The sequence below is a fragment of the Myxococcus sp. CA056 genome (assembly GCF_013336715.1).
GTDB lineage: Bacteria > Myxococcota > Myxococcia > Myxococcales > Myxococcaceae > Myxococcus > Myxococcus llanfairpwllgwyngyllgogerychwyrndrobwllllantysiliogogogochensis.
Map to the genome: position 1 here is coordinate 803,699 of NZ_JABUMT010000003.1, position 115,343 is coordinate 919,041.

The 115,343-nt window shown below is 68.9% G+C and carries 94 protein-coding genes, 1 other RNA gene and 1 pseudogene (2 of these 96 running past the window's edge); 46 read left to right on the forward strand and 50 right to left on the reverse strand.

What is annotated here, in order from left to right; genetic code table 11:
* Both HUA76_RS17795 and HUA76_RS17800 read left to right on the forward strand, forming a co-directional pair.
* Positions 1-544 carry the end of a ComEC/Rec2 family competence protein gene (locus HUA76_RS17795; RefSeq protein WP_174461541.1) on the forward strand. The gene continues 752 nt to the left of window position 1, outside the view, so the window shows 544 of its 1,296 coding nt (coding positions 753-1,296); its start codon lies off the left edge, out of view; the stop codon is at positions 542-544.
* The gene (locus tag HUA76_RS17800; RefSeq protein ID WP_174461542.1) at positions 541-795 is read left to right on the forward strand and encodes a DUF3006 domain-containing protein; all 255 of its coding nucleotides are present in this window, start codon (positions 541-543) and stop codon (positions 793-795) included. Before HUA76_RS17795 ends, HUA76_RS17800 begins: the two co-directional genes overlap by 4 nt.
* A 78-nt stretch (positions 796-873) precedes the next feature.
* On the opposite strand, the gene HUA76_RS17805 is transcribed toward HUA76_RS17800, so the two are convergent.
* Positions 874-2,565: an AgmX/PglI C-terminal domain-containing protein gene (locus tag HUA76_RS17805; protein WP_371823491.1), complete on the reverse strand. Its 1,692-nt coding sequence runs from the start codon at positions 2,563-2,565 to the stop codon at positions 874-876.
* Between the two features lie 128 nt (positions 2,566-2,693).
* Between HUA76_RS17805 and HUA76_RS17810 the strand changes: the two genes are divergently transcribed.
* On the forward strand, positions 2,694-2,987 hold the full coding sequence (locus HUA76_RS17810; RefSeq protein WP_141649469.1) for an FYDLN acid domain-containing protein: 294 nt from the start codon (positions 2,694-2,696) through the stop codon (positions 2,985-2,987).
* A 136-nt stretch (positions 2,988-3,123) separates the two neighbouring features.
* Here the strand turns inward: HUA76_RS17810 and HUA76_RS17815 are convergent, their stop codons facing one another.
* Together HUA76_RS17815 and HUA76_RS17820 are read right to left on the reverse strand one after the other, a co-directional pair.
* Positions 3,124-3,288 (reverse strand): hypothetical protein, encoded by a 165-nt coding sequence (locus tag HUA76_RS17815; protein WP_174453057.1) that lies wholly within the window; start codon positions 3,286-3,288, stop codon positions 3,124-3,126.
* A 154-nt stretch (positions 3,289-3,442) separates the two neighbouring features.
* Positions 3,443-4,222, reverse strand: a complete 780-nt coding sequence (locus tag HUA76_RS17820) for a hypothetical protein (RefSeq protein WP_174461543.1) — start codon at positions 4,220-4,222, stop codon at positions 3,443-3,445.
* Positions 4,223-4,384: 162 nt separating this feature from the next.
* Here HUA76_RS17820 and HUA76_RS17825 point away from each other — a divergent pair, with 162 nt between their 5' ends.
* From HUA76_RS17825 to glsA, 7 genes are all read left to right on the forward strand, one after another.
* On the forward strand, positions 4,385-5,116 hold the full coding sequence (locus HUA76_RS17825) for a zinc ribbon domain-containing protein (protein WP_141649159.1): 732 nt from the start codon (positions 4,385-4,387) through the stop codon (positions 5,114-5,116).
* A gap of 6 nt (positions 5,117-5,122) precedes the next feature.
* Positions 5,123-5,749 (forward strand): ribonuclease HI family protein, encoded by a 627-nt coding sequence (locus tag HUA76_RS17830; RefSeq protein ID WP_174461544.1) that lies wholly within the window; start codon positions 5,123-5,125, stop codon positions 5,747-5,749.
* A gap of 67 nt (positions 5,750-5,816) precedes the next feature.
* Positions 5,817-6,214: RNase P RNA component class A (gene rnpB / locus HUA76_RS17835), an RNA gene on the forward strand.
* 222 nt (positions 6,215-6,436) lie between these two features.
* Positions 6,437-7,765 (forward strand): APC family permease, encoded by a 1,329-nt coding sequence (locus HUA76_RS17840; RefSeq protein WP_174461545.1) that lies wholly within the window; start codon positions 6,437-6,439, stop codon positions 7,763-7,765.
* 138 nt (positions 7,766-7,903) lie between these two features.
* Positions 7,904-9,265, forward strand: coding sequence for a DcaP family trimeric outer membrane transporter (locus HUA76_RS17845; protein WP_174461546.1), 1,362 nt, complete (start codon positions 7,904-7,906; stop codon positions 9,263-9,265).
* Positions 9,266-9,299: 34 nt separating this feature from the next.
* Positions 9,300-10,913, forward strand: coding sequence for a putative glutamine/gamma-aminobutyrate antiporter GadC (gene gadC / locus HUA76_RS17850; protein ID WP_174461547.1), 1,614 nt, complete (start codon positions 9,300-9,302; stop codon positions 10,911-10,913).
* Positions 10,867-11,835: a glutaminase A gene (glsA, locus tag HUA76_RS17855; protein ID WP_174461548.1), complete on the forward strand. Its 969-nt coding sequence runs from the start codon at positions 10,867-10,869 to the stop codon at positions 11,833-11,835. Before gadC ends, glsA begins: the two co-directional genes overlap by 47 nt.
* A gap of 20 nt (positions 11,836-11,855) precedes the next feature.
* Here glsA and HUA76_RS17860 read toward each other — a convergent pair whose 3' ends face one another.
* Positions 11,856-12,413, reverse strand: coding sequence for a hypothetical protein (locus HUA76_RS17860; protein WP_141649162.1), 558 nt, complete (start codon positions 12,411-12,413; stop codon positions 11,856-11,858).
* Positions 12,414-12,482: 69 nt separating this feature from the next.
* On the opposite strand from HUA76_RS17860, the gene ftsY reads away from it, so the two are divergent.
* The gene (gene ftsY / locus HUA76_RS17865; RefSeq protein WP_174461549.1) at positions 12,483-14,051 is read left to right on the forward strand and encodes a signal recognition particle-docking protein FtsY; all 1,569 of its coding nucleotides are present in this window, start codon (positions 12,483-12,485) and stop codon (positions 14,049-14,051) included.
* 10 nt (positions 14,052-14,061) lie between these two features.
* Here the strand turns inward: ftsY and HUA76_RS17870 are convergent, their stop codons facing one another.
* Positions 14,062-15,837 carry a M1 family aminopeptidase gene (locus tag HUA76_RS17870; protein WP_141649163.1) on the reverse strand — a complete coding sequence of 592 codons (1,776 nt, stop codon included), beginning with the start codon at positions 15,835-15,837 and terminating at the stop codon, positions 14,062-14,064.
* Between the two features lie 52 nt (positions 15,838-15,889).
* Here HUA76_RS17870 and HUA76_RS17875 point away from each other — a divergent pair, with 52 nt between their 5' ends.
* Positions 15,890-16,492, forward strand: a complete 603-nt coding sequence (locus HUA76_RS17875; protein ID WP_174453047.1) for a hypothetical protein — start codon at positions 15,890-15,892, stop codon at positions 16,490-16,492.
* A gap of 56 nt (positions 16,493-16,548) precedes the next feature.
* On the opposite strand, the gene HUA76_RS17880 is transcribed toward HUA76_RS17875, so the two are convergent.
* Positions 16,549-17,631: a PEGA domain-containing protein gene (locus HUA76_RS17880; RefSeq protein WP_174461550.1), complete on the reverse strand. Its 1,083-nt coding sequence runs from the start codon at positions 17,629-17,631 to the stop codon at positions 16,549-16,551.
* Between the two features lie 83 nt (positions 17,632-17,714).
* Between HUA76_RS17880 and HUA76_RS17885 the strand changes: the two genes are divergently transcribed.
* On the forward strand, positions 17,715-18,245 hold the full coding sequence (locus HUA76_RS17885; protein WP_174461551.1) for a hypothetical protein: 531 nt from the start codon (positions 17,715-17,717) through the stop codon (positions 18,243-18,245).
* A gap of 50 nt (positions 18,246-18,295) precedes the next feature.
* Here the strand turns inward: HUA76_RS17885 and HUA76_RS17890 are convergent, their stop codons facing one another.
* The 9 genes from HUA76_RS17890 to ftsE all read right to left on the reverse strand — a co-directional run bounded on the left by HUA76_RS17890 (position 18,296) and on the right by ftsE (position 28,731).
* Positions 18,296-19,819 carry a cellulose synthase family protein gene (locus tag HUA76_RS17890; protein ID WP_141649246.1) on the reverse strand — a complete coding sequence of 508 codons (1,524 nt, stop codon included), beginning with the start codon at positions 19,817-19,819 and terminating at the stop codon, positions 18,296-18,298.
* Between the two features lie 326 nt (positions 19,820-20,145).
* On the reverse strand, positions 20,146-21,126 hold the full coding sequence (locus HUA76_RS17895) for a D-alanine--D-alanine ligase (RefSeq protein ID WP_174461552.1): 981 nt from the start codon (positions 21,124-21,126) through the stop codon (positions 20,146-20,148).
* 214 nt (positions 21,127-21,340) lie between these two features.
* Positions 21,341-21,634 carry a hypothetical protein gene (locus tag HUA76_RS17900; protein WP_141649248.1) on the reverse strand — a complete coding sequence of 98 codons (294 nt, stop codon included), beginning with the start codon at positions 21,632-21,634 and terminating at the stop codon, positions 21,341-21,343.
* A gap of 2 nt (positions 21,635-21,636) precedes the next feature.
* The gene (locus tag HUA76_RS17905) at positions 21,637-23,580 is read right to left on the reverse strand and encodes a PEGA domain-containing protein (protein ID WP_174453043.1); all 1,944 of its coding nucleotides are present in this window, start codon (positions 23,578-23,580) and stop codon (positions 21,637-21,639) included.
* Between the two features lie 68 nt (positions 23,581-23,648).
* Positions 23,649-25,025, reverse strand: coding sequence for a S41 family peptidase (locus HUA76_RS17910; RefSeq protein WP_174461553.1), 1,377 nt, complete (start codon positions 25,023-25,025; stop codon positions 23,649-23,651).
* 56 nt (positions 25,026-25,081) lie between these two features.
* The gene (locus HUA76_RS17915) at positions 25,082-25,942 is read right to left on the reverse strand and encodes an alpha/beta fold hydrolase (RefSeq protein ID WP_141642857.1); all 861 of its coding nucleotides are present in this window, start codon (positions 25,940-25,942) and stop codon (positions 25,082-25,084) included.
* A gap of 76 nt (positions 25,943-26,018) precedes the next feature.
* Positions 26,019-27,143: a murein hydrolase activator EnvC gene (locus tag HUA76_RS17920; protein ID WP_174461554.1), complete on the reverse strand. Its 1,125-nt coding sequence runs from the start codon at positions 27,141-27,143 to the stop codon at positions 26,019-26,021.
* Entirely contained in the window at positions 27,140-28,042 is a 903-nt protein-coding gene (locus HUA76_RS17925) for an ABC transporter permease (protein WP_141642859.1), read from the reverse strand. The genes HUA76_RS17920 and HUA76_RS17925 overlap by 4 nt, the downstream gene beginning before the upstream one ends.
* Positions 28,039-28,731 carry a cell division ATP-binding protein FtsE gene (ftsE, locus tag HUA76_RS17930; RefSeq protein ID WP_174461555.1) on the reverse strand — a complete coding sequence of 231 codons (693 nt, stop codon included), beginning with the start codon at positions 28,729-28,731 and terminating at the stop codon, positions 28,039-28,041. The genes HUA76_RS17925 and ftsE overlap by 4 nt, the downstream gene beginning before the upstream one ends.
* 122 nt (positions 28,732-28,853) lie before the next feature.
* Here ftsE and HUA76_RS17935 point away from each other — a divergent pair, with 122 nt between their 5' ends.
* Positions 28,854-30,326 (forward strand): DASS family sodium-coupled anion symporter, encoded by a 1,473-nt coding sequence (locus HUA76_RS17935; protein WP_174453040.1) that lies wholly within the window; start codon positions 28,854-28,856, stop codon positions 30,324-30,326.
* Between the two features lie 64 nt (positions 30,327-30,390).
* Here the strand turns inward: HUA76_RS17935 and HUA76_RS17940 are convergent, their stop codons facing one another.
* Positions 30,391-30,951: a nickel-dependent hydrogenase large subunit gene (locus HUA76_RS17940; protein WP_141642862.1), complete on the reverse strand. Its 561-nt coding sequence runs from the start codon at positions 30,949-30,951 to the stop codon at positions 30,391-30,393.
* Positions 30,952-31,196: 245 nt separating this feature from the next.
* Here HUA76_RS17940 and carF point away from each other — a divergent pair, with 245 nt between their 5' ends.
* Entirely contained in the window at positions 31,197-32,063 is an 867-nt protein-coding gene (carF, locus tag HUA76_RS17945) for a plasmanylethanolamine desaturase (protein ID WP_141642863.1), read from the forward strand.
* A 116-nt stretch (positions 32,064-32,179) separates the two neighbouring features.
* On the opposite strand, the gene murI is transcribed toward carF, so the two are convergent.
* Both murI and HUA76_RS17955 read right to left on the reverse strand, forming a co-directional pair.
* Positions 32,180-32,995 carry a glutamate racemase gene (gene murI / locus HUA76_RS17950; RefSeq protein ID WP_174453039.1) on the reverse strand — a complete coding sequence of 272 codons (816 nt, stop codon included), beginning with the start codon at positions 32,993-32,995 and terminating at the stop codon, positions 32,180-32,182.
* A gap of 114 nt (positions 32,996-33,109) precedes the next feature.
* Complete coding sequence (locus tag HUA76_RS17955) at positions 33,110-34,417, reverse strand: hypothetical protein (RefSeq protein ID WP_174453038.1); 1,308 nt, start codon at positions 34,415-34,417, stop codon at positions 33,110-33,112.
* A gap of 169 nt (positions 34,418-34,586) precedes the next feature.
* Between HUA76_RS17955 and HUA76_RS17960 the strand changes: the two genes are divergently transcribed.
* The 7 genes from HUA76_RS17960 to HUA76_RS17990 are packed head-to-tail and all read left to right on the forward strand — an operon-like array spanning position 34,587 to position 41,329.
* Complete coding sequence (locus tag HUA76_RS17960; protein WP_141642866.1) at positions 34,587-35,297, forward strand: MotA/TolQ/ExbB proton channel family protein; 711 nt, start codon at positions 34,587-34,589, stop codon at positions 35,295-35,297.
* Positions 35,298-35,309: 12 nt separating this feature from the next.
* Positions 35,310-35,783, forward strand: a complete 474-nt coding sequence (tolR, locus tag HUA76_RS17965) for a protein TolR (protein ID WP_141642867.1) — start codon at positions 35,310-35,312, stop codon at positions 35,781-35,783.
* A gap of 3 nt (positions 35,784-35,786) precedes the next feature.
* The gene (locus HUA76_RS17970; protein WP_174461556.1) at positions 35,787-36,572 is read left to right on the forward strand and encodes an energy transducer TonB; all 786 of its coding nucleotides are present in this window, start codon (positions 35,787-35,789) and stop codon (positions 36,570-36,572) included.
* A complete protein-coding gene (locus HUA76_RS17975; protein ID WP_141642869.1) occupies positions 36,569-37,864 on the forward strand; it encodes an LpqB family beta-propeller domain-containing protein in 1,296 nt (431 codons plus the stop codon). Before HUA76_RS17970 ends, HUA76_RS17975 begins: the two co-directional genes overlap by 4 nt.
* 50 nt (positions 37,865-37,914) lie before the next feature.
* Entirely contained in the window at positions 37,915-39,099 is a 1,185-nt protein-coding gene (locus tag HUA76_RS17980) for an aminotransferase class V-fold PLP-dependent enzyme (protein ID WP_174461557.1), read from the forward strand.
* 14 nt (positions 39,100-39,113) lie between these two features.
* Positions 39,114-40,049 (forward strand): Ppx/GppA phosphatase family protein, encoded by a 936-nt coding sequence (locus HUA76_RS17985; protein WP_174453034.1) that lies wholly within the window; start codon positions 39,114-39,116, stop codon positions 40,047-40,049.
* Positions 40,046-41,329, forward strand: coding sequence for an MFS transporter (locus HUA76_RS17990; protein WP_174461558.1), 1,284 nt, complete (start codon positions 40,046-40,048; stop codon positions 41,327-41,329). The genes HUA76_RS17985 and HUA76_RS17990 overlap by 4 nt, the downstream gene beginning before the upstream one ends.
* Here HUA76_RS17990 and HUA76_RS17995 read toward each other — a convergent pair.
* From HUA76_RS17995 to HUA76_RS45380, 19 genes are all read right to left on the reverse strand, one after another.
* On the reverse strand, positions 41,319-42,638 hold the full coding sequence (locus HUA76_RS17995; protein ID WP_174461559.1) for a lysophospholipid acyltransferase family protein: 1,320 nt from the start codon (positions 42,636-42,638) through the stop codon (positions 41,319-41,321). The genes HUA76_RS17990 and HUA76_RS17995 overlap by 11 nt on opposite strands.
* A gap of 35 nt (positions 42,639-42,673) precedes the next feature.
* Positions 42,674-43,189: a hypothetical protein gene (locus HUA76_RS18000; RefSeq protein WP_174453031.1), complete on the reverse strand. Its 516-nt coding sequence runs from the start codon at positions 43,187-43,189 to the stop codon at positions 42,674-42,676.
* A 9-nt stretch (positions 43,190-43,198) separates the two neighbouring features.
* Positions 43,199-46,285, reverse strand: a complete 3,087-nt coding sequence (locus tag HUA76_RS18005; RefSeq protein ID WP_174461560.1) for a POTRA domain-containing protein — start codon at positions 46,283-46,285, stop codon at positions 43,199-43,201.
* Positions 46,286-46,296: 11 nt separating this feature from the next.
* Complete coding sequence (locus HUA76_RS18010) at positions 46,297-50,226, reverse strand: translocation/assembly module TamB domain-containing protein (RefSeq protein ID WP_174461561.1); 3,930 nt, start codon at positions 50,224-50,226, stop codon at positions 46,297-46,299.
* Between the two features lie 5 nt (positions 50,227-50,231).
* Positions 50,232-51,176 carry an ExeA family protein gene (locus tag HUA76_RS18015; RefSeq protein ID WP_141642877.1) on the reverse strand — a complete coding sequence of 315 codons (945 nt, stop codon included), beginning with the start codon at positions 51,174-51,176 and terminating at the stop codon, positions 50,232-50,234.
* 24 nt (positions 51,177-51,200) lie between these two features.
* Positions 51,201-54,416 carry a tetratricopeptide repeat protein gene (locus HUA76_RS18020; RefSeq protein ID WP_174453028.1) on the reverse strand — a complete coding sequence of 1,072 codons (3,216 nt, stop codon included), beginning with the start codon at positions 54,414-54,416 and terminating at the stop codon, positions 51,201-51,203.
* A gap of 188 nt (positions 54,417-54,604) precedes the next feature.
* Positions 54,605-55,990, reverse strand: coding sequence for an acetyl-CoA carboxylase biotin carboxylase subunit (accC, locus tag HUA76_RS18025; RefSeq protein WP_174461562.1), 1,386 nt, complete (start codon positions 55,988-55,990; stop codon positions 54,605-54,607).
* A 67-nt stretch (positions 55,991-56,057) separates the two neighbouring features.
* A complete protein-coding gene (accB, locus tag HUA76_RS18030) occupies positions 56,058-56,654 on the reverse strand; it encodes an acetyl-CoA carboxylase biotin carboxyl carrier protein (protein ID WP_174453027.1) in 597 nt (198 codons plus the stop codon).
* A gap of 28 nt (positions 56,655-56,682) precedes the next feature.
* Positions 56,683-57,264: an elongation factor P gene (gene efp / locus HUA76_RS18035; RefSeq protein ID WP_141642881.1), complete on the reverse strand. Its 582-nt coding sequence runs from the start codon at positions 57,262-57,264 to the stop codon at positions 56,683-56,685.
* Positions 57,265-57,399: 135 nt separating this feature from the next.
* Positions 57,400-57,762: a hypothetical protein gene (locus tag HUA76_RS18040; protein ID WP_141642882.1), complete on the reverse strand. Its 363-nt coding sequence runs from the start codon at positions 57,760-57,762 to the stop codon at positions 57,400-57,402.
* A gap of 32 nt (positions 57,763-57,794) precedes the next feature.
* The gene (locus tag HUA76_RS18045) at positions 57,795-58,433 is read right to left on the reverse strand and encodes a hypothetical protein (RefSeq protein WP_174453025.1); all 639 of its coding nucleotides are present in this window, start codon (positions 58,431-58,433) and stop codon (positions 57,795-57,797) included.
* Positions 58,434-58,469: 36 nt separating this feature from the next.
* Entirely contained in the window at positions 58,470-61,199 is a 2,730-nt protein-coding gene (pilQ, locus tag HUA76_RS18050) for a type IV pilus secretin PilQ (RefSeq protein WP_174453024.1), read from the reverse strand.
* A gap of 57 nt (positions 61,200-61,256) precedes the next feature.
* On the reverse strand, positions 61,257-61,829 hold the full coding sequence (locus tag HUA76_RS18055; protein ID WP_174453023.1) for a pilus assembly protein PilP: 573 nt from the start codon (positions 61,827-61,829) through the stop codon (positions 61,257-61,259).
* A 43-nt stretch (positions 61,830-61,872) separates the two neighbouring features.
* Positions 61,873-62,454, reverse strand: a complete 582-nt coding sequence (locus HUA76_RS18060) for a type 4a pilus biogenesis protein PilO (RefSeq protein ID WP_174453022.1) — start codon at positions 62,452-62,454, stop codon at positions 61,873-61,875.
* A gap of 14 nt (positions 62,455-62,468) precedes the next feature.
* Complete coding sequence (locus HUA76_RS18065; protein WP_174453021.1) at positions 62,469-63,152, reverse strand: PilN domain-containing protein; 684 nt, start codon at positions 63,150-63,152, stop codon at positions 62,469-62,471.
* A gap of 27 nt (positions 63,153-63,179) precedes the next feature.
* The gene (gene pilM / locus HUA76_RS18070) at positions 63,180-64,262 is read right to left on the reverse strand and encodes a type IV pilus assembly protein PilM (protein WP_141642888.1); all 1,083 of its coding nucleotides are present in this window, start codon (positions 64,260-64,262) and stop codon (positions 63,180-63,182) included.
* Between the two features lie 197 nt (positions 64,263-64,459).
* The gene (locus tag HUA76_RS18075; RefSeq protein ID WP_141642889.1) at positions 64,460-65,878 is read right to left on the reverse strand and encodes a sigma-54 dependent transcriptional regulator; all 1,419 of its coding nucleotides are present in this window, start codon (positions 65,876-65,878) and stop codon (positions 64,460-64,462) included.
* Between the two features lie 66 nt (positions 65,879-65,944).
* Positions 65,945-67,066 (reverse strand): sensor histidine kinase, encoded by a 1,122-nt coding sequence (locus HUA76_RS18080; protein ID WP_141642890.1) that lies wholly within the window; start codon positions 67,064-67,066, stop codon positions 65,945-65,947.
* 16 nt (positions 67,067-67,082) lie between these two features.
* Positions 67,083-68,309 (reverse strand): prepilin peptidase, encoded by a 1,227-nt coding sequence (locus HUA76_RS45380; protein WP_371745494.1) that lies wholly within the window; start codon positions 68,307-68,309, stop codon positions 67,083-67,085.
* A 244-nt stretch (positions 68,310-68,553) separates the two neighbouring features.
* Here HUA76_RS45380 and HUA76_RS18095 point away from each other — a divergent pair, with 244 nt between their 5' ends.
* From HUA76_RS18095 to HUA76_RS18110, 4 genes are all read left to right on the forward strand, one after another.
* Positions 68,554-69,132: a prepilin-type N-terminal cleavage/methylation domain-containing protein gene (locus HUA76_RS18095; RefSeq protein WP_254614326.1), complete on the forward strand. Its 579-nt coding sequence runs from the start codon at positions 68,554-68,556 to the stop codon at positions 69,130-69,132.
* Positions 69,133-69,230: 98 nt separating this feature from the next.
* Positions 69,231-70,154 (forward strand): pilus assembly protein PilG, encoded by a 924-nt coding sequence (locus tag HUA76_RS18100; RefSeq protein ID WP_254614273.1) that lies wholly within the window; start codon positions 69,231-69,233, stop codon positions 70,152-70,154.
* On the forward strand, positions 70,135-71,115 hold the full coding sequence (locus HUA76_RS18105) for an ABC transporter ATP-binding protein (RefSeq protein WP_174453019.1): 981 nt from the start codon (positions 70,135-70,137) through the stop codon (positions 71,113-71,115). The genes HUA76_RS18100 and HUA76_RS18105 overlap by 20 nt, the downstream gene beginning before the upstream one ends.
* Positions 71,112-71,879 carry an ABC transporter permease gene (locus HUA76_RS18110; protein WP_174461564.1) on the forward strand — a complete coding sequence of 256 codons (768 nt, stop codon included), beginning with the start codon at positions 71,112-71,114 and terminating at the stop codon, positions 71,877-71,879. The genes HUA76_RS18105 and HUA76_RS18110 overlap by 4 nt, the downstream gene beginning before the upstream one ends.
* Before the next feature lie 52 nt (positions 71,880-71,931).
* Here the strand turns inward: HUA76_RS18110 and HUA76_RS18115 are convergent, their stop codons facing one another.
* The 4 genes from HUA76_RS18115 to rffA form a co-directional block, all read right to left on the reverse strand.
* Positions 71,932-73,692 (reverse strand): tetratricopeptide repeat protein, encoded by a 1,761-nt coding sequence (locus HUA76_RS18115; protein ID WP_174461565.1) that lies wholly within the window; start codon positions 73,690-73,692, stop codon positions 71,932-71,934.
* A 108-nt stretch (positions 73,693-73,800) separates the two neighbouring features.
* A complete protein-coding gene (locus HUA76_RS18120; protein WP_174461566.1) occupies positions 73,801-75,591 on the reverse strand; it encodes a glycosyltransferase family 39 protein in 1,791 nt (596 codons plus the stop codon).
* An 84-nt stretch (positions 75,592-75,675) separates the two neighbouring features.
* Positions 75,676-76,389: a WbqC family protein gene (locus HUA76_RS18125; protein ID WP_174461567.1), complete on the reverse strand. Its 714-nt coding sequence runs from the start codon at positions 76,387-76,389 to the stop codon at positions 75,676-75,678.
* Positions 76,383-77,513, reverse strand: coding sequence for a dTDP-4-amino-4,6-dideoxygalactose transaminase (gene rffA, locus HUA76_RS18130; protein WP_141642898.1), 1,131 nt, complete (start codon positions 77,511-77,513; stop codon positions 76,383-76,385). The genes HUA76_RS18125 and rffA overlap by 7 nt, the downstream gene beginning before the upstream one ends.
* 225 nt (positions 77,514-77,738) lie before the next feature.
* Here rffA and HUA76_RS18135 point away from each other — a divergent pair, with 225 nt between their 5' ends.
* The 3 genes from HUA76_RS18135 to HUA76_RS18145 are packed head-to-tail and all read left to right on the forward strand — an operon-like array spanning position 77,739 to position 80,828.
* Positions 77,739-78,737, forward strand: coding sequence for a glycosyltransferase family 2 protein (locus tag HUA76_RS18135; RefSeq protein ID WP_174461568.1), 999 nt, complete (start codon positions 77,739-77,741; stop codon positions 78,735-78,737).
* Positions 78,724-79,422, forward strand: coding sequence for a class I SAM-dependent methyltransferase (locus HUA76_RS18140; protein ID WP_141642900.1), 699 nt, complete (start codon positions 78,724-78,726; stop codon positions 79,420-79,422). The genes HUA76_RS18135 and HUA76_RS18140 overlap by 14 nt, the downstream gene beginning before the upstream one ends.
* Positions 79,419-80,828: an FAD-dependent oxidoreductase gene (locus HUA76_RS18145; protein ID WP_174461569.1), complete on the forward strand. Its 1,410-nt coding sequence runs from the start codon at positions 79,419-79,421 to the stop codon at positions 80,826-80,828. Before HUA76_RS18140 ends, HUA76_RS18145 begins: the two co-directional genes overlap by 4 nt.
* A 24-nt stretch (positions 80,829-80,852) precedes the next feature.
* Here HUA76_RS18145 and HUA76_RS18150 read toward each other — a convergent pair whose 3' ends face one another.
* From HUA76_RS18150 to HUA76_RS18175, 6 genes are all read right to left on the reverse strand, one after another.
* The gene (locus tag HUA76_RS18150; RefSeq protein ID WP_281291621.1) at positions 80,853-82,265 is read right to left on the reverse strand and encodes a sigma-54 dependent transcriptional regulator; all 1,413 of its coding nucleotides are present in this window, start codon (positions 82,263-82,265) and stop codon (positions 80,853-80,855) included.
* A gap of 26 nt (positions 82,266-82,291) precedes the next feature.
* The gene (locus tag HUA76_RS18155; protein WP_174461639.1) at positions 82,292-83,833 is read right to left on the reverse strand and encodes a nitrogen regulation protein NR(II); all 1,542 of its coding nucleotides are present in this window, start codon (positions 83,831-83,833) and stop codon (positions 82,292-82,294) included.
* Between the two features lie 61 nt (positions 83,834-83,894).
* Entirely contained in the window at positions 83,895-85,148 is a 1,254-nt protein-coding gene (locus HUA76_RS18160) for a type II secretion system F family protein (protein ID WP_174453011.1), read from the reverse strand.
* Positions 85,149-85,205: 57 nt separating this feature from the next.
* Entirely contained in the window at positions 85,206-86,321 is a 1,116-nt protein-coding gene (locus HUA76_RS18165; protein ID WP_141648910.1) for a type IV pilus twitching motility protein PilT, read from the reverse strand.
* A gap of 39 nt (positions 86,322-86,360) precedes the next feature.
* Entirely contained in the window at positions 86,361-88,061 is a 1,701-nt protein-coding gene (gene pilB / locus HUA76_RS18170) for a type IV-A pilus assembly ATPase PilB (RefSeq protein WP_141648911.1), read from the reverse strand.
* A gap of 212 nt (positions 88,062-88,273) precedes the next feature.
* Entirely contained in the window at positions 88,274-89,203 is a 930-nt protein-coding gene (locus HUA76_RS18175; protein WP_174453010.1) for a bifunctional riboflavin kinase/FAD synthetase, read from the reverse strand.
* A 66-nt stretch (positions 89,204-89,269) separates the two neighbouring features.
* Here HUA76_RS18175 and HUA76_RS18180 point away from each other — a divergent pair, with 66 nt between their 5' ends.
* The 7 genes from HUA76_RS18180 to HUA76_RS18210 all read left to right on the forward strand — a co-directional run bounded on the left by HUA76_RS18180 (position 89,270) and on the right by HUA76_RS18210 (position 97,235).
* Complete coding sequence (locus HUA76_RS18180) at positions 89,270-89,890, forward strand: tRNA (guanosine(46)-N(7))-methyltransferase TrmB (RefSeq protein WP_141649419.1); 621 nt, start codon at positions 89,270-89,272, stop codon at positions 89,888-89,890.
* A 108-nt stretch (positions 89,891-89,998) separates the two neighbouring features.
* Positions 89,999-91,042: a diguanylate cyclase gene (locus tag HUA76_RS18185; protein ID WP_141649420.1), complete on the forward strand. Its 1,044-nt coding sequence runs from the start codon at positions 89,999-90,001 to the stop codon at positions 91,040-91,042.
* A gap of 55 nt (positions 91,043-91,097) precedes the next feature.
* Positions 91,098-91,514 (forward strand): hypothetical protein, encoded by a 417-nt coding sequence (locus HUA76_RS18190; protein WP_141649421.1) that lies wholly within the window; start codon positions 91,098-91,100, stop codon positions 91,512-91,514.
* A 139-nt stretch (positions 91,515-91,653) separates the two neighbouring features.
* Positions 91,654-92,760: a hypothetical protein gene (locus tag HUA76_RS45385; RefSeq protein ID WP_254614274.1), complete on the forward strand. Its 1,107-nt coding sequence runs from the start codon at positions 91,654-91,656 to the stop codon at positions 92,758-92,760.
* A gap of 62 nt (positions 92,761-92,822) precedes the next feature.
* On the forward strand, positions 92,823-93,245 hold the full coding sequence (locus tag HUA76_RS18200; protein ID WP_174453008.1) for a cupredoxin domain-containing protein: 423 nt from the start codon (positions 92,823-92,825) through the stop codon (positions 93,243-93,245).
* A 56-nt stretch (positions 93,246-93,301) separates the two neighbouring features.
* Entirely contained in the window at positions 93,302-96,247 is a 2,946-nt protein-coding gene (locus HUA76_RS18205; RefSeq protein ID WP_174461571.1) for a helicase C-terminal domain-containing protein, read from the forward strand.
* Positions 96,248-96,485: 238 nt separating this feature from the next.
* A complete protein-coding gene (locus HUA76_RS18210) occupies positions 96,486-97,235 on the forward strand; it encodes a Uma2 family endonuclease (protein ID WP_254614275.1) in 750 nt (249 codons plus the stop codon).
* 21 nt (positions 97,236-97,256) lie between these two features.
* Here HUA76_RS18210 and HUA76_RS18215 read toward each other — a convergent pair whose 3' ends face one another.
* Both HUA76_RS18215 and HUA76_RS18220 read right to left on the reverse strand, forming a co-directional pair.
* A complete protein-coding gene (locus HUA76_RS18215) occupies positions 97,257-97,997 on the reverse strand; it encodes a HAMP domain-containing protein (RefSeq protein ID WP_141647923.1) in 741 nt (246 codons plus the stop codon).
* Positions 97,994-98,743 (reverse strand): HEAT repeat domain-containing protein, encoded by a 750-nt coding sequence (locus HUA76_RS18220; RefSeq protein WP_174461572.1) that lies wholly within the window; start codon positions 98,741-98,743, stop codon positions 97,994-97,996. Before HUA76_RS18220 ends, HUA76_RS18215 begins: the two co-directional genes overlap by 4 nt.
* Before the next feature lie 158 nt (positions 98,744-98,901).
* On the opposite strand from HUA76_RS18220, the gene HUA76_RS18225 reads away from it, so the two are divergent.
* From HUA76_RS18225 to HUA76_RS18255, 7 genes and pseudogenes are all read left to right on the forward strand, one after another.
* Positions 98,902-99,699, forward strand: a complete 798-nt coding sequence (locus tag HUA76_RS18225) for a hypothetical protein (RefSeq protein ID WP_174461573.1) — start codon at positions 98,902-98,904, stop codon at positions 99,697-99,699.
* 292 nt (positions 99,700-99,991) lie between these two features.
* A complete protein-coding gene (locus HUA76_RS18230; protein ID WP_141647926.1) occupies positions 99,992-100,432 on the forward strand; it encodes an acetyltransferase in 441 nt (146 codons plus the stop codon).
* A 164-nt stretch (positions 100,433-100,596) separates the two neighbouring features.
* Positions 100,597-103,293: an alanine--tRNA ligase gene (gene alaS / locus HUA76_RS18235; RefSeq protein WP_174461574.1), complete on the forward strand. Its 2,697-nt coding sequence runs from the start codon at positions 100,597-100,599 to the stop codon at positions 103,291-103,293.
* Positions 103,290-103,955, forward strand: a complete 666-nt coding sequence (locus tag HUA76_RS18240) for a hypothetical protein (protein WP_174461575.1) — start codon at positions 103,290-103,292, stop codon at positions 103,953-103,955. The genes alaS and HUA76_RS18240 overlap by 4 nt, the downstream gene beginning before the upstream one ends.
* Positions 103,952-104,200, forward strand: a pseudogene (locus tag HUA76_RS45390) (TIGR02266 family protein); the annotation flags it as partial. The gene HUA76_RS18240 and the pseudogene HUA76_RS45390, both read left to right, overlap by 4 nt.
* Before the next feature lie 2,775 nt (positions 104,201-106,975).
* Positions 106,976-108,541: an Hsp70 family protein gene (locus tag HUA76_RS45395; protein ID WP_141649392.1), complete on the forward strand. Its 1,566-nt coding sequence runs from the start codon at positions 106,976-106,978 to the stop codon at positions 108,539-108,541.
* Between the two features lie 160 nt (positions 108,542-108,701).
* Positions 108,702-109,286, forward strand: a complete 585-nt coding sequence (locus HUA76_RS18255) for an outer membrane beta-barrel protein (protein ID WP_246137894.1) — start codon at positions 108,702-108,704, stop codon at positions 109,284-109,286.
* 10 nt (positions 109,287-109,296) lie between these two features.
* Here the strand turns inward: HUA76_RS18255 and HUA76_RS18260 are convergent, their stop codons facing one another.
* Entirely contained in the window at positions 109,297-110,640 is a 1,344-nt protein-coding gene (locus tag HUA76_RS18260; RefSeq protein WP_174453002.1) for a glutamate--cysteine ligase, read from the reverse strand.
* Positions 110,641-110,701: 61 nt separating this feature from the next.
* On the opposite strand from HUA76_RS18260, the gene HUA76_RS18265 reads away from it, so the two are divergent.
* From HUA76_RS18265 to HUA76_RS18275, 3 genes are all read left to right on the forward strand, one after another.
* The gene (locus HUA76_RS18265; protein WP_174461576.1) at positions 110,702-111,517 is read left to right on the forward strand and encodes an EI24 domain-containing protein; all 816 of its coding nucleotides are present in this window, start codon (positions 110,702-110,704) and stop codon (positions 111,515-111,517) included.
* 218 nt (positions 111,518-111,735) lie between these two features.
* Positions 111,736-114,975 (forward strand): MXAN_5808 family serine peptidase, encoded by a 3,240-nt coding sequence (locus tag HUA76_RS18270; protein ID WP_174453000.1) that lies wholly within the window; start codon positions 111,736-111,738, stop codon positions 114,973-114,975.
* Positions 114,976-115,145: 170 nt separating this feature from the next.
* Positions 115,146-115,343, forward strand: partial view of a hypothetical protein gene (locus HUA76_RS18275; RefSeq protein ID WP_141644916.1) — the 5' portion only. 723 nt of this gene lie beyond the right edge of the window; the window shows 198 of its 921 coding nt (coding positions 1-198); the start codon lies at positions 115,146-115,148; its stop codon lies off the right edge, out of view.

Consider the following 115,343-nt stretch of genomic DNA (forward strand, 5'->3'; position numbering starts at 1 on the left):
GGGCGCCCGCGCCGCCGTCATCTCCGTGGGCGCCGACAATCCCTTCAAGGCACCCGCCGCCGCCACGTTGGAGCGCTTGAAGGCCGCGCACGTCCAGGTGTTCCGCACCGACGTGGATGGCGAGGTGCAGGTGGTCAGCGACGGCAAGTCACTGGTCGTCACGCCCGAGCGACTGCCGCAGGGAAGCCCCAGCGACACGCGCTACACGCATCCGGGTCAGGGCCCCACGCCGGAGCCGGACTTCTGGGCGGGCAAGCCCCTGCCCGAGAAGAAGGCCCCGCCCCCGCCCCCTCCCCCCGAGGACCTGCGGCCCATCGACACGCTCCAGACGACCCGGACGGAGCCGCCCGCGCCCGTGGCGGAGGGGCGCACGGACCGCTCGAAGAAGTACAAGGGCCCGTACCACGCCAGCCGGAAGCGGCAGCTGTTCCACTTCCCGGACTGCGACGGGGCGAAGAAGATCCACCCCGAGAACCTCATCGTCTACAAGACGCGCGAGGCGGCGGCCCAGGAACGACGTCCCGCCCAGGACTGCAACCCATGACGAAGACACGCGTGTCGCGGGCCACGCTGGACCGCATTGAGGACGACGTCGCGGTGCTCATCGTCGAAGGGCGCGAGGTGACGCGGCCCCTCGCGTCACTCCCCTCGGGCGTGCGCGAGGGTGACGTGCTGGACCTGGAGACGATGCGGGTGGACGCGGAAGCCACCGAGGCGCTGCGCGAGGAAGTGCGCCTGGCGCGTCAACGGGCGATGCAGGGCAAGAAGCCGCCCGCGGGCAACTTCGACCTCTGAGGCGGACTCTCGGCGGCTGCGCCAGGTCCCGAGGCCTCCCCTCGACGAGAGGGAGAGGCCCGGGGCCCTGGATTGGGGCTACCGCCCGGAGAGGACGAGCGGAATCTCCAGGTCGACGTCCTCACCGGAGAAGCTGGAGAAGACCATGCGCTTGGCACGGTCCCGGATGCAGGTACCCACCGTGTTCGAGGAGCCGTTCAGGTCCTTGCGGCTGAACGTGGCGGCCTTCACCGCGCCCGACGTGCCCACGGTGGCGGTGAGCGTCACCTTCCCGCCCTTGAAGGACGGATTGCGGCGCAGCTCCTGGTCCACGCAGTCGCGGAACGCGACCTGGGTCTGCTCCACGATGCGCTCCACTTCCTCGTCCGACGGACCGCCCACTTCCTCGGTGTCCGCCGCGGCCACGTCCGCATCCTCGCGGACCTCCGGAGCGACGTCCTTCTTCTCCGTGTCGTTGTAGACCGCCGCGACCTGCTCCTTGGACGGAGCCGCCACGGCGGCGCCCTCGGTGCCGGCCGTCGGCTCGGCGGCCTTGGGCTCGGCGGGCTGCACTGCGGCCGGGGGCGACTCGGGGGTCACCTTCGTCGCAGGCGGCGGAGCTGGCGGGGGCGTCTTGCCCAGCAGCTTGTCGCGCAGCGCGCCCATGCCAGCACCGGTGAAGACGGACTGCTCCACCCGGTTGCCCTCGGCGTCCACCGTCGTCACCCGCAGCGGCATGACGCCCAGCGACTCCGACAACACGTAGGCGGCTCCCACCGGCACGATGATGAGCAGCAGCGCGAAGACAGCGTACTTCCAGCCGGAGTTGCGCCGCGTGACACCCGCCTTCTTGGCGAAGTGACGCGTGTCCTCCCGAGGCCTGCGCTCCTCTTCGTCACCGCCGCCCAGCGAGGCCAGCGGGTCCTCCTGGGGAACGTCGTCCTGGTCCCCCCGCTCTGGAAGGTCCAGGTCGGAGAACAGCTCGTTCAGCGGCGCCGCGCTGGCAGCCGGTGCCGCCCCTCGCCGCGCCGAGGCCTGGGACTGGCCCCGAGGATCAGGCTCGCCGAAGTACGTCGTGTCCGGGTCCTCCTCGGGCACCCACGCTCGCTGGGGCTCGGGCTGCTGCTCGGGCTCCGGCTCCTGGGGGTACTGCGGCTCCGGCTCGGGGAAGTAGGGCTGCTGCTCGGGCTCCGGCTCCCGGCGAGCAGGTGTGCTCTTCGAGGCTCGGGCGGGAGGCGGCTCCGCCACGGGCGGAGGGGGTGGAGGAAGGGGCTCCGGCTCGGGTGGCGGGGTGAACAGACCAGCGAGCTCCGGCACATCCGCGCCGCGCTTCCAGTCCGCCATGCCCTGCTGCCAGAAGAAGCTGCGGCCACTGATGGTGCCAGTGGCGACGAGCTCCCGGAGCGCCCCCTCGTCGAGAGGGCCTTCCTGCTTGTTGCGCACCATCACGAACCAGGGCGAACCCGTGGCCCGCAGGGGTGCGGCACGCGTGGGCTCATCGTCCCAGGGCGTTTGAAGCGCGGCGGGTGGCGCCTTGGCCAACGCGGGCGCGGCGGTGACGGGCGCGGCGGCGGGCTCGGCCAGGGAGCGCTCTTGCGCTCTCAGCCGCTCCACGTCCGCGAGCGACACCACGCGGGTGCTCTCCTCTTCGGCGGGTCCTTCGACGGTGATGACGTTCTGGCAGTTCTTGCAACGGACCTTGACCGTCTTGCCGCGGACTTTTTCGTCCGCAATGGAGTACCGCTTCTGGCAATTGTCGCAGGTGAAGTTCAAGGGGAGCGTCCGGCTCACTGAGGGGAGACTGGGTTCTGGATGCTACCGCTAGAAATCTCCCGCGCAAACCATCGGTTGACTCCGTCTTGCGCGCCAACTATGCAGCCGCCCTCTGTCTTCTCTCGGCCTTATTCAGAAGGTGGCGAATGCCGGCGAAGGACCTCGGATCGAAGTTCGTCTGCTACAAGTGCCAGACGAAGTTCTACGACATGAAGAAGCCTGACCCGCTGTGCCCCAAGTGCGGCGCGGACCAGCGGGAAAGCCCTGCTCTCAAGCCCCAGCCCGAGGGACGACGCGGACGCTTGGCCGCCGCCCCGAAGGTCATCGAACCGATTGAACCTGAAGAGCCCGCCGCCGCGAGCGAGGAAGAGGAAGAAGACCTCGACTCGTTCGACGACGACGAGACCGCGACCGCGGAAACAGAAGAAGAAGAAACCTGAGTCGTGGGGTTGTAGGGACTCCCTGGCATCCGCCGGGAGTCCCTGCGCCTCGGTGGTACCCACGAGGCCTTGAAGCGAGGCGCGCCCGACGAGGGGCGCCGCCAGGGCTCCGTTCAGCGTGACGCTTCGGCTCCGCTCAAGTCCCTGACGCCAGCGACAACTCCATCAGCGCACGGCGGATCTGCTCGTAGAGGCCAGGCCCCATTTCCTGCATCCCCACCGGCCGGACTTCCTTGCGGGTCGGCTCCTGGTGGGTGTGTGCCTGGCTCGTCAGAGTCGTTCGCTTCTTGGCCTGCTGCATGACTCGGCCCCCCTCTCGTGGTGTTGCTCGCCAGTATTGTAGCAATTTTTCGGCCGTAGCGGAAATGAAATCCGGATCACCCACGCCTCGACATGTAGAACGCGCAGCGCCGAAAAACTTCCAGACTCTTTTGCTACAGGCCTGGGCGGGCCAGCTACTTCAGGTCTCCTACCGCCCAGGACTGCTCCACCTCGACGACCTCTCCGGCGCGGACATTCACGGTCTGCTCAGCCTGGGGCAGACGCTCGTGCCAGAGGACGAGGGTGTGGGTGCCCTCGGGGACCTCCAGGCGGAAGCGCCCTTCCGGGCTGGTGGTGGCGAAGTACGAGTGGTCGAAGGTACGCACCACGGCGCGCATCCACGGGTGGATGTCACAGCGGACGGGCACCACGCCCGGCTCCGCGGGGAGCGGCTTGCGGGTCGTCATCCCCTCCAGCGGCATGGCCACGTTGAAGAAGGAGCGGTTGGAGCCGGAGGCGGCGCGCACGTTGTGCACGAGCGGATCAGAGTTTCGCAGCGTCAGGGTGCCGCCTGCCCGGGCGGCCAGGACGGGCGGCTCGTAGACGCACTTCTTCTGGTCCAGCACGGGGTCGGCCGGGAGGCTCGCCGGTGCGGGGAGCCCGGCGCCGGACTTGAGGGAAACCACTGTGTGGGCGAGTGCCCCTTCGGCGCCGACGACGAGGGAGCGGTCCTCCGCCTGCTCGCCGCATACGGACACGACGGTGCCGGTGGTGGGAGACAAGGTGGGGGCCGGGGGCGTGCCCGTGAGGCGAACACGACCCTCGATGACACCCCACTTCACGTCGGCGGCAGGGCGCGCGGGCGAGGGAGCCGTCGGCGCGGGAGCGACGGGGGCCGAGGGAGGGGGCGTCTCGCGGCAGGCGGAGGCGAGCGCGAGGAGGAGCAACGGGCGATGAAAGGTGGCGCGGAGCACGTGCCCGGTCTAACGGGTGCGTGAAGCTCTTTCAAATGGCGAGGAGCAATCCAAGGGCCCAGGGGATGACTCATGGTCCATTTGGGCGTTGGACCCTTATCACCCTTGTTGGTAGAAGAGCGCGCGGCCGTACACGGTGCGGCTCTGTGGGAGGCAGCAACTTTGCGGGAGAAATTGAAGGCGCTGGCGGAGCTTCAGAATGTGGACCTGGAGGTCGCATCGCTCCGGAAGGCCGCGGACGTCCACCCCCGTCAGATTGCCGAGTTGGAGCGGGAGTTGGGTGTAGCTCGCAGCGCCATCGAGGCTGAGCGCGCGCGTGTCACTGACATGGAGCGACAGAAGGCGGAGCGCGAGCAGAACATCACGGACGAGAAGGACAAGGTGAAGAAGTGGGAGGCGCGGCTGAGCGAACAGCGCTCCACCCGCGAGTACTCCGCCCTCGCCCGTGAAATCGATATCGCCAAGAAGGCCAACCTGACGATGGCTGAGGAGCAGGTGGAGCTGATCAAGCAGCTCGGCCTGGCTCGCGAGGCCCTCAAGGGGAAGGAGGCCGACTTCGGAACGAAGCAGCAAGGCCTCTCGGCGCGAATGGCGGAGCTGCGAGGCAAGCTGGGCGAGTCCGAGGCGCAGGTGAAGACGCTCGAGGGCCGTCGCTCGGGTGTCGCGAGCGCCGTCGATTCGAACCTGCTGCGGCGCTACGAGGTCATCCGCAAGAAGAAGCTGCCCGCGCTGGTCGGCGTGGTGGCGGGGACCTGCCAGGGCTGCAACATGAACGTGCCCCCGCAGCTCTACAACAACCTGCGCACCTCGCTGGGCACGGACGTCTGCCCGTCCTGCAACCGCATCATCTACGCGGTGGAAGCCCTCCAGGAAACACCCGCGGCGGCGAAGTAGGCCGCGATGCCCGCACCGTCCCTCGTCGACATCCTCCGCCACATCGCGCGTGAGGAGCCGCTCTCGTCGACGGTGCGCACCTTCCGCGGACTCACGCGGGAGCGACTGGGTCAGCTTCTCGACGAAGCCGCCACCCGTCTGGGCCCTCCCTCGAGGGCCGACGACGGAGTGACGGCGACCTCGGCTCCCGCCTCGACAGCGGTGGAGCCGTCCCCTCCTTCCGAGCCGCTTCCTCGCGTGCGCGTCTATTCGGACGGCGCCGCGAGAGGAAACCCCGGGCCCGCGGGCGCGGGCGCGGTGGTGACGGACCCCGAAGGCCACGTGGTGGCGCGACTGGGCCGCTTCCTCGGGACGCAGACGAACAACTCCGCCGAGTACCAGGGGCTCCTGCTGGGCCTGAAGCACGCGAAGTCGATGGGCGCGCGCGAGGTGGACGTCTATGCCGACAGCGAACTGCTCATCCGCCAGCTCGGTGGGCAGTACCAGGTGAAGAGCATGACGCTGAGGCCCCTCTTCGAGGAGGCGCGACGGCTGCTGGGACTTTTCACCAAGGTGAAGCTCCACCACATCCCCCGCGCGAAGAACGCCGAGGCGGATGAGATGAGCAACCGCGCCATCGACGAGCGGATGTAGTCCCCCAAGCCTCGCGAGCCCCCTGGAGTGGACCGCTGTCCCGAGCCTGTTGTAAGGGACAGGTGCCGGAGTGGTCCGGGTGAACGCCGGCCACCGCAGTCACGGGTGGCGGGAGGAAAGTCCGGGCTCCATAGGGCAGGGTGCTGGCTAACAGCCAGTCGAGGCGACTCGCAGGAAAGTGCCACAGAAAACAGACCGCCTGTTCCCGCAAGGGGGCGGGTAAGGGTGAAACGGTGCGGTAAGAGCGCACCGCGTCTGGGGTGACTCAGACGGCACGGTAAACCCCACCTGGAGCAAGAGCCAATAGGAGCGCGTCCCCGCTGTCCGGGGGACAGGGATTGCCCGTCCCATGCGTTCGGGTTGCTCGCTGATGAGGCCCCTGGGTAACCAGGGCCCTAGATGAATGTTCATCGCCCGTTCCGAAAGGGGCGGGGACAGAACTCGGCTTACAGGGCCACTCCGGCGCTTTTCCTGTTCGCACAATGCCCCGCTCGTCTCCCAGCCCCCTCCCCTGGGGGTGGTCAGGTGGGCGGGAGGTCCGCTGCGCTGCCCTGCCCGTCTTGTGGGCAGTGAACAGCGCGCCAACCTTCGTCATGACGTTCCCACGAGACTCCACCTCGAGCTCTCCCCAGGCAGACCGCGGGGGCCCGAGCGGAGCCAGGTGGAACGCCTGCCTCGAGGGCGCCCATGGCGGAGCAACCAACGAAGGGCCCGCCCGCGCGGCGGGCGGCGATGAGCCTCTGGGCGGTCAGCGCGCTCGGAATCGGCTCCATGGTGGGAGCCGGCATCTTCGCGCTGCTGGGACAGGCCGCGCTGCTCGTCGGCCCGAAGACCTGGCTCGCGTTCGCGCTCGCGGGAGTCGTCACCCTCTTGTCCGGTTACTCCTACGCCAGGCTCAGCTCGCGCTACCCCAGCTCCGGCGGCATCACCCTCTTCTTCGAGGAAGGCTTCGGACGAGGGCTCGTCTCCGGGACGCTCTCGCTCATCTACCTCGTCACCCTGGCCATCAGCATCGCCATGGTGGCCAAGACATTCGGAGCCTACGCCACCCGCCTCTTCCTCCCGAGCGGAGGACACCTCTGGTTCAGCATCTTCGGCTCGGCCATCGTCATCCTGCTGTCGGTCCTGAATGCCGTCGGCTCGGGTGCGGTGGGCAAGGCGGAGGTCGCCCTCGTGTCCATCAAGCTCGTCATCCTGGGCGGCCTGCTCGCCGTGGGCATCTACTCCATGACCCAGGGCGGAACGCAGCACCTGAACTCGCACCCCCACCTGGGGCTCACCGCCCTCATCTCGAGCGTGGGGCTGTGCTTCTTCGCGTATTCGGGCTTCGGAATGATGGCCAACGCCGCGTCGGATGTGGCCAATCCCAAGAAGACCATTCCCCAGGCCATCTTCCTGGCCATCGGCGTGGTGACGGTGCTGTACGTGGGGCTCTCCGTGACAGTCCTCTCCCTGGTGCCCCCCGCGGAGCTCGCCCGTGACGCGGACACCGCCGTGGCCCAGGCGGCGCGGCCCGTGCTCGGCTCCGCGGGGTTCACCATCGTCGCGCTCGGGGCCTTGCTCGCCACCGCGTCGGCCATCAACGCCACGCTCTTCGCCGCCCTCAACGTGTCGTCCGCGCAGGCTCGCGCCGGCCAACTCCCCCAAGCCTTCAGCACGCCCCTCAAGGGCAAGAGCACGAAGGGCTTCATGTGGGGCGTGGTCGCCATCCTGGTGATGGTCAACACCATGAGCCTGGGCGCCATCGCCAATGTCGCCAGCGCGACCTTCCTCATCTGTTACATGGCGGTCCACGTCGCGTGCTGGAAGCTCGCGCGCCAGACGGGAGCCTCGCGCGCCGTCATTGGCGTGGGCGCGACACTGATGGGAGTCGTCCTCATCACCTTCCTCGTCAGCTCCGCGAAGACCCAGCCGCTCTCGCTCGTCCTCACCGTGGTCGCCGTCGCGGGCAGCGCGCTCGTCCAGTGGCTCATCCAATCGCATCACCACGGCCTGCCGCACTCCCGCGCGCGCTGACAGGCCCGCACGCGCGACTTCCGCGCGGGGAAGAGGGCGGCCCGCTTTCCAACATCGAGCAAGACTCCCTAGCTGGGATGACTGGCACCAGCGGGTCCCTACGTTTTCAGCCACTTCGCCGTGGCGGCAACGGACCCGATGACCTCTTCAGTCCCTTCACAGCAGTTCCCTGGTCGCGGCGTCGCCATCGCGCTGATGGCGTCACTGAGCACCCTCGCCTGGGACGCCCAGGCCCAGGAGTCCTCCTCCACGAGCCAGGACGCGAAGACAGACACGTCCTCCGCTGCCCTGTCTCCCGGTGAGGAGCTGGCGCTCCCGGAGCTGCCCTTTCTCGACCTGAAGCTCCCCTCCAACACCCAGGCCTTCGCTCCACGGCCCGACCACGCGGTCTTCGACACGACACTGCCCGGTTACTTCCGGATTCCGAGCACGAAGGTCTTCCTGAAGCTCGGCATCGGCGCCACCACCGCGTTCACCGTCAGCTCCAAGGTCCTGGGCACGCCCACCTGGTTCACCACGTCCGCCATCCCCGTGCGCGGACAACCCTTCTTCCACTCTCCGGGCACCCACACGACAGCCACCGCCAACCCGTCCGACATCTCGCTGGAGATGCGCGGCAGGACGGAACTCGGTCCGATGCGGCTGCTCTTCACCACGAGCTTCGCCCAGGCTCAGCCCACCTTCGGCTTCCACCCGAACTACGTCTACGCGCAGCTGGGCGGCGTGCTGGCGGGCTTCACCGATTCGACCTTCGCGGACGTCGATGCCTATCCGAGCACCCTCGATTTCGAGGGCCCCAACGCGCTCGTCTTCTCCAAACATGCCGTGGCCCGCTACAGCCACACCCTGTCCCACGACAAGCAGCGGCGGATGTTCCTCCACGTCGCCCTGGAGCAGCCCGGCTCCAACGTGCCCACGTCCGCGGGAGATGCGCGCGACATGCTCCCCGACGGAGTCCTCGCCTGGCGCACCGAGGGAGCCTGGGGCCACCTGCAGCTCGCGGGGCTGGTGCGAGCGGTGGGCATCCAGTCCAAGGACAGCAAGGACAGCAAGACGGTGCTGGGCATCGGCGGCAATCTCACCGGCGCTCACCACTTCTCCCACAAGCACACGCTGCTCATCGGCGTCGCGGGGGGACAAGGCATTGGCGCGTACCTCAACGACACGGGCGGCGCGCAGTACGACGCCGCGCTGAACACGCGCGGCGCACTCAAGGCCGTGCCCCTGCTCGGAGCCTACGCGGGCTTCATCTACGCATGGACACCCAAGCTCAGCTCCACCGCGACCTATGGGTGGCTCAAGCTCTGGGATCGCGACTTCGAGGCCTCGCTCGATGCGAAGAGCTTCCGCCGCTCGCAATACGCGTCCCTGAACCTGGTGGCCAAACCCATGAAGGGCGTCCTCGTCGGCGTCGAGGGGCTGTGGGGCTACAACCGCGCCATCGACAGCCAGTCCGGACAGGCCGTCCGCGGACAGCTCACCCTCCAGTACCGCTACTGAAACACCACACGAACCAGGACCGAGGGAAGACTCCATGGAGTCGGGGACGACCAGAAAACCCATTGCCGCCAGTGCGGCGCCCAAGCTGGGCGTGCTCACCCTGGCCATCATGAACGTCACGGCCGTCGTCAGCCTGCGAGGCCTGCCCGCGGAAGCCGAATACGGGCTGACGTCCCTCTTCTATTACACCTTCGCCGCGGTGTTCTTCCTCATCCCGGTGTCGCTGGTGGCGGCGGAGCTGGCCACGGGCTGGCCCGAGAAGGGCGGTGTGTTTCGCTGGGTCGGCGAGGCCTTTGGTCCCCGGTGGGGCTTCCTCGCCATCTTCCTGGTCTGGATGGAGTCCACCATCTGGTTTCCGACGGTGCTCACCTACGGCGCGGTGGCGCTGGCGTTCGTCGGCCCCAACCAGACGTGGGACAAGTCGCTCTCCAGCAACAAGTTCTACACGATTCTCATCGTGCTGGGCCTGTACTGGGCGGCGACCTTCGTCTCGCTGCGCGGGCTCAAGACGTCCTCGAAAATCTCCAAGTGGGCGGGCCTCATCGGCACCATCATCCCCGCCTTGCTGCTCATCGCGTTCGGCCTCGTGTACATGGCCTCGGGACGACCGCTCCAGATTCAGCTCGGCTGGGACAAGGTGATTCCCGACTTCAGCCAGTTCGGAAACCTGGTGCTCGCCGCATCCATCTTCCTGTTCTACGCGGGCATGGAGATGAACGCCATCCACGTCGTGGATGCCAAGAACCCCTCGCGCACCTATCCGCTCGCCATCCTCATCGCGTCAGTGACGACGGTGGTGCTCTTCGTGCTCGGCACCCTGGCCATCAGCTTCATCATCCCCAAGACGCAGATCAACCTGACCCAGAGCCTGCTCGTCTCGTACCGCGACTTCTTCAAGGCGTTTGGAATGGCCTGGCTGTCACCGGTGATAGCAGCGGCCCTCTTCCTGGGCGTGCTGGGCAGTGTCACGGTGTGGGTCTCCGGCCCCTCGGCGGCGCTGGGAGTCGTGGGCCGAGCGGGCTATCTGCCGCCGTTCTTCCAGCGAATGAACAGACACGGCGCGCCCAGCCACATCCTCATCGTCCAGGGGCTGGTGGTCACCTTCCTGTCGTTGATGTTCGTCATCCTTCCGTCGGTGCAGGCGGCGTATCAAATCCTCAGCCAGCTCACGTCGACGCTCTACCTCATCATGTACATGCTGATGTTCTCGGCCGCCATCTACCTGCGCTACAGCGAGCCGCACACGAAGCGCGCGTACCGCGTCCCAGGTGGAGAAGTGGGCATGTGGATCATCGGCGGAGCGGGCCTCATCGGAGCGCTCGTCGCGTTCGTGCTCAGCTTCATCCCGCCGTCGCAAATCAAGGTCGGCAGCCCGATGACGTACGTGCTCATCCTCATCGGCGGCAACGTCCTCTTCGTGGCCATCCCCCTCATCCTCTATGCGCGGCGCAAGGCCAGCTGGCGCTCGGCGGCGGGGGCGCGCGACCTGGCCCCCTTCAACTGGGAGAAGCCCGGCGCCTCGGGCCACCCCGGCGCGGCTCCGACGCAAGACGAAGAGGAGGCCTGGCCTCCCACGACTCCCCACGACAGGAGGCAACCCGATGGGCACACCGACGACACCCGCCACCATCCGCGCGGCGACCACTGAAGCGCACCAGCGATACGTGGACCTGAAGGAAGGACAGAACGCCAGCTACATCCCGGTGCTCGCGCGCGTCCAACCCGAGCGTTTCGGGCTGGTCGTCATCACCGCGGACGGACAGGCGACGGAGGCCGGGGACACCCGCTCCGAGTTCGCCATCGAGTCCATCTCCAAGGTCTTCACCCTCGCGCGGGTGCTCGACGAGGTGGGCTCGGAAGTCCTCCGGAAGAAGGTGGGCGACAACCCCACCGGCGAGTCCTTCGCCTCCGTCCACGCGCTCGTGGTGCATGACGGCAAGCCGCTCAACCCCTTCGTCAACGCGGGGGCCATCGCCACCGTCAGCCTGATTCCCGCGGACTCGGCGGCGCGCCGCTGGGAGAAGATTCACGAGACCCTGTGCGCCTTCGCGGGCCGCAAGCTCGAGGTCATGGACGAGGTCTACCGCTCGGAGAGCGCGACCAATCAGCACAACCGCGCCCTCGCGTGGCTGCTCGACAGCAGCCACACCCTCTACAGCGACCCCATGGAGGCGACGGACGTCTACACGCGCCAGTGCTCGGTCGGCCTGACCACCCATGACCTGGCGGTGATGGGGGCCACCCTCGCCGCGGGGGGCATCAACCCCCTCACCCGGCAACGCGCCGTCAAGGCGGAGCACGTGCCCCGGATTCTCGCCGAGATGACCATGAGCGGCCTCTACGACAACACGGGCACGTGGCAATACGAGGTCGGGCTGCCCGCCAAGAGCGGCGTGGGCGGCGGAATCCTCGCCGTCGTTCCGGGCAGGCTCGCCATCGCCGCGTTCAGCCCTCCGCTGGACCGTTTCGGCAACAGCGTGAGGGGCCAGCGGGCCATCCGGCACCTCTCGGAGGTGCTCGACCTCAACCTCTTCGCGACCACCACCGGGTCCTCGCCACCGGCGAGGTGAAGCACGACGCGACGCGTCTTTCAGTGGGCCACGGGGACCTGGGCGATGAGGATGCGGTCCCTTCCGTCGTTTCGCACCGCGTCCCGGTTCGTCAGCGGCAGGCGGGCATCCGTCTTCGGGTCCCACAGGCCCAGCCAGATGTTGAGGGCCTTCGGGTTGGCGTCGGCGGGGAGGTAGATGGAGAACTCGTCCTTCACCGTCTCGCCCGGCTTCCACTGTGACGTGGGCAACATGCCGTTGGCCGGCATGTGGTCCAGGTTCATCCGCTCCATGCGCCCGCCGGCGTCCTCGACGTGGACGAAGATGAGGTAGTCGGCGTCCAGGGCCTCGAGCACCTTGAAGTAGACGGTGACCTGGGCCCGCTCCCCGGGCGTCAGCCGCCCGGGTTGCACGGTGGCGGCGACCAGCTCCACCTTGCCGCCCAGGTTTGCGCCATTGCGCACGGACAGGGCTGGTACCTGGGTGACGGTGGCGGCTCGCCGCTGCTCGGGGCTCGCACCACCCGGGGCCTCGACGATGCAGGCACTTCCCAGCAGGAGGACCGACGAAAGCATGACGGTGGGGAGCTTGAGGCGCATGGCACGTCGGTTCTACTCGGCCACGGGCGCTGCATCCACCGGCGTGTTGGTGTATGCGGAGCGGCGCACATGAAGACCCCCAATGCCCTCGACGCCCTGACCGCTCAGGTGCCGCCCTCCCCCTCCCCCGCCCCCACTCCGGGCGGGGAGACGACCCAGCCGGGGACGGGAACCCCTCCGTCGGATGGCCTCACCGCGGGCGACGCGGTGGGCATTGGCGGAGCCGCCCTCTTCGCCCTGCTGATGATTCTGGCGGCCAAGAAGCTCTTCTTCCGCAAGCGCGCCCCCGAGCCCGGCAGGAAGCCCGGCGTCCCCGTCCCGGAGCAGAGGCCCGCGCTGCCCGCGGAGCGGCCCGAGCTGCGCGTGGAGCTGCCCCCCTCCGAGAAGGAGGCAGCCCGGCTTCGCGAGGTGGACGAGGCCCACGCCCGCGCCCAGGAGCTGGCCCGTCAGCGAGAGGAGGCCGCCCTCGCCGCCAGGACCACCACCGACTCGGGCGAGCGAGCCCGGCTGGAGGAGCAGGCCCGGGTCCTCAAGGAGCGCGAGGAGGAGGAGAAGCGCGCCGAGTACCGCGCGAAGAAGGCCGCTGATGAAGAGGCCCGGGAGCGGCGCAAGCGCGAGCAGGCCGAGGCCCAGCGGCTCGTGGAGGACGAGCGCGCCCGGGAAGCCGCCGTCGTCGAGGAGGCCCGTCGCGCCGAGGAGGCCGCCGCCCGCGCCAAGGTGGACGCCGAGGCCGGCCGTACGCTGGCCCAGGGCCTGGACAAGACGCGGAGCCAGGGCTTCATGGCCCGCCTCAACGGCCTGTTCGGCCAGCAGCGGCAGGTGGACGAGTCCGTGCTGGTGGAGCTGGAGGAAATCCTCTTCACGGCGGACATCGGCGTGCGCACGGCCAGCGAGCTGGTGGAGGTGGCGCGCGAGAAGCTCAAGCGCAGCGAGCTGAGTGACTCCCATCGCATCAAGGACCTCATCCGCACGGAGGTCGCCCGCATCGTCGACCTGCCCGTGCCGCGCTCGCTGGAAGGCGGCGGTCCGCCGCACGTCGTCATGGTGGTGGGCGTCAACGGCGCGGGGAAGACGACGACCATCGGCAAGCTCGCCGCGAAGCTCACGGGCGAGGGCAAGAAGGTCATCCTGGCCGCGGGCGACACGTTCCGCGCCGCCGCCACCGAGCAGCTCGACGTGTGGGCCGAGCGCGCGAAGGCGCAGCTGGTGAAGGGCACCGAGGGTGGCGACCCGGGCTCCGTCATCTTCGACGCCATCAAGAAGGCCCAGGCCGAGGGCGCCGACGTCGTCATCGCCGACACGGCGGGCCGGCTGCACACCAAGGCGCCGCTGATGGAGGAGCTGAAGAAGGTCAAGCGCGTCATGGACAAGGCCATGCCCGGCACGCCGCACGAGGTGCTGCTCGTGCTGGACTCCACCAACGGGCAGAACGCCATTCAGCAGGCCAAGCAGTTCCACGAGGCCGTGGGCATCACCGCCATCGCGCTGACGAAGCTGGACGGCACCGCCAAGGGCGGCGTCATCATCGGCATCTGCGACGAGCTGAAGCTGCCCGTCGTATGGGTCGGCGTGGGCGAGAAAATCGCGGACCTGCGCCGCTTCGAGCCGCGCGAGTTCGTTCAGGCGCTCTTCGACTGACGCCCTGCCCTTACTGCCCCAGCAGCGAGGGCAGAATCGACTCGAGCAACTCCTTCGTCTGCGGGTCCAGGTTGTCCACATCCAACCCGCTTCCGGCGCCCAGCGTGCCCATCACCGCGTCCAGGTTGGGCAGGCCCAGGTCATCATCGCCACGGGCCTCGTTCCACCAGCGCACGCGCAGCCGCTCCAGGGCCTTCGCGTTCCCAGGGCTCGCCTTGGCCAACTCCTTGGTGAAGCACTCCTTGCACGTCCACTTGAAGCGGTACGTGTCCACGTAGGAACGCAGGCCCTGGAAGAACGCGGTGTCGCCCACCAGCTTGCGTGACGCGTGGTGCAGCAGCGGCGCCTTGCCGTACACCAGCGCCCCGTACTCCGTCTCGTTGTCGAACGCGCTCGTGGGCCGGTCCGCTCGCGCGTCCTCGCCGCCCGCCAGCCGATACATGTGGTACGGCGACACCAGCAGCTCGCGCCGGAGCGCCTCCGCCGCCGCCTTGCCGTGCTTCCACTCGATGTAGAGGAGCGCGGCGTACTGGGCCAGCGACTCGTCCACCACGGGGGCGTGGATGGGGTCCGAACCCACGAGGCCCGCGAAGTACTGGTGCGCCACCTCGTGCGCGACGGTGAACTCCAGCGTGCGCTCCAGCGAGCCACTCAGTTGTGTCAGGGGCGCGGAGCCCGCGGGGCCCAGCATCGCCAGCACTTCCTTCAACTGCTCCACGTCCACCTGACCGGCCACCAGTTCGAACGGGTCCACCACGCCGCGATACAGCATGCTCGACACGGTGATGAGGCCGGGGAACTCCATGCCTCCCGCCCCACCGGACAGCGGCGCCTCCACCACCCGGAAGTGCGTGTACGGCAGCGGCCCCAGGCGCTTCTCGAACTCCGCCAGCGCCGACGAGGCGTACTTCAGCACGCGCTCGCCCACCTCCTTGTCCTTCACCGCGTAGTGGCTCTCCACCGTGACGCCGTTCACCGTGGCCGTGGACACCTCGTAGCCCTTGGACACGAGGATGGGGAAGTCGCGCACCGCGCCCGCGGCGAAGGCGAAGCGCACGCGGCCGTCGCGCTCGGGCACCTCACCCATCGCCACGCCCGTGGCATGCACGGACCAGCCCGACGGCACGGTGATGGAGGCCAGCACATGCGCCGGCGCATACAACGCCAGGTCTCCGATGCCCTGCGGCCCCGCCCAGGGCTGGCCCTTGTCGTCCAGCGGCGGAACCTGGGGCACGACGCCGACCAGGCTCATGAAGTCCGCCGTGACAGAAAAGGCCCCGTGGTCGCCCTTCGGCCCCTGCCCTCCACCCCCGAGGAGCGTCGCCGCGGGCTTCTCCCCCTTCGGGGCGACGGCCCGGACGGCCACGTCCAGCACCGCCGCCGCGCCCGGAGGCACCGGGTCCACCAGTCGATAGCGGTACAGCGTGGGCTCCGGCTGCTCCAGGACGATGGGCTGGCGCCCCAGCCGCGCATCGGACAGCACCACCCGCTTGCCCCCCTGCGCGTTGGGTGTCACCCGCAGGTACAGCTCCGTCAGCGGCTTGTCGCGGGCCATCACCTCCACCTGCACCCGACCCTTCGCCTCGCGCGAAACGGGGTCCACCTCCAACTGCACCCGGTAGCGCGGCAGTTCATCCAGCGGCCCCAGCGCCTTCGCCGCGCGCTCCCGCTCGGCGGGCTTGAGGTGCTGGAGGCTCAGCTGCACCTCCGGGGAGACCTCTTCTCCTCGAGCGGGCTGCCCGAGGAGCATGCACCACGACAGCAGGCCAGGCAGGAGCGTCCGCATGCGCGCATGCTAATTGACCCGGGGCACCACGGCTCGTCTAGCCTTCGTGGGCATGCACTCTCGAACGCTTCTCCTGGCCGCTGCCCTCGGGTGGATGGCGTGTGCGCGGAACGTCCCCGCGGCCGCCCCCACCCCCTCTGTTTCCCTGGCCCCCCGCGCCGTCCGCCTCGTGGCCGACACGCCTCCCCAGGAGACGGAGTCCTTCGACAAGGTGCGCGATGACGTGGAGGTCGACACGGACGAAGGCGAGCGCACGCCTCGCGTCGTCACCTTCGGAGAGAGCGCGGTGCTGCGCAGGGATGGCCAGCGGGCCCGCCTCTACGGCGACGCCAAGGGCACGCTCGGCTTCAGCGTGGACAACTTCCTGCTGCTGGAAGTGCTCGACGGCCAGGGCAAGAAGGTGGTGCGGCGCGCCGTCGTGGGCTTCACCGAGAGCGTCCACATGGGCAACGAGCAGGTCGACAACGTGGGCCGCCGCGCCTTCAGCTTCGAGCCCGGCGAGATTGACGTCACCGAGCTGCTGCCGGAGTCCTCGCCCTTCAAGGTCCGCGTCACCGTCCTGGACTCATGGGGCGTGGGCCGCGTGTCGGACGTCTACCTGGTGCTCACCGCCCCGGAGCAGCGCGCCGTCGAGGATGACTTGCGCGGCGAATGAGGCCCGACAGGCCGCGCCCGCCGAAGCAGCGCGGGCGCGGCCTGGAGCACCGAAGCCTAGAAGCGCAGCCCGCCGACCGCGGGCGTCTTGAAGGGACCCGCACTGGCACCACCTGAGCGTGGGGCTCCGCCCTTCAAGAAGACGCAGCCCTCGGGGCACAGCGTCTTCTCGTCCTGCAGCTTGAGGGTGGGGTCCCGCGTGGCCATCACCGCGCCCACCGTGCCCGCCGCGACCACCGCGCCCACTCCCGCCCAGACGTACCAACGCCCGTACCAGGGCTTGCTGGAGCTCTCCACCTCCACGTCCGGCGAGTCGTTGTCGAACGACAGGGCCGGGTTCGGCTCGTCCGGCATCGACGTCGAGGGGTCCAGCACCGGCGGGGTGCGCGGAGAGTCCCCGGCACGCGCCGTGTTGCTCGCCAGACCCGTGTCCACCGCCGGGCGCATCCGCCCGGTCAGCTCGTAGTTCGTCCCGGCCAGCACGTTGATGTTGTGGACGTGGGACTTGTAGCCCTCGGCGCGGAACTCGATTTCGCGCGAGCCGGGCTTGAGGAGGATGTCGCTCAGCGGCACCGTGCCCACCTCGACGTCGTCCACCAGCACCACGGTGCCGGCCACGTCCGCGAGCGCTCGCGCGAAGCCCATGGTGGCCTCCAGCGCCACCTTGACCTCCGTCTGCGTGCCCTCCTTCACGTCCAGCCGCCGCGTGTATTCCGCGTAGCCCGGCTTGCGGACCACCAGCGTGTGCTCGCCCGGCGTCACCGTCAGTTGCGTGGGAGCCGGCGTGAGCACCCCCACGTCGCGACCATCCAGCGTCAGCCGCGCACCCCGGACGGTGCCGCCGATGAACACCGCCAGCTCCGTCTTCACCGGGGCCAGCGGCGCCAGCAGGCCTTCGTCGGGAGGCGGCAGGTTCTTCTTCTTGCTGCCCTTCGCGGTGGCCGGAGCCTTGGTGCGCGCGGGCTTCTTCGTCACCTTCTCCGCCTTCTTCTTCTTCACCACCTTCGTCTTGCCCGCCTTCGCCTTCGACGACTTCGACGGCGTGAGGGGGGCCAGGAGGTCATCGGCCTGCGCGAGCGCGGAAGACGGGGCCACCAGGGCGGCCACCAGCGAAAAGAGGACGAGGCGTCGAATGCTCATGACGGACCGAAGGTTAGAGAGTCGTCCAAGGGGAATCAAACGAAGTCCCTCCCAACCGTCCATTCAGCCAATATCCGCGCCCCATGCACCGCGCCCTGCCCTCATTGGCCCTCGGCTTCAGTGTCCTCTGTCTCACGGCGTGTCCCGCCAAGGCTCCTCCCACCGTGGAGACACGGCCCCCACCTCCGCCCCCTGTGCGCGTCCCCGCGGGGTGCGAGAGCAGCCAGGCAGGCGAGTACCGCCACGCCGAGAATCCGGCCTTCCGCTACCACGGCGAAGATGATGGCGGGACGCTGTCACTGGCCGTGGTGCGAGCCCGCGCGGACGGCGACGCGGGCACGGAGTCACCCGACTCGAGCACCGCGTCCATCATCCTCGAGCGCACACCCGGAGGTTTCGTGGGCGAGACGCGCGCCACGGGCTTCACCGGCTCGGGAGCACCCTGCCCTGTCGCGTTCCCCACGGAGCTGGTGGCGTGTGACGACGCGGGCCTCACGCTGCGCGCGGTGGCCAGCACGTCCATCGACGAAGGGTGCCGGCCTTCCCGCTCCGGTCCGCCTCCAGTGAGGCTGCAGCAGGTGCTGCTGCGAGACCCGCCGGACGCGGGCCTCTAGGAACACAAGCCACCGCGCCCCGATGCGAAGGGGCGCGGCGTGGGTCACCTTCAGGCGGCGCGGCGGGCCTGCTCCTCGGCGGGATTCACCGCGGGGCTGGCGTCGCTGAGCTTCACGCGGCCGGCGAGCCCCTGCAGCAGGCTGGAGATGCCCACGTAGAGGAAGCCCGCCTGGAACAGGATGATGAAGGGCAGCGACGTGTAGATGCGCGCGTCGATGGCGAACCACAGCGCCCCGGTGAAGTACGCCGCGAACAGCAGCTCCACCACCGGCATCAGCGTCTTGCTGCCGCGGTACGCCTTCTTCACCGCGATGACCTTCTTGCCCTCGGCGCCCGTCTTCGGCGTGCGGGCGAAGCCCGACTGCTGGTTGAGCAGCGCCTCCGCCACGGCCTTGGCGTTGTTGATGGCCAGGCCGATGCCCAGGCTCATCAGGAACGGCAGGTACTTCACCCGCTCCCAGCCCGTCACGCCCCGCTCCCGCTGCGCGGCGACGTAGAAGAAGCACACGCTCGCCGTCGCGGAGATGAAGAAGGGCAGGTCCAGGAACAGCGTGCCGTAGAGGCCGTGCTGGAAGCGCACCACCATGCTGATGGGCATCAGCACCGACAGCAGCACCATCAACAGATAAGCCATGTTGTTGGTGAGGTGGAAGAACGCCTCGCGCTTCACCGCCAGCGGCAGGTCGCTCTTGAGGATGGTGGGGAGCAGCTTCTTCGCCGTCTGGATGGAGCCCTTGGCCCAGCGGTGCTGCTGGCTCTTGAAGGCGTTCATGTCCACCGGGACTTCGGCCGGGGAGATGACCTCCGGGAGGAACACGAACTGCCAGCCCTTGAGCTGAGCGCGGTAGCTCAGGTCCAGGTCCTCGGTCAGCGTGTCGTGCTGCCAGCCACCCGCGTCCGCGATGGTGCCGCGACGCCAGATGCCGGCGGTGCCGTTGAAGTTGAAGAAGCAGCCGGAGCGGTTGCGCGCCGTGTGCTCGATGATGAAGTGGCCGTCCAGGAAGATGCTCTGGGCCTGCGTGAGAATGGAGAACTCACGGTTGAGGTGCCCCCAGCGCACCTGCACCATGCCCACCTTCGCGTCGGAGAAGAACGGCACCGTGCGCAACAGGAAGTCAGGGCTCGGCACGAAGTCCGCGTCGAACACGGCGACGAACTCGCCCCGCGCCGACTTCAGCCCGTGCTCCAGCGCACCCGCCTTGAATCCCTCGCGGTTGACGCGGTGGATGTAGACGATGTCGTGGCCCTTCTGCCGGTGCCGCTCCACGCACGCCCGGGCGATGCCACACGTCTCATCCGTTGAGTCGTCGAGAACCTGGATTTCCAGGAGCTCGCGGGGGTAGTCGATGCGGCACACCGACTCCACCAGACGCTCCACCACATACATCTCGTTGAAGATGGGGAGTTGGATGGTGACGCGTGGAAGCTCCTTCAAAGGGCTCTTGGGCGTCGGCAGCTTGAACTTGTGCCGGTAATACAGGAACGCCATTCGGTACCGGTGCGAGCCGTAAACCGCCAGCACGCACAGGACGCTGAAATAGACGCCCAGGAAGATGATCTCGACGGTGGTCATCAGTGACGCTCAGCCCCTCCCGCGCAGCCCCCGTGGCCCGCGGTCCTTCCTTGCGTGGCGGCATCGGAATCCCGTCTCACGCCGACCGCCGCCTCCTGGGTCCGCTGAGCCCCCGTCCCGTATGTGCCCGAAAAGACAAGGCTTTAACCATCCAGGACTGATCGCGCCGGACAATAGGGAGGCGTCAAGGACGTGTCAAATTATTCCCAGAGTTTGAACGTTCCGTTCAGGTCCGGGGTGACACCTCGCGTTACCGGGGCTTCAAGGAGATCCAAGGGGTTGGCGCCGGGGCTGAGGCGGCGCCAGGGCTCGGACTACCCGGAAGGTCAGCTCACCGCGCGGCGAGGCTCGGAGATGGTGGGAGCGGGGGCGACCACGGGCGCGTCCATGACACCCGCCTCGTCCCGCGTCGCCAGCGCGAGGATGCGCTCGACGAGCTCCGGGAACTCCACGCCCGCATGGGCGGCAATCTTGGACAGCAGGCTGGTGGGGGTGAAGCCGGGCAGCGTGTTGACCTCCAGCACCACGTCGTTGTCGGTGTCGGAGCACAAGAGGTCCACGCGGGCGTACCCCCGGCAGCCCAGGGCGCGGTACGCGGAGAGCGCCAGGGCCTCCACATTGGCCACGCGCGTGGCGGACAGGCGGGGCGGCAGGAAGTAGCGCGCGCCGCCCTTGTACTTGGCCTCGAAGTCGAAGCCCTCGCGAGGAGTGCCCACCTCGCAGCTGCCCAGCACCTTGTCGCCGAGGATGCCCACCGTCACCTCGCGGCCCGGAATGAAGCGCTCCACCAGCGCCTCGCCGCCGAAGCGGCACGCCTGGGCCACCGCCGTGACGAGCGACTCCGGCTCGCGAACGATGGACAGGCCCACCGACGAGCCGCCGCATGCGGGCTTCACGACGCAGGGGAAGCCCAGGTCACCTTGCAGCTCCAGGGCGCGCGCGGCGTCATCGCGACCCACGCGATACCCCTGGGGCGTGGGCAGGTTGTGCAGGCGGAAGAGCTTCTTGGCCATGGGCTTGTTCATCGCCAGCGCCGAGGCCAGCACGCCCGAGCCCGTGTACGGCAGCTCCAGCAACTCCAGGAGGCCCTGCACCCGGCCGTCCTCGCCCATGCGCCCGTGCAGCGCGATGAAGGCCACGTCCAGCTCCGCGGCGCGCAGCGCCCTGTCCAGACCCGGCCCCGCGAACACCCGGGTGACCTGATGGCCGCGGGATTCCAGCGCCGCGACCACGGCCTCTCCCGTCTTGAGCGAAATCTCCCGCTCCTCGCCCCACCCGCCCATCAGCACTCCGACGCGCTTGCCCATGTCGATGAAACCTCCTGGGCACACGACAGAGCACGGCGGATGCCAACCCCTCCCGGGAGGGTGGCCCCCCGGCTTCGCCCCGACAGTCCCCGTGGAGACGGGGGTTTGCGTCGGCAGGGGGGCCGCCAGGCGGGCGTGTCCCCGAGGACACGGCGCGGCAACCGGACCACGCGAAGCGAGGGGCTGTAGGAACTACCGCCCCTCGCGGCGGCGACTACGGCCCGGCGTCCACCGGGCCCGCGTCAACCGGACCCGCGTCCGTCTGCCCTGGCGAGCCCGCATCCGAACCGGAGTCCGTCTGCCCTGGCGAGCCCGCATCCGAGCCGGAGTCCGGAACGGCGCTGCTGTCCCGGACACAGCTGTCGTCCTTGCAGATGAAGCCCTCCAGGCATTGGTTGCGGTCGTCACACGGCTGCCCCTCCTCGTCGAAGTCGACCAGGAGGCTGCACGCGGACAGGCCCAGGGACAGGGCCGCGAAGGGAATGAGGAAACGAAGGGGACGGCGCATGGCTAGTAATTCCGGAGATCGTCTTCGTCGATGGACGGCCGCTTCTTCTTCTCGTCTTCCTCGCGCTTGCGCTTCTCCTCTTCCTCGCGCTTGCGCTTGGCCTCCGACTCCTCCTCCTGCTTGCGGCGGTCCTCCAGTTCGCGGCGCTGGCGCTCCACCTCTTCACGCCGCTTGCGCAGCTCTTCTTCGCGCTGGGCGGCCTCGTCGTCCTTGGAGCGGCGCGTGTCCTGCGAGCGCGTCGTGGGCGGCGGCGGCGGCTCGCTCACCGGGGGCGGCGGGGTCGTCTTCGCGGCGGGAGCCACGGGCGTCGTCTTCGCGGCGGGAGCCACGGGCGTCGTCTTCGCGGGAGGGGCCGCGGGCGTCGTCTTCGCCGGGGGCGGCGGAGGCGGCATGGGCAGCGACTCGCCCACGGGCCTGGTGCCCTTGGGGGGCGGAGGCATGCTCAACGAGTCGCTCTTGGAGTCGGACTTGGGGGGCGGCGTGGCACGCGAACGCTTGGGTGCGGGCGCCGGCGCGGGGGTGGGCTTGGAGTCACCGCCACCGCTGCCGCCACCGGAGAAGGCGAAGTAGCCACCGAGTCCCGCGGCGACCGCGCCCGTGAGCAGCCCGATGTCCGCGACCAGCGCGTACGTCTTGCCCGTGTCCTTGAAGTCCTGTGCCCGGGGGCTCGTCTGCGGCGCGCGTCGGAAGTCATCCTCCTTCGAGGACGCCTCCATGCCGAAGTAGATGCCGCCCGCCAAGAGCGCCACGCCGGTGGCCATCAGCACATAGCCCAGCGTCTTGCGGTTGGAGCCACCGCCGCTCGCGAAGTGCGTCACCGGCTTGTTGCCGGCGAGCCGGGCCGTGTCCGCGCCCACCAGCGAGGACAAGAGCGCGTCGGAGCCCGTCGCCATGGTCTCGCCCGCGGGAACCGGTCCCAGCGCGTAGGCCAGGTTGTGTCCGTCCGCGACGTCGAGCCGCAGGCCCGTCACCTGGAGCGGGGCGGTGCCCGTGCCACCGCGAACCAGCAGGGCCAGCACCTGGGACACGCCCGCGAGCGTGCCCAACTCGCGCAGGGCCAGGTCACGCTCCGGCCCCTCCGGCTTGCGCACGATGCGCTCGGTCAGCGTCTGGAGCGCACGCATGGACGCGGCGGGAGCCAGCGTGAGCGTCGTCTCGCCCTCGCGTGCCCGGCGCTGCTCCACCTCGAAGCCCGGCGCCATCACCGTCACGTAGTGGTCCGCGGGCGTCAGCCCCTTGAGGTCCACCGGCGACACGCCACGGAACTGGCCGTCCACGTACACCTGCGCGGGCACGGGCTCGGTGCGCACCGACAGCGTCGCGGTGGAGCCGGCCAGCGCCGCCTTGCGCTCCTTGTCCACGAAGGCCATGTCGTCCGGCGGGAAGAAGTTGGGCGAGAACTGGGCGCGGGGGTCCACCGCCAGCACCGCGCGAATCTCCAACTGCGCCGCCGTGCCCTCGCCGTTGGCCACCTGCGAGGCCGCCTTCATCACCCGGGCGCGGCTCAGGTCGCCGAAGTTGCGCGACAAGTCACTCGCCTCGAACGCGCGCGCGGCCGCCTCGAACTGCTGGAGCGCCTTCTGCGTGTCCAGCTCGTCATACGCCGTCTGGCCGTCCTTCATGGCCGACGCACCCTCGGCGGCCTTCGCCTCGCGCGCCGCCTTGCCCTGCGCGTCCAGCGCGTCCGACAACCGCACCAGGTCCAGCCGTCCGGAGCGCGCCACCGACTGCTCCGCCCAGTACGCCAGCCGCGCCGCCTCCGTTCGTGATGTCGCATCCAGCGAGATGGCCACCACCGTCACGGAGGACGGTGAGGCGGTGGGTACTGCTCGGGGAGTCAGTCGGAGGGGGAGGCTCGACTGCGCGGCGGCGGGGCCGACGGCCAGCATGCCCACCAACCACCCGCTGAGGGCCGCGTGCATCGCGCGATTGCTCGAAGGTCGCATCACTCGTTCACCTTTGTCCGCCCGCCATCAAATGGAGGTCTCGCCGAAATGCAAGGGGGAAGGTGTCTTCAACGACCCTCGGCGCGAGCCGGAGGGCGCCCCGAAGCGGCGCTGAGGCCGTTGAGATACTCGAGGGCGACCTTGAGCGGATAGTCCTTGAGGGCCGCGGTGGCGTCCCACGGCGCGAGGTTCTCGGGCAGGCCGCGAGGCGCGGAAGAGGACGACTCGGAGGTAGAGGTGGACTCGGCGCGGAAGTGACGCTGGAGGTCCTTCTCGCGTGGCGTCTCACGGCCCGGCTTGCCACCCGGCTCGTCTGGCACGACGTAGTCGGGGGTGATGCCCCGCTCCTGGATGCTGCGGCCCTTGGGTGTGTAGTAGCGGGCGATGGTCAGCTTCAAACCGGAGCCGTCCTCCAGCTCGATGACTGTCTGCACACTGCCCTTGCCGAACGTCTGCGTGCCCAGGACGGTGGCGCGGCCGTGGTCCTGGAGCGCGCCGGCCACGATTTCGGACGCGGACGCGCTGCCCGCGTTGACCAGCACGACGAGGGGGTAGTTCTTCTCCGTGTCGCGGTCCTTGCTGCGCTCCTCGGTGGAGTTGCGACCGTCACGTCCCCGGGTGGAGACGATGGGCAGGTTGCCCGGCAGGAAGCGGTCACTCACCGCCACCGCCTGGTCCAGCAGGCCGCCCGGGTTGTTGCGCAGGTCGAGCACCACGCCGCGCAGCTCCTTGCCACCGTTGAGGCCGCGCAGCCTGTCGAGTTCCTTGCGCAGGTACAGGTCCGTGCGCTCCTGGAAGTTCTTCACCTTGACGTGGCCGAAGCCGCCGTAGAGCTCGCTCTCCACGGAGACGATGCGGATATGGTCCCGGATGATGGCGATTTCGCGAGGCGCGCTGAAGCCGTGCCGCAGGATGCTCAAGAGCACGCGTCCCCCCGCGGGCCCTCGCATCTTCTGCATGGCCCGCCCCACGTCCATGCCCCGCGTGCTCTCGCCGTCGATGCCCACCAGCTCGTCGCCCGCCTTGATTCCCGCGCGCGCCGCCGGCGTGTCGTCGATGGGAGCCACGACGACGATGCGGTCGTTCTTGCGCGCGATTTCGATGCCCAGCCCACCCCACTCGCCCGAGGTGTCGATCTTCATCTCGCGGAAGACCTCCGGCGGCATGAAGACGGTGTGCGGGTCCAACGTGTCGAGCATGCCCTGGATGGCGCCGTAGATGAGCCGCTCCTGGTCCGGCCCCTCCACGTAGTTGTTCTCCACGTACGACAGCACGCGAGCGAAGGTCTCCAGCTGTCGGTAGGTGGCGTCGTCCTTCTCCGCCCGTACCGCGCTGGAGGCGGAGGACCGCGCGGCCGCGTCCTTCTTCTCTTCCGCGGCCGAGGGCCCTGACAGGAGGAGGAGCGCGGCCAGCGCCGCGCGCCATGGCTGGTGGAGACCCGTCACGTCGGTACGTCCTTTCGCGGTGAGGCTCGAAGGGCGTCCCAGTCTATACCCGGCCCTCAGAGGCTCGACGCATCCGCGAAGCGCACCAGGTGCGACACCAGCTCGTCCGGACGCTCCATCTGCGGCACGTGCCCGAAGCCCTGGACCACCCGCACCTGCGCGTGCGCCGGCAGGTGGGCACGGAACCAGTCCAGGGAGCGTGACGGCAACAGCCGCTCGCTGCCACCCCAGAGGAACAGCACCGGCATGGACAGCTTGCGCACCGCTTCTGGCTCCAGGCTGAGCCGGGTGGACATCGCCTCGGCGGTGAGGGCCTTCACGGTGGGTGTGTCATAGAAGCGGCGCAGCTCGGTCGCCAGGAGCAGCGCGGGCAGCGGGGCCTGGTGGAACAGGCGCCTCGTGAAGGCGCGGGCCTCCGCGGGCGTGCCCACCTTGAAGGAATTGAGCAGCGCGGTGCTCTCCTCCACCGGCAGCTCCGCGCCCGCCGGAGCCACCAGCACCAGCGCGCGCACCCACTGGGGATACTCCGACGCGAGGCTCACCGCCATCGCTCCGCCCAGCGAGTTGCCGACGACGAAGGCCGGCTCCTTCACCTCCTGCTCCACGAAGGCGCGCAGCACCTCGAACTGGTTGCGCACGCAGACCTGCCCACCGCAGTACTCGGTGGAGAAGCCGTGCCCCGGCAGGTCGGGCGCGACGACACGCGAGAAGCGCTTCGCCAGGCCGAAGAAGGTGCGGCCGAAGCCATTGGCCGAGCCGCCCAGTCCGTGCACCAGCACCACCGGCGGCCCCTTCCCCTGCCCCTTCAGCGAGTAGAAGTGCACCGACTGCCCACCGACATCGACTGTCGAGGACTGGACACCTCGCGCCACCAGCACGCGCCGTACCGCCTTCTGCATTCCGCCCATGAGGTCCATGCGCTCGCCTGCTCCTCTCGTGGTGGGAGTCTGTTGCCTCAGGATAACAAGGCGCGAATCGTTTCGCCGCAACGCGTCATGACGCGGGGGCCAGCCAGGGCCCGGGGTCGACGGCCTGCCCGGACTTTCGGACCTCGAAGTAGAGGTACGAGCCCTTGAGCGAGCCCGTGTCACCCACCTCGCCCACCACCTCACCGGAGGCCACGGCGGCGCCCAGCTCCAGGGCGATGACGGACAGGTGGGCCATGAGCGTGTGGTAGCCGTCGCCGTGGTCGACGATGAGCAGGTTGCCGTAGCCCCGCAGCGAGCCCGCATAGACGACGGTGCCATCGGCGACGGCGACCACGGGCGTCCCGGTGGCGGCGCGGATGTCGAGCCCCTTCTGCACGGTGACGGTGTTGAAGCGCGGGTTGACGACCTTGCCGAACGCCACCTCGATGATGCCGCGCGTGGGCTGGGGCAGCTTGCCGCGCAGGGCTCCGAAGCCGTGCGTGGCGGGGGCTTCCTTCAGCTCGCGCACCACCTGGGTCAGCTCCGCGTCCGCCTGCTCCAGCTCCTTCACCGCGCGACGGGCCAGCTCGGCCTCGCCCGCGAGCGAGCCCACCACTTCCTCGAGCGCCTCGTGCTGCGCGCGCGCCAGCCGCTCCTGCTCCTGGAGGAAGGTGACCCGCGCGGCCAGCGAGGTCTGGAGCCGCTTCAGCTCGAGCGTGGACTGCCGTTGTAGGTGCGCCACGCGCTGCACGCCGCGCAGCAGGTCCAAATCGCCCGACATGCTCGCCTCCAGCGCGCGGGCCCGCCACACCAGCGCGGCGAAGTCCTCCGCCGACAGGAGCACCTCCAGCGGCCGCCGGCGCATGACGCGGTAGAGGGTGCGCAGCCGGGGGGACAGTCGCCGCAGTTGCACGCGCAGCGCCTCGCGCAGCAGCACCTCCTCGCGCTCGGCCAGGATGACGCGCTTGCGGAACACCGCGAGGTCCCCCTCCAGGGCCCGCACGCGCCGCCGGGAGAAGGCGACCATCTCCTCCATCAGCTCCAGGCCCTCGAGCACCGTGAGCTTCTTCGACTCGACGAGCGCCAGCGTCGCGCGCTGGGCGGCGAGCTTCTCGCGCAGCGCGGACTGCTCCGCCTCCTCCAGCTTCTGCGCGTGCGCGGGGAGGCCGGCCAGCACCAGCGCCAGGGTGAGGACGAAGGAGCGGCTCATACGCGCAGGAAACGACCCACCGCGACGAAGCTGCCGCCCAGCCCCAGGCCGCACCCCGCGCCCACCAGCTCCAGCACCAAGCGCGGCTCCACCCACGGCGCGGCGACACCCGGGCCCAGCAGGAACGCGAACAGCGAGCCCAGCGTGGGCCCCACCAGCCGACCAAAGGCCCACAGCCCGAGCAACGCCACACCCGCGCCGAGCAACCCCTGGAGCAGTCCCTCCAGCAGGAAGGGCGCCTTGACGAAGCGGTCCGTGGCGCCGACCAGCTTCTGGATTTCAATCTCCTCGCGCCGCGAATAGATGGCGAGCTGGAGCGTGGCCGCGACGATGACCACGGTGGCGCCCAGCACCACCACGAAGGCCACCAGCGCGCCGAAGCGCAGGGCCCGGGCGATGGCCGTCAGTCGCTCCACGGCCTGCTCTCCGTAGTCCACGCCGGACACCCCGGGCAGCGCGCGCAGCTCCTTCGCCAGGGCCTGGAGCGCCTCGGGCGTGCGCTGCTCCGGAGGAACACGCAGCTCCAGCGCCGCGGGCAGCGGGTTCTCCGGCAGCTCCGACAGGGCCTCGCCCAAATCGCCCAGCTCGGTGCGAAGCCGCTCCAGCGCGGCATCTGGAGGCACCAGCGTCACCTGGCCCTGGCTGAGCTCCTCGACGCGGGCGCGCACGCCATGCGCCTCGTCCTGTCCCAGCTCCGGTGCCAGATACACCGTGACTTCCACTTCGCCGCCCAGCGACGCGAGCAGGTTGTCCAACACCCGCGCGCTGCCCCGCGCGAGCCCCGCGGAGAACAGGGCGATGGCGATGGTGGTCACCGCGATGAAGTGCACGAAGGGCGAGTGCTTGAGCCCCACCGCCGCCGAGCGCCAGAAGTACCGCGTCTTCGCCAGCGCGCTCATACCACCATCCGTCGCGCCGCCTTGACGCCGTCCTCGTCGGAGACAATCTGCCCGCGCTCCAGGCCCACCGTGCGCTTCTGGTAGCGCGACAGCAGCGTGGCGTCGTGCGTGGCCACCACCACCGTGGTGCCTCGGATGTTCACCTGGGTGAGCAGGTCCATGATTTCGACGGTGAGCGCGGGGTCCAGGTTACCGGTGGGCTCGTCCGCCAGGAGGATGGTCGGGTCATTCACCAGCGCCCGCGCGATGACCACGCGCTGCTGCTCTCCACCGGAGAGGCGCAGGGGGAACGAGTCCGCCTTGTGCTCCAGGCCCACCAGCTTCAGCATCCGCCGCACCTTGTCGCGGGCTTCCGTGCGCGGCACGCCCAGCACGTCCAGCGTGAAGGACACGTTGTCCTCCACCGTCCGGTGCGGCAGCAGCTTGAAGTCCTGGAACACGACGCCGATGTTGCGGCGCAGGTACGGCACGGCGGACTCACGGATGCGGGCGATGTTGCGGCCCCCCACCAGAATCTGCCCCTTGGTGGCCTTCTCCGCGCAGAAGATGAGCTTGAGCAGCGTCGTCTTCCCCGCGCCGGAAGGGCCCGTGAGGAACACGAACTCGCCCTTCTCCACACTGAGGTTGATGTCCGAGAGCACCGGCGGATCGCCGGGATACGCCTTGTAGACGTGGAAGAATTGAATCATGGCGCGGCGCGGGAGAGCGCCAACCTACCACGGCCGGGCGGGAGCGCCCCACGCACGCCGGGCCGCAGCCGGGGCTTTCCCCTCCCACCCCCGGCGCCACCTGTGCGACGGTGCCACGCCTTATGAGCGAGCAGGCCGTGCGGCGTGCGACAACGGGACAGTGGGTGGGACGCATCGCCGGGCCCGTGGCCGCCGCCCTCATCTACGGGATTCCCTCCGGTCTCCACACCCTGCCTGGCCTGGACCACCGCCCCGCCGCCGCGGCCGCCGTCGCCGCGTGGATGGCCCTCTGGTGGTTCACCGAGGCCGTCCCCATGGCGTGGACGGCGGTGCTCCCCGTGGCGCTCTTTCCACTGCTGGGCGTCTTCGACACGGACAACGTCGCCGTCGCGGTGGGGCGCGCCACCCTGCCCTTCCTGGACCCCTACATCTTCCTCTTCATGGGAGGCATGGCCCTGGGCGCGGGCATGGAGCAGTGGGGCCTGCACCGGAGAATCGCCCTGCTCATCATGCGCGCCGTCGGCACCGGGCCGGAGCGGCTGCTGTTCGGCATGCTCGCGGCCACCGCCGCCGTGTCGCTCTGGATTTCCAACACCGCCACGGCGGTGATGATGGTGCCCATTGGCATGGCGCTGCTCTCCCAGCTCCGCGCCGCGGAAGGACGCCCCCTGGAGCACTTCGGCGCGGCGCTCATGCTGGCCGTCGCGTACGGCTCCAACATCGGCGGCATCGGCACCAAGATTGGCAGCCCCACCAACTCCGTCTTCGCGGGCGTGGTGTCGCGCCGGCTGGGCACCGACGTGGGCTTCGTCGAGTACATGGTCGCGGCCCTCCCCTTCGTCCTCATCTTCCTGCCGCTGACGTGGGCGGTGCTGTGGAGGTGGGCCCGTCGCGACAAGATGGGCCCCGGCCAGGGCGGGGACGTCATCGACCGCGAGCTGGCCCAGTTGGGCCCCCTCTCACGGGGGGAGCGCACGGTGGGCCTCGTCTTCTTCGTGGCGGCGTTGCTGTGGATTTTCGGCGACCCGCTGCGCCAGGTGCTCGCCGGCCCCGTGGCCCACGCCTTCAACGGCTTCAAGCTGGGGGGCAAGCACTACGAGGCCATGGTGGCGATGGTCGGCGCGCTGACGCTGCTCGTACTGGGGCGTCTGTCCGTGGCAGCCCTGCGGCGCGTGCCCTGGGACACGCTGCTCCTGCTGGGCGGCGGCTTCGCGCTGGCGGCGGGCATCGAGGCCAGTGGCCTGGCCTCGTGGATGACCTCACGGCTGTCCGGCCTGGAGTCGCTGCCAGTCCTGGTGCAGCACGGCGTGGTCGCCAGCGCCACCATCCTGCTGTCGGCCATCGCGTCCAACACGGCCACGACGAACGTCATGCTCAACGTGCTGCCCGCCTCGCGGCCCCTGCTGGCGGTGAGCACCTTCGCGGCCTCGTGCGACTTCGCCCTGCCCGCGGGCACGCCGCCCAACGCCATCGTCTTCGGCAGCGGAGTGGTGCGCCTGCCGGTGATGATGCGCGTGGGAGTGCTGCTGGACCTGCTCGCCGCCGCGGTGCTCATGGTGTACGGAGCCACGTGGGTGCGGTGGGTGCTGCCCTAGCCTGGAACTGTCGACTGGCCGACACCGCGCTCCCGGGGCGAGACGCCACCGGGGAGCTGGGGGGCTACTGGTCGCCTTCTCCGGCGAGGTAGCTGAGGATGACCTCGTCGAGGCTCTTCTCGGAGATGAGGTCCTCTCCGAACAGCGTCTCGACGCCGACCTCGTTGATCTTCGGCTTCTCCTTCAAGGCGCGAGCAGCGGCGACCTCGGGGGGGAGCGCGGGAGGCAGGGGCGCGACGGGAGCGACGACGACCGGCTTGGGCGCCATCGGCTGGCCGGGCTGCAGCTTCGCGTGGGCCTGTTCAGCCTCCGAGGCCAGCTGGCCGGGCTGATAGTGCCGGACCGTGGACTCGAAGTTGTCGTACACGTTGTTGATGAGGTTGCGCAGCATCTCCTTGTGCTGCTCCTCCATCAACTCACGGACGACCTCCGCCAGATTCTCCGCGTTGAGGATGTCCGAGTAGGACGTCTTCTTGGACGCGAGGATGTTACCGCCCACGAAGAGGTGGGTGATGATGTGGGGATTGTTGACGCCCGAGTCCTCGGTCTGGACGTGGTAAACCTTCCCCTTGTGCTTGATGTTGTGGTTGAAGCCGGTGACGGCCTTCTCGAAGGTTTTCGTCATTGCCGAGTGGGCGGACCGTACCAGCCGCTTCCCCACGACACAAGGTAAGCGTCAACCCCGCATGTCGCGCCAGGGGAGCCTGGCCGCTGACCCCGCGCATTTCTTGCGGACGACGCCCGCCTGCCATGCAGCCCACCCTTCATGTGAGAACGCGACCCCGGTCCGTTGAAAAGCCGAAAGCGGCTGGGGTACGTACAGAACATGCGGTGCGGTGGTCAGCGGCGCCAACGTCCAGGACTCCACGGATGAAGAAGACGAACGAGATCAAGAACAAGGTTCGCCTCCAGGACGCCCAGGTCCTGGCCGGAGGCTACTCACCCGCCATCCGCGCCATGGAGATTGGCGCCATCGTCAGCTTCATCGCGCTGGAGCTGTTCCTGGTGTACCGGCTCTACAACAATCCGCATGGCGGCCCGTGGCTGCTCCTGGGCGCGGTGCTGTTGGGCTACCTCGCCGCGGACTTCGTCTCCGGCTTCGTCCACTGGATGGGCGACACGTGGGGCTCCACGGAGATGCCGATTCTGGGCAAGGCCCTCATCCGCCCGTTCCGCGAGCACCACGTGGACGAGAAGGCCATCACCCGCCACGACTTCGTGGAGACCAACGGCAACAACTGCCTCATCTCCCTGCCCGTGGCCGTGGCCGCGGTGTCCATGCCGCTGAGCAGCTCCGGCTGGGTGTTCTGCGCCAGCTTCCTGGGCGCGATGATCTTCTGGGTGATGGCGACCAACCAGTTCCACAAGTGGTCGCACATGGACTCGCCGCCGGCCATCATCGGCTTCCTGCAGCGCGTGCACCTCATCCTGCCGCCGGCGCACCACCGCATCCACCACACCGCGCCCTTCAACAAGTACTACTGCATCACCGTGGGCTGGCTGAACTGGCCGCTCAACCTGGTGCACTTCTTCCCCCTGGCGGAGCGCCTCGTGACGCGTGTCACCGGCCTGGTGCCGCGCGAGGACGACATCGGTGACGAGGCCGCCCGCGCGCTCGTGGAGGCCCAGGTCGCCGCCGAGGCTCCCGTCGTCCAGGCCGCCAAGGAGCTGCTCACCAAGGCCACCACGCCGGAAGAAGCCCCGCCCGCCACGGCCACCACCCGCCCATCCGCCTGAGCCGGCCACGGGCGGAAGACGCCCGTGTTCCGATGACTCGAGCGAGGTCCACGCGATGGACCGCCGAGGGGTGAGGCCCGCGTGCCGCGCGGAGCGCCTCCCCCGACGCCAGGGACTCAGAACTTCAGGTCGACCTGCTCGGCGGCATCGATGGGCCTGCCGAGGAACCTCGCCCCCACTTCCATGAAGCGCTCGGGAACGTCGGTCACGTAGTACGCGTGAGACGGGGCACGCGTCGTCGCGGGCGCCAGCAGCTCCTTGCGAGCCAGCAGCGCCGCCACCGCCAGCGCGGTGGCCTCCGCCGAGTCCACCAGCGCGACCTGGGGCCCCACCACCTCCGCGATGACGCCCTTGAGCAGCGGGTAGTGCGTGCAGCCCAGGACGAGCGTGTCCACGCCTTCCCGGGCGAACTCCCCCAGATACTCACGCGCCGTCAGCAGGGGCACGTCGCCCGTGGTCCATCCCTCCTCCGCCAGCGGCACGAAGAGCGGACAGGCGCGGGCCTTCACCCGCACCCCGGGGTTCGCCGTCTCCAGGGCGCGCTGATAGGCCCCGGAGCGGATGGTGCCCGGCGTACCGATGACGCCCACTCCGCCGCCTCGCGTGCGCTCCAGGGCCGCCTGGGCTCCTGGCTGGATGACGCCCACCACCGGCACCGGCAGCGCCGCCTCCAGCGCGGGCAGGGCCGCGGCGGAGGCCGTGTTGCACGCCACCACCAGCAGCTTGATGCCGCGCTCCAGCAGGAACTCCGCGTTCTTCAGCGAGTAGCGCGTCACCACCTCGCCGGACTTGGTGCCGTAGGGCACCCGGGCCGTGTCCCCCAGATACACCGTGCTCTCGTGGGGGAGGTGCTCCATGAGGGACTTGAGGACCGTGAGCCCTCCGACACCTGAATCAAATACGCCAATGGGACTGTGGCTGCCTTGCCGCATGTCCGGTGTCCCTATCACGTTTGATGCCAACGCCACGGGCTCCCCCGCAACGCGAAGAGGGCCGAGGCACGTGGCCCCGACCCTCTTCTTCACCCCACGAGCGAGCGGGCTCGACTACGGGAACAGCGACACCAGCGCGGCGCTGCTCGCTCCCGGGAATACGTGGCCATCGACATTGATGAACACGCTGTCGTTCACCGAGAAGTACTCCGTGCCGTTGCCGGCCTTCGCGTACATCTCCACCTCGTAGCGGCCCGGGCGGAGGAACTCGTAGACCACCGGCGCGTCGTTGCAGCCGTGCCGGTCACCGACGATGCCGTACACCAGCTCCCCAGTGAAGACATCGCGGAAGTTGATGGCCACCTCGGTGATGCCCGCCTGCGAGCAGCTCAGCGCGGAGCCACCGGCGCGCAGCTCCCACTTGATGGACGCCCCGCCAATCACCCACATCGGGGCCAGCACCTGCTTCGTCTCGCCGGACTGAATCGAGAACTGCGCGCTGTAATAATACCAGGGACGGTTCTGTCCATCGACGGCCACCAACTGCAGGTCATGGTTGCCGGCGTTCAGCGTGGGCGTGGTGACGCTGGCGCCCGAGCTGCCCTCCGAGCAGCTGAAGCGGACCCACTCGCCCCCATCGATGCGGGCCTCCACGTGCGTCACGCCGGCCTGCCCGCAGCCCAGCCTGCTCGACCCCTCCACGAACTCCCAGCGAATGGTGGCGCCGCTGCTCGTGGTGCGAAGGGTGGCGGTGTACGACGTCGGCTCGCCGTAGCGGGTGGAGAACCGCCCGCTGTGGGCGTACAGCGTACGCTGCTGCGAGTCGAGGGCGACCAGCTCCAGGTCGTGCTCACCCGGGTCCAGGTACGGCGTCTTCACGCTGTTGCCGCCATGGCCCGCCGTGCAGTCGAAGCGCGCCCACTGCCCACCATCCACCCGGGCATCCACGAAGGCCACACCCGCCTGGTTGCAGTTCGGGTTGCCGCTGCTGGAGTTCGCCGGAAACAGCCAGTTCACGTACGCGAAGGACGGCGGGGCGCCCAGCGGCGCGAGGTCGATGCTCACCGTCACGTCGCCATCCACGCGGAAGGTGCCGCTCGCCTCGTAGAGCACCTCGTTGGTGTAGCTGATCGCCTCCACGTTGAAGCTGTAGATGCCCGGCGCGAAGTCGTGGAGGACGATGCCGTCGAAGCCGTTGGCCTGACACGCGTATTGGCCGTCGTTGGCCAGCCGCTCGCCGGGAATCGTGATGTTGACGCCCTTGATGTCGCGGTCCTCGTCGCAGCGCAGTCCGCCGAAGGTCCAGCGGAACGTCGCGTCGCCCGGGTAGATGGGCTCGTCGTAGTCGTCTTCGCCGTGGATGATGCAGCCGGTGGAGACCGCCGCCAGGCAGAGGAGAGCGACCAGCAGTCTGGAGTTCATGGGGGCAACCTGTCCGTGGGGTGTTGAGGTGTTCGGCCCGTTTCAGTCACCTCTGACGACCCTCTCCGGGAATTATTCATCCGTACGGCCAAGCAACTTCAAGCAGGCAACCGGCCCCCGTCCCCGTTTGTTTGACCCAGTTGTAGCGGAGTGTTACGCGCTCCACCTCATGACGCCCCACCTGCCCCTGGCGCTTGGCGCCATGAACTACGTGGAGATCATCCGCGACGCTTCCTTCATCGAGCTGGCCGTCCTGCTGCTCCTGATGGGTGTCTCCGTGGCTTCCTGGGCCCTCATCGCCATGAAGGCCACCCAGCTCGCCAAGGCCCGCGCACAGTCTCTCACCTTCCTCGACACCTTCTGGAAGGCGTCCCGGCTGGAGGCCATCTACCAGACGGCCCAGAAGCTCGACGCCTCGCCCCTGTCCAAGGTCTTCTGCGCCGGCTACGAGGAGCTGTCCAAGCTGGCCCAGGCCAAGGAAGGCGGCGCCGAGGGCGCCATGGCGGAGCGGCTGGGCGGAATCGAGAACGTGGAGCGCGCGCTGATGCGGGCCTCCACGTCACAAATCACGGAGCTGGAGGCGCGCGTGTCGTTCCTGGGCACCGTCGGCGCGGCCTCGCCCTTCGTGGGCCTGTTCGGCACCGTCATCGGAATCCTCAGCGCCTTCAATCAAATCGCCGAGCAGGGCAATGCGACATTGGCCACGGTGGCGGCGCCAGTGGGCAACGCGCTGTTCGCCACGGCGGCGGGCCTGTTCGCGGCGATTCCGGCCGTGGTCGCCTACAACTCGTTCGTCAGCCGCATCAAGGTGTTCGACACGGAGATGTCGAACTTCTCCGCGGACTTCCTCAACATCATCAAGCGTCACTTCTTCCGCTAGGCGGGCGCGACCATGGGCATGGGCGGAGGCAATCGCAGTGGTGGCCGCACCACGATGAGCGAGATCAACGTCACGCCCATGGTGGACGTGATGCTGGTGCTGCTCATCATCTTCATGGTGACCGCGCCCCTCATCCAGCAGGGCGTGAAGGTGAACCTGCCGGAGACCAAGGCCGCGCCCGTGGAGGCCACGGAGAAGAAGGTGGTCCTCTCCATCGACGCGGGCAAGAAGGTCTACATCGGCGACGCCGAGGTGCCCCTGGAGGAGTTGGAGGCGAAGCTCGCCGCCAACGCCAAGGTGCAGGCCGATAAAGAAGTGTTCCTCCACGCCGACCGGGACGTGCCCTACGGCACCGTCGTGGAGGTCATGGCGGCCGCGCAGCGGGCGGGCATCAACAATGTGGGGATGATCACGGACCCTTCCACGGGGGCCAAGACGTCCAACACCTCGTCGACCTCGAAGAAGCCGAAGGAGGCGAAGCGCTAGCCCATGCACTCCGCGGTGAGCCACAGCCTGCTCGTCAATCGCTCCGCGCGGGTGTCGCCGTTCGTCATCGCGTCGGTGGTGGGGCACATCGCCCTGCTGCTCGCCGCGGTGCTGTATGCGCGCTTCAACGCATCGCCCCCGGTGGACCTCACGGCGCAGCCCATCCGCGCCACGCTGGTGCGCCTGGGCAAGCCCCGCGACGCCAAGCTCCTGCCGCGCAAGGAGCAGCCGCCACCGCCGCCCAAGCAGGTGAACGCGCCCAAGCCCGCGCCTGAAGCGCCGCCTCCGCCGTCCTCCGCCGCCGTCGCGGTGCCCGTCCCCGGCGTCAAGCCGGAGCCCTCCTCCGCGCCCAAGCCCACGCCCGTGAAGGGTGAGAAGGAAGGCGAGGACCGCCGCAAGCGGCTCTTCGGCGCCTTCGACAAGACGGCCAAGGCGTCGCCGGATGAAGAGCCCGAGGGCGCCGAGGATGGAGACGCGGACGGCGACTCGGCCACCGCCGAGGGCGAGCGCTACTTCGGGATGCTCCAGGCACAGGTGCGGCGCAACTACAGCGTCGCGGACACCATCCCCGAATCGGAGCGTCTGCACCTCAAGGCGCTCGTCGCGCTGCGCCTGGGCCGCGCGGGCGAGGTGCTGGACGTGAGCCTCACCAAGCCCAGTGGCAACGATTTGTTCGACGCGGCGGTCCTCAACGCCGTGCGCAAGGCCTCACCCTTCTCGCCTCCTCCCGACCACCTCCGAGACGCGCTGCAGAAGAACGGCGTCAACCTGATGTTCAACGCCCTATGAAAGCCCTGCTCCTCTCCCTCGTCCTCGTGCCGCTCGCGGCATTCGCCCAGACGCCGACCATCGAAATCTCCGGCGCCAACTTCCGCCCGCTGCCCGTGGCGGTCCCCGCGCCCATCACCCAGAACGAGGGTGCCAAGGCACAGGCCAACACGTTCGACACGGCGTTCAACTTCGACCTCGTGGCCTCCGGCATCCTCCAGGTGCTGGACCGCAAGAGCTTCACGGCCGACCCGAAGGAGGGCATGGCCGCCGGCACCATCACCTTCAGCCGCTGGGCGGACGTGGGCGCCGAGGCGCTCGTCAAGGTGTCGCTCGCGGACGACGCGGGCACGCTGCGCGGCGAGCTGCGCCTGTTCAACGTGGGCACCGGCCGCGAGGACCTCAAGGTCGCCAAGGACGCGCCGGCCAACAACCCGTCGCTGCTGGCCCACCGGCTGGCGGACGCGCTGTACCGGCACTTCACCCGCGAGCCCAGCCCCTTCCTGTCGCGCATCACCTACGTGCGCAAGGCGGGCAACAACCGCGACGTGGTGGTGGCGGACTGGGACGGCGGCAATCCCGTGTCGCTCACCAAGGGCGGCATCAACATCCTCCCCTCGCTGAGCCAGGACGGCGCGCAGGTGGCGTACACGTCCTACCGGAAGAACCGGCCGGACATCTGGGTGCAGCGTCCGGGTGGCGAAGCCCGCTCGGTGGTCTCCGCCGGGCAGATGGCCACCGGTGGCGCCTTCTCTCCGGACGGCAAGCGGCTGGCGTACTCGCTGGCCGAGGGAGAGAGCGCGCAAATCTACGTGTCCGGCGCCGACGGCAGCGGCGCGAAGGCCATCACCGACACGCCCTACGGCCTCAACACCAGCCCCGCGTGGTCGCCCGACGGCAAGCGCATCGCCTTCGTGTCCAACCGGGGTGGCAGCCCTCAAATCTACATCATGGGCGCGGATGGCTCGGGCGTGCGGCGCCTCACCTTCCAGGGCAACTACAACCAGACGCCGGACTGGTCTCCGCGCGGCGACCTCATCGTCTTCACCGCGCGCGACGAGCGCAACGCGTTCGACCTGTTCACCATCCACGTCGAGTCGGGCAAGGTGACGCGCCTGACGCAGGACCAGGGCAACAACGAGGAGCCCGCCTTCTCGCCCAACGGTCGGCTGGTGCTCTTCTCCACCACTCGGGCAGGCGGCTCGCAGCTGTTCGTGATGACTGCGGACGGCAACAACCAGCTCCCCCTCCGGGCGGAGAAGGGCACGCTGTTGACGCCCGACTGGGCGCCGCTCGCGGACGCGCAGCCGTAGGACTCGTGGCGCGTTGACAGGGGGCGCGTGCTCGGGTCCAGTTCCCGCGCATGAGCGCCCCCTTCCGTTCCCATTGGGGACTGGACCCCGAGGTCCTGTTCCTCAACCACGGCTCCTTCGGAGCGTGCCCCACCGCCGTGCTCCAGAAGCAGTCGGAGCTGCGCGCGCGCATGGAGGTGGAGCCCGTCCGTTTCCTCCACCGCGAAATCGAGCCGCTGCTGGACGAGGCCCGGGGAAAGCTCGCCGACTTCGTCGACGCGGATGCGGAGGACGTGTCCTTCGTCGCCAACGCCACCAGCGGCGTCACCACGGTGCTGCGCTCGCTGCGCTTCGAGCCGGGTGACGAGCTGCTCACCACGGACCACGAATACAACGCCAGTCGCAACGCGCTGGACTTCGTCGCGGCGCAGTGGGGCGCGAAGGTCGTGGTGGCGAAGCTCCCCTGGCCCGTGACTTCCGCGCAGTCCATCGTGGACGTGGTGCTCGCGCATGTGACGCCCCGCACGCGCCTGTTCCTGGTGGACCACGTCTCCAGCCAGACGGCGCTGGTGATGCCCCTGGCCCGGCTCATCTCCGAGCTGCGAGCCAAGGGAATCGAGACGCTGGTGGACGGCGCGCACGGGCCCGGCATGGTGCCCCTGTCGCTGCGCTCGCTGGGCGCGGGCTACTACGCGGGCAACTGCCACAAGTGGCTGTGCGCCCCCAAGGGAGCGGCCTTCCTCCACGTGCGCCGCGACCTGCAGGAGGGCATGACGCCCCTGGCGGTGAGCCATGGGCGCAACTCGCCCCGCACGGACCGCTCCCGCTTCCGGCTCCTCTTCGACTGGACGGGGACCATGGACCCCACCGCCGCGCTCTGTGTCCCGGAAGCGCTGCGAGTGGTGGGTGGCCTGCTACCCGGAGGCTGGCCCGAGGTGATGGCGGCCAACCGGAGCAAGGCCCTGGCCGCGCGCGCACTGCTGTGCGAGCGGATGAAGACCGCCCCCGCCTGCCCCGAGGACATGGTGGGCAGCATGGCGGTGGTCACCCTGTCCGCGGGCTACCCGGAGCAGCCCGAGCCGCCCCTCTACCTGGACCCGGTCCACCTTCGCCTGTTCGACGAGTACCGCATCGAGGTGCCCATCGTCGCCTGGCCCAAGCCGCCCCACCGTCACGTCCGGGTGTCCGCGCAGCTCTACAACACGCCAGAGGAGTACCGGGCGCTGGCGGACGCTTTGGAAGCGCTCCTGCGTTGAGTAGGCTTGCGCGCATGCCGCGATTCGCCACCATCGATATCGGTACCAACTCCGTGCTGTTGCTGGTCGCGGAACGCACGGCGGAGGGCCGCTTCGAGGCCGTCCGGGAGCGCGCGGAAATCACCCGGCTGGGCCGTGGCGTGGACGCCACCCGTCGGCTGTCGGCGGAGGGCATGGAGGCCACGCTTTCGGTGCTGGAGGCCTTCGCGCGCGAGGCGCGGGAGCTGGGAGCGGAGGACATCGCGGTGTCCGCCACCAGCGCGGCACGCGACGCGAGCAACGGGGCGGAGTTCCTCTCCGCCGCGAAGGAGCGCGCGGGCGTCACGGTGGAAATCATCTCCGGGCAACTGGAGGCGCAGCTGTCCTTCGCCGCGGTGTACTCGGACTTCGCGGGCGAGGCGGCGGGGCCCCTGCTGGTGCTGGACATTGGCGGAGGCTCCACGGAGTTCATCTTCGGCAACCCCGCGGGCCACGTGGAGTTCCGGCACAGTTTCGACGTGGGCGCGGTGCGGCTCACCGAGCGCTTCGTGCGCTCCGACCCGATGTCCTCGGAGGACCGGGCGCGCATCGAGTCGCACCTTCGCGACACCTTCAAGACGCTGCCCCCTCCACCTCCCGCCTCGGGGCTGGTGGGCGTCGCGGGCACGGTGACAACGCTGTACGCGGTGCGACACGCCATCGACCCGTATGACGCGGAGCGGGTGCATGGCGGCACGCTGTCCGTGGGCGAGCTGACCGCGCTGGCGGACCGGCTGTGCCAGATGCCACTGGAAGAGCGCAGAGCGCTGCCGGGCATGCAGCCCAAGCGCGCGGACGTCATCCCCGCGGGCGCCATCATCCTGCTGGAGTCGGTGAGGGCGCTGGGATTGGACGGATGCCGCGTGAGTGACAGGGGCTTGAGGTGGGGACTGCTCGCGCACCGCTTCGGAGCCGGGGCGGCCCGGTCATGAGCACGTCTTCCGTGAGCCTCTCCCCTTCCCCGACCACCGCGCCCATCGCTCCCGCGGCGAATGCCGGGTACGCGCTGCTCGTCCTCACGCTCATCAACCTGGTCAACTACCTGGACCGGTACATCGTCGCGGTGGCGCTGCCGGGCATCCAGAAGGAGTTCGGCATCAACGACACCCAGGCGGGGCTGCTGGGCACCATGTTCATCGTGGTGTTCATGCTGGCCTCCCCGGTGGGTGGCTTCCTGGGTGACAGGTATCCACGCCGGCTGCTGGTGGCGGGCGGGGTGTTGCTGTGGAGCCTCGCGACGGGGGCGAGTGGACTGGCCACGTCCTTCATCGCGCTGCTCGTCGCGCGCGCGGTGATTGGCATCGGTGAGGCGGGCTATGGCGCGGTGGCGCCGAGCATCATCTCCGACCTGTACCCGCGCGAGCAGCGCACCCGGATGCTCGCGTTCTTCTACATCGCCATTCCGGTGGGCGCGGCGGCGGGCTACGGGCTGGGCGGGTGGCTGACGCAGGCTTATTCGTGGCACGTGGCCTTCTTCGCGGGAGGCGTGCCGGGCCTGATTCTGGGGGCCCTGGCCTTCTTCATGCCGGAGCCGAAGCGCGGGGCCATGGATGGTCCGGACGCGGCGGCGAAGCTGCCCTTCATGGTGGGGCTCAAGGGGCTGGGTCGCAACGCGGCCTTCTGGGCGGTGACGGCGGGCTACACGCTGATGACGTTCTCCATCGGCGGCCTGGGCTTCTGGATGCCGACCTATCTGGTGCGCGAGCGAGGGATGGCGGCGGACAGCTCCGGCTTCATCTTCGGCGCGATTACGGCGGTGGCGGGCCTGCTGGGGACGGTGGCCGGCGGATGGCTGGGCGACAAGATGGACCGCAAGCGCGAGGGTGGTGGACTGTGGATGTCCGGCATCGGCCTCTTGCTGGCGGCGCCGTGCATGTACCTCGCCGTCAACCTGAAGGACGTGGGACCCGCGCTCGCGGCGATGGGCGTGGCGCAGTTCCTCATCTTCCTCAACAGCGGCCCCATCAACGCCGCCATCGTCAACTGCGTGCCACCCGCGTTCCGCGCCTTCGCCATGGGGCTGAACGTGCTGTGCATCCACCTGCTGGGGGACGCGATTTCGCCCACGCTCATCGGCAACATCGCCGACGCGGCGAACCTGCGCACCGCCATCGCCGTGAATGCCCTGCCCGTGCTGCTGGGCGGCGTGGCCCTGCTCATCGGCGCACGGCTGTTCCGCGAGGCCGTGCCGAGAGAGCGCGTTACCGCCTGACGGTGGCGTCGACCTTCGGCCGGTACTCTTCCGCCAATCGCTCCACCTCCGCGGCCAGCCGCTCTCCGTCGGAGAGCAGCAGGACCTTGAGGCGCGCGCGGTTGCCCAGCGTGAAGAACACGTCGATGTCCCGCCGGAGCACGTCCCAGCGCTCCGCGAAGTAGAGCGTGAACAGCGCCAGGGGCGGCACGATGAGGAAGGTCGGGAGCGCCCAGAAGGTGCCCCCCCACAGTCCCGCGGCGACAGTGAGCGCGGCCCACCACACGAGCGCCACGACAAAGGCCGTGAGGAACTTCACCGTCGCCTGCACGTCGAGTTCGGCCTTGCGGCTGGCCACCCTGGGCACCTGGTAGGGCAGCCAGAAGAGCACCAGTCCCAGTGCGAAGAGCGGCAGGCCGAACACCAGCGCCAACAGGTTCTTCACGACGAAGGGGACGACGTTGCCTGTGCGGTAGACGAGCGCGAGGTCCTTGGGCCCTTCCGCGTGCACCAGCGAGAGACGACGCTGGAAGGACGCGAGATGGGTGCGCACGTCCTCGAACCGCTCGGGCTCCTGGGCACGGAACAGTTGAACGCCACGCGCCCACAGGCGCAGCCGCTCCGCGTCCAGCGTTCCCCCCTGCTTGAAGGAGAAGAGCTGCTCGGCGAGTTGCACGAGCGGCAGGTCCGCCCACTCTTCCAGGTTGAGCGTCACGGCGCGGAGCCCCTCCGCGATACGCTCGGTCAGGGCGCGCACGGAATCAGGTTCCGAGGCGGCATCCGCGGGAAGGAAGGTGGCGACTTCGATGGCGGGGCCCACATCGATGAGCACCTCACTGCGGAAGACGTGCTTCTCCGCGTAGGTGAGGCCCACGGGAACGATGCGCACCGGGGCACCTTCCTTCGCGGCACTCAGCGCGATGCGCGAGGCCCCCGTCTTCAGCTCCGCCAGGCCGGGCTCGGAGTGGCTCTTCCCCTCGGGAAAGATGGTGATGGCGCGGCCTTGCACGAGCGCGCCCTTGGCGGCGTCGAGCGTGCCCTCGTTGCCCCCCATCTTCGTCGGGTCATCCTGCTTGCGGTACACGGGCAGCGCATCGAGTCCCTTGAGCAGCCAGCCGAGGACGGGCATGCGGAACAGCGGCGCCTTCGCCAGGAACGTCACCTTGCGGCGCGTGAGGATGAAGACCAGGGCCGGGTCGATGAGGCCATTGGGGTGGTTGCCCACGAACAACACCGGGCCCTCCGGCTCGGCGCCGGGTGCATTCACCTTCACCCGGTAGAAGAGTCGCAGACACACCGCCACCACGGCCCGGACGCACGCGTAGAACACGTCCCGGACTGTACCTCACGGGAAGGCGCGACAGCTCACGGGTACTGGTCCACGACGAGGATGACGCCCGTGTTGTCCTGCACGACGGAGAAGCCCTTCATCGGGCTCGGGTAGGCAATCAGCCCCTCGCCGTCACGGTCCCACCGCGCATCCAACAGGATGCCGCAGAACGGCACCGACATCGCGCCGCTCTCCGGCAGGAACACCCGGTCATAGCGACCGAACACCCGGTGCTTCGTCACGTACAACCGTCCACCGATGCGCGCGCCGGGCAGCTTCTTCTCCCCGTCGTCCCGAGGCAGCGCAATCACGAAGCTGTAGTTGTACCGGGCGGGACCCGGATGGTCCTGGATGGCATCGACAATGACGGGGACCTTGTCCCCTGGCTTCAACCCCAGCCGCTCCATCTGGACGAGCGCGCCCTTCGGACACGTCCCCTCCGGAGGCATCCACTTGGGGCGCTCCGGCTTCATCGCCGCGTCCTCCGTGTGGCCGCACCCCACGCCCCACGCCACCACCACCAGCGCCGTCAGCCATGCGGACCCGCGCATCCCGCCTCCTCAGAACGTACCGATGCTGAAGTGGAACTGCGTCCGCGCCTCGTTCACTTCCTCATCCGGGTCCAGGTTGAAGCCCACGTCGAACGCCAGCGGGCCCACCGGCGTCACGTACCGCAGGCCCACACCCGCCGCGTAGCGCAGTCGCTCAAAATCCAACCGCGTCCGGTCCAACCACAGGTTGCCCGCCTCGAGGAACAGCCCCAGGTCCAGCGACGTGAGCGCCGGCACCCGCAGCTCCGCCTTGCCCAGCGTGAAGAGCTCACCGCCCTGGCTCCCCGGCACCTGCCCCGCGAGCACCGCCTTCAGCTCTCCCGAGCACCCCGACGGGCTGATGAGTGAGCGGCAATCCCGCAGCCGCTGATGCAGCGCCTCGCGCACGTCCTCCGGCAACACACCGTCCTCGCGGAAGCCGCGCAGGCTCGACGAGCCGCCCAGGTAGAACAACTTCGAGCCGATGGTCTGCGCGCCAGGCTCCAGCGGGACGATGGTCCCCGCGCGCGCCGACAGCGCCAGACTCGCCCTGCGTCCCAGAGGGATGTAGCCACTCAGGTTGCTCGCCAGCTTCACGCTGTTGATGGGGAACGCCGCCACGGCATTGCCCGCCACGTCCGTGGGCTTCACGCTGATGCCTCGCGTGAGCTCCGCGCTGCTGATGAGCACCAGGCCGCGCCGGGGATTCGCCGGGTCGTCCCGGAAGTCGAGGGTGATGGACGGCCGCAGCGAATGCAGCGCGAAGTCGCCGTAGGGGTAGCGCAGCCGCTCCTGGTCGGCGCGGTTGAGCAACTCCAGCACGCCCGCGCGCGAGCGCAGCCGGTTGTTCTCCACTTCGTACGACAGCGAGGCGTTGAACCAGGACGTCACCGCCCAGTCGAGCGCCGCGGCCGCCGCGAATCGCGCGGACACGTACGAGGGCCGGTGCACGCGCTCGGCAATCAAATCCAGTCGCGCGCCCACTTCGAACGGCAGCAGGAAGTACAGGCGCGGCTGCGACAGCGCCAGGTTGCCACGGCCTCCCAGGCCCGCCAGCCCCTGAAGCTCCACGTCACAGCCCGCGGAGGCCGCGCCTCCGGACTGCTGACAGGCGATGCGCCGGTCCGCGGACAGCGCCTCCGCGCTCCAGCCCGCGTAGTTCACCTTCCCGCGCGCCAGCAGGCTCAACCCCAGCCCATCGAGATTGCGATACGTCGTGTCCAGGGTGATGCGAGGACCGTCGACGAGGAAGTAGCCACCGGAGACCTGCCCATCCAGGCGTGGCCGCTCGTGCACCGTCACCACGACGTCCTTGGACGGCTCGCGGCGAGTCGGGTCCGCGAGCGAGACATCCACCTGTCGGAACAACCCCAACCGAGCCAGTCGACGCTGGCCCTCCGTCAGCGCCTCCAGCGCGAGCGGCTGCCCCTCCTCCAGGTTGAGGTTGGCCATGATGAGGTCCGGGTCCGTGCGCGTCAGCCCCTGCACCAGCACCTTGCCCACCTTCACCTGGGGCCCCGCGTCCGCGCGGAACACCACCGTCGCCGCCCGTCCGTCCTCTCCAACGGACGACTCCGTGGTGACGCGGGCGAAGAGATATCCCTGCTGCCCCAGCCCTCGCTCCAGGGACAGGCGCGCCGCCTCCACCGCCTCGAAGCTCAGGGGCAGGCCCTTGTGCACCCCCACCCCCGCCCCCGTCGAGAGCCGCGCCGTACCTTCCGGCAGCCCCTCGTAGCGGACCTCCGTCACGCGCGCCTGCGGCCCTTCCTCCACGTCGAAGTCCGCCACCGCCGTCCGCGTGCGCGCATCCACCGTCAGCCCACGGAACACCACGGACGAGGACAGGAAGCCCCGCTCGCGGTACGCCTCGTTCATCGCCTCCGTCGCCTCCAGCCACGCCTCTTCCACGTAGACCGTGGACGGGTCCGGCACGGGCTCCATCGCCGCGGCGCGACGGCCATGACGGCCCTCCGCGTCCAGCGGGTCGTCCTGGAGTCGCAGGTCCAGCTCCGGCTGGAGTTCGCCCGCGCGAATGCGCTCCGCGAGGAACTCCCTCAGCGTCCCCGAGCCGAGCGAGGCGTTGCCATGGAATCGGACCTCGTTGACGCGCAGGGGCTGGCCCTCGTCCACGTCGAAGGCCAGCACGGCCACCTCACCGTCCGGCCGGACCACCTCGCGCGAGCGCACCTTCGCGTCGTGGAAGCCACGGTGCCGGTAGAAGGACTCCACCCGCCGCGCCAGCCGTCCCGCCACCACCTCGTCGAGCGGCTCCGCGGCGTCATGCGCCAGCACACCCTCCAGAATCTCCGCGGAGAAGCGATGGTTGCCATGGAAGCGCAGCGAATACCGAGGCCCCGCTGACAGGGGCACCGCCACCGAGGCGGAGCTGCCCTCCACGAGCACCGAGGGCGTGCCCACCTGGGCTCTCCAGTGGCCCGACTCACGCAGCAGTGCACGCAACTGGTCCAGCCCCGACTCCAGCCGCGCCCGGTCGAACACGTCGCCCGGCGGCATCGCCAGCACTTCCAGCAGGCGCGGCAGCGGCAGCCCCGGGCTGCCCGAGAAGCTCACCTGTCGCACGCGCGTCGGCTGGCCCTCGGAGACGAGGAGCAACACCGCCACGCCGTCCGTCACCGGCTCCTGCCGCGCCGTCACCTTCACGGAGTCGTAGCCCTTGCGCTGGTACGCCTGGAGCACGGAGGACACCGCCCCCTCCAGCTCCTCGCCATCCAGGGGGCCGCCCTCCAGGAGGCCACTGGCATCCAGCAGCTCGCCGTCCGACAGCACCGCGTTGCCTTCGAAGCGCAGCCGCGCGAGCCTCGACACGGGCGTGAGCTGGAACACCAGGCGCACCCCACCGGGCACGTCCACCACGCTCGCCACCACGTCCGCGAAGCGCCCCGTGGCCCACAGTCGCTCCACCGAGCGGCGCACGGCCGCGGGCGTCAACGACTGGCCCTTGCGCACCGCCACCAGTCCGCTGAGCCCCTGGCCGTCCACGCCGCCAGGCAGGTGCAGCTCCACGGCCACCACCACCGGCCCGGGAACGTCGACCTCGCGAAGCTGGGCTCGCGCCAGGCTCGCGCACAGGACGCAGAGCCCCAGTGCCAGCGCCATGGCGGCGCGGGCTACTCGACCTCCCAGCTCAGCTTCAGCTCGAGCCCGAGGTTGCCAAACGAGGCTTCGCTGTTCTCGTTGTCCCACTGGGCCTGCGCGGAAAGTCTGTCGTCGAAGCGGTACTCGGCACGCGCCCGCGTTCCTCGCCCACTCACGGGTTGAGTCATACCGATTTTAAGCTGCTCGCTGAGGAACTTCGACTCCAGTTGCGCGGTGGGCTCCGCTTGACGTGTGGCGTCGTTGTAGGTCGTGGAAATCTGGAGGGACAAATCCCGCAGCACCGGATTGCTGGGGAGGAACCGCTGGACCTGCCGGTCCAGCCCCGACACGTTGAAGAGGGCCTCGGCCGCCAGCCCGGCTCCCGCGGACGCCGCCGTGTCCCGGTCCGACGAGGTGAAGCCCAGGGTCAGCAGGGAGACGATGTCGCCTTCCACCAGCGCCGGCTCCGAGGACAGGAGCACCTGAGGGTCCGAGGGCTTGCCGAAGGCGTGCAGCTTCACCACGTACTCGCGCACCAGCGTCTGGGCCTGGACCTCGAAGACGGGCTCCAGGCTGGTGGGGTCCTGGAACTCCAGCTGCCCCTGGCTGATGGTGAAGGGGTTGTTGCGGAAGAACGCCTGGCTGCCCTCCGCCAGCTCCACCCGGCCCAGGAGGCCCGGCCGCAGGTCCGTGCCCGTCAGCCGCACGTCCCCCAGCATCCGCGCCTTCGCCAGGTTGTTGTCCACGAGCACGTCGCCGAAGTGGACGTTCACGTCCCAGATGACCCAGGGCTTCTGCTGCTCGCCCGCGATGACGTTCGCCGCCGACGCCACGTTGGCGCGCTTCTGCATGGACTTGAGCAGCGACTCCACGTCCAGCGCTTTCTGGTAGCGCATCTTGACGATGTCCATGCCGCCCGTGACGGTGAAGCCTCGGGGCGGCCCCACCACCTGGAGCAGCCCGGAGAACGTCGCCGGCAGGTCTTCCGTGAGGCGGTAGGGAACCTCGTCCAGTTGCACCGTGAGGCCCAGCCGCTGGGGCATGAATCGCGCGAGCCGCACGTCGCCGCGCGCGGAGATGCGCCCCTCGTTGAGCTGCCCCTGCAGGTGCTCCAGCAGCAGTCGCTGACCCGTCATCTCCACGCGGCCGGACATGCCTCGGATGTTGACGGGCAGGTCCCGCATGGCGAGGCGCAGGTCCAGCAGCTCCGCGCTGCCCACCACGGACGGCGCCTCCAGCGTGCCCGTGGCCTCCGCGTCCACGGTGACGCGGCCCGTGGAGCGCTCCACCATCGCCGGCAGCAGCGACTCCAGGAGGCGCAGGTCTCCGCCGCCGCGCAGGGTGAAGCCGATTCCCCCGCGCGTGGTCATCCAGCCGCCCAGGTTCAGGTCGACGTACGGCCCGAGGAAGCGGAAGGGCTGCACCTCAAACCGACCCTTCTCGTACGCGAGGCTGATGGGCGCCGTGTTCTCGCCCCGCACGTCGTCGCGGGACAGCACCAGCTTGTCCACCGTCGCCCGCAGGTGCGCCGCCTCGGGCTCCATCAGCGGCCCCTTCGCCGTGAGCGCGCCGGACACCGCGCCGGACACGCCCGCCCACAGCGGCTCCGAGGGAAGCAGCGGACGGATTTCCGGCAGCGACAGCGTCAGCGACGCGTCATAGGGCCACGAGTCCTGGACCCTGAGCTTCACGCGGCCGTTGGCGTCCTGGAAGGGGCGGCCCCAGACCTCCAGGTCCTTGCCCACCAGTCGCCCGGTGAGGTCCATCGCGCCCAGGCCGCGCTCGGCGAACGTCACACGCGGGGCGCGCAGCGTGACGTCGACCACGGGCACGTCGGAGGTTCCGGACACGACGCCGTCCATCACCATCGTCCCCTGGATGCCCATGCGTCGCGCGAGCTCCGGCTCCACCGTCTCCGCCAGCGACAGGCCGTCTCCACCGAAGCGGTAGTCCAGCCCTCCCGCGAACAGCAGCGTGCCCTCCGCCCACGTGCGCCCCAGTGGACCGCGCAGCTCCGTGCGCTCGAGCACCATCGCCTTGCCATCCACGAAGCGCAGCCGCGCCGAGCCATCCCCCAGCCGGCGTCCGTAGTACGTGGTGTCCTTCACGTCGAAGGCCACCAGTCCCTCCAGCCGCTCGATGGGACTGTCGATTTCCACGCGGCCCGAGGCCGTACCGCCCAGCGTGCCCTGCATCACCGCCAGCGACGGCGTCAGGCCCGCCACCACGTCCACCAGGTCCTCGGTGCGTCCCTGCGGGACATTCACCTCGAGCCGCAGGTTGAGCAACCGTCCGAAGCCCACGCCGGCCTTGCCGTAGTACTGCGTGCGCCCCTTCTGGCCGGTGAACGAAGGGAAGGCCAGCACCCCGTCGGAGTAGCTCAGCTTCCCCTGCAGCACGCCCAGCGAGAAACCCCAGAAGACGAAGTCGCGGAACGACAGCCCGGACTCCACCTTCACCTGCGACACGGGCCCCGTCACTGAATACGTGGCGTTGCCCCGTCCCGCCCACTTCAGGCCCGCGATGTGGCCAAAGTCCGCCAGGTCCAGCTCGCCCTGTCCGTGGATGTCGAGCCCCAGCCCGCCGCCGATGAGCAGCCCCACGTCGCCCTGGACGCGTGAGCGGCCCACCTCCGCGGAGACGTGATTGAACGACACCCGGTCCGCCTGGAGCTTCACCTGCGCCTGCGCACGCCCCTTGTCGAACTCCAGGATGGTGATTCCATCGGTCGATGGCGCGTCATAGGCCCGCGTGGCCAGCTTGAAACGGCTGGTGCGCAAATCCAGCGGTCCCGACAGCGAGAAGCGCGGCAGCAGGTTGCCCGTGAGCTGCGCGTCGAGCGAAGCCGCGAAGTCCACCCACGCGCCCTTCACCCCCGCCTTGTCGAGGATGCGCGCCAATGACGCATCCTCCGTCTTGAGGCTCACCTCCAGGGGGAACAGCGGCGTCAGCCCCAGCTTGCCCGTGGCGCGCACCCGGCCTGCACCCACGGGCACCACGACTTCCTCCACCCGAAGCTCATCGCCCGAGTACGACAGGCGCGCGGAGATGTTGGCCGGCCCAAACCTGTCGTACCCCAGCCCGTTGCCCGACAGCTCCAGCGACACCGCGGGCGACTCCGGCTTGCCGGCGATGGACACGCGACTCCACAGGTGCCCCGTCGCGGGCTTTGGCAGGAGCTTCGCCTGCGACAGCGTGCGCAGCGGGAGGAAGACCTGCGCGTCCAGCGCCAGGTGGGGCTGGCACAGCGAGTCCACGCGTCCCGACACCGTGGTGATGATGTCATCCAGGGACACCTCGGCGCGCTCCAGCTCCAGCAGCGCCTCGTCGGGGTCCAAGGCGCCAGCGAAGGCCAGCCGCTGCAGCGCCAGCTCCGCGCCATCCGCGCCCAACCGCACGAGGCCGCGACGCGCCTCCGCATCCAGTTCGATGACGCCCCAGCGCTCCGTCCAGCGCACGTCCAGGTCCGCCACCTCCACGCGCCGGCCCTCGGGCAGCGCCAGTCGCAGCTCCGCTCCGCTGATGTCCAGGTGGGACACCCGCACCCGCTCGAGCGGATCCAGGAAGCAGCCCTCCGACTTCTTCGCCGGGTCCGTCGAGGGCTGGGACAAATCCAGCGTCACGCGCGGCCGCTGGGCCCGAACCAGCGCGAGCGTCAGCCGTCCGGAGAAGGGGCGCAGGAACCCGAACTGCACTTCCGCGGTGTCCGCCGCCACCAGCGGCGTGTCCTCGCCCGGGAGGAAGAGCGAGAAGCCGTGCACCACCACGCGCGAGCCGAGCGGATCCAACTCACACCGGCCGATGCCCACGTCCAGCCCGAGCACGTCCGGCAGGTGCCGCCGCGCGACGGTGCAGGCCACCTCCCACGTCTCGGGCATGCGCAACGCGAGCACACTCCCCGATAGAACGAGGAGCACGAGCAGCAGCGCTCGAAGCGCACCGTTGCGGCTCTGTGTCGCCAAAGCCCCTAGAGCTTACCCAGCCCTTCGAGGTAACGGTCTATCTCCGCCAGATCGAGCTTGTTGTTCGACGCTCGGGGCAGATGGGTCGCCGGGGCGCTCGCCCGCTCGCCTGCTCCGGGAGCGGCCGCATTGATGCCCTGGAGTCCCAGGTTCTTTCCAATGCGATGCACCAGCTCGGCGGAGACCGTCTCGGCGCGCGCGAGGAAGGCCTCGAAGAGCGCGTTGTCGCACAGCGTGTTGATGACACGCGGCGAGCCCGACGAGTGCTCGTGCACCGCCAGCAGGGCCTCCGGAGAGAACGGCATGCGCGGGCAGCCCGCGAGCCGGAGGCGGTGCTTGATGTAGGCCTCGGTGGACTCGGCGGTGAAGGGCTCGAGCTTGTAACGCATGGCCACGCGCTGGGCGAGCGGCGGGTCCAGCTTCAGGTTCTTCTCAATCTCGGGCAGGCCGAAGAACACGAAGGAGATGAGCTTGCGCTCCGGCACTTCCAGGTTCAGCAGGCCGCGGAACTCCTCCATCAACTCCCGCGTCTCCAGCATCTGCGCCTCGTCGATGAGGACGACGGCCTTCTTGCCGGACTCGTAGATTTGCAGGAGCCGCTGGTAGAGCTGTGACAGGAGCGCCAGCTTCTCCTGCGCGGGGTTCTCCACGCCCAGTTGCAGGGCGATGCGCCGCAAGAGCCAGTTGGCGGTGATGCCCGAGTGGATGATGACCAGCAGCGCGGCCTCGTACTCGGACTCGGGCAGCGAATCGAGCATGCGGCGGGCCAGCGTCGTCTTCCCCGCGCCGATGTCGCCGACGAGGATGGACAGGCCCTTCATGTAGCTCACCGCATGCATCAGTCGGGTGAGCGCCTGGGAGTGCTGCGCCGAGTTGTAATAGAAGCGGCTCACCGGAGCGTTGGAGAAGGGCTCCTGGGTGAGGTCGAAGAAATCGAGGTAGGTCGTCATGGGCTCGCCGGACCTCGGGGGCAACTACACGTAACCGACCTTGCGCGCCTTGGGCGCGCCGGCCGCTGGCACCGGGGGATTCGCCACCGCCGCTGCGGGTGCGGCACCATGGGCCTTGGAGCCATTCACCGCGGCGGGTGCCGGGGTCGGCAGGGGGTCTTCTTCCGGTTGCGTACTCGCCGCGATGCGGGACACCTGCGTCCCCACGTCGCGGTACTTCGCGTCCATCACCGCCACTCGCTGGTAGTGGTACAGCGCCTTGCCTGGCTCGCCGTTCGCCTCGTAGGCCGTCGCCAGCTCGAAGCCGAGCGCCTTGGCCGCCTCACCCGTGGCGAACGGGCTCGCGAGCCCCTCTCGGAAGGTCTCCACCGCCGAGCCGCCGTCACCGCGCAACAGGTGCAACATGCCCATCATCGTCAGGCAGTCCACCTCGCGCTTGGTGCCCGCGCAGCCCTGCCGGGCCACCTCGAACTCGTGGAGCGCGTCGTCCAGCAGGCCCATTTCCTTGTAGGCGATGCCCAGGTCGTAGTGCGTGTCCACGTCCTCGGGCTTCACCACCTTGGCCAGGCCCTTCTTGAACTCGGAGAACACCTCCTCCACCGAGTACTGGAAGTCCTCTTCCGCGGGCGCCGCGGCCGCCGTGTCGTCGCCCAGGTTGTCGATTTCGCCGGCCAGCTCCGCCGCCAGGTCGAACGCGTCGCGCTCCGCGCCCGCATCCGTCACCGGCTGCACGGAAGGCACCGAGATGGGCTCCAGCGGCTCCTCTTCGGGCGCCGCCCCACCACTGGCCTCCATCGCCTCCAGCCGCTCCATCAGCTCGGTGGCGCGCGCATGGCCCGGGAAGGCAATCGACACCGTCTCCAGGATTTCGCGGGCCTCTTCCATCAGGCCCTGGTCCAGGAAGAAGGCCGCCTCGTCGCACTCCTCGGCCGCCGGCTCCTCTTCGTCACCCTCGCTGGCGCTGTCGGCGACGAGTTCGGCGGACGCCTCCTCGGGCTCCTCCACCGACTCGAAGTCGGGCTCGGCCTGGGACTCCAACCCGAAGTCGGTCTCGTCCTGGGGCTCTGATTCGAAGTCGGACTCGACCTGAGGCTCCGAGCCGAAGTCGGTCTCTGGGTCCTCCGTCGGCATGTCGTCCAGCGACACGACGGCGTGCGAGGCGGTGGGCTCCTCTTCCTCGAACGGATCCCCCAGCGAGGGCATGTCCGAGCCCGGCGCCTCCTCCAGCTCGTCGAGCATGGAGGCATCCAGCGGAGCGATGCCCACCCGCGTGGGCATCTCGTCCACGTCGAGCTGCGCCTCTTCCACGTACACCGGCTGCTTGCGCGTGTTCGGCGCGGCTTCCTGGAGCAGGGCCCGCGTGGGCGCGCGCACCATCGTCGGAGGCGGTTCGTCCTCGTCTCCGAGCGACAGCGCCGCCATCGACGTCGACGTGGCCTCGTCGTCCGAGTCCCCCAGCGACAGGCCCTCGTCGCTGGCGTACGACGCATCCAGGTCGGCCGACTCGACGAGCGGCTCGTCCTCCGACGACACGAGGCCGGGCTCATCCGTCAGCATCAGCCCGTCGTCGTCACTGGAGACGAGCGTCTCGTCCGCGGAGTCCGCGGCCAGGTCTTCCGGCGCGGGCGTGTCGAAGACGTCGTGCTCACCCGAGGTGATGGCCTCGCCGACGAGCGCTTCCTCACTGACGACGGTGGCGTCCCCGTCGTCGTCGATGACCTCGTCGGAGTCGTTCGAGGGCAGCGTGGCCAGCGCCAGCTCGTCGCCGGGCGGGTGCAGCAGCGCGTCCTCGGGGGGCGGCGCGACGAGGACCTCGTCGTCGCTGGAGTCCACCAGGATGGCGTCCTCGCCCACCGACTCCACCACCGTGGCCGACGGCGCCGTCGTCACCGGACCTTCCACGCGCAGCACCGACAGGAACGCCGGCACCTCCGGGTGGGAGGGGTTCTGCTGGAGGATGGTCGCCAGGTACTGCTGCGCGCGCGTCGAGTCCGCCGCGCGCGTGCACAGTCGCAGCACGTTCAGCAGCTGCTCGGACGCCTGCGCCGCGTTCCCGGACGCGACATAGATTTGATACGCCTTCTCGTGCGCGTCCAGGTTCTCCGGGTCCACGGAGAAGACCTTGCGCAGGTGCTCCAGGGCTTTGTCGTGGAGCCCGTACTTCACGTAGACGTCGGTCTCCGTGAGCAGCTTGGAGAGCTGCTCGCGCGCCAGTCCGCCCTGCTGCGCGGGCGGCGCCACGGGAGCCGGAGCGGCCTGGGGCGTGGGCTGCGGCGCGGCGCGAGCGGCGGGCTGCGGCGCGGCGGCGGACTGCGGGGCCTGAGCAGGCTGCGGCGCGGCGGCGGGCTGCGGCGCGGGCGCGCGGCGGGCGAGCAGATCCGGGTCCTGCGGATCCAACACTTCAATCTGCGTCCAGACGGCCTCCGCCTCCGTGGGCCGGCCGCGCTCCTGGTGGATCTTCGCCAGCTCCTTGTAGACAGACACCGTCTTGGACGTCTGCCCCAGTCCCTGGAACGCCTGGGCCAGGAGCGACAGCGTCTCCACGTCGCGGCCGTCCGCCTTGAAGCACACCTGCAGCTTCGCGAGCGCGCGCTTCTGGTCACCGCGTTGCAAGTACGAGGACGCCAGCTCCTTGGCCAGGGGCAGGTTGTCCGGCTCGAGCGTGGACAGTCGCTCGGCCACGCGGGCCCAGTCGTCGCCACGGCTGTTGCGCTTGAGGTACTCGGCGGCGCGCTTGAACTCCTGGATGGCTTCGCGCGTCATGTTCTCGCGCGCATAGAGCTCCGCGAGTTTGATCTTCGACGCCACGTTCTCCGGGTCGAGATCCACCATCTTCTTCAAGGTATCGAGCGACGACTTGGTGTCGCCCGCCTTGTCGTAGTGGTTGGCGACGATCTGGAAGTACGCCATCGCCTCCGACATCAGCCCGAGCTGCTGGTGAAGCTCCGCCAGCTTGAGGTTCACCTCCAGCAGGTTCGGATTGAGCTTGAGGACTTGCTTGTAGAGAGCGACGGCCTTGAGGAAGAACCCATCGGAGGAGTAGCTCTCCGCGACCTTCGTGAAGAAGTGCGCCGCCTGGGCGTTGTCGTTCTTCTTGACGTACAGCTCCCCCATCTTCTGGAGGACCCGGATGTCCTTCGGGTCGACCTCCAGGACCTTCTGGTACTCCTTGATGGCTTTGTCGTAGGCGCCCTTCGCGACGAGCTTCGCGGCGGCTTCGATGATCTTGTTCTTGTCCATCGAGCGTGGGCTTCCGGAAAGCCGAAACCCCTTGGAACTTCGCGGGTTTCTATCTTCAAAAGGGGGAGAGTCGGAGGCTAACGGAATCCTCCAACGCGGGTCAAGAAACAGCCCGGCTCCCCCCGGGGCCAGCTCACCTGCTTGCATGCCCGCCCCACGGGCGGGAACGCCACGTAGGCGGACGTGTGCTACGGCGTCTCTTCGACTGCTTTTTTCAGCCGGCGAGAACCTGTCTCACTGGCCAGGAGACGCTCGACGAAACGCGTGTCGTAGTTGCCTTCCTGGAACGACTCGTCCGCCAGCGCCGCGCGGTGGAAGGGGATGTTGGTGCGGATGCCTTCCACGACGTACTCGCCCAGCGCGCGCTGCATGCGGCGGATCGCCGTCTCGCGGTCCTCCGCGTGGACGATGAGCTTGGCCAGGAGGCTGTCGTAGTACGGCAGCACCGTGTAGTTCTCGTAGGCCCCCGAGTCCACGCGCACCCCGTAGCCACCCGGGACGCTGTAGCCGGTAATCTTGCCGGGCCACGGCGCGAAGGTAATCGGGTCCTCGGCATTGACACGGCACTCGATGGAGTGTCCGCGCATCTGCACGTCTTCCTGCTTGAAGCGCAGCGGGTGGCCGTAGGCCATGCGGATCTGCTCACGGACCAGGTCGACGCCCATGACGAGCTCCGTCACCGGGTGCTCCACCTGGATGCGCGTGTTCATCTCCATGAAGTAGAACTCGCCGCGCTCGTCCAGCAGATATTCGATGGTGCCGACGTTGTTGTAGCGCAGCTTGCGCATCGCCTGGACGGACACCTCACCCATCCGCTGCCGCAGCTCCGGCGTGAGCGCGGGTGACGGGCACTCCTCGATGAGCTTCTGGTGCCGGCGCTGCACCGAGCACTCGCGCTCGTTGAGGTGGATGACGTTGCCGTGTTCGTCGGCGACAATCTGGATTTCGATGTGGCGCGGCTTCTCCACGTACCGCTCGATGTAGAGGTCGCCGTTGGCGAAGGAGGCCACCGCCTCCGCCTGCGCGGTGGAGAACGCCTGGGCCAGTGCGCTCGGCTCGCGGACGATCTTCATCCCCTTGCCACCACCGCCGGCGGCGGCCTTGAGGATGACGGGGAAGCCAATCTCCCGGGCGAACACCTCCGCCTCGCGGGGGTCCTTCACCGTGCCGGGGCTGCCGGGCAACAGCGGCATGCCCGCCTCGCGCGCCGCCTGCCGCGCACGGACCTTGTTGCCCATCATCCGCAGCATCTCCGGACGCGGACCGATGAAGCGGATCTTGCAGTTCTCACACACCTCGGCGAATTCGGCGTTCTCGGAGAGGAAGCCGTAGCCGGGGTGGATGGCGTCCGCGCGGGTGATTTCCGCGGCGGAGAGCAACTGCGGGACGTTGAGGTAGCTCTCCTTGGACGCCGGAGGGCCAATGCAGACCGCCTCATCGGCGAAGCGGACATGGAGGGCGTTGGCGTCCGCCGTGGAGTGCACCGCCACCGTGGCGATGCCCAGCTCCCGGCAGGCGCGGATGACCCGCAGGGCAATCTCCCCGCGGTTGGCAATCAGCACCTTCTTGAACACGGGGGTGTCTCCTGAAACGGCCGGCTCGGGCGCGCGCCCCGCGAAAAGCGAAGGCGCGCGCGCCGCGTCAAGCCGGCTCGATGCGGAACAGCGCCTGGCCGAACTCCACCGGGCGACCGTTCTCCACGAGGATCTCGGCCACGCGGCCGGACACCTCGGACTCGATTTCGTTCATCAACTTCATCGCTTCGATGATGCAGAGCACCTGGCCCTTCTTCACCACCGAACCCACATCGACGAAGGCGGGCTGATCCGGCGCCGGCGTCCGATAGAAGGTACCGACGAAGGGACTGGTGACCACGTGGCCCGGCTTCTCCGGCGCCTTCTCGGCCACGGGGGCAGCAGTGGCCACGGAGTGGGCAGCGGCGACCGGGGCGGCGCGAGGCGCCGACGGAGCCGTGTACTCGACGGCCGGGCCCACCTGGACGGCCGAGGGGGCCGAGTGGTGGACGATGGTCGTCTCCGGGGCGTGGCCGCGGCGGATGAAGAGCTTCTCTTCCCCGCGCTTCCACACCAGCCTCGTCACGTCCGAGGCCTCCAGGATGTTGACGATTTCTCGCAGGGCCTCCACGTCCAGGGACGTGTTGCCCGCGTCTCGCGCGCTCGCCGGGGCGGGCGCGCTGGTGGGCGCGGACGCCCGGGTCGACTTGCGCTTGGTTGCCATTCTCGCGTCCCTCCGAGCGGAGCCTGAGCTAGCCCGCGGTGGCGACGCGGGTCAGGTACTTGCCACCGTCGCGCGTGTCGATCTTCAGGACGTCACCCTCGTTGATGAACAGGGGCACGTAGACCTCGAAGCCGGTCTCCAGCGTGGCGGGCTTCAGCGCACCCGACACGGTGTCGCCGCGCACGCCCGGGTCGCATTTGACGACCTTGAGGTCCACCGAGTTGGGCAGCGTGACGGCAATCGCCTTCCCGTTCCAGAACAGGATGGTCGCGTCGATGTTCTCCTTCAGGAAGTTCTTCGCGTCGCCGAGTGCCTTCTCGCTGATGAAGGTCTGCTCGAAGTCGCGCTTGTCCATGAAGTAGTAGTCGTCGCCCTGGACATACAGGTACTGCATGTCCTTCTCTTCGATGTCCGGCTTGCCCACCTTCTCGCCGGACTTCAGCGTGGGCTGGAGGACGCGGCCGGAGAGGAGGCTGCGAATCTTGGTGCGAACGAAGGCGGAACCCTTGCCGGGCTTCACGTGCTGGAACTCGACGATGACGAACGGCTCTCCGTCGATTTCGATCTTCATGTTGTTGTGAAACTCGGACGTATCAATGAATCCGGCCATGGGGACCGACTCCTTCAGACTCGAAATAGCGGAAGCTTGAAAAGTCGGGGGTGTCTAGCCCATGCCCCCTTCCATGGGAAGGGGAAACCAGTGGAGCGGCGCGTCGTCTGGATGACTGGTTTACAGCGAGCGCGGCTACAGCTCCGCGCTCACCTTGGGGGCCGTCACGCGCAGCACATAGCGCCCCTTGCCGTAGTTGCCATCCGCGCGCAGCGCCAGCACCAGGAAGTACTCCGGTGACACCAACCGCATCAGCGTCAGCACCTTGTCGCTGTTGACGCTGACCTCACTGACCGTCCCCGTCTTGAGCGTCTCCGCGGCGTTGCGCAGCTGCGTGAGGAGGTTGGCGTACTCCACCCAGGCACCACTCAAGTCCAGCTCGCTTGCCTCCTCGCGCTGGAAGGTGTCCACGGAGATGCCGTCGAAGCCCATCACGCTGCAGGCGAGGGCTCCGTCCACCTGGTTGACCACTGACTCGAGGTGCGTGCGAAAGGACATGGGCTCTCAGGGTTCTTGGGCAGCGGCGCCGCTCAGGGCGACACGCACTCGGGGACAACGCCATTCTGCCCGCGCGGGTCACACGGCCCCACGCTGGGGCCGTGGACATCGCCAGGCTTGGGGCACACGTAGGGGGCAAAGCCCACGACCAGCGGGTAGGAAATCTCGTTCGTCTCCACGTCGCCGCCAGCGACCGTGTGTCCTCGGACCCGCAGAGTCACGAGCACGTCGACAACGGAGCCTCCTCCCCCGACCGCGGACCGCAGTGCGCTTTGCGCGTCGCGCGTCAACAGGCCGAGCACCATGGAACCATCCTGATTGCCACGGAAGGTCCCGTAGATGGGAACCGTCGCACTGGGGATGTTGAGCTCGGGCTCCGTCTGATAGCTGAGCTCGAGTTCGGTGAGATAGACGGCGGTGGAGTCGATATCGGAGACCGGCCCCTCCCCGACGACGATAGGTGTGTCGGACAGGTTGGAGGTGACAGTGAGCCCGGCGAGGTAGTCACCAGCCAGCGCGAGGTTCAACGAGCCGCTCAGCAACGCCACGTCATCCGGAACATTGCAGTCCTCTTCGGGTGGAGCGGATTGGAGAATCTGGAGCTTCGGGAGGTTGTCGACACAAGACACCGTGCCGAACGCCAGCAGCGCGGCGAGATAGATGGGCTTCATGAGCGAACGCTCTCCTGCATGAAGAGGCGCGATGCCTTACAGGCTCTGCGCGATGGTCTGCCGGTTGAGGATGCGGGGCGTGATGAAGATGAGCAGTTCCTGGCGCTCATCCCGCTCCGAGTAGTTCTTGAACAGGAGGCCCAGCACCGGAATCTTCGAGAGGAAGGGCACCGCGTTGGTCGTGGTCGCGCCACGGCGGACGTAGATGCCGCCGATGACCGTGGTGTCCCCATCCTTCACCAGCACCTGGGTGTTGGCTTCCTTGCGCTGGATGGACGGCTGCCCGTTCGCTCCCGTGTTGGACTGGTCCGGCTGGTTGTTGGAGGCGTTGATGGACATCAGGATGCTGCCGTCCTGGGTGATGTGCGGCGTCACCTCCAGCGACAGGCGGGCTTCCACGAAGGTCGTGTTCACACCACCGGCCGACGTCTGGCTGAACGGGATGGACACACCCTGACTGATGCGCGCGGTGTTGTTGTCCAGCGTCGTCACGCGGGGCGCGGAGATGGTCTTCACCGTGCCCTCGTTCTCCGCCGCGGACAGCCGCAGGTTGAGCTGCAGCGCGCCGCCGGCCGAGCCGAAGACGAAGCCGAGCGCGCCACCGGCACCCTCACCCACCGTCGCCGGCAGGTTCACCGCGAAGTTCGGCGCGGCGGGAAGACCCGCGGCGGTGCCCACGGAGCCGCCCGTGACGGCGACGTTGTTCGGGAAGATGAGGCCCGTGGGGTTGCCCGTGCCCTGGGAGGCGCGCGCCTGGCCGCCCCACTGCACGCCGAGCTGACGGCTGAAGGCGGTGCTCGCCTCCACGATGCGGCTCTCGATGAGCACCTGCGGAGTCTGAGTGTCCAGGCTGCGCACCAGCGCGCGGGCCTTCTCCGTGTTGGAGCGCACGTCCTTCACGATGAGCACGTTGGTGCGCGTGTCCACCGTGACGTTGCCGCGCTCGCTCAGTACGTCCTTCACCCGCGCGGCCATCTCAGACGCCACCGCGTAATTGACGGGGATGAGGTTGACCAGCAGGTCCTCCTGCTGCTGGAGCGACTTCTTGCGCTCCTGACGCAGCCGGGCCTCCTCCTCCAACGTCTTCAGGGGAGCGATGCGGATGATGTTGCCGAACTCCTCCTTGCCCAGCTGCTTGGTGCGCAGGATGAGGTCCAGCGCCTGGTCCCAGGGAACGTTGCGCAGGCGGATGGTGACGCGGCCGGACACGTCGTCCGCGACGACCACGTTCTTCTTGGAGATCTCCGCGATGACCCGCAGGAGGTTCTGGATGTCGATGTCCTTGAACTCGAAGGAGACGCGCTTGCCACGGTAGCGGGCCTGCTGCGGCGCGCCCTCGGCGGCGTAGGCGGGCGCCTCGGCGGTGAAGCCGGCGGTGCGCTGCGCCACGGACACCTCGTCCGTCTTCACGCCCTTCACGTCCAGGCGCCAGGAGAGCGTCCCGCCGTTCTGGGTGACCTTCTCCTCGATGGCGCCGTCGGCGGCGACGACCACGCGCACCTTGCGGCCCTCACCGGGGACACTGAAGGCGCTGATCATCTTCACCGGCGTCTCCAGCGCGCTGGTGTCCAGGCTGCGCTCCAGCTTCTTCGGCAGCCGGGCGTTGTCCAGCGTCAGCACGGCGCTGCGCGGGTCGGGACGGTCCACCTTCCAGGCGGCCGTTCCGGACAGCTTCAGCACCACGCGACCACCCGCCCCACCCTCCTGGAAGGACAGGTCCTTCACCTCCACCAGGGAGACCGTGACAGGCGCCTCCACCGGCTGGGGCGCGGGGCGCAGCGGCTCCACTTCAGCCACCGACGCGATGACCTCTTGCGGCGAGGGCTCGGGCGCGGCCTTGCGGGCCACCGCTCCACCCAGCACCACTTCCAGGCCCTTTTCGGCCCGGTCCACCCGATAGGCGGGCATCTTGCCGCGCACGTCGAGCACCAGCCGGACCTTGTCCGAGTGGGCGCCGACACGCACGTCCCGGAGGGTCGCGCCATTCACGCGAGGGGCGCGGGCGGAGAGCCCCACCCCGTACAGGTCCACCGCGAGCCGCGGCGGGTCCGCCAGCTCCAGCACCTCATAGCGCGCGATGTCGCCATCCGCGCGGATGCGAAGCGTGTCGTCGGAATAGGCCAGCTGCGTGATGCGTTGAGCTGGCTGAGCCACCTCACGCTCATCCGCCTCGGCGGCGACCACGTTCTCTGGCAGCGCGGGCTTTTCAGCGGCGGGCTTCGCCGGCGCTTCAGCCACCATGACGGCGGTGGGCGCGGCGGGCTTGACCTCGGCGACCGGTGCGGGCGTCGGGGCAGCGGGAGCCGTGGCGACAGGAGCGGCGACGGGCTCCGGACGCTTGACCTCGGCGGCGGGCGTCGCGCCATCCACCGAAATCACCACGCGGTTGCCATCCGCCCGGACGTCGTACTGCGACGCCTTGTCCAGCGCCAGCAGCACCCGGCCGACGCTCGCGCGCTCGTCCGAGAACTGCGACGCCACGACCCCGGCCACGGGGCCGGAGCCGTCGTGGTGGCCCTTGATACCCGTCGCGTCAGCCGACGAGAGGTCCACCACCAACCGCTCCGGACCACTCAGCCGGAACACGGTGAAGGTGGGGGGCCGGGTTCCGGTCACCACCACCTGGGCGCCCGAGCCGGTACGGGACACATCCAGGTCCCGAAGCGTATTCAGTTCGGCGCCACTGCTGCTGGCGCCCGCAAGGACGACCGCAAAAGCGGTCGCCAACATCCACTTGCCCCTCGTCACAGCGCTCCTCTCGAGCATGCGTCCCCTCACCAAGTTGGAAGCGGGCTGCCGCCCGCGGGCGCGCCACAGGGGGCGCTACTCCCCGTAGTTTTTGCCCGTCATCAGATTGTAACTAGGGTCCTGCTGGTCATCGGGCTTGAGCTGCAGAGTCACCGGATTCTTGATGATCTCTCCGTTGCCCGAAAACACCTCGGTCACCGTCAACGAATCGCGAAGGATTTGCGTGACCTTGCCACCCTGGCGTCCAACCCGGGTGTTGCGGCGCACGATGTGACCTCGACCCAGCGGGTCTTCGACCATCGCCAGTGGATTGGCGTCACCCGTGACGACCGCGACCAGCTTGAGCTGGTCCAGGTCGAACGCGCACAAAGGCTCCATGCACGTCGTGACGGGATTGGCCTGGGCCACCGGGCCCAGCTCTTCCAACGGGCTGCGGAACGGATCCCGCTTGCCCACCGGGTTGTAACTGTAGACGTATGGCGCCACGGCCGCGGCCTCGACCGCGGTCGGTGCCGTCTCCACGGGCGCCGCGGCCTGCGCCGCGGGAGGTGGCGCCGCCACCGGCGGAGGGGGCGGAGGTGCCTCCTCGCAGGCAGCGAGCGTCAGCGCGAGCGCGGCAGTCGTCATGGTGGCCTTGAACATCTTCATCCTCAATCCCCTTGTCGCCCTACTTTCCGGACGGATCAAGTTTCTAGTTCTTGGTCTCGACGAACCGGAAAGTCGTCGCCAGGAAGGTGCTCTGCAGCACGACCTTCTCGTTCTTGAGGGTCGGCTGGCCGAGGTTGATGTTGTTGACGTTCACGATGCGGCGCATGTTCGCCATCTCCTGCAGGAACATGCCGATCTCATGGTAGTTGCCACTCACCGTCATCCGGATGGGGATGCGGGCGAAGAACTCGCCGCCGCCCACGTATTCGCGGTCGGGCTGCACCAGTGAGATTTCCAGGCCGCTCTTCTTGCCGATGTCGTTGATCTGCGCGAGCAGCTCCTCGACATCCTTCTTCTCCGGCAGCTCCGTGAGGGCCTCGGCGAGCTTCTGCTCCAGCACGTCCATCTCACGCCGGCGCTCGTTGAGGTTCTGGGCGATTTCACTCTTCTCCGCCAGCTCCAGGTCCAGCGTGCGCCGCTCGGACAGCTGGTACTTGATGCGGGTCTCGGTGGGGTCGATGAGCAGGAAGAAGTTGGCGACGGTCATCAAGATGATGACCGCTGCCAGGCCACCGAACTTGGCGGCCGGGGACGCCTTGACGAATTGGTCCAGGTACTTGTCCATGGCGGTGGCCTCGGTCAGATGGCGTAGTTCGCGGTGAGGGTGATCTTGAAGTCAACCAGGGAGGGCACACCCGTGGGCCCGGTGGCCCCCTTCGTCTGCACGGCGCTGGTCAGGTCGATGTTGGTGAAGAACGGGGTGATTTGCCCGGCGGGGAACTCCTCGATGGTGGCTTCCGCCGTCAGGAGCTCCACGCGAGACGTCTTCGTGTCCCGGCGCTGATCCACCAGGCGCCCCATGCCCTTGGGCGTCCACACCACGCCGTTGAGGCCGCGCATGAACTCGGCGACCTCATCGTGGCTGACGGCCGAGCCATCGATGGCGACCGCGCTGCTGGTCTCGACGAAGGCCTTCACCCAGACCTTCTTCGGCGTGGCGGAGGCCAGCGCGTCCATCATCCGGACCGGACCGTTGCGGCCCTTGCGCAGCGAGTCCAGCACGGCCAGCTTCTTCTCCACCTCGGTCTTGCGGGCGTTGATGTTCTTCACCTCGCCGATGACCTTCTCCAGCTCGGCGATCTTCGCGCGCGTCTGTGTGATGGCCAGGGCGTTGCGCTGGAACTCACTGTCGCGGTCGTCGAACCAGAGATAGTTGCCCACGGCGGCGCCAATGAGCGCCAGCGCGAAGAGGACCAGGATCTGCCGGCCCTTCTGCTGGGTCTGAACCTTCCGGACGGGAAGCAGGTTGATGCGAATCATCATGTGCGTCGTCTCCAGGAAGTGGACGGTCTAGGCCAGCTTGTCGCCAGGACGCCGGAGCGCCAGTCCCACTGCCACCGCGGCCATGGGCGCCACGTCCATGATGAACGCGGGGTCGAACTTGCGGTTGTCCACTTCAATCTTGCGGAACGGGTTGAGGATCTCCACCGGCACCCCGGTGCGCGCTTCAATGGTCTTGAACAGGGCCGGAATCTTCGCCGTGCCGCCGGACAGGTAGACCTTGGTGAAGTTCGAGTCCGCCGCGGTGCCCGCGTAGAAGTCCAGCGAGCGCTGGATTTCACCGGCCACCTGCTCGGCGACACTGGAGAGCACGCGCTCGACCTCCTGAGGCACCACGGCATCCGCGTCCGCGCGGTTGCCGCCGATCTTCAGCGCTTCCGCCTCCTCGTAGGAGACGTTGAGCTGCTTCTGGATCTCCTCGGTGAACTGGTTGCCACCGATGGTGACGTCGCGGGTGAAGACCGTCACGCCGTTGGCGATGATGTTGATGTTCACCACCGAGGCGCCCGCGTTGATGAGGACGACGGTCTCCTTCTCCGGCAGGTCGTAGTTGACGGAGAACATGTTCTGCACGGCGAAGGCGTCCACATCCACGACCACCGGGGCCAAGCCCGCCTCGGAGACCACCGTGGTGTAGTCGTTGATCATGTCCTTCTTGGCGGCCACCAGCAGCACGTCCATCTGCCCGGTGGCGTCGTTGCCGCCCCCGTCGAGGATCTGCGTGTCGATGTTCACGTCCTTCACATCGAATGGGATGTACTGCTCGGCCTCCCACTGGATGCTCTCCTCGAGCTCCTCCTGGGACATGCGCGGCATCTGAATCTTCTTGATGATGACCGAGTGGCCGGACACGCCGATGGCGACGTCCTTGCCCTTCACCTTCAGCTCGGACATCAGCTCCTGCACCGCCTGGACGATGGCGGTGGAGTTCATCAGCGCGCCATCCACGATGGCCTCGGGCGGCAGCGGCTTCATGCCGAAGCTCTGCAACGCGAAGCCGACCTCACCCCGCTTGCGCTGCTCCTTGAGCAGGATCATCTTGATGGAGGTCGATCCGATGTCCAGACCGAGTGCCAGTTTGCCCTTCGCCATGCTTGACTCCGTCGAGAGGCAGCCAGCGTAGCACTGGCCGTCAACCCCTCCTAAAAAGTGCCCGGAGCCCGCCTGCTCTCCGTTCGGCCGGGACCCCTGCGTCCAAACTGCGCCGGGCCCCCCACCACGGTCGCGGAGGCCCGATTTTCCGGCTCCGGCCGCATTCCGTCAAATACGGCCCGACGGAATCTCCCCCTTCAGCTCCGTTCGGCCTCCGCGTCCGGGTCGATGCCGTACTCCTTGATCTTGTACAGCAACGCCCTGTGACTGATGTCCAGGACCTCCGCCGCCCGGGTCCGGTTCCCCTTCGTCCGTCTCAGGGCCGCCCGGATGTAGGACTCCTCCAGCTCCCGGATGGCCCGCTTGAGCGACAGGTCGCTACCGACCTGTGGCATCCCGCCGGTGTTGGTTCCCGTCGGCCCGGGTGCGGGCGCGGCCCACAGCCTTTCGGGCAGGTTGGCCGGAAGGATATGCGGGCCATCCGCCAGGAGGACTGCCCGTTCCATGGCGTTCTCCAGCTCGCGCACGTTGCCCGGCCAGGCGTAGGCGGACATCAGGGCCTCGGCCTCTGGCGACAGGCCTTCCACGGGAGACTCGCGGTTGAGCTCGCGGTTGAAGCGGTGGATGAAGGCGCTCGCCAGCAGGGGCACGTCCTCGCGGCGCTCTCGCAAGGGAGGCACCCTCACGTTCACCACGTTGAGGCGGTAGTAGAGGTCCTCGCGGAACTCCCCCTTCTCCACCAGCTTGCCCAAGTCCCGCAGCGTCGCCGCCACCACGCGCACGTCCACCTTCTCCACCCGGTTCTCGCCCACCGGACGGATTTCTCCTTCTTGCAGCACCCGCAGGAGCTTCACCTGCGCGGGCAGCGGCAGCTCGCCCACTTCGTCCAGGAAGAGCGTGCCGCCGTCAGCCTCGGAGAAGAGGCCGCGCTTGGCCGTGCGCGCATCGGTGAAGGCGCCCTTCGCGTGACCGAACAGCTCGCTCTCGAGCAACCCTCCCGGAATGGCGCCGCAGTTGACGGCGACGAAGGGGAGCGGGGCTCTCGGGCTGCGCGCGTGCAGCTCCCGGGCGATGAGCTCCTTGCCCGTACCGCTCTCCCCGCTGATGAGCACGGTGGTGTCCACCGGTGCCAGGCGCGCCACCTGCTTGAGCACCGCATGCAGCGACGCGCTCCCTCCGAGGATGTGCCCCTGGGGCACGGAGGGAAGACCGCCCTGCTTGAGGCGCCGGTTCTCGCGCAGCAACCGCTCGCGCTCCTCGGCCTTGCGCAGGACGAAGACGATTTCCTCGGGCTTGAAGGGCTTCTGGACGTAGTCGTACGCGCCGGCGGACACCGCCTCCAGGGCCTGCTCCTGCGAGCCGTAGGCACTCATCACCACCACGGTGAGCCCCGGGTGCGCGGCCTGCGCCTCGCGCAGCAGCGTGAGCCCATCCTTGCGAGGCATCCGCACGTCGGAGACGAGGACGTCGTAGTCGCGCGTGGCCAGCTCCCGCAGCGCCTCCTCCCCGTCCGCGACAGCGCGAACGTCGTAGCCCTTGTCGGTGAGCACCAACGTGAGGATGTGCCGGATGGAGGGCTCGTCATCGGCGACGAGGATGGTGCGGAACAAGGACATGGGGGCCTTCTGGCATCATCCCCCAGTCCCGAGGCAGGAGATAGCTTCTGGCCGGACAGCGTCCGCTCACACGGCGGGCAGGGACACGGTGAAGCGCGCGCCACCTTCGGGCAGGTTCTCCGCCCCCAGCCGCCCGCCCATGACCTGCGTCAGCCGCAGCGACACCGCCAGCCCCAGCCCCGTGCCCTGTCGCCCCTTCGTGGTGAAGAAGGGCTCGAACAACCGGGGCATGACCTCGGGCGGAATGCCTGGGCCGTGGTCCCTCACCACCAGCCGGGCCTCTCCCTCTTCACGAAGGGTCACCACACTGACGCTCCCCTGCCCTCCCATGGCCTGCGCGGCGTTGAGCAGGAGGTTGATGAGGATCTGCGACAGCGGGCCCGCCTCCGCCCGGGCGAACACCCCCGGTTCCAGCGCCAGGTCCACCGACACACCCGCGAGCTCGGGCGCGGCGCGGACCAGCCGCACACACGTCTCCACCACCGAGCCGACATCCACCGGTCCTGGGGACGCCGTCTCTGGACGCCCCAGGTCCAGCAGGCTCCGGACGATGCGGTCGATGCGCTGCACCTCGTGGTCGATGCGCTCCAGGTAGTCCTTCAGCTCCTCCGTGGGCGCCTTCATCCGCGCCAGCGACAGGTACCCGAGGATGCCCGCCAGGGGGTTTCCCACCTCGTGAGCCACGCCCGCCGCGAGCCTGCCCACCGTGGCCAGCCGCTCGGCGGAGACCAGCTCCGTCTGGGCTCGCGCCAGACGGGTGTTGGCCTCCCGCAGCGACTCCACCTGGGAGCGCGTGAGGGCCTGCTCCGAACGCAGCGCCTCCGCCAGCCGCTGCAACGCGCGCTGCATCCTCGACAGCAGCGGCCCGCCTTGCGTGGGTGTCAGGTGCGGGTCCAGTTCCAGTCGCCCCAGCTGTTCCACCATGGCCTCGGCGGAGCGCAGCGGACGGCCCACCGTCAGGTCCAACACCACGTACGACAGCAACGTGAGCGCGACCAGGTCCAGTCCCAGCGCGAGCGGCAGAAAGCCTCGCACCTGCGTCAGCACCTCCGCGTCCGGTGTCCCCGGCGACACGAGCCGGCGCCCCAGCTCCAACAACCGGATGAGGACGGGCTGCAGCGACAACCAGGAGAGTCCCGTGCAGAGCGAGCTCAGCAGGAACGCCACGCTGGCGATGCGCCACTTCATCGCGCGTGCGCGCGCTTCACGGCGCGCCCCCGAGCAACATCGCGATGTCCATCGGCAGCACGCGCGCGAGCCACGGCCCCAGCAACATCACCTCCAAGCCCGCCAGCGCGAGCCACGGCCCGAAGGGAATGTTGGTGGGCCCGGGCACCCACTCCTCTTCCTCGCCCGTTTCATCGTCCATGGGCGCATCGGGAATCGGCTGGAAGAGCAGGCACCAGGGCACCAGCAACAAGCGCTTCCACAACGGAATCCCCGGCCGGGTGAACTCCCACGTCATCGTGGATTCGGGCTCGGACTCATTCGTGCCCTCGGGCCCGGCCGTCGTCGCGCCGAGGCCAGGAGACGACGCGTCAGCCGGAACGACAGGCGGAAGCGCCGCGCTCTCGGTACCGGAAGGCAGGGCGGCGCCCTCGGTCGTGTGCGAGACGAGCTTCTCCTCGGAAGGGGAAGCCGCGCCTTCGGATGCCTTGACGCGCGGAGCATCCGGAGGTGGCGCAACGCCCTCGGGAGGCGTCACGGGCGCGGCATCGGGAGGTGTCGACGGCCCCGCGCGCCCGGTGAGTCCGAGCATGGCCAGTCCCACCACCGCGCCTTGCAGCGATGACAAGAAGAGGATGCCCAGCAAGGCTCGCCAGGAAAGAAACGCCCCCAGGAGCGCGACGAGGAACTTGTCACCGCCGCCCAGCGCTTCCTTTCGGAAGACCTTCCAGCCCACGTACTCCATCAGGCGGAAGGCGAGGAAGCCGATGACCGCTCCCAACGTGGCGTCCACCACCGCGTCCGCGCCTCGGGGCACCGCGAGCACCAGCCCCGCGGCGATGCCCGGAACCGTCAGCGAAAACGGAAGGATCCAGTGCGCCAGGTCGATGAAGGTGAGCGGTATCAGCAACGACACGAGCACGAGCGCGGGGAACAACTCGTACGTCCACCCGAACCTCCGCAAACACGCGAGGAAGAGCAGTCCGGTGAGCAGCTCCACCAGCACGTAGCGCGGGGAGATGGGCGCGTGACACGAACGACACCGAGCCCTCAGCGCGAGCCACGAGAGGACGGGGATGTTCTCGTACCAGGACAGGACATGCCCGCACTTGGGGCAGCGCGAACCCGGCCGGACGATGCTCAGTCCTTCAGGGACACGGGCGATGACGACATTGAGGAAGCTGCCGATACACAGGCCGAGGACCAGGAGGAAGGCGGTGAAGAGGGGCCCGGCCCAGCCTGGCACGAGTGAGGAGTCCGTCACGGAGTCGGGCATCCTAGCGTCGCGGCCCAGGGAGGACAGCATCGGGGATCGACGATTTGCGGCAGGCGCGGTGACAATTTTTGGCAGCTCGGGCGAGGAGCGAGCGAGATCCGCCCCACCCCGCTGTGGGAATTCACCGGGTTGGGGCAACTGTTGGCCATGGCACCGTTCGTGCTATGAATCCGGGCTGTCGTTCAACCCCCCTCTGCACCTGCGGAGCACTCCCGACATGCTGAACCGTCTCCTGAAGAAGAAGGGTGGCTTCACCCTCATCGAGCTGATGATCGTGGTCGCCATCATCGGCATCCTGGCCGCCATCGCCATCCCGAACTTCATCCGCTTCCAGGCCAAGTCCAAGCAGTCCGAGGCCAAGACGAACCTGAAGGCCATCTTCACGGCCCAGAAGGCGTACTTCGGCGAGAAGGACAAGTATGTTTCGGACTTCAAGGTCGTCGGCTTTGATCCGGAGCCGGGCAACCGCTTCACCTACGCCATCAAGGCGGGCTGCGCTCCGGCGGCGCAGGCAGTCAACGCGCGCCAATATGATCAGGGCTGCATCGGCCAGGACTCGGCGCGCTTCAATCAGGCCCCCACGGTCGCGGCGCCCATGGGCAAGATCGGCGTGGACGGCAACTGCCCGAACTGCGAATTCTACGCGACGGCGGCCGGTAACGTCGACAACGATGCGTTCGGCGACACCTGGGGCATCACCTCCCTCGCGACGGTGTCCACCGCGCTCACCAACACGTGCGGCATCGACCCGCCGGGCACGATCGGTGGCGGCGAGCCGGGTAACGCGTACAACGACGTGAGCTGCCCGTAGTCATGTAGGCGCTGGACCTCTGGTTGGGTGAAGCGCCGCGCTGTATCAACGGGACATCCGGGGCTCCTCGGGTGTCCCGTGTCTGCTTCTTCAAGGGAATGATGCGCAAGCTGCCTACCGTGCTGCTGGTTGCTGGACTGCTTCTGGTGGTCTACCTCTCTGGCCAGCCCCGCCCCCCTCCGCATCTGGGTGACCGTCCCATCCTGCCGCGCCCCGGTTTCCTCAAGGCACTGTTCAAGGCGCAGCTCGGCCTGGTCACCGACTACTTCTGGATTCTGACGATCAACCGGGTCGGCTCGGCCAGGTCTGTGTCTGATTACCGCGACGTCTACTACTACGCGGACCTCACGACGGACCTCGACCCCCGGTTCGCCAAGGTCTACACGTTCGCGGGAATCACCATCCCCATCCACATGGGTCGTGAGCAGTACGCGAACGTCAAGGAGTCCTCGACCATCCTCCGCAAGGGCATGGCCAACACGCCGGAGGACAAGCGCATCCACTTCCAGCTCGCCTACAACCTCATGTTCTTCGAGCGCCGCTATCAAGAGGCGGCCGCCATCATCGAAGCGCTCGCGAGGGAGCCCGGCGCGCCGGAGTGGTACTCGGGGTTGGCGACCCGGTTGTATGCCCAGGCCGGGGAATTCGAAACCAGCCTGGGTCTCGCGCAGACGTTGCGCGACAGCGCCGAAGACGAGGAGACGCGCACGTATTACGAGCGCCGCGTGAATGAAATCCTCCAGGAGCGGCTTCTCCGGCAGCTCGACGAGGCCCTCGAACACCACAAGGCTCGCACCGGCCAGTTGCCCGGATCCCTTGAAGCCCTCGTCTCAGCAGGAGACCTGAGCGAGCTTCCTGGCGATCCCCTGGGCGGCAAGCTCTTCCTGGGTGACGACGGACGCGCCTATTCCACGGCGACGCGGTTCCGGCTGGGAATCATCTACAACGAGAAGACGTCGGACGGGGAGCGCCTCGTTCCAAAGCCCATGGACGCGAAGAACCATGAATCCCCTCAGCCCTGACGCCCCTCCCATTCAAGTCCGGGGACTCTCGAAGACCTACAAGGTAGGCTTCTGGTTCAACCGCACCGTTCGCGCCCTCCAGGGCCTGGACCTCGAAGTGGGCGCCGGGCAGATCTACGGCCTGCTCGGTCCCAACGGCGCCGGCAAGTCCACCACCATCAAGATTCTGATGAACCTGGTGCGGCCGAGCAGCGGCAACGCGCTGCTGTTCGGCCAGCCCGTGGACAAGGCCGCCACGCGGCGACTCGTGGGCTTCCTGCCTGAGAATCCCGCGCCCTACGAGTACCTCACGGGCCGTGAGTTCGTGACGCTCGCGGGCCAGCTGTGCGGCATGAGCGGCCACGAGCTCGACGTGCGCGTGACGGAGGTCCTCGGCTCCGTGGAGATGGGGGCCGCGGAGAAGCTCCAGATTCGGCGCTACTCCAAGGGCATGGTGCAGCGCGTGGCGCTCGCGCAGGCGCTGGTGGCCCGACCGAAGATGCTCATCCTCGACGAGCCCACCAGCGGTCTGGACCCCGTCGGACGACGGCAGATGCGCGACCTCATCCTCGCCGAGAGAGACCGGGGGACCACCGTCCTGTTCTGCAGCCACATCATCCCGGACGTGGAAGCACTCTGTGACAGGCTGGCCGTGCTCGTGGGTGGCCGTCGCGTGCGCGAGGGCAGCGTCAGGGAGCTGCTCTCCACGCAGGTGCCCACCGTGGAGATGGTGGTGGAAGGCCTGCCGCTGGAGCAGGTGAAGAGCCTGGGCGTGGCCCTGGAGTCCACCCAGTCCCTGGACGGGCGTGTGCGGGTGCAGGTGCCCGATGCCCAGAGCCAGAAGATGCTGAGCCAGGTGCTGGCGGCCGGCGGACGCGTCAACAGCCTCCAGGCGGCTCAGTTCTCCCTGGAGCAGCTCTTCATGGACGCCCTCAAGGATTCCGGACGAACGACGAGTGTCGGCGGGGAGATCAACACATGAGCGCGTTCGGCGCGATGGTCTGGAACGGGTTCCGGGAGGCACGCCGCAACCGCGTCACGGTGGTGGTCGGAGCCTTCGCGGCGGTGGTGCTGCTGTCGTCGACGTTGATTACGGAGGTGACGGTCGCCACGTTCGACCGGGTGCTCACCGACTTTGGCCTGGGAATGATGAGCCTCATCCTCGTCTTCCTCACCATCTTCCTGTCGAGTGGGCTGCTGAGCCGCGAAATCGAGCGGCGCACCATCTTCCTCGTCGTGAGCAAGCCCGTGTCGCGCACCCAGTTCCTGCTGGCGCGGCTGGCGGGCAACATGCTGACGCTCGCGGTGATGATGGGGGCGATGATGCTCATCTTCGCCAGCCAGTTGCTGATGTTCCAGGTGAGCATCCACCCCACGCAAATCGTCGCGGCGGTGGGTCTCTGGTTCGAACTGCTGGTCCTGACCAGCGCGGGAATCCTCTTCTCGAGCTTCACGGGCCCCGCGGTGTCGGCCATCGCCACCACCGGCATCTACTTCACCGGCCACCTGGCCTCGGACCTCTACGACATCGCGAACCGACTGGATGACGGCTCGGTGAAGACCTTCGCGAAGGCGCTCTACTACCTGCTGCCGAACCTGGAGCGGATGAACTTCCGCCCCTATGCGACGTACGGCCTCCCGGTCGATACCTCGACCTTCCTCTCGGGCGTGGGCTACGGCCTGGGCTGGGCGGCGCTCTTCACCGCCGCCGCCATCTTCATCTTCGAGCGGCGCGACTTCCGCTGACGAGGTGGGGCCGGACCAAGTGGGCCGCCCCTCACTCGCGCTGTCACCTGAATCAGGGCGGGGAGCCCAGGGCCATCCGGGCCTGCTGCAATCCTCGCCGAGCGGGCTCTGACTCTGGCTGGAGGCGCAAGGCCTCCTCCAGTGGAGCCACGGCCTCCGCCGGGCGTCCCATCTGCAGCAGCGTACGCCCGAGTTCCAGGTGAGAATCCGCGCGACGCGGAGCCAGCCGCAGGACCTCCTGAAAGCGAGCAACCGCCTCCTCCATCCGCTTCGTCCGCCGCAACGCGAGCCCGAGGTTGTGGATGACCACCGGCTCGCCAGGACGAAGCTGGAGGATGCGCTCGAACTGGACGATGGCGAGTTCCATCCTTCCCAGGAGCGCGTAGGCCACCGCCAGGTCGCTCTGGATTTGATAGCTGCGTGGCAGCTCCACCGCGGCAAGCTGGAGCTCCGCCAGGGCCTGCTCGGGGCGACGCGCCTTGAGATAGGCCCCGCCCAGATAGCCTCTGAGGATGGGCTGGCCAGGCGTCATCGCCACCGTGTCTTCCCAGAGCGAGACCTCGTCATGCCAGGCGGGCACACGCACCAGCGTCAGCACGGAGCACACCACGACGACACCCCCCACCAGGAGCTTCACTGCTCGCGCATGCTCGCGCCATCGCTCCAGGAGCCCTCGCAGCCCCGTTGCGGCCAACAGGCAGAAGCCCACGGAAGGCAGGTAGAGGAACCGCTCCGCGTAGGCCTCCACGCCTCTGAGCTGCAAGAAGAAGACGGGCAGGAGCGGGGCCAGGAGCCACACGCCGCCAGCGAAGGCCGGCCCCGCGTCGCGGCGCTTCCACCACAGCAGGCCGAGCAGGGCCACGAGCAACACGGAGCCCAGGGCGACCTGGGTCGGCTCGGGCGGAACACGCAGGGGAATGGTCAGCACGAGCGGATGGGGCCAGAGCAGCTTGCCCAGCAGCTTCCCCGCCAGGGCCAGCATGTGCAGGGGATACAGCCCCGTGCGCCCCGACCCCACGGGGACGGGAAGAGACAAGCCCACCGCGTTGAGCCGGAGGGCCGCGTACCCCAGCAGCCCCAGCCCCAGGGGGGCATATCGGAGCGCCCACCCTCGAAGCCCCGGGCGGGCGGGACGCGTGCCCACCGCACGGTCCGTGGCCCACAGCACCACGGGGAACACCACCGCCACTTCCTTGAACAGCAGGCCCGCGAACCACAACAGGCCCGCTCCCACGCCCCATCGCCATGAGCCGGAGCTCCCCACCATGAGGCGCACCGAGAGCAGGACCATCAGGGTGGCCGCCACGTCCATGCACCCACTCACCCAGGCCACCGACTCCGTGTGCACGGGGTGCACGGCGAAGAGCAGCGCGCCGGCGAGCGCGGCCCAGCTTCCTGCCTCGGAGAGGTTCTCCCCGGGGCGACGGAGGCACTCACGCAGGAGCCATCCCACCAGGAGCGACGCCAGGCCATGCAGGAGCATCAGCACCAGGTGGTGCGGCCAGGCCGTGGTGCCGAAGAGCGCGCGTTGCGCGAAGAACAGCACGTGGGCGAGCGGCCGGAAGTAGCTCTCCGCGGGGCTGCGATCCACCTGGGAGGTGGGCTCGTCGTCGAACGCGAACAGCGGGCGCTGGAAAGCCTCGGCCAGCGTGTCCAGCGAGCGCAACCACGGGTTCTGCACCACGAGCGGGATGTCGTCATAGACGAGCCCGTTGCGCAGCGTCCCCGCATACACCGCCAGCGCCGTGACGAAGACGAGGAGGGAGTGCGGAGAAGGACGGAGGGAGCTGGGGCGCGCGGCGGAGGTTGCCATGAGGGGCCTCGAAAGCTCAGGGCCAGAAGGACGGGATGACGGCGGATTGAAACGCCGCGAGGGACGGACTCGCGGCGCCCACACGTTCGCGCGCTCGCATGACGCGCATCAACGTCCGCCCGTTTCCGCGGTGGGCGCGGGCAAGGCGGGAGGAGGCGCGCCACCGACGTCCAGGGGCTCCAGCCGGAAGGGGTCCGGGGCCTTGCCGGGCACCATTCGGAAGAAGCGGCGATCCGGGAACCGCGGTCGCAGCTTCTCCGCGAAGCCCGGCCCATCGTGCAGGACGATGAGGTCCTCCTCGTAGCCCGGGTGCGGAGGCGGCCACTCCAGGACGAAGCTCCCCACCTTCCGGAACGCGGGCACTTGATTCCAGGCCACGGCGTACTGAGGCGCCAGCACCACCGCGCGCCCCAGCCTCGCGTCATTCAGGTACGCCTCCATCGACTCGTGGATGAGGGCTTGCTCTCGCAGGGCCAGCGCGTTGCGCATGTCGAAGATGCCCAGTCCGACCACCAGGGAACCGAGCACTCCCGCCATGACTGTCGCGGACGGCAGCTCGGCCCGGCGGGCCACATCCACCAGCCTCCGCAGCCCATGCACGGCCACCAGCGCCAGCGCCGGCGCGCATTCCGAATAGTGAATGGGACCCACCGAGTGGATGCCGTGGTTGTCGTGGAAGAGCCCCAGCCCCAGCAGCGCCAGCACCGACAGGAGCAACAGCTTCGTCAGCCGGTCCCACGACGCCCCGACTCCCACGAGGAGCACCCCCACCGGCCCGAGGAACCACACCGCGAGCATCAACGCGTTGTAGCTGGTGTTCGCGCCGAAGCGCTCCAGCATCGAGGCGTCATGCGCGGAGAGCTTCGCCGGGAAGGTGTACATGGACACGCGCGCGGGGAGCAACGCGTCCCCCGTCACCGCATGGTTGAAGGCAAGGAAGGCCACCACCGCCGGCAACCAGCCCAGCACCAGCCCTCCCAGGCACGCTCCCACGGGCAGCTCCCGCCGCACCAGCCGCCAGAGCACCCAGAGGTAGAACGGCGCCAGGAAGAAGAGGGTCTCGAACGGCCGGCACAGGAAGGAGACACCACTCACCAGCCCCAGCCACGTCCACCAACGCCCGCCCTTCTCCTCCGCCTGGAGGAAGCACACCACCGCCACCGACAAGGCCGCGCGGGACAGCAGGTGCGCATGAGCGGTCATCGACAGCAGCGCGGACATCGGTGACAGCAGCACCAGCAGCGCGGCCACCCCACCCCACGCCGGGCCCAGCCGCCGGGTGGCCACCCAGGCGACCACCACCGCGGGCACCGCCGCCGCCAGCGAGAAGACGAGCGAGCCCGTCCCCGTCAGCTCCCCCAACGCCCACGCCACCTGCAGCCCGAGCCACTCGAAGCTGGAGCCCATGCCGTCCCGCACGTAGAGGAAGATGGTGGGGAAGGACTCCAACGGGTCCGTCAGCTTCACCAGGAACCTGCCGCTGGCGAGCACCTGCCCACCGAAGCGGGCCGCCTGCTCGTCATCCGTGATGGGACGGTCCAGCAGGAACACGAAGCGCCCGACTCGCGCGAGCAGGAAGGCCACCACCGCCACCAACACGGCTCCAGCGCGCCGCTCCTGCGCGCTCAGCGCCTCCAGTCGGCGCCACATCCGGACCGCTGGCGCCGACAGCCCATGCACGAGCGACAGCCCCAGCAGGACACCTCCCGGCACCAGCAACAGCGCGTGGCCCAGCCACTGGTACAGCTCTCCGGAAGAGCTGGCGCTGAAAGGCATGCGGAAGGAGACGGTCAGCCCGGGTGCGGTCGCTTTCAACCCGAAGAAGGCCGCCACCAGAAAACACCCCAGGGCGCCCTGGGCCACCGCGTTCCATCCCGTACCGCCACGAGCCGAAGTCATCGCTCTCGTGGGGTAGCACACCCCTCGCGCGCCGGGCAAAGCCGCAAGCACGGACGCGAGGACGAACAGGAGGCAGGCAGCCCCTCAGCGAGCCCGCTGGCGCCAGCCCCAGATGGCGTCGGGTGCCTCCGGCCCCAGGTGGAAGAGCACATCCAGCACCGTCACCGCGTGCTCGAAGGGTGGATGGGGCTGGGGGTACGTGGGGTACCCCGCGTAGTCCTTGTAGGTGAGCTGGATTCCCGCGGCGTCGAAGTCCTCCTGTCGAAGGTAGTCGCGAGCCGCGGGGCCCGAAACATAGTGCGTGGCGCCCGCGTGCCGCAGCAGGTCGAGGATCCGCTCCCGCTTCGCGCCGGTGAGCGTCCATTCGCGCGAGTCGCGAAAGCGCACCTGGATGCCCAGACACTCCTCGGCGATTCGGCGCACCAGGAACTGGTTCAGCTCCGACAGGTGCGTCCACGTCCGCTCCAGGTACACCTCACGCAAGAGCGGCGCATAGCGCTCGAAGTGGGGCGCGCGGCCGTACTGGTGTCGCAGCGTCTCCCAATGCTTGCGCGCCCACGTGCCCTCTTCGATTCGCACGTCGCAGATGAGCCGATCCGTGCTGGAGCCCACCGGCACCGTGAGCCACACCGGCCCCTGGGCCGTCTTCACGCGATTGCGGTTGCGCCAGTCGCGGTGCGTGTACTGCACGTCATCGTAGAAGATGAACGTGTCCACATCGTGGATGATGTCGAAGTAGCCCTTCCAGGGCAGGTAGTTGGATTGGATGATGGCGACGGAGTGCCGGGCCGCTAGCACCGAAAGTCCCTCACGGCGGAGAGCACCGTGGACTGCTCCGCTTCCGTCATCGTGCTGTAGAACGGCAGCCGCACCAGCCGGTCGCTGACGTCCTCCGTCACCGGACAGGCGCCCACCTCTCCGCCAAACTTCCGGCCCATCTCCGAGCTGTGCAGCGGCAGGTAGTGGAACACGGCGTTGATGCCCTGCTGACGCAGCTGCTGGATGAAGCGCGTGCGTGCCTCCAGCGACGGCATCAGCAGGTAATACATGTGATAGGCCTGTTCGCAGTGCGCGGGCACGTGGGGCTGGGCCACGCCCTGGGCGGTCGCCCAGGCGGAGAGCTCCTGGTGGTACGTGTCCCAGAGCGCCCGGCGCCGCGCCTGGATGCGCTCATGCTCGCGAAGCTGCCCGTAGAGGAAGGCCGCCAGCAAGTCCGACATGACGTAGCTGGAGCCGATGTCCACCCACGTGTACTTGTCCACCATGCCGCGGAAGAAACGGCTGCGGTTGGTGCCCTTCTCGCGGATGATTTCCGCCCGCTCGGCATGGTGCGCGTCGTTGATGAGCAGCGCCCCCCCTTCTCCACAGCTCACGTTCTTCGTCTCGTGGAAGCTGAGCGTGGAGAAGGTCCCGAAGGTGCCCAGGGCCCGTCCCCGGTAGTGGCCAAAGAGGCCATGCGCGTTGTCCTCCACCACGGCCACGCCTCGGCGCGTGGCGATGTCCATGATGGCGTCCATCTCACAGCCCACGCCCGCGTAGTGGACGGGGACGATGAGGCGCGTGCGCTCGGTGATGAGCGCCTCCAGCTTGCGCTCATCCAGGTTCAGCGTGTCGGGCCGCACGTCCGCGAAGACGGGACGCGCGCCCCGCAACGCGAAGGCGTTCGCGGTGGAGACGAAGGTGAAGGACGGGACGATGACCTCGTCCCCCGGCTGCAAATCGAGCAGCAGTCCGGCCATCTCCAGCGCGTGGGTGCAGGACGTGGTCAGCAGCGCCCGCCTCACGCCCAGCAGCTCCTCCAGCAGCGCATGGCACTTGCGCGTGAACCCCCCATCTCCCATGAGGTGGCTGTTGGCCAGCGCCTGCTCGATGTACTTCGCCTCGTCTCCGAGCATCTGCAGCCGATTGAAGGGAATGGTCATGGCGTCACGATGAAGCAGGCGGGAGGGCCCCCAGGCTACAGCACCCTCCCGGGCTCCGGGAGCCGCTCGAGCCTCGGAGGGGCTCCCCCGCCCGCCCGGAGGACACCGTGCTCGGGGTGCCCCAGGGACTCGCGGCGACCAGGCGAGCGCACTCCGCCGCGCGACAGGTCCAGGGAACGCGGTAGGATTCGCGAGCGTTGGGCTCCCCCGCCCGCCCCCCTTCGCATGAGCCCACCCGTCGTCGACATCTCCGTGGTCGTCCCCTGCTTCCGTGGGGAGTCCTCGCTCCCCGAGCTGTGCGCGCGGCTGGTCCGTACGTTGGAGGCCCGCCACACCCCCTTCGAAATCATCCTGGTCGACGACAGCGCCAGGCCCGCGCTGTGGGCCGTCATCGAGAAGCTGGCGCAGGGGGATGAGCACATCGTGGGCGTGCGGCTGATGCGCAACTTCGGGCAACACAACGCCACGGTGTGCGGCTTCCGGCATGCCCGTGGGCGCTGGGTCGTGACGCTCGACGAGGACCTGCAGAACCCGCCCGAGGAGATTGGCGCGCTGCTGGCCCGCGCCGAGCAGGCCGACGCGGATGTCGTCTACGGTCTGCCCCGCGTGAGGCAGGGCCCCGGGTGGCGCTCGCTGGCCTCGCGCCTCATCATGGTCATCCCTCGCAGGGTGATGCGGGTGGCCTTCGACATCTCCGCCTTCCGGCTCATCTCCGGGCGCGTCGCCGCCGAGGTCGCCCGCAGCGAGCGGCACGACATCATCCTCGACATCTACCTGTCCTGGGTCACCGACCGCATCACCGCCGCCGAGGTGCGCCACGAGCACCCCGAGGGGCTGCGCAGCTCGTACACGCTGGGCCGCCTGGTGACGGTGTTCTTCAACCTGCTCTTCAACTACGCCACCTTCCCCCTCCGGCTCGCCTCCGTCGGCGGCTTCCTCTTGTCCGTGCTGTCCGCCATCGCGGGCGGAGTGGTGGTCTTCTCGCGCATCACCGGGACCATCACCGTGCCTGGCTGGGCCTCGCTGGCCGTGGCGGTGCTGTTCTCCTCGGGCGTGACGCTGCTCGGCGTGGGCATCCTCTCCGAGTACGTGGCGCGCATCTTCCTCCAAATCAATCAGAAGCCCCAGGCGGTGGTGCGGCAGGCGACGAACACCTCCAGGCTGACCGTCGCGGAGCCACGGGCCGAGCCCGCGCGACAGGAGACCCTCCATGGACATCGCTGAAGAGCAGCGCGCCTTCTACGGCGCGCTCCTGGACCAGTACGGAGACGACCCCCGTGCCCTGTCGCACCGGGACCAGGCCACCCAATACGAGCGCTTCCACCGGCTGGCCCGGCTCTTCGAAGGCGCGTCGGGCCCCTTCTCCGTGCACGAGGTGGGGTGCGGCATGGGGCACTTCGGCGAGTTCCTCCAGCACCATCACCCGGAGGCCCGCTACTCCGGCAGCGACGTCCATCCCTCGTTCACGGAGTCGTGCGCGCGCAAGTTTCCCCAGGGCACCTTCCATACGCGCGACATCGTCGCGAGCCTTCCGCCCGAACGGTACGACTACCTGACGCTGTCGGGGACCTTCAACGTCCGGCTCTCGGCCACGCCCGAGGCCTGGCGCGGCTTCGTCGAGGGCATGCTGGCCGCCATGTACGCGCTGTGCACGAAGGGCTTCTCGGTGAACTTCCTCACCACGTTCCACGACCCCGAGTACACGCGCGAGGAGCTGTACTACCAGCCGCCGGGCGCGCTGCTGGACTTTGTGGTGGGCAAGCTGAGTCGGTTCTGGGAGCTGGATGCCGCGGGGCCCCTCTACGAATACACGTTGCGCGTGTACCGCCCCGAGCACGTCCACGCGCGACACGCGGACCCCGCCTTCGCCCGCTACTTCCGCTCCGCCCCGCGCCCCGTCTCGCCATGAGCATCTCCGCCTCCAGCGCCCCCTCGCCCCCGTCGCCCCGTCCCCGCATCGCGGTGGTGGGTGCCGGCCCCGCGGGCCTCACCGCCGCCTATGTCCTGGCGAAGGCCGGGGCCCAGGTCGAGGTCCACGAGGGCAGCCGCGTCGTCGGCGGACTGTCACGCACCCTGGACTTGTGGAACCAACGGGTGGACCTGGGGCCGCACCGCTTCCACACGCAGGATGCGCGCATCGACTCGCTCTGGAAGAGCGTGGTGGGAGAGGACTGGGCCACCGTCGAGTCCCATCCCGGCGTCTTCCGGAATGATGGGAAGGTGCTGCGCTACCCGCTCCAGGTGGTGGATGTGGTGCGCAAGGTGGGCCTCACCGAATCCATCCGGTGCGTGCTCGACTACGGGCGCCAGCAACTGCGCCCGCTTCCGGAGGTTCGAACGTTCGAGGACTGGCTGGTGCAGCACTTTGGCCGCCGCGTCTACGAGCAGTTCTTCCGAGACTTCAACGAGAAGTTCTTCGGACGGCCCTGCTCCGCGGTGGACGCCAGCGTGTCCGGCGCCGCGGCCAAGGACGCCTCGCTGGTCGACACCGTGCTCGCCGCCTTGCGCACGGGCGCGAGCAACGCCCGGGCACGCGCCGTCAAGCAGGTCACCGAGCAGTTCCCCTACCCCCAGCGCGGCACCGGAGAGGTGTACGAGCGCATGGCCCAGTTCGTCCGCGACCACGGCGGCGAAGTGCTCCTGGAGAGCCGGGTGGAGGCGCTGGAGGTCGAGGGCCGCCGCGTGACGGGGCTGAAGTCCTCCCACGGCTCGCGGGCCTACGACTACATCATCTCCAGCGCCCCGCTGGTGCCGCTCGTGGCACAGCTTCCAGGCCAGCCCCCCGAGGTGCAACGGGCGCTCACCGAGGCGCGCGACGTGCTCACCTTCCGAAGCGCGCTCCTGGTGTACCTGGAGGTCCACGAGACGGGGCTGTTCCCCGAGTCGTGGCTGGAGATGCACACGCGCGCGGTCAGGACCTGCCGCGTCACCAACTTCCGCAACTGGGTCCCCGGACTCTACGGCGAGGAGCGCTCCACCATCCTCTGCGCGGAGTACTGGTGCTCCCAGGACGAGACCCTCTGGAGCGAGTCCGATGAAGCCATGGCGGCGCTCGCCAGGAAGGAGCTGGAGTCCGTGGGCCTGCTGGGGCCGGCCCCGGTCGGGCGATTCCACGTGGTGCGCCTGCCGCGCTGCTATCCGGTGTACCAGCCCGGCTTCCAACGCGTCCTCCAGCCCCTCCAGGAGCACCTCGACAACTTCGAGCGCCTGAGTTCCATCGGCCGCGGCGGCCGCTTCTCCTACAACAGCCAGGACGCCAACTGGCGCATGGGCCTGGAGGCCGCGGACGGCGCCAGGGCGGCGCTCGGCTTCTAGGTCTCCGGGCCATTGAGGGGAGCGTCACTCTCCGCTTCGCACCGGCGCGGGGTCCTCCAGCTCGTCCGTGAGGCCGTGCTTCGCCAGCCGGTAGCGGAACGAGCGGAAGGACAGGCCGAGCAGGTCCGCCGCGCGCGTCTTCACCCCACCCGCCTGCTTCAGCGCCGCCAGCAGGTAGCGCCGCTCGCTGTCGTCCAGGTGGCGCTCCAGATTGAAGCCGCCGCTCAACTGGGGCTCGCCGCCCTCGCCCGGACGCGCCACCGGCTCCGCCTCGCCGCGCACCGCGGGCGGCAGCGTGGACGGCCCCAGCAGGTCCGAGTCCGACAGCGTGGCCGCGCGCTCCACCATGTTCTGCAGCTGCCGCACGTTGCCGGGGAATGCGTAGCGCTCGAGCAACGCCAGCGTCTCTGGCGCGAAGCGCAGGCCCGGCCGCCCCAGCTCCTCCGCCATCCTCGACAGGAAGTGGCCCGCCAGGAGCGAGATGTCGCCCGCGCGCTCGCGCAGGGGTGGCAGCTCCAGCGTAATCACATTGAGTCGGTAGAAGAGGTCCTCGCGGAAGCGCCCCGCCTTCACTTCCGTCTCCAGCCGCCGGTTCGTCGCCGCGATGACTCGCGCCTGGAAGGGCACCTCCGCCGCGCTCCCCACCGGCTTCACCTTCCGCTCCTGGAGCACCCGCAGGAGCTTCACCTGCGTGGCCAGCGGCATCTCGCCGACTTCGTCCAGCATCACCGTGCCCTCACCCGCGGACACCAGCAGGCCCGCGCGCTCGTGCAACGCCCCCGTGAAGGCCCCCTTCACGTGGCCAAACAGCTCGCTCTCCAGCGTGCCCTCGTTGAGCGCCGCGCAGTTGAAGGGCAGGAAGGGCTGCGCCGCCCGATTGCCGCGCATGTGGATGCCACGCGCCACCAGCTCCTTGCCCGTGCCGCTCTCCCCCGTCACCAGCACCGTGCTGCGCCCCGGCGCCACCTTCTCCACCAGGGACCACACCGCCTGCATCCGCGCGCTCTGCCCCACCGCCACGCCCAGCCCGGGCAACAACCGCGCGCGCAGCGTGATGTTCTCCTGCCGCAACGTGCGCTTCTCCAGCGCCTTCTGCACCAGCAGCCGCAGCTCCTCGTTGTCGAAGGGCTTGCAGATGTAGTCGTACGCCCCCTCGCGCATCGCCTCCACGGCGGCGGACGGCGTCCCGTAGGCCGTAATCAGCACGACTTCCGGAGGCTCCTTGCGCGCCCGCGCCGTGCGCAGCACGTCCAGGCCGCTGCCCGTCCCCAGCTTCATGTCGGAGATGACCAGGTCCACCCCGTCGCGCGCGAGCACCTCGCACGCGGGCTTCACCCCGGGCACGCTCGTCACCGCGTAACCCTCGCGGTGCAGCAACAGCTCCAGGTACTCCCGCATGGACAGCTCGTCGTCCACGACGAGAATGTGGCCTCTCACTCCGCTCTCTGCGGCATGCGCGGTCGTCACAGCGGCAACCCCACGACGAACTCCGTTCCCTCGGCCGGGTCCGAGCGCACGCGGATGGAGCCGCCATGCGCGCGGACGATGGAGTGCGCGGTGGACAACCCCAGTCCCGTGCCTCCGTCCCGCGTGGTGAAGAAAGGCTCGAACAGATGGCCCATCATCTCCTCGGTGATGCTTCCCGCCGAGTCCCACACCCGAATCTGCGCTTCCTTCTCGCTTCTCGCCAGCCCCACCCGCACCTCGCCCCTGGGTCCCGCCGCCTGGAACCCGTTGCGCACCAGGTTGATGAGCACCTGACGCAGCTGGTCCGGATCCACCGCGGCCATCAGCCGCTCCTGCGCGGACACCTCCACCCGCACGTCCCGCGCCAGGGGGTCCGCCCGCAACATGTCCACCGTCTCCGCCAGGAGCGCGTCCAGCGACACCTCGCGACGCATGGGCTCCGGAGGACGCGCGAAGCGCAGGAAGTCCTCCACCAGCCGCCCGAGCCGATCCGACTCGCGCACCAGGATGTTGGTGAGCTTCTGCACCACCACGTCCCGCGAGCACTCCTGCGCCAGCAGCTGCGCGGAGCCCCGCATCGCCGCCAGCGGGTTGCGCAGCTCGTGCGCCAACTGCGCGGAGAGCGCCCCCAGGCTCGCGAGCCGGTCCGAGCGCTCCAGGTCCTCTTCCATCCGCCGCAGCTCCGTCAAATCCTGGAACACGATGAGCAGCGCGCCCTGTTCACCCTCCAGCGGCGTCACCGACAGCCCGAGGATGATGCGCCGACGCCCCCCATCCGTGCCCACCACCAGTTCGCCACGCGACGAGCGCGGCGCGAGCCCCGACACACCCGGGAGCAGCGATTCCAGCGGCTGACCGGTGCTGCCCATGTCCTCCAGCTGAAGGATGCCGTGCGCGGCGGCGTTGACGTATGTGACGCGCTTCTGGGCATCGCAGGTGATGAGCCCCGACGGCATGGAGGAGAGAATCTGCTGCTGGAGCCCTCCCAACCTGCGCAGGTCCGCCTCTCGCGCGGACAGCGCGCCGCCCGTCGCGGAGAGCTGCCGGGACAGGTAGCCGGCCAACACGGCGATGAGCGCCAGCGCAAGCAGATTGCTGCCCAGCACGAAGAAACCCCGGCTGGACAAGAGCGGCCCCAGCGGCGCGACGTCCGACAGCCGCAGCACCCCCACCAGCCCGGCGAAGGACAGCGCCGCCGCCGCCGCCACCCAGAGGGCCCCTCGCCAGTCCAGCACCACTGCGGCGCCGATGACGGCCAGGCTGTAGAGGAACGTCAGCGGGGAGTCGGAACCACCACTCAGGAACACGAGGCCCGTGGCGATGACGACGTCGCCCAGCACCTGCACCCACGCGTCCAGCCGGCCGGCCTTCTCCCGCCGCAGCCGGATGCCCACCACCACCGTGGAGACATACGCGGCGACAATGACGGAGAGCGAGAGCGAGTCTGCCCGGCTCGGCTCCTCGAGGGGCTGGAGCAGCAGGCGACCCACGGTGATGACGAGCGACAGGCTCGCCGCCACCGTCCGGAACAACACCAGCCAGACCAGGCGCGCGCGGAGCCTCTCGGACTCGTCCGCGCGCGCCCTGGCGACAGCGGAGCTACTTGATGGCACCGGCAATGGAGAAGATGGGCAGGTACATGGCGATGAGGAAGCCACCGACCACGCCGCCGAGGAACACCATCAACAGGGGCTCGATCATGGCCGTCAGCGCGCTGACGGCGGTGTCCACTTCGTCGTCGTAGAAGTCGGCGATCTTGTTGAGCATGGTGTCCATGGCGCCCGTCGCTTCACCGACGCCAATCATCTGCACCACCATGGACGGGAACACCTTCGTCTCGAGCAGCGGACCGGCGATGTTCTTGCCTTCGGAGATCTTCCCGCGAACGTAGTAGATGGCCTCTTCCACCGTGCGGTTACCGGCCGTCTTCGCCGTCACGTCGAGCGCGTCGAGGATGGGCACGCCCGAGGAGATCATCGTGCCCAGCGTGCGCGTGAAGCGCGCCACCGCCACCTTGCGGAGCACGGGGCCGAACAGCGGCAACTTCAGGAAGACCTTGTCCCAGAACTTGCGGCCCCTGGGCTGCCTGTAGCTCCAGGTGAAGGAGACGACCAGCGCGGTGATGATGCTGATCACATGCAGCCAGTACGCTTCCGCCCAGGCGGACAAATCCACCACGAACTGGGTGGGAGCGGGCAGCGCCGAGCCGAAGTCCGCGAACATGGCCGCGAACACGGGCGTCACCTTGAGCAGCAGCAGCGCCGTCACGCCAATGGCCACGAGGATGACGATGGCCGGGTAGGTCATCGCGCCCTTGACCTTGCGCTTGAGCTTCTCCGCCTTCTCGCGGTAGGCCGCCAGACGGTTGAGGATGGTGTCGAGGATACCGCCGACCTCACCGGCCGCGCAGAGCTGGATGTAGAGCTCGTCAAAGACCTTGGGGTGCTCCTTGAGCGCATCCGCGAAGGTGCTGCCCTGCTCCACCTTCGCCTTGATGGCCAGCACCACCTTCTTGAAGGCGGGGTTGTCCATCTGGTTGGCGAGGATGTCCAAGCACTGCACCAGGGGCAGACCCGCGTCGATCATCGTCGCGAACTGACGCGTGAAGACGAGGATGTCCTTGCCCGTGACGCCGCCGAAGCCCGGGAGGCTGATTTCGCCGTCCAGCGCGCTCTTCTTGCGCACCTTGACGGGATTGAGGCCCAGGGACTTGAGCCGGGCGTTGACGGCCTCGCTGTCCGAGGCCTCCATCTCGCCCTTCTTCGTCTCCCCGCTCTTGGTCTTCGCCTCCCAGAGGAACTGGGCGGTGTTCTTCTTGGAAGCTGTTGCCTTCTGGACTGCCGGTGCTGCCATGAGCTCGACCTCCGCAAACGCCGCGCGAGTCTAACCGCTGAATCTCGAAACCAGGAACTAACGACCCGTCGCTCCTCCGGCTGGTCGCTGGGTACCCGGGAGCCCGCCACCCCCGGTGGAAAGAATGTTGCGCAGCTCGTCCGGGTCGCTGGAGCGACCGAAGGCCTCGTCCTGGGTGATGAGCCGGCGCAGGAGCAGCGCCGCCAGGGCCTGATTGAAGGTCTGCATGCCGTACTTGGCCTGACCCACCTGCATGGAGGAGTAGATCTGGTGGACCTTGTCCTCGCGGATGAGGTTCCGGATGGCGGGGTTGGGAATCATGACCTCCAGGGCGAGGATGCGGCCCGGAGCGCCCGCCTTGGCCACCAGCGCCTGGCTCATCACGCCCTCCAGCACGAAGGACATCTGGGCGCGCACCTGCGGCTGCTGGTACGGCGGGAACACGTCCAGCACGCGGTTGATGGTCTGCACCGCGCTGTTGGTGTGCAGCGTCGCGTAGCAGATGTGGCCCGTCTCGGCGATGGTGAGCGCGGCCTCGATGGTCTCCAGGTCGCGCAACTCGCCCACCAGCACGATGTCCGGGTCCTGACGCAGGATGTACTTGAGGGCCGTCTTGAAGTTCCGCGTGTCCGCACCCACCTCGCGCTGATTGACGAGGCAGTTCTTGTGCGGGTGCAGGTACTCGATGGGGTCCTCGATGGTCATGATGTGCTCATGACGCTCGGTGTTGATCTTGTCGATCATCGAGGCCAGCGTGGTGGACTTGCCCGAGCCCGTGGGTCCCGTCACCAGGATGAGGCCGCGCGGCTTCTTCACCAGCTCCGCCACGACGGGCGGCAGGCCCAGCTCCTGGAAGGTCAGGATCTTGAAGGGAATGGTGCGGAACGCCCCGGCCACCGCGCCACGCTGCATGAAGATGTTGGCGCGGAAGCGCGACAGCCCCTTCACGCCGAAGGACAGGTCCAGCTCGTTGTCCTCCTCGAACTTGTGCTTCTGGGCGTCCGTGAGGATGGAGTAGCAGAGCTGCTTGGTCTCCACGGGCGTCAGCGGCGCCGTCTTCAAGGGGACGAGCTCGCCGTCCACGCGCAATTGCGGCGGCGAGCCGGTGGTGACGTGGAGGTCGGAAGCGCCCTTCTCGACCATCGCCTTGAGGAGCTGGTGCAGGTTGGCCACGGTGGGGATGTCCTTCGGTGAGGCTGGGGGAGGGGGTGACTAGAAACGGTCCGGGGCGGTGTTGCCGACCACTTCTTCCAGAGTGGTGAAGCCGTCCATCACCTTCTTGAGGCCACTCATGCGAAGGCTGCTCATGCCCAGACGGATGGCCTCCTGCTTGAGCTCCGCGGCGGACCCACCGTTGATGACCAGCTCCTTGAGGCCGTCCCAGAAGGGCATGACCTCGTAGATGGCCACGCGACCCCGGTAGCCGCGGTCATTGCAGTCGCGGCAGCCGACCTTCTCGTACACGGTGAAGGTGCCCATCTTGTCCGGGGGGATGCCGGCGTCGATGAGGGCCTGCTCGTCCACCTTGTCCGCCGGCTTCTTGCAGGCGGGGCACAGGCGGCGCGCCAGACGCTGGGCGAGGATGAGGTTGAGCGAGGCCGTCACGAGGAACGGCTCGATGCCCATGTTGAGCAGACGGCTCACCGTGCCAGGGGCGTCGTTGGTGTGCAGCGTGGAGAGCACCAGGTGGCCGGTGAGGGCGGCCTTCACGCCGATTTCCGCCGTCTCGAAGTCGCGGATCTCACCAATCATGATGATGTCCGGGTCCTGGCGGAGAAACGAGCGCAGGCCCGCGGCGAAGTTCAGGCCGATGTCTTCATGCATCTGCACCTGGTTGATGCCGGCGAAGTTGAATTCGACCGGGTCCTCGGCGGTGCAAATGTTGGTGCCGACGTCGTTGAGGCTGGAGAGCGCCGAGTACAGCGTCGTCGTCTTGCCGGAACCGGTGGGGCCCGTCACCAGCACCATGCCGTAGGGACGGTCGATGGCTTCCTTGAACCAGGCCAGGGGCTCCGCGTCGAAGCCCAGCTTCGTCATGTCCAGCTGCAGGTTGCTCTTGTCGAGCAGACGCATCACGACCTTCTCGCCGAAGAGCGTGGGACACACGCTCACGCGGAAGTCCATCTCCTTGCCGCCGCCAATCTTGATCTTGATGCGGCCGTCCTGCGGCAGGCGTCGCTCGGAGATGTCCAGCGAGGCCATGATCTTCAGACGCGACGTAATCGCGTTGCGCAACTTCATCGGCGGGCGCATGACCTCGTACATCACGCCGTCGATCCGGAAGCGGACGCGGAAGTCGCGCTCATACGGTTCGATGTGGATATCGGACGCGCGCTTCTTGATGGCGTCCATGAGGATGAGGTTCACCAGCTTGACGACGGGCGCGTCATCTGCGGCCTTCGCCATCTCGTCGATGTTCTCCGTCTCCTCCTTCGCCAGCTCGACTTCGTCGTCGACGTCGCCGACGATCTCCTCCATCGAGGGGCCCTTCTCCGCGTAGTAGCGCTCAATGGCCTCGCGGATGGAGACCTCCGAGGCCACCACCGTCTCGATGTTGTAGCCGGTGAGGAACTTCAGGTCGTCCACCGCGAAGATGTTGGACGGGTCGCACATGGCGACGATCAGCGAGGGACCGGCGCGATTGACGGGAATCACCAGGTGCTTCTCGGCCACTTCCTTCGGCACGAGCTTGATGATGTCCGGGTCGATGTCGAAGTCCTTCAGGTTGATGGCCGGCACGCCGTACTGCTTGGAGAGGAAGTCGGTGAGCTTCGACTCCTCGATGGCGCCCGTCTTGATGAGCGCGGTGCCGATGCGCGTGCCGCTCTTCTGCTGTTCTTCCTGGGCCTTGCGCAGCTGCTGGACGGAGATGAGATTCTCGCGGACCAGCAGTTCACCCAATCGACCGGACATTCGTGAAGCCTCTTCCTTGTGGCACAGAAGGATGAGACGGGCGGGGGCCCGCCTCGCTCTTGGGAGACAGGGGCGTTGCCTCGGGGCCCCACAGCACCTTTGGCACGGTTCCTGACAGCGAATTAGAGGGGAGCCGCGCACATCCGTCAAGGCGCCCTCTGGGGGGCCCGGACTCGCCAACCCGTTGAACAATCACGGGAAAAGTGCGTGCGTCACTCCCCGGCCCGCGCAATCACCGTGCGAGCGGCCTCCACGTCGCGCTTGATCTGCCCGGTCAGCTCCGCCACGGAGCCGAACCGCTGCTCGGGGCGAAGGCGCTCCAGGAACTGCACGCGCAGCTCCCGCCCGTAGATATCCCCCGCGAAATCCAGCAGGTGCGCCTCGATGGTGACCTCGGTGCCGCCAAAGGTGGGCTTGATGCCGATATTGGCGGCGCCCCCATGCCAGGTGCCCACGCCCTCCCCCGTGAGGAAGCGCACGCGGATGGCATAGACGCCCGGCGCGGGCCGCAGCTCGTTCTGGGTGTCCACGTTGGCGGTGGGAAAGCCGATGGTCCTCCCCCGCCCCGCCCCCGCCACGACCATCCCGTCCAAATCGAACGGGCGACCCAGGAGCCGGCACGCGGCGGACACGCGCCCCTCGAGGATGTACTCACGCACCCGTGAGGACGAGGCCACCACCCCGTCCACCGTGACGGGCGTCACCACATGGACGCGCGCGCCCCGCCGGGACGCCGCCTCGCGCAGCGTCTCCACGTTGCCCGCGCGCGCCACGCCGTAGGTGAAGTCGCTGCCCACCACCACGTGCGCCACGCCGAGCGCGTCGAAGAGCGTGGCCTCGAAGTCCGCAGGGCCCGTGCGCGCATAGTCACGCGAGAAGGCCTGCACCACCGTGGCCTCCAGCCCCAGGTCGGCGAGCAGCTCCAGGCGGCGGGGCAGCAAGGTAATCAGCTTGGGCGCCAGGTCTGGCTGGAGCACCTTGCCCGGGTGGGGGTTGAAGGTGAACGCCGCGGGGGAAGCGTGCTTGCGCGCCTCCGCGAAGAGGGCCTGGTGGCCCACGTGCACCCCGTCGAAGTTGCCCAGGGCGAGCGCTCGGCCGATCAGCGCCCGGCCCGCCTCCGCCACCGACTGGAAGACCTTCATCCCTCCCCTATACCAGTGTTTTTCCCTGGCCAGACCCCGCTCGGCCGTGGTTGGAGCGCCCTCCTCATGCCACGCCCCCGCTTGCTGCCAGACCCCGTCGGCCTCCACCTCATCGCCCAGGAGACCCCTCCGGATTGGGACGCCGAGTTCGGCTTCCCGGGCCCCCTGGAGCTTGAAATCGGCTCCGGCGCCGGGGGCCACGCGCTGGAGTACTGCCGCCGCAACCCCACCATCCGCTTCGTCGCCTTCGAGTGGCGCAAGAAGTACGCGCGCGACACCCAGGAGCGCGCCCAGAAGGCCGGGATGAAGAACCTGCGCGTCGTCGAGTCCGACGCCCGCTTCGCCGTCCCCCGTATCTTCGCGGCCGGCTCGCTCTCCGCCATCCACCTCCAGTTCCCCGACCCCTGGTGGAAGCGCGCCCACGCCAAGCGCGCCGTCGTGCAGCCGGACTTCGCCGCCCTCCTGCTCACCAGGCTCGCCCCCGGCGGCCGCTTCGACATGCGCACCGACGTCGAGGACCGCGCCCACAACATGCTCTCCATCCTGGAATCCGTGGGTTTCCACAACCCCTTGGGTTCCGGTGTTTTCCATCCGTATGACCCGGAGGAGGTGCCCTCGACGCGTGAGCGGCGGTATCTCACCTCGGGAGAGCCGGTGTACCGGGCCCGCCTCGTCAAACCCGCCTGAGCCTCCGAAAGACGGGGACTTGCCCTACCCCTTGGCTTCCTGGAGTCGGCGGGAGACAATCACAGGCATTCTGGCAGCGCGGGATGATTGCACTGGGGGCGCAACCGCATGGCGGAGGGTGACAGGAAGAGGACGCCGGAGGTAGCCCGGCGGACTGGGGCAGGCGGCGAGCTGAGCGGCCGGACGGTGCTCATCGTCGATGACGATCCATCGCACGTGGCACATGTGCGCGAGGGGCTGGCGCCGCGGGGGTACGTCTTCAAGGAAGCCCATGACGGCACACAGGCGCTGTCGGCCATTCGCGAGGCGCGGCCGGACCTCATCTTGATGGACGTGGAGATGCCGGGGCTGGGCGGCGTGGAGGTGTGCCGCATCATCAAGGCGAACTCCGGGGAGGAAGGCTTCGGCTTCATCCCGGTGATTCTGATGACGGCGCGGCAGGCGGCGGGAAAGGTGGAGGGGCTGGAGCTGGGGGCGGACGACTACCTGGTGAAGCCCTTCGACATGTTGGAGCTGTCGGCGCGGGTGAAGTCGATGCTGCGGCTCAAGGCGCTCCAGGACGCGCTGGTGGAGAAGAACCGGGAGCTGGACAAGGCCAACAAGGAGCTGGCGCGGCGGCGCGAGGAGCTCCTGGCGCTCAGCCGGACGGACGCGCTCACGGGGCTGTTCAACCGGCGCTGCTTCGAGGAGCGCCTGAGCGACGAGTTCGCGCGCTCGCGGCGCTACCAGTCCCCCCTGTCGCTGGTGATGCTGGACATCGACCACTTCAAGCGCATCAACGACACCTTCGGCCACCCCTTCGGGGACCAGGTGCTCAAGGCGGTGGCGCAGACGACGCGCTCGCGGCTGCGCGAGGTGGACGTGCTGGCGCGTTATGGCGGGGAGGAGTTCATCGCGTTGTTGCCGGAGACGGCGACGGCGGACGCGCTCAAGGTGTGCGAGCGCGTGCGCGAGGCCATCGCCGGCCTGCGGGTGGAGCACGTGGGCGTGGACGGGAAGCGGCAGGAGGTGCGCCTGACGGCGTCGCTGGGCGTGGCGACGGTGCCCTCGGAAGACCTGGGGAGCGCGGAGGAGCTTCTTCGCGCCGCGGATGCGGGGCTCTACGCGGCCAAGGGAGCGGGGCGCAACCGTGTCCAGCAACACGTTCCGTGAGACGGACGAACCCAAGGCTTTCCCCCGGCGCCGCTTTGACCTAAACCCCACGTCCATGCGCCTGACCGCGACGATGCCCTGGTTGCTGGCCCTGCTCCTGGTGGGCGTGGCCGGCTGCAACCAGCCCCGCTTCGGCACACCGCAAGATGCGTATACGTCCTTCCACCGTCTGGTGAAGCGCGGCGAGTTGCGCGCGGCCTGGGGCGCATTGTCCCAGCCCACCCAGACGGCCCTGACGAAGCGGGCCCAGGCGGTGAGTGACGCCTCCGGGGGCGCGGTGAAACCCGAGCCCCTGGGCCTCTTCTTCGCGAATGTCCCCCCTCCTCCGGATGTTACGGAGGTCTCCCTGGTCCGGGAGGCGGGCGACGAGGCGACCGTGCTCGTTCGCTCGTCAGGCAGCACCCACGAGGTCCGGATGGTCCGAGAGCCGTCTGGGTGGAAAGTGGACCTCTCAGCCTCCCTCCAGCCGTGAAGCCGGGCATGCTCGGGCTCCTCGCATCAGGTAACGTACGACTGTGAACGATCGGAAGACACGGCGGGTGGTTCCCGCGGTCGAAGTCATCCGGCGGCCGGCCTCGACGCCCGGCAGCGCCGCCCAGACTCCGTCCCCCTTGGAATCCGCCCCTCCGGCGCCCACGCCGCGCCCCACGCCCACGCCCCGGCCCACCGCCGGCACGGCGCCCCCCCTCACGCCGGCGGTTCCTCGGCCCTCGGGGGTGAGTCCTTCGCCCCGCCCCGCCGCTCCCGCGGCGACGGCGCCGACGACCGCCGCCCCCTTGCCCGCTCCCCGGCCCACCGGCGCGGCACCCGCACCCTCGCCGCGTCCGGCGAGCGTGACGCCAGGGGCCCGTCCACTGGCGCCGAGAGCACCCGGAGGCCCGGGGGGACCCGGTGCGCGTCCGGGCGGCTTCGGTGGTCGGCCGGGGGGCTTCCGCTCCTCGACGCCCCGGCCTCCGCCCACGCCCGAGCAGATCCTCGCACTGGCGCAGCGCGAGCATGTGCCCGCGCGCATCGCCAAGGGGGAGCTGGAAGGGAAGATGAAGGCCCGCATCTGGCGCAAGCTGCACGCCGAAGAGGCGAAGCGCTTCGACCAGGTCTACGAGCTGATGGGCCAGACGCCGAGCTTGTCGTTGGGGGATGCCTTCGGCGTGCTCCAGAGCGGCATGACGGTGGCGGAGTTCATGGCGCGCAAGGAGCGCACCCAGCGCAAAGCGGCCATCAAGCAGGCGCGCGGCGAGGTCGACAACGCCGTGGTGGCGGAGCTGCTCGGCGGCCTCATCGCCGGCAAGGTGGAGGTCTCCGTCGTCCTGGCGGAGCGCTCGCTGCTGGACACGCTCGTCGCGGAGGAGCCCATCGCCTTCACGCTGGAGCGCACCGGGCGGCTGGAGAAGCTGCAGGTGGTGCTGCTGGCGCGGCGCGCTGAGTGGGAACGGCTGCTGCCTGGCCTGGAGCGCGACGCCAAGCTGACGCAGAAGCCTTCCACGGTGGCGCGTCAGCCGGACAAGCGTCCGTACTCGGACCCGCGCGCGTTCCTGGACCACCTGGGCGAGACGGTGAAGCTGGTGCTGCGCAACGGCATCACCCTCCAGCTCCCGCTGATGCACGTGGGCCGGTTCGACCTGCTCCTGGGTGAGCCGGGCCACGAGGTCTTCGTCCCGCTCCACGCCCTGCTCCGGTTCGAGCCGGGTCCCGCGAGCGCTCCCGTCGACGAGGCCTGAGGGCCCTGACGTCGGGGGCGCCGCCCCTTTCACCTTCGCAAGTTCTTCGTTCGAGGCACCCCATGCGCCCCTTCTTCTCCCGCATCATCAAGCCCTGGCTCGCGCTCGCCGCGACGGCCGCCATGGTGGGCGCCACGCAGCAGGGATGCACCAAGGACACGCCCGCCGCCGAAGCGGCCCCCTCGGCGCCCACCGTCCCCGAGAAGCGGGAGAACGGCGTGCGCGTGGTGGAGCTGACGGTGACGGAGAAGGGCTACGAGCCCAGCCCCGTGACGCTCAAGAAGGGCGAGCCGGTGAAGCTGGTGGTGACGCGCAAGACGGACCAGACGTGCGCCACCGAAGTGGTGATGGACGGCTACGACATCAACACGCCGCTGCCGCTCAACCAGCCGGTGGACATCTCCTTCACACCCAAGGAGTCCGGAAAACTCGTCTACGGGTGTGCCATGGGGAAGATGATTTCCGGCGTTTTCCTGGTGGACTGAAGACGTAGGCTGAAATCTGGGCACCGCGCCGGGAAGCGTTAGTCTCCCGGCCCTGCATGGGCGGCGCGGCGGAGCTTTTCACGCGGCATGTCTTCCTCGACCTCGAAACCACGGGGTTGGATCCACGTGCCGACGAAATCATCGAGCTGGGGTGTCTCTTCTTCGAGAACGGACGCGAGGTGGACCGCTTCGCGCGGTTGTACTCGGCGTCGCGACCCCTGCCTCTCACCATCCGACGGCTGACGGGCCTGACGGACGCGGACCTGGCGGGTCGGCCCCGCTTCGGGACTGACATCGAGGAGCTGCGAAGTCGGCTCACGGGCTGGACGGTGGTGGCGCACAACGCGCCGTTCGAGAAGGGCTTCCTGCCGGACCTGCTGGGTCCCATCCGCGCGCCGGTGCTCGACTCGTGCGAGTTGATGCACTACCTGCACCCGGAGCTGACCAGCCACTCGCTGGAGTCGCTTTTGCGCTGGGCCGGGCTGGGCATCCGGCAGCCGCACCGCGCGCTGTCCGACTGTGAAGCGGTGCACGCCGTGCTCGTGCAGACGATGGACCGCTTCGTGCGCGAGGGCCGGGGCGAGGACGTCTCCGACCTGCTGGCCACGCTGGACCCTCGGGCCGCGCGGCGGCTGGGGCCTCCAGAGACGGACGACGGCGCGTTCGACTACGAGGAGTGGCCGCTGCTGGAGCTGCTGTCGCGACTGAGCGACGCCTGTCGCGCCGCGCCCGCGTCGCTGGCGCTGGAGACGCAAGGCTTCCTTCGCGGGAAGCCCGAGCGACGGCGAGCGGCCGGTGTCCCCTCGCTGCCCGAGCCCGAGACCGACACGCCGGTGCTGCCTGTGCGGGCCGACGAGGTGACGGCGGTGCTGGGCGCTGGAGGCGCGCTGGAGCGGATGGAGGAGGGCTTCCGGAGTCGGCCCGCGCAGCTCGAGATGGCGCATGCGGTGGCGCGCGCGCTGTCGGACGGTGAGCAGGTGGCGGTGGAGGCGGGCACGGGCACGGGCAAGTCGCTCGCGTACCTGGCGCCCGCGGCCCTCTTCGCCGCGCGCAACGGGCGCAAGGTGGGCGTGGCCCCGCACACGAAGACGCTCCAGGACCAGTTGCTGGAGAAGGACCTGCCTCGACTGCACAAGGCGATGGGCGGCACCTTCGGCTACGCGCTGCTCAAGGGACAGTCGAACTACCTGTGCCGACGCCGCGCGCTGGAGGCCACGCGCGTGGAGCCGGGCATGGGGCACTCGGCTCGCGCGCCTCGCGCCTACCTGCGTGCGTACCTGCGCCGCAGTGTGGATGGCGACATGGACCGGCTGAGCCACTGGTTCCGCGAGCGCTTCCCCGTCCTGATGGGCCTGACGCCCGCGGTGCGCTCCGAGGCCGCGACGACGCTCGGCGAGAAGTGCCCGCACTACCACCGGTGTTTCTACCACTCGGCCGTGGCCCAGGCGCGCGAGGCGGATGTGCTGGTCATCAACCAGTCCCTCGCCTTCGCGTGGCCGGCGCGCTACCCGAAGCTGGAGCATCTGGTCCTCGACGAGGCCCACGAGGTGGAGGACGTGGCCACCACGGCCCTCACCGTGGAGCTGTCGGACCTGGCCTTCCAGCGGCTCACCGAGCGACTGCACGGACGCGATGGACGCCACGGCCTCTTCGCGGAGCTGCGGCGCGCCCTCTCCGCGTCGCGTCGCGAGGAGTCGCGCGCGCTGATGGGCCAGGTGGAGGACGCGCTGCGCCGGCTGATGGACGAGGCGCGGGACCTGGGCTCGCGGGTGACAGAGCTGTGCGAGCCCTCGGCGACCACTGCGGGAGAGGACCCCGACGAGGGCGCATATGCGCCGGAGCTGCGCGTGACGGAGGCGGTGCGCGCGTTGCCCACGTGGGAGCCGGTGCGTGACGGCCTGGAGCTGGTGCGCGGCGCGCTGCAGGCGCTGCACACGCTGCTCGCGGTGCGGGTGCTGGAGGCCCTGCCGGAGCTCGCCGCGCGGATGCCCGCGCTGGAGCGCGAACTGTCCGGTGCCACCACGGAGCTGGGCGAACTGGCGACGCTGGCGCAGGAGCTCTCGGGCGAAGCGGCGGCGGGACGGTGCTACTCCGCGACAGCCGAGCCTCGGCGACAGCGATGGAACGTGGGCGCGCAGCCAGTGGACGTGTCGTTCCATGTGTCGCGTGACTTCGCGGCGAACAAGCGCGCGCTGGTGTTGACCTCGGCCACGTTGGGTCCCACGAGCCACGGCTCGGGAACGCCCTTCGTGTTGAAGCGGCTGGGGCTGGATGGACGCGGAGACCGCCCTGCCCCTCGGCTGTTGCGCGCACCGTCTCCCTTTCAGCTCCACGAGCAGGCGCTGGTGGTGCTCGTCACCGATGCGCCGCGCGCGCACGAGGACCCGTTTGTCGAGTGGGCCGCGACGCGGATTTCGGGCCTCGCGCAGACGATGGGTGGACGGCTGCTGGGCCTGTTCGCCTCCACGCGGCGCATGGAGCGCGTGGGCGCGGAAGCGCGGAGCCGACTGGAGCCGCTGGGCATCGAAGTGCTGCGGCAGTCGCGCGGACACAGTCGCTCGCTGGCGGCTCGGCAGGAGCGCGACACGGGCACGGTGCTGCTGGGCACGAAGAGCTTCTGGCAGGGCGTGGATATCCCAGGCCGGGGCGTGGGCTGCGTCTTCATCGACAAGCTCCCGCTGGAGCCCGCGCTGCGTCCGTTGGTGGCCGCGCGTGAGGAGCCGCTGGCCCGCTCCGGTGGCGAGTACCAGGGCTTCCTCCAGTACCGACTTCCGCGCGCGTTGCTGCTCCTGCGCCAGGGCGTGGGTCGACTCATTCGCTCCACCACGGACCGAGGCGTCGTCATCGTCGCGGACCCGGGCCACCCGAGCTACCGCGCGCACCTCATGGAAGCGCTCGAGGGCTATCGCGTGGAGGCGCTTCCGTGGGCCCAGGCACGCCTGCGCATCCACGCCGTGCTCAAGCAGACAGGGCTCACCGTGGACGTGGCCTCGCCACCGTGAAGCTTCACAAGTCCGCTCCCGTGGACTCCTTCACGGAGTCCTGGAACGCGATTCACGCGCATTGCTTGATTCCTGCTTCAGAGCGCGCGCGATTGTGCATGGCCCACGCATTGCTCATCCGCCTCGGGCATTGACGCGCGAGGCTGCCAACTCCACGCTTTGAAGCATGGGACGGCACGCGGACAGAGTTCGTGGTGACGCCTTCCCTCGGGCGCCCACCCAGGAGGCGTGGGACGCGATGGGGCCCGAGGAGAGGGCGCAGGTGGTGGAGTCACTGCCGGCGGAGGTGACGTACCGGGAGATGTCGCCGCCCGAGGGGGACTTGCATCAAGACGCGAAGCACCGGGTGCTCGATGTGCTCAGGCATCACTTCCGTCATCGGCGGCGCAAGGCCTACGTCGGCTCGGAGCTGCCCGTGTATTACCCCGGGGAGCGCCGCTTCGCGCCGGACCTGCTGGTGGTGTTCGACGTCGAGCCACACCCTCGTGAGAAGTGGCTGGTGAGCCATGAGGGCAAGGGCCTGGACTGGGTGATGGAGGTTCACTCGGGCGGCAACCGGAAGAAGGACGCCGTGGTCAACGTGGAGCGGAACGCGCGGCTCGGCGTCCGCGAATACTTCATCTACGACGCGGGTCGGGAGCGACTGGAGGGGTTCCGGCTGAAGTCCGCCAAGGACAGGACCTATGTCCCCCTTCGGCCGAAGCAGGGACGGTTCACCTCGAAGGTGCTGGGGCTCGAGTTCGAGGTCCGTGGCGACAAGATGCTCGTCTGGGCCGGTGAGACGCTGTTGCTCGAGTCCACCGAGATGATTGACCAGCTCAAGGCCCGGATGGAGAAGGCCCGGCTGCGCCGACAAGCGGAGGCCCGTCGACGTCGGCAGGCGGAGACCCGGCAGCGACGTAAGCTGGAATTGGCTCTCAAGGACGCCGAACAACAAATGGCGAAGATGCAAGCCGAGCTCCGCAAGCTGCGTCCCCGGAAGCACTGACCGGGGACGGCTGCGCGGGGCTCAGGCCTCCAGGCGCGCGCGGAAGCGGGACTCCAGCGCGCGCAGCTCATCGAGCGACTCTCCCGGCACACCGGAGCGCTCCGCCGTCTCCAGCGCCTTCGCCAGCACCCGAGCATCCTCTTCGCTCTGGTCTCGCAGCTTCTGCATCATGCTCCGCGTCGCGTCGAACAATTCCCGCAGTTCGTCGCCGTCGCGCAGGCCGTACTGCGGCGGGCGCAGCTTGCCCTCGTACACGTCGCCCACCATGCGCCGGATGCGCAACAGCGGCCCGGCCACCCGGTGCGTCACGACGATGGTGCCCATCGCCACCACGGCGATGAAGCCCACCAGGAAGGCCCCCAGCACCCACCATGTCGCGCGCTGACGCCACTCGAGCTCCGCGCGTTGTTCGACGATGGCGGCCCGCTCCGCCTCGTAGGCCGCGTCGATGCCTTGCGCCTTCTCCCGGAAGGTGGCCTCGAACGTCGGGTCGTCCATCCGCGCGAGCAGCTCGTTGGACAGCGTGGCGCCGGACAACTCCCGGCTGACCTCGGCGGCCCGGGAGCGGGCCTCCACCGCTGTCGCCGTCTCCCGCATCAGCGCCCAGGCGGAGCGCACCAGGAACACGCCCAGCAGGGCCGACAGCACCACCGTCACTCCAACCATGTACGCGGTCAGCTTGAGCTGGAAGCTCGTATCCAGGAGGAAGTTACGCCAGCGCCGCTTCGGGGCCGCCGCGTGCGCCGTCGTGCTCGTCGTCATGTCTCGTTGCTCCACTCGAAGGTTTCCGCTGCTTCCTCCACCGCGCGCGGCACGAGCGCCTTGAGGAGGTCCGCGGGCTGCGCGCCCGCGGCCTTCACGTCCACCTGCCCCAGCAGGGACAGGTCCGGGTAGCTCAGGCAGACGATGGCCACCCGCAACCCGCCTCCCTCCATCGCATGGACCTCCGGGGTGATGCGATAGCCATGCAGGCCCAGCTTCTTCAGCGCCCCCTTTGCCGCCGCCTTGGACTCCTTGGCCGGCGCCAGCAGCGCGCCCCGGCGAATCAGCCGCGAGCGCAACCGCGCCTCGGTGGCCTTCACCAGTTCGGCCGGCAACGAGCGCGTGAGGTCCTTCATCCCCTCCAGCGAGACGTAGAAGCGCGGAGGTCGTGCCTGGTACTCCTTCAGCGCGATCACCGCCTCGCGCACGGCCGCCTGCACCGTCGCGTCCGCCTCCGTCTTGTGGGCCTCCAGACAGGGCAGCGCGGAGGACTCCTGCAGCTTCGCCAGGGACTTGGCGACGGCCGCGCGCACCAGCTCACTCGGGTCCTTCAGGCCGCCACACAGGGGCGTCACGGCCTCCGGATCCTCGGTGGCCCCCAGCACCAGGGCCGCCTGGGAGCGCGAACGGGGGTCCTTGCCCTGCGTGAGCTGGCGCCCGAGGAACGCAAGGCGGGTGTCCCCCTGGGCGAGGGTCACACCGGGCACGACGAGCAACACGAGGAGGGGGAGGGCAGGCAGCCGCATGGCGGGGACGACGCAGAGTGTAGCGCCGTCTGCCCGCTGACGAACAGTTGCAGGATGCCCGGTCCACGCACACCCACCTTCCCTGCTTGCGTAGGCAGGGTGGATCCGACCTGGGGCCATCCTGGGGTAACGTGCGCACGTCCAGGAGGGCATGCCCGGTGTCATTCGCTTCCCGGTTGGAAGGTCTGCTGCAGCAAGTGGGGTTGAGCGGCGTGGTGGAAGAGGTGCGTTCGCGCCTGGGCTATGCGCGCCCGCAGGCCCCTTCCCGCAACGGTGCCGACCATTCCGCACCCCGTCACGTGGATCGGCGGGACTCGCCGTCCCCTGCCCCCGTGGCCGTCGCGCCTCCCAGCGCGCCAGAGTCCACCCGCGTCGAGCGCACACCGCGCCCGCGCCCCATCTCCGAGGTGGACGGCCCTCCCGCCGAAGCCGTCGCCGCCGAGCCACCGGCGCCTCGTGCCTCGAAGGTGGCGAAGAAGACCCGGGCCGTGAAGTCCGCGAAGCCCGCCGCCGCCAAGGCCTCCGTCACGAAGTCGGGCAAGAGCCCGGCCCGGAGCAAGGCCCGCGCGAAGAAGCGCGAGGCGGCTCCCGCGTCCCAGGCGGCATCCTCGGCGGACACGGGTCAGGCCGTGGGCCAACTGATGGAAGCGCTCCGCGCGCACCCTCGTCACGAGGAGCTGCGCTCCGCGGGCAAGCTGAAGGATCAGCTCGTGCGCTCGCTGATTCCGCTGTACCTGGCCCGGGCGGTGGAGCTGGACCTGGAAGTGACGTCGGGGACGACGTCCCGCTTCTGGGGCGAGCTGGGCGTCACCTACGCCGCCCCCAACGCCGCGAAGGCCCTGCGTCTGCACGCTGGCTACGCGCAGGACACCAAGAAGGGGAAGGCCATCACGCCCAAGGGCGTCCAGTACGTCGAGGAGGCCCTGAAGCGGCTGCGCGAGAGCGCGGCCTCCTGAAGCACGCGCCCCCGTGAGCCACCGAGCCGAGTGTCCGCCCGGTGGCACTCCAGGGCCAGCGCGGACCGTCGGAGGTTCGCTGGCGGACGCTCCCCAGGGCCTCTCGAACGAGCGGCTGGCCCGAGCCAGGAGGTCCCCTAGATTGGCGCGGAGCGATGGCCACGACGCGCCCTTCACCCTGGACGGCTTCCCTGTCTCCCCCCACCTCCCTCCTCGGGATGGCGAGCGTGGGCGAGGACCGCCTCCAGGCTGAGACGCCGTCCGGTCGCTGGGGGGTGGCGCGGGGTGGGGCATGGGCCCGGACGCGCTGACCTTCTACCGGGCCGCGAGGCGGCTGAAGAGCCTGGGTGTGCCCGTGCTTCCGAGCATGGTGGCCGCCGTGGGTGACCGGCTGTTGCACTGCCACGTGGACATCGACGCGCGCCTGCACGCCTCCGTGGGGCTGGGTTACGGCGGCGTGGGCGTGGTGGTGGCGCCGGGGGTGGAAGTGGGCGAAGGCAGCTTCCTCTCCCAGAACGTCAGCGTGGAGCCGAGGCGCGGCGAGGCGGGAGTCCCCCGCATCGGCCGCAACGTCTATGTGGGCGTGGGCGCGCAGATCATCGGCCCGGTGACTGTGGGAGACGGCGCGGTGATTGGCGCTGGCGCCCTGGTCATCTCGGATGTGCCCCCCATGGCCGTGGTGGCGGGAGCCCCCGCCCGGGTGGTGAAGCAGAAGGCCGCGAACGGACACTGAGGGGCGGACCCCACGCGGGCGTGGCGCGGTGTTTCCCGCCCCCCACCCCACCTGCCGTCCAGGCGTGCCAGGGCTGTCGGAGTCCCCCCTCCCGGGCCGTCCTCCCCCTCATGCAACCTCCAAGAACTCCTGCGCGGCCTCCTCTTGTGGCATATACCCACACCATGCCTTCCGCCCTGACCGCCTCCGAGATTCGCGAGGCGTTCCTCAAGTTCTTCGAGGAGCGTGGACACCGCCGCGTCCCCTCCTCCTCACTGGTGCCGGCGAACGACCCGACCCTGCTGTTCACCAACGCGGGCATGGTCCAGTTCAAGGATGTCTTCACCGGCCGCGAGCGGCGCGACTACAGCCGCGCCACCACGTCGCAGAAGTGCGTGCGCGCCGGTGGCAAGCACAACGACCTCGACAACGTGGGCTACACGGCCCGGCACCACACGTTCTTCGAGATGCTCGGCAACTTCTCCTTCGGCGACTACTTCAAGGCGGACGCGATTGCGTACGGCTGGGAGTTCGTGACGAAGACGCTCGGGCTCGACAAGGCGCGGCTGTCCATCACCGTGTTCAACGGCGAGGATGGCATCCCCTGGGACGAAGAGGCGTTCGAGCTATGGGCGCAGCAGGGCGTGTCTCGCGACCGCATCTACAAGCTCGGCAAGAAGGATAACTTCTGGTCCATGGGCGAGACGGGCCCGTGCGGTCCCTGCTCCGAAATCCACTATCACCAGGGTGACGACATCCCCTGTGTCGAGGAAGCCGCGGGCCGCAAGTGTCAGGGCGTCGCGTGCGACTGCGACCGGTGGCTCGAAATCTGGAACCTCGTGTTCATGCAGTTCGAGCGCAAGGAGAAGGACGCGCCGCTGATTCCGCTGCCCAAGCCGTCCATCGACACGGGCGCGGGCCTGGAGCGCATCGCCTCCGTTGTGCAGGGCAAGCGCTCCAACTACGACACGGACCTGTTCCAGAACATCATCGCGAAGGTCGTCGAGGTCTCCGGCAAGCCGTATTCGCAGGAGACGGGCGCCTCCCACCGCGTCATCGCGGACCACGGCCGCGCGGCGGCGTTCCTCATCGCGGACGGCGTGCAGCCCTCCAACGAGGGCCGGGGCTACGTCCTGCGCCGCATCATGCGCCGCGCGATCCGCCACGGCACGCTGCTGGGGCTGGACCAGCTCTTCTTCTTCAAGGTCGTCGACCGCGTCATCGAGGTGATGGGTGACGCGTACCCCGAGCTGCGCGAGAGCCGTCCCTTCCTGCTCAAGGTCTCCGAGCACGAGGAGGAGAGCTTCCGGCGAACGCTCAGCCGCGGCATGAAGATGATTGAGGAGAACGTCACCCGGATGAAGAAGGCGGGCGAGACACTGATGTCCGGCGCGGACGTCTTCCTGCTCCACGGCACCTACGGCTTCCCGTGGGACCTGACGCAGATCATCCTCCGTGAGCACGGGCTCGACGCGGACATCCCCGGCTTCGACGCGGAGTTGGTGAAGGAGGCCGAGCGCGGCAAGGGCGGCGAGCTCAACAAGGACAAGGCCGTCGGCGACGTCTACCTCAAGCTCGTGGAGAAGCTCGGGACCACCGAGTTCCTCGGCTACGAGGGCGAGGGCCACGAGGGCGAGGGCAGCATCCGCGCGATGATTCGCGACGGCGTGGAAGTGGTCCAGGCGTCTCAGGGCGACAAGGTGGAGCTGGTGCTGGACCGGACGCCCTTCTACGGCGAGTCCGGCGGTCAGCTCGGCGACAGCGGCAACATCGTGGGCCACGGCGGCAAGGCGGTGGCGCAGGTGAAGGACGCGCAGCGTCCGGTGCCGGGCCTCATCGTCCACTCCGTGGAAGTCACCGAGGGCACCTTCAAGGTCGGCGACATGGTGCAGACCGCGGTGGACGTGGAGCGCCGCAAGGCCATCCGCTCGAACCACTCCGCGACGCACCTGCTGCACAAGGCGCTCAAGCTGGTGCTGGGCGAGCACGTGAAGCAGGCGGGCTCCGTCGTGGCACCGGACTTCCTGCGCTTCGACTTCTCGCACTTCGGGCCCGTCACGGCGGAGCAGGCGGAGAAAGTCGAGGACCTGGTCAACGGCTGGATTCGCGACAACGCCGCGGCCGAGACGCGCGTCATGGCGCTCGAGGACGCGAAGAAGTCCGGCGCGGTGGCCATGTTCGGCGAGAAGTACGGCGAGACGGTGCGCGTCGTCACCGTGCATCCGGAGTCCACCGAGCTGTGCGGCGGCACGCATGTGCGGCGCAGCGGCGACATCGGCCTGTTCAAGCTCTCCAGCGAGAGCGGCGTGGCGTCCGGCGTGCGCCGCATCATCGCGCTCACGGGCGTGGGCGCGCTCCAGCACGTGCGCGAGCAGGAGCACGAACTGCGCAAGGTGGCCGAGCTCTTGAAGACGTCCCCCAAGGACGTGGTCAAGCGCGTGGAAGCGGCGCAGAAGCGTGTGAAGGAGCTCGAGCGCAAGGTCGAGGAAGTGGCCGTGAAGGCGAATACGGCCGGCAGCAAGGACCTGCTGGAGCAGGCGCGCGACGTCAACGGCATGAAGGTGCTCGCCACGCGAGTGGACCCGGCGGACGACAAGGTGTTCCGCGGCATGGCGGACCAGCTTCGCGACCGCATGCGCTCCGGCGTCATCGCCATTGGCGGCGAGAAGGACGGCCGCGCCATCATCCTCGTCGCGCTGACGAAGGACGTGGTGGCCAAGGGCATCAGCGCGGGAGACCTCGTGCGAGAGATGGCCAAGGAAGTCGGCGGCAAGGGCGGCGGCAAGGCCGACATGGCGCAGGCTGGCGGCCCCGACGCGTCGAAGCTGCCCGCTGCGCTGGAGAAGCTGTACGAGCTGGTGAAGGGAGCGGGCAACGCGTGAGCGCTCGCGCCTCTCTCGTGCTGGCGCCGGTGGCGCGCCTCCTGGCTGCGGCCCTCCTCATCGGGGGCTGCACGAAGGAGGAGCCCTCGTCCGAGGCCCTGGGCACGGCGGATGAGCGCACGCTCCAGAAGCTGCGGCAGGAAGTGGACCGGGTGAACCAGGGGGGTCGCCAGGCCCATGGACCCGAGGCCACCCGGGGCGCGCCGAACGCCCAGCTCGCGGGACTCGCCGCGGGACTGGAAGAGGCCCCGCCCCGACAGTTGGGCGTGCCCGAGGGCAACGCCACGGTGCATGTGGACTCGGTGGCGGTGAAGCTCACCGGGCTGGAGTCCTCTCACTCGGCGAAGGGCTCGGGGAAGATGAGCGTGACCACGGAGGAGCTGTTCCTCCGCGTGCAGTTCGTCACCCAGAACGTGGGCCCGAAGCCCGTGACGCTGGACCTGGAGTCAGTCACGGTCGTGGACGCGCAAGGCGCGTCGTATGTGCTGGCCCGGGACGCGCAGGTGCTCGCGGGAACGCGGCCGCTGCGCCGCACCTGGGCCCCTGAAGAGCGCGCCGACATCATCCTCCTGTTCGAGCTCCCCCCGCCGGCCCTGCGGGAAGGTGCCCTGCACCTGATCATGCAAGGGACGGGGGGAGAGGTGCGGATCCCCCTGCGATGAGCGGGCTTGTGTCCAAGCTGCTTCCGCTGCGCATCCGCCTCCCGTACAGCACGGAGGAGGAGTTCGTCGACAAGTACGGCTCGAACGTGGCGCGCGGAGGCGTGTTCGTCGCCACGCGTGCCCTGAAGCCCGAGGGCACCGGGCTGGCGTTCGAGTTCGTCCTCGCGGATGGCACCCGACTGCTGCGCGGCGAAGGCGTGGTGGTGAAGTCGCAGGTGGACGCAGGCGGCGGGCGCGCTGGGATGACGGTGCGCTTCGTGAAACTGGACGCCGCGAGCAAGGCGCTCGTCGACCGTGTGGTCGCGCGTCGGGCCGCCCCGGAGCCGCAGCAGACCGTCCCTGGACTGGTTCGCAAGACGCAGGCACCCAAGCCGGTTCCAGTCCGCCCACCCGAGCCGCCAGCGCAGGTAGCGGCGTCCCAGGATGAGCGCGGCGAGGCGGAGAGTCCTCCTGCTGCTCCTGAGACCGGACCCCGCGGTCTCTTCGCCACCGAGGCTGCTCAAGGCAGCTCCTTCGCCACCGAGAGCGACCACACCCCGGAGACTCCGCAAGGCGGCCACTTCGCTCCAGCGACCGATGAAGCCGGGACGCCCAGCGAGGCACTGAGCCCACACACCGGAGATACCGCACGGCACGTCGAGGACACCGCTCCTCGCCTGTCACCCGAAGCGGAACCGCCAGTGCAGCACCATGGCCAGGGTGAGCCGTCGGATGCGGCTTCGTTCAACGCGAGCACCGCCGACACGTCTCCAGGACTCGAGAACACGACCGAGCAGGCATCGTCCTCGTGGACGGAGAGTGCCGCGGCCACGGCGTCCGCATCCTCCGAAGCCACCTCTCTCGCCGCTGACGAAGATCGCGCACTCGACTTCGACATCACCGCGAGCTTGTTTGATCCCGATGAGGACGAGCCCTCGACAGGGAGTGAGCAGGGCACGGGGCACGGGTCGACGGAGCAGCCCTCACAGGCGCCAGCAACGGACGAGCGCATCCTGGACGCAGGAACAGCCCAGGCACCCCGCGACCTCTTCTCTTCCTCGGAAGCAGCAACGAGCGCGGTGAGCGCACCCAAGCTCGGTGCGGCCCATGCGTCCGATGCTTTCGACCAGGAGCACGACCCAGGCGCGAGGAACGCGGCCTCCGGAGCCGGCGCCGAGGAACAGCCCTCGAACTTCGCGTCCTCGTCGATTGACGCGATGGAAGCGGGCTCGAGCTTCGAATCGGGGACCTCCGCGAGCGTCGCACCCGAAGTCTCCTTGAATCGCTCCGGCGCGGGAACTTCGGGTACCACCGAGGACACGTCGTCCGAGGTGCCCTGGTTCGGAACGCCGGAGGTCCCAGCCTGGGAGGCCAGTCCCTCCGAGGTGACTGCCCCTCCCCCTCTCGACGCAGCCACCGGGATGTCTCGGGGCACCGAGGAGCAGGCTTCGCCCTCCAGCCGTCAGGGCGCCGACGACAAACGCTTCGAGCCGACGAACACCTCCGGGGCACCGTCTCACGCAGTTGCTGCGTCTTCTCGCGCCGAGTCGACACCCACGTCGCCCATCGAGCCCACGAGCGACATAGACCCGTGGGGCATCACGGCCAGCTCCAGCGGCACTGAATCAGCCATCACGGAAGAGCCCTCGACTCAGTCGCTCGCTTCGCATGAGGAGGCCATGGTTGCCACCGAGGCAGCCGTGTCCATGGACCTGCGGGCACGTACCGAGTCGCCGAACAACACGACCGTCCCTATCTTCACTGCTCACACCCAGACCAACGTCGGCACCGACATTGAGTCCACGGCAGCGGCACTGTCGCGCATCGAGAACGCGGCGTCGGAGGCAGCGCAAGACACCTCGGCACGTGCTGAGTCGTTCGCCACTTCAGCGGCCCGGTCCTCCACGAATTTCCCAGGTCGCACTGAACCAGCAGTCACGCCGTCTGCGGCAGACACCAAGCCGCCCGCGACCACGAACGACCGCTCCGCCACGGAGCCTCCGACCCCCACTGCGCCATCCGTCACCCCGCCCGCGGCAGACACTGAGCCGCCCGCCACCAGGGACGACCGCTCCTCCACGGAGCCTTCGGCTCGCACCAGGCCTGCAGTCACCCCGTCTGCGGCAGGCACCAAGCCGCACGAGTCCAGCGACGACCGCTTCTCCACGGAGCCGCCGGCTCGCACCGAGCCAGCAGGCATCCTGGCCGCACGGTCGTCCACGGAGCCTGCCGTGCACGGGGCGTCTGAGGCACTGACCGACACGAAGACGACAGCGGTAATTCCGAAGCCCACAACCGCAGAGGGATCCACGGATCCAGCCGCGCGGAGCGCGGACAAGGCGTACGCCGACACGGGTACACCAGCCGCACAGGCCTCTTCGGCGCCAGTTGCACACGGCGCGACCGACGCAAGCGAGTCCACCTCCGCAGCAGAGACAGGCGCACCGACGCCGCGCTCCGAGCACGCAGCACAAGTCACTACGGAGTCCACCGCGCTCGGAGCGGATGAGGCACGCGCCAACGCCAGCGACTCCACGTCCGAGCCATCGCCGGCGCCACGCTCCGAGCACGCAGCACAAGTCGCTACGGAGACCACCGCACCCAGAGCGACCGAGGCGCGAGCCACCACCAGCGACTCCACCTCCGCGCCATCGCCGACGCCACGCTCCGAGCACGCAGCAGAAGGCCCCACGGAGCCCACTCCGCTCAGCTCGACCGAGACTCGAACCAGCGACTCCGCCTCCTCGACGGAAGCAACGGCCTCCGCCACCCAGCCAGCGACCACGGCCGAGCAAGCCCCCACGACACCGGCCTTTCAAGCCGGTAACACAGCTTCCACCGACCAGGCCCCAGGGGCCACCACACCCGCCCCTGCTCGCGCGGAGCCTGCCCCCGCCACCTCGCCGCGCCCCGTCACCGAGGCACGTACCGAGCCCACCGAACCACCCGCCCCTCAGGACGCCGATACCGCGCGCAATCGCCGCCGTGCGCTCCTGGAGGTCCCCGTCTCCGCGCCCTCCACCTCCCCCGCCGTTCCAGAGGTGGTGCTCGGCATCGACCTGGGCACCTCACACGCACGAGTCGCTGTCTTCCACGATGGCGTCGCTCAACTCGTTCCGCTCCCGGGCACGGACGGCCACGAACTTCCCGCGCTCGTCGCGGTGGACGGCAATGACGAACTGCTCGTCGGCCCGGCGGCTCAAGTCGAAGCCATGCGCGCTCCCCGCCGTGCCGCGCCCGGCCTCATGCGCCTGCTCGGCCTGCGCGCCCGCTCCCCCCGACTCCGCGCCCTGGCCCCACAACTCCCCTTCCCCGTCGCCGCCGACCCGAGCGGCGATGCTTGCGTGGAGCTCGGTGGCCGACTCGTCGCGCCCACCCTCTTCACGGCCCTGCTCCTGCGCGAGCTCAAGCACGCCGCCACGACCTTCGTCGGACGCAAGGCCACCCGCGCCGTCATCTGCGCCCCCACCCACTTCACGGACCGCCAGCGCGCGGCCCTGCGTGACGCGGCCACCCTCGCGGGGCTCGACGCACAGCGCATCCTCACCGCCCCCGCCGCGGCCGCCCTGGCCCACGGACACGGACGCGGCCTGGCTCGCAAGCGCGTGCTCGTCATCGACCTGGGCGGCGGAGGACTCGGCGTCGCCGTGGTGCAAGTCACCGGCGATGACCTGGAGGTCATCACCACCGGCGGCGACCCCACGGTGGGTGGCCTGGACTTCGACGCCCGCATCGCGGAAGCCCTCGCCAGCGACCTCGCGGACCAGGGCATCCCCCGCCCTGAACACGCGCTCGATTGGGGCCCCCTGCGCACCGCCGCCGAGGCCGCCAAGGTGGCCCTCTCCGAGCGCGAACAGGTGGACGTCACCCTGCCCTCGGGCACCGTGCCCCCGCTGACCCGCGAGCGCATGGAGGCCCTCACCGCGGACCTCGCCCAGCGAGTGACGTCCGTCGTGCGCGAGGTGCTCGACTCGAACGCCCTCTCGCCCCAGGGCCTCGACGCCGTGCTGCTCGTGGGCGGACAGGGACGCACGCCCCTGGTCCGCCGCCGGCTGGAGGAAAGCCTGGGCGTCCCCGTGCGCGACGACGTCGACGCCCGAGGCGGCGTGGCCCTGGGCGCCGCGCTGCTCGGCCGCGGAATCGTGCTGGCTGAAGGCGGCAAGCCCGCCGCCTCCGTCTCCGAGGTGCTCTCCGCGCCCATCGGCGTCGCCGAGCGAGGAGGCACCCTGCGCCGAGTGCTCGAGCGCACGACGCGACTGCCCGCCGGCAAGACGCTGGTCATCCCCATCGCTCCGGGCCCCCTGGAGCTCGCCCTCTTCCAGGGCCCCTCGCCGCTCGCGGCGGAGAACGAGTACCTGGGTCGGCTCTCCCTCAATGTGGAGCGCGCGGGCGAGGTGGAGCTGCACTTCTCGCTCTCCGCCGACGGAGCCCTCTCGCTGGAAGCCACGCTGCCCGGAGTCCGCCGCCAGCCCGTCTCCCTCTCCCTGGAGGACCTGGACGACGCGGGGCGCGAGGCGCTCGTTGCCCGCTCGCCGCTGATTGGCGAGCCCGAGGCGCGTCCGGGCGGCCTGCTGTCCGGGTTGAAGAAGCTGTTCGGCCGCCGCTGAGCGCCTTCCCGTCCGGCTCCTCGCGGGCCCGGCGGTCCACCGCCAACCCAGCGGGCCCTCTCTGTAGCCGACTCAACGGATGCCCACCTTGTCGCTGACCGAAACTTCGGGGAGGTATGCGATGCGACGTTCGATGGTGGGAGGAGTCGCCGTGGCAGCCATGGCTCTGGCGAGCCCGGCTTTCGCGATTGAGGCCCAGCGAGTGGCCGGGGCCTTGGACATGAAGAAGGAGCCGGAGGTCGGCATGGACGTGCGACTGGGTCTCGGCAGCTTCACGGGAGACCTGGGCGAGGACGTCGGCGTGGGCGCCACGTTCGGCATCAACGCCGACGCCCAGGCGTGGAAGTACGTGGGAATCGAGGTGGGCTATGAGCTGCAACGCCTGCCCATCGACTCGCGTCGAATCGACGACGAGGATGCGGGCCTGTGGCGCAACAACTTCGGCGTGCTGGCCAAGGCCGGGCCGCTCATCGACCAGAAGTGGCGGCCCTTCGTCGGCGCCGGCTTCGGCCTGAGCTACCTGGACCCCTCCGACGGCGCGGACGACGTCTACCAGAACGACTGGATGACCGAGATTCCGCTCGCCGCCGGCGTGGACTATCGCTTCGGCAGCGTCCTGTTCGCGGGGGCCCGGGCCACCTATCGCCTGCTGGGCGGCGAGGACGTCGTCGACCGCCCAGGCACCAACAGCGCGGCGAAGGGCAGCCTCTTCAACGCGAACCTCACGCTGGGCGGCCGCTTCTAGCGGCCTCGCTTCACACGCTCGCCAGCGAGAGCACTGTCTCGGGGCGTGGGTCCTTCGCCCACGCCTCGAGCAGCACCGCCGCGGGAGAGCGCTTCGACGCGGCCACTTCCGCCAGCGGGTCCAGGAGGGGCGCGTCCGCAGCGTCCAGGCGCAGCAGACCCCGCCGGGCAATGCCCACCATCTCCTCCGCGAGCCGGTACAGCTCGTGCGTGCCCAGCTTCCCGGCCAGCCCCTCGCGGCGCGCGGTGTCGTGGAAGGCCAGGTGCTCGGTGTACGTGAGCTTCGGCAACAACCGCTCCGCCTCGTCCAGCGCCGTGGCGTCGTAGAGGATTCCGCGCCACAACGCTCCCAGCGCGCCCGTCATCGCCGCGTTTCCACAGTCCGCGCCGCGCACCTCGACGACCTTCTTCAGGCGCACCTCGGGGAAGAGCGTGGAGAGATGGTCGGTCCAGTCCGCCAGGTCCGGGGGCTGTCCCTCGAAGCCCTGCTCCAGCAACTGTCGGAAGGTGAGCTTCGGGTGCAGGTACTGGCCCTCGCGGCGCAGGAAGAGCAGCGGCGCGTCCATCGCCCATTCGACATAGGCCCGGTACGAGAAGGAGCCGTCGAAGAACGCGGGCAGGTAGCCACAGCGCGTCGGGTCCACCTCGTCCCAGACGCGGTTGCGGTAGGACAGGTAGCCAGAGGGCTTGCCGTCCACCAGCGGGCTGTTGGCGTACAGCGCGTTCATCACCGGGGAGAGCCGCGCCACCACCACCGTCTTCCGGACACAGTCCGCCTCGTCCTTCCAGTCGAGCGACACCTGTCCGGTGGCCGTCATCAACATCATGTTCAGCGCCAGCTGGCCCCGCTCCGGCAGGGTGCGCCGCATCACCAGGTAGCGCGACTTGGGCATCCACGGCATCGTCGCCGTCGTGCCCGTGGGGCGGTACCCCATCGTCACCAGCCGCAGCCCCAGCTCCCCCGCCGCCGCCTTCACCTGCTTCAGGTGGGCCAGGTTCTCCGCGTGCGCCTCGCGCGCCGTGTGGAAGGGGCTGCCGGACAGCTCGAACTGTCCACCCGGCTCCAGGGAGATGGTCGCCTCGCCGCGCTCCCGCTGGAGGGCGATGACCGGGGACTCGGGCGTCTCCCGGAAGGGGACATAGCCCTCGGGGGCCAGCCGGTTCAGCAGGGCCCCCACTCCGGACGGACCCTCGTAAGGGACAGGAGCGTCTGAACCCACGGGGAACAGCAGCTTCTCGTGTTCCAGGCCCAGACGAAGGTGGCCCTGGGGCTTCTCGGCGGACCGAAAACCCGACACCAGCAGGTCGACGGAGGTGATCGGCTCGGAGTTGGCGCGCTTGAGGTCGAGGGACATGAGCGCGCCCTATATAACGTGTAACTCCAGAGCCGCTTTCGATTTGCACACCGGCCCCGCCATGCCCCCCCCATCCCCCATCCCTTCCATCTCCCCGCAGCCCCGCCTGGCCGACTTCTTCCAGGGGCTGGGCCTGCTCGGCCGGGCCTTCGGCCTCATCTTCCGCTCCCGGCGCCTCTTCGTCCTGTCCGCCCTGTGCGCCGCCGTCACCGCCGTCGCCCTCGTGGGGCTGGCCTGGCTCCTGTGGCACTACGCCCCGGGGGCCCTGGGCTCCCTCTGGACCCAGCCCGAGTCCTGGTATGGCCGGGGGGCCTGGTACGCGGTGCTCGTCCTGTCCTGCCTCGTGCTGTGGGTGGTGGGCGCCAACATCGTCCCCCCGCTCCTGCTGGCCCCCCTCCAGGACCCCCTCTCCGAGGCCACCGAGGCCCTCTGTGGGGGAGGCGACGGCCCGCCCTTCACCCTGTCCAGCTTCGTGCGGGGCATCGTCACGGGGCTTGCACACACCCTGGCACGGCTGTTCTTCCTGCTCGCCGGGCTGACGCTCCTCTTGCCGCTCCACCTCTTGCCCGGGGTGGGCAGCCTCTTGTGGACGGTGCTCGGCGCCTTGTGGACCATGACCTGGATGGCGGGCGAGTTCCTGGCGGCCCCCATGACGCGTCACCTCTACCCTTTCGCCGAGGTGAGGCGCATGCTCCGCCAGCACCGGGCCCTCACCCTGGGCCTGGGAGCGGGCGTCTACCTGCTCCTCTGGGTTCCCATCCTGAATACCTTCTTCCTGCCCGTGGCCATCGTCGCCGGGACGCTCATGTACCGAGGGCTGCGCGAAGCGAACCTTCTGCCGCCTCCGCCCACGAGCAGCCAGGGGGCGCTGCCCTGAAATAAACGCCTCCACCGGCTGTCGGTCCCTCCAAGGCGGGAACGCAGTGCCCGCCAGGGACGTTCTGCCTCTTCAGCGGAGAGTCGATGCCTTGAAGCACCAGAAAGCCGTGATTAGGCTTGCCCGGCCGCTTCAATGCCCAGCTACCGTTTCAAACGTTCGGATTTTCTAGGCATTTCACGCCACACCCCGGGGCGCCCACAAGCGCTCCAGCTTGGATGAATCACATGCCGCGTTTTCTCCGCCGCATCGCCGCTGTTGCCGTGCTCCTCGGCGCCTGGGCCCTCGTGGGCAGTCACCGGGCGCCGATTCCGCTGATGATGGGAGCGGCCGAGGCCGGGCAGGGACAAGGCACCTGGGATGGCAGCCTGCCCTCCGCCAAGGGCGAGAAGGCACCCCACGACCTCAACAGCCTTCGCGTGCTGACCAAGGTCATCCTCTACGTGAAGGAAAACTACGTCGACCCCAAGCGCATCAAGCCGAAGGAGATGATGATCTCCTCGCTCGAGTACGTGGAGAAGAGCGTTCCGGACGTGCTGGTGGACGGCAACCCGGAGACGGGCAAGCTGGCCGTCAACGTCAACGGCAAGACGCGTGAGTTCGACATCGGGCATGTCGACTCGCTGTGGAAGATGTCCTTCGCCCTCAAGGACGTGTTCGACTTCCTGTCGAAGAACATGCGTCCCATCGAGGACACGCGCGACATCGAGTACGCGGCCGTCAACGGCATGCTGTCCACGTTGGACCCGCACTCGGTGCTGCTGCGCCCGGAGCTGTACCGGGAGATGAAGCTGTCCACCAAGGGTGAGTTCGGCGGCCTGGGCTTCGTCATCCAGATGCGCGAGGGCAACCTCACCGTCGTCAAGGTGCTGCCCAAGACGCCCGCGCACCGCGCCGGCATCCAGAAGGACGACCGCATCAAGAAGATTGGCGAGGAGTCCACCGTCAACATGGACCTCAACGAGGCCGTGTCCAAGCTGCGCGGCCCGGTGGACAGCCGCATCATCATCACCGTGGAGCGCGACGGCTGGGACAAGCCCCGCGTGATGACGCTGGCCCGCGCGATGATTTCCATCGAGAGCGTCCAGCACAAGATGCTCTCCGGCAACGTGGGCTACATCCGCCTGAAGAACTTCCAGGGCAACACCACGCGGGATTTGGAGTCGGCGCTGGGTGAGCTGCGCAAGCAGGCGGACGCCAAGGGCGGCTTCAAGGGCCTGGTGCTGGACATGCGTGGCAACCCGGGCGGCCTTCTGGAGCAGGCCATCCAGGTGTCCGACACGTTCCTGTCCAACGGCACCATCGTCGCGACGGTGGGCCTGTCGGACAAGCTGCGCGAGGAGAAGCGCGCGCGTCCCACCGAGGGCGAGGACACCTATCCCATCGCGGTGCTCGTCAACGCGGGCAGCGCCTCCGCGTCGGAAATCGTGGCGGGCGCGCTGAAGAACCTCAACCGCGCGGTCATCATCGGCCGGCAGACGTTCGGCAAGGGCAGCGTGCAGGTGCTGTACGACTTCCCGGATGACAGCGCGCTGAAGCTGACCATCGCCAAGTACCTGACGCCCGGCGACGTCTCCATCCAGGAAGTTGGCATCGTCCCGGACATCCAGTTGGTGCCCACCCGCGTCACCGACGAGCGCGTGGACGTGTTCGCGTCGCGCCGCTCCATGGGTGAGGCGGACCTGGATCAGCACTTCGGCAACCCGGACTCGGCCACCGTCGCCAAGAAGCGCGAGGACGTGTTGGACCGCGAGAAGCCACGCGAGAGCCTCAAGTACCTGAAGGTGGACCCCAAGCAGCAGGAGAAGCTGGCGGTCGCCGCGAAGGAGGAGCCCAAGAACCCCAAGGCCGTCGCCGCGAGCAAGGACGGGGACAAGAAGCCGCATGGGGAGAACGACCCGCTGCTCGACGTCGCGGGCCAGGGCGAGGACCTGGACGACCAGCTGGACGCGGAGTCGCAGGAGGAGATCAAGGAGGACTTCGAGGTGCAGTTCGCGCGGGACTACGTGCTGAAGGCCCCGGCGGCCACCCGTCAGCAGCAGCTGCAGCAGGGCAAGGCCTTCATCGAGCAGAAGCGCCGTGAAGAGGAGACCCGCATCAACGCCGCCATCGCCGCGCTGGGTGTGGACTGGAGCGCGGGTCCCACGCCGAAGAACGTGCAGCTGACGGGCACGCTGACGCCGACGCCGGACACCAAGATTCACGCGGGCGAGCTCTTGGAGATGGTGGTGACGGCGGAGAACAAGGGCACCGAGCCGCTCAAGCGCGTGCGCGCCTGGACGGAGAGCGACAACGCCTTCCTGGACCGCCGCGAGTTCCTCTTCGGCGCGCTCAACCCGGGCGAGAAGAAGTCCTGGAAGGTGAAGGTCCGGCTGCCCAAGGACCTGACCAGCCGCCGCGACGACGTGACGGTGCGCTTCTTCGACGACCAGGGCGCGCTGCCGGAGACGCGCGTGTCGGAGCTGAACTTCGCGGAGCTGCCGCGGCCGTCCTTCGCCTTCAACTGGCAGGTCGTCGATGACTGCGCCAGCTGCAACGGCGACGGCACGGTGCAGCGGGGCGAGTCGGTGGCGGTGCTGCTGGACGTGACGAACGTCGGCCCCGGCGTCGCGATGGATTCCTTCACGCAGATCAAGAATGGCGGGGACGCGAACATCTTCATCGAGAAGGGCCGCTTCAAGCTGGGCGAGCTGAAGGCCGGCGAGACGAAGACGGCGCGGTTCCAGGTGGAGGTGAAGAAGGGCTACAAGGGCGACACCTTCCCGCTGAAGCTGGCCATCATCGACGAGCCGCTGGAGGAGTTCGTCATGGAGAAGATGGAGCTGCCCGTGAAGGACGCTCCGGTGGCGACGCTCGAGGCGAAGAAGGGCTCGGTGCGCGTGGCGGAGAAGACGGAGTTCTTGGGCTCGCCCGTGGAAGGGGGCCGCACGGTGGCGAAGCTGAACGCGGCCGCGGTGCTGCCCGTGGAGGCCGCGAACAAGGGCTTCTTCCGCGTGGAGCTGGAAAAGAACCGCTTCGCCTTCGTGCGCGCCCAGGATGCCCGCGAGGTGAAGACGGGCAAGCCCGTGCAGCCGAAGCTGGCGTGGACGACGACGCGGCGCCCGCCGGACATCAAGCTGGACGCGGACCCGTCCGCGGGCGGCCTGGTCGCCAACGGGGAGAAGTTCACCCTGTCCGGCGTGGTGACGGACCCCAACGGCCTGTTGGACGTCTACGTGCTGGTCAACGACCAGAAGGTCTACTTCAAGGGCGTGGACCCGAAGGGTGGCGAGCCGAACACCCTGAAGTTCTCCACCGAGTTCACCCTGAAGGAAGGCAACAACAATGTGCTGGTGGTGGCGCGGGAGAGCACCGACTTCGCCAGCCGCCGCACCCTGGTCATCCGCCGCCGTCCGGCGGAAGTCGCCCAGAAAGTCACGGGCCAGAGCCCCGGCGGGGTGAAGCCGCAGCCTCAGTAGGCGTCTGACGACACGCGGCGCCGCCTTCCGGGCGGCCCTTCCGGTGGGTTCTCCTCACGAGACTCGTCGGAAGGGCCGCCCGTTTTGTTGACGCTCCTCGCGGGCTGGCGTTAGCGTCCGCCGCTGTGGGGCGCCCCCGGCCGGCGGGTTCCCGGGAGGCGGTGACTCGAATGCGGACGTTCAGTCGGTGGCTCGCCCTGGCGGCGTGTGTCTCGGGAGCGACCGCATACGCGGACGACAACGATTTGCGCATCGCCGACTTCGGAGATCCGAAGGCGATGCAGGGCGGAGCGCTCACCAACGCCGCCGCGAACGCGAACTTCCGCGCCTTCGCCCGCGTCATGGGCGCCGCCATCACCTCGGCGAAC

Bases quoted from the DNA above. Each gene is read 5' to 3' on its own strand.
- HUA76_RS17800 (WP_174461542.1), top strand. From the start codon at position 541: ATGACGAAGACACGCGTGTCGCGGGCCACGCTGGACCGCATTGAGGAC.
- HUA76_RS17810 (WP_141649469.1), top strand. From the start codon at position 2,694: ATGCCGGCGAAGGACCTCGGATCGAAGTTCGTCTGCTACAAGTGCCAG.
- HUA76_RS17815 (WP_174453057.1), bottom strand. From the start codon at position 3,288: ATGCAGCAGGCCAAGAAGCGAACGACTCTGACGAGCCAGGCACACACC.
- HUA76_RS17830 (WP_174461544.1), top strand. From the start codon at position 5,123: ATGCCCGCACCGTCCCTCGTCGACATCCTCCGCCACATCGCGCGTGAG.
- HUA76_RS17840 (WP_174461545.1), top strand. From the start codon at position 6,437: ATGGCGGAGCAACCAACGAAGGGCCCGCCCGCGCGGCGGGCGGCGATG.
- HUA76_RS17845 (WP_174461546.1), top strand. From the start codon at position 7,904: ATGACCTCTTCAGTCCCTTCACAGCAGTTCCCTGGTCGCGGCGTCGCC.
- gadC (WP_174461547.1), top strand. From the start codon at position 9,300: ATGGAGTCGGGGACGACCAGAAAACCCATTGCCGCCAGTGCGGCGCCC.
- glsA (WP_174461548.1), top strand. From the start codon at position 10,867: ATGGGCACACCGACGACACCCGCCACCATCCGCGCGGCGACCACTGAA.
- HUA76_RS17860 (WP_141649162.1), bottom strand. From the start codon at position 12,413: ATGCGCCTCAAGCTCCCCACCGTCATGCTTTCGTCGGTCCTCCTGCTG.
- ftsY (WP_174461549.1), top strand. From the start codon at position 12,483: ATGAAGACCCCCAATGCCCTCGACGCCCTGACCGCTCAGGTGCCGCCC.
- HUA76_RS17870 (WP_141649163.1), bottom strand. From the start codon at position 15,837: ATGCGGACGCTCCTGCCTGGCCTGCTGTCGTGGTGCATGCTCCTCGGG.
- HUA76_RS17875 (WP_174453047.1), top strand. From the start codon at position 15,890: ATGCACTCTCGAACGCTTCTCCTGGCCGCTGCCCTCGGGTGGATGGCG.
- HUA76_RS17880 (WP_174461550.1), bottom strand. From the start codon at position 17,631: ATGAGCATTCGACGCCTCGTCCTCTTTTCGCTGGTGGCCGCCCTGGTG.
- HUA76_RS17885 (WP_174461551.1), top strand. From the start codon at position 17,715: ATGCACCGCGCCCTGCCCTCATTGGCCCTCGGCTTCAGTGTCCTCTGT.
- HUA76_RS17890 (WP_141649246.1), bottom strand. From the start codon at position 19,819: ATGACCACCGTCGAGATCATCTTCCTGGGCGTCTATTTCAGCGTCCTG.
- HUA76_RS17895 (WP_174461552.1), bottom strand. From the start codon at position 21,126: ATGGGCAAGCGCGTCGGAGTGCTGATGGGCGGGTGGGGCGAGGAGCGG.
- HUA76_RS17900 (WP_141649248.1), bottom strand. From the start codon at position 21,634: ATGCGCCGTCCCCTTCGTTTCCTCATTCCCTTCGCGGCCCTGTCCCTG.
- HUA76_RS17905 (WP_174453043.1), bottom strand. From the start codon at position 23,580: ATGCGACCTTCGAGCAATCGCGCGATGCACGCGGCCCTCAGCGGGTGG.
- HUA76_RS17915 (WP_141642857.1), bottom strand. From the start codon at position 25,942: ATGGACCTCATGGGCGGAATGCAGAAGGCGGTACGGCGCGTGCTGGTG.
- HUA76_RS17920 (WP_174461554.1), bottom strand. From the start codon at position 27,143: ATGAGCCGCTCCTTCGTCCTCACCCTGGCGCTGGTGCTGGCCGGCCTC.
- HUA76_RS17925 (WP_141642859.1), bottom strand. From the start codon at position 28,042: ATGAGCGCGCTGGCGAAGACGCGGTACTTCTGGCGCTCGGCGGCGGTG.
- ftsE (WP_174461555.1), bottom strand. From the start codon at position 28,731: ATGATTCAATTCTTCCACGTCTACAAGGCGTATCCCGGCGATCCGCCG.
- HUA76_RS17935 (WP_174453040.1), top strand. From the start codon at position 28,854: ATGAGCGAGCAGGCCGTGCGGCGTGCGACAACGGGACAGTGGGTGGGA.
- HUA76_RS17940 (WP_141642862.1), bottom strand. From the start codon at position 30,951: ATGACGAAAACCTTCGAGAAGGCCGTCACCGGCTTCAACCACAACATC.
- carF (WP_141642863.1), top strand. From the start codon at position 31,197: ATGAAGAAGACGAACGAGATCAAGAACAAGGTTCGCCTCCAGGACGCC.
- murI (WP_174453039.1), bottom strand. From the start codon at position 32,995: ATGCGGCAAGGCAGCCACAGTCCCATTGGCGTATTTGATTCAGGTGTC.
- HUA76_RS17955 (WP_174453038.1), bottom strand. From the start codon at position 34,417: ATGAACTCCAGACTGCTGGTCGCTCTCCTCTGCCTGGCGGCGGTCTCC.
- HUA76_RS17960 (WP_141642866.1), top strand. From the start codon at position 34,587: ATGACGCCCCACCTGCCCCTGGCGCTTGGCGCCATGAACTACGTGGAG.
- tolR (WP_141642867.1), top strand. From the start codon at position 35,310: ATGGGCATGGGCGGAGGCAATCGCAGTGGTGGCCGCACCACGATGAGC.
- HUA76_RS17970 (WP_174461556.1), top strand. From the start codon at position 35,787: ATGCACTCCGCGGTGAGCCACAGCCTGCTCGTCAATCGCTCCGCGCGG.
- HUA76_RS17975 (WP_141642869.1), top strand. From the start codon at position 36,569: ATGAAAGCCCTGCTCCTCTCCCTCGTCCTCGTGCCGCTCGCGGCATTC.
- HUA76_RS17980 (WP_174461557.1), top strand. From the start codon at position 37,915: ATGAGCGCCCCCTTCCGTTCCCATTGGGGACTGGACCCCGAGGTCCTG.
- HUA76_RS17985 (WP_174453034.1), top strand. From the start codon at position 39,114: ATGCCGCGATTCGCCACCATCGATATCGGTACCAACTCCGTGCTGTTG.
- HUA76_RS17990 (WP_174461558.1), top strand. From the start codon at position 40,046: ATGAGCACGTCTTCCGTGAGCCTCTCCCCTTCCCCGACCACCGCGCCC.
- HUA76_RS18000 (WP_174453031.1), bottom strand. From the start codon at position 43,189: ATGCGCGGGTCCGCATGGCTGACGGCGCTGGTGGTGGTGGCGTGGGGC.
- HUA76_RS18005 (WP_174461560.1), bottom strand. From the start codon at position 46,285: ATGGCGCTGGCACTGGGGCTCTGCGTCCTGTGCGCGAGCCTGGCGCGA.
- HUA76_RS18015 (WP_141642877.1), bottom strand. From the start codon at position 51,176: ATGACGACCTACCTCGATTTCTTCGACCTCACCCAGGAGCCCTTCTCC.
- HUA76_RS18020 (WP_174453028.1), bottom strand. From the start codon at position 54,416: ATGGACAAGAACAAGATCATCGAAGCCGCCGCGAAGCTCGTCGCGAAG.
- accB (WP_174453027.1), bottom strand. From the start codon at position 56,654: ATGGCAACCAAGCGCAAGTCGACCCGGGCGTCCGCGCCCACCAGCGCG.
- efp (WP_141642881.1), bottom strand. From the start codon at position 57,264: ATGGCCGGATTCATTGATACGTCCGAGTTTCACAACAACATGAAGATC.
- HUA76_RS18040 (WP_141642882.1), bottom strand. From the start codon at position 57,762: ATGTCCTTTCGCACGCACCTCGAGTCAGTGGTCAACCAGGTGGACGGA.
- HUA76_RS18045 (WP_174453025.1), bottom strand. From the start codon at position 58,433: ATGAAGCCCATCTATCTCGCCGCGCTGCTGGCGTTCGGCACGGTGTCT.
- pilQ (WP_174453024.1), bottom strand. From the start codon at position 61,199: ATGCTCGAGAGGAGCGCTGTGACGAGGGGCAAGTGGATGTTGGCGACC.
- HUA76_RS18055 (WP_174453023.1), bottom strand. From the start codon at position 61,829: ATGAAGATGTTCAAGGCCACCATGACGACTGCCGCGCTCGCGCTGACG.
- HUA76_RS18060 (WP_174453022.1), bottom strand. From the start codon at position 62,454: ATGGACAAGTACCTGGACCAATTCGTCAAGGCGTCCCCGGCCGCCAAG.
- HUA76_RS18065 (WP_174453021.1), bottom strand. From the start codon at position 63,152: ATGATGATTCGCATCAACCTGCTTCCCGTCCGGAAGGTTCAGACCCAG.
- pilM (WP_141642888.1), bottom strand. From the start codon at position 64,262: ATGGCGAAGGGCAAACTGGCACTCGGTCTGGACATCGGATCGACCTCC.
- HUA76_RS18075 (WP_141642889.1), bottom strand. From the start codon at position 65,878: ATGTCCTTGTTCCGCACCATCCTCGTCGCCGATGACGAGCCCTCCATC.
- HUA76_RS18080 (WP_141642890.1), bottom strand. From the start codon at position 67,066: ATGAAGTGGCGCATCGCCAGCGTGGCGTTCCTGCTGAGCTCGCTCTGC.
- HUA76_RS18100 (WP_254614273.1), top strand. From the start codon at position 69,231: ATGATGCGCAAGCTGCCTACCGTGCTGCTGGTTGCTGGACTGCTTCTG.
- HUA76_RS18105 (WP_174453019.1), top strand. From the start codon at position 70,135: ATGAATCCCCTCAGCCCTGACGCCCCTCCCATTCAAGTCCGGGGACTC.
- HUA76_RS18110 (WP_174461564.1), top strand. From the start codon at position 71,112: ATGAGCGCGTTCGGCGCGATGGTCTGGAACGGGTTCCGGGAGGCACGC.
- HUA76_RS18115 (WP_174461565.1), bottom strand. From the start codon at position 73,692: ATGGCAACCTCCGCCGCGCGCCCCAGCTCCCTCCGTCCTTCTCCGCAC.
- HUA76_RS18120 (WP_174461566.1), bottom strand. From the start codon at position 75,591: ATGACTTCGGCTCGTGGCGGTACGGGATGGAACGCGGTGGCCCAGGGC.
- rffA (WP_141642898.1), bottom strand. From the start codon at position 77,513: ATGACCATTCCCTTCAATCGGCTGCAGATGCTCGGAGACGAGGCGAAG.
- HUA76_RS18135 (WP_174461568.1), top strand. From the start codon at position 77,739: ATGAGCCCACCCGTCGTCGACATCTCCGTGGTCGTCCCCTGCTTCCGT.
- HUA76_RS18140 (WP_141642900.1), top strand. From the start codon at position 78,724: ATGGACATCGCTGAAGAGCAGCGCGCCTTCTACGGCGCGCTCCTGGAC.
- HUA76_RS18145 (WP_174461569.1), top strand. From the start codon at position 79,419: ATGAGCATCTCCGCCTCCAGCGCCCCCTCGCCCCCGTCGCCCCGTCCC.
- HUA76_RS18160 (WP_174453011.1), bottom strand. From the start codon at position 85,148: ATGGCAGCACCGGCAGTCCAGAAGGCAACAGCTTCCAAGAAGAACACC.
- pilB (WP_141648911.1), bottom strand. From the start codon at position 88,061: ATGTCCGGTCGATTGGGTGAACTGCTGGTCCGCGAGAATCTCATCTCC.
- HUA76_RS18175 (WP_174453010.1), bottom strand. From the start codon at position 89,203: ATGAAGGTCTTCCAGTCGGTGGCGGAGGCGGGCCGGGCGCTGATCGGC.
- HUA76_RS18180 (WP_141649419.1), top strand. From the start codon at position 89,270: ATGCCACGCCCCCGCTTGCTGCCAGACCCCGTCGGCCTCCACCTCATC.
- HUA76_RS18185 (WP_141649420.1), top strand. From the start codon at position 89,999: ATGGCGGAGGGTGACAGGAAGAGGACGCCGGAGGTAGCCCGGCGGACT.
- HUA76_RS18190 (WP_141649421.1), top strand. From the start codon at position 91,098: ATGCGCCTGACCGCGACGATGCCCTGGTTGCTGGCCCTGCTCCTGGTG.
- HUA76_RS18200 (WP_174453008.1), top strand. From the start codon at position 92,823: ATGCGCCCCTTCTTCTCCCGCATCATCAAGCCCTGGCTCGCGCTCGCC.
- HUA76_RS18205 (WP_174461571.1), top strand. From the start codon at position 93,302: ATGGGCGGCGCGGCGGAGCTTTTCACGCGGCATGTCTTCCTCGACCTC.
- HUA76_RS18210 (WP_254614275.1), top strand. From the start codon at position 96,486: ATGGGGCCCGAGGAGAGGGCGCAGGTGGTGGAGTCACTGCCGGCGGAG.
- HUA76_RS18215 (WP_141647923.1), bottom strand. From the start codon at position 97,997: ATGACGACGAGCACGACGGCGCACGCGGCGGCCCCGAAGCGGCGCTGG.
- HUA76_RS18220 (WP_174461572.1), bottom strand. From the start codon at position 98,743: ATGCGGCTGCCTGCCCTCCCCCTCCTCGTGTTGCTCGTCGTGCCCGGT.
- HUA76_RS18230 (WP_141647926.1), top strand. From the start codon at position 99,992: ATGGGCCCGGACGCGCTGACCTTCTACCGGGCCGCGAGGCGGCTGAAG.
- alaS (WP_174461574.1), top strand. From the start codon at position 100,597: ATGCCTTCCGCCCTGACCGCCTCCGAGATTCGCGAGGCGTTCCTCAAG.
- HUA76_RS18255 (WP_246137894.1), top strand. From the start codon at position 108,702: ATGGCTCTGGCGAGCCCGGCTTTCGCGATTGAGGCCCAGCGAGTGGCC.
- HUA76_RS18260 (WP_174453002.1), bottom strand. From the start codon at position 110,640: ATGTCCCTCGACCTCAAGCGCGCCAACTCCGAGCCGATCACCTCCGTC.
- HUA76_RS18265 (WP_174461576.1), top strand. From the start codon at position 110,702: ATGCCCCCCCCATCCCCCATCCCTTCCATCTCCCCGCAGCCCCGCCTG.
- HUA76_RS18270 (WP_174453000.1), top strand. From the start codon at position 111,736: ATGAATCACATGCCGCGTTTTCTCCGCCGCATCGCCGCTGTTGCCGTG.